We start from the raw sequence: 112,766 nt of genomic DNA, 5'->3' as shown, positions 1-112,766 counted from the left end.
TATGTTTCCGCCTTCCGGAAGAGCCTCTAGGAGTCTAGGTGTGAGGTGTGCCACTGGTCAATGGTCAGTCCACAGTGGTCAGTCCACACTCGCCGTCCTGCGGGACGAGGGCGCAGCGGCATTGACACGGCGGGGTGGCACTGGCTACCTTTCTTCGGGACGACCACGTATTTCCGCAATGCGAAACCAAACTTTCACGCCAAGGAGTTGACCATGGCCGATCGAATCACCATCCACGGGCTACAGGTGGCGGAGGCGCTCCACGCCTTCGTCCGCGACGAGGCCCTGCCCGGAACCGGCCTCGAGCAGGACGCCTTCTGGTCAGGGGCCGCCTCGCTCATCGAGGAGTTCTCCCCGAAGGTCCAGGAGCTGCTGCAGGTTCGGGACCGGATGCAGGAGCAGATCGACGGCTTCCACCGCTCCGCCGGGGCCGGCCCCGTGGACCAGGAGGCCTACGAGGAGTTCCTGCGCTCGATCGGCTACCTCGTGGACGAGCCCGAGGACTTCACGATCTCCACCGACCGCGTGGACCCCGAGATCGCCACGGTCTCCGGCCCGCAGCTCGTGGTGCCCCTCCTGAACGCCCGCTTCGCGGCGAACGCCGCCAACGCCCGCTGGGGCTCGCTGTACGACGCGTTCTACGGCACCGACGTGATCGACGAGGCCGAGGGCCGCGAGCGGACTTCGGGCTACAACCCGGCCCGCGGCGAGGCTGTGATCGCGCGCGCCCGGGCCTTCCTCGATGAGACCGTGCCTCTGGCCGGTGCCTCCCACGCGGAGGCCACCGCGTACCGGATCGAGGACGGCGCCCTCGTGGCTGAGAGCTCCCGCGGCGCCGTCGGCCTCGCCGACCCCTCCCAGCTGGCCGGCTACCGCGGCGAGCCGGGCGCCCCCGAGGCCATCCTGCTCGCGCACCACGGCCTGCACCTCGAGATCCAGATCGACCGCACCCACCCCATCGGGTCCACCGATGCCGCCGGCGTGAAGGACGTGGTCCTCGAGGCCGCCCTCACCACCATCATGGACCTCGAGGACTCGGTGGCCGCCGTCGACGCCGAGGACAAGGTCTCCGGCTACCGCAACTGGCTCAAGCTCATGCAGGGCACGCTCACGGCCGACGTGACCAAGGGCGGCAAGACCTTCAGCCGCAGCCTCAACGCCGACCGCGTCTACACCGCGCCGGACGGCTCGGAGCTGACGCTGCCCGGCCGCTCGCTCCTGCTCATCCGGCAGGTGGGCCACCTCATGACGAGCGACGCCGTCCTCGACTCCGAGGGCAACCGCGTCCCCGAGGAGATCCTCGACGCCCTCTTCACCGGGCTCGGCTCCGTGCACGACCTGCGCGGCCCGCACGCCGGAGGCAACTCCCGCGCCGGTTCCGTGTACATCGTCAAGCCCAAGATGCACGGTCCGGCCGAGGTGGCCGTGGCCTGCGCCCTCCTCGCCGGCGCGGAGTCCGTGCTCGGGCTCGAGCCGCTCACCCTCAAGATCGGGATCATGGACGAGGAGCGCCGCACCTCGGCCAACCTCAAGGCCTGCATCTTCGAGGCGCGCGAGCGGGTCGTCTTCATCAACACCGGCTTCCTCGACCGCACGGGGGACGAGATCCACACCTCGATGCTCGCCGGTCCGATGGTCCGAAAGGCGGACATGCGCTCCACGAGCTGGATCAAGGCCTACGAGGACTCGAACGTGGACATCGGCCTCGAGTGCGGCTTCCGCGGCCGGGCGCAGATCGGCAAGGGCATGTGGGCTGCGCCGGACAACCTCGCGGACATGCTCGAGCAGAAGGTGGCCCACCCGCTCGCTGGCGCGAACTGCGCCTGGGTCCCCTCGCCGACCGCCGCGACCCTGCACGCGATCCACTACCACCAGGTCGACGTGGACGCCCGTCAGGCGGAACTCGGCGCGGGGCGGCGCTCCACGCTCCGGCAGCTCCTCACCATCCCGCTCGGCGACCCGGCCGGGTGGGACGAGGATGCCCGCCGCAACGAGCTCGACAACAACATCCAGAGCACCCTCGGCTACGTGGTGCGGTGGGTGAGCGCCGGCGTCGGCTGCTCCAAGGTCCCGGACATCGGGGGAACCCCGCTGATGGAGGACCGCGCCACGTGCCGGATCAGCTCCCAGCACATCTCCAACTGGCTCCTGCACGGCATCATCACGCGCGAGCAGGTGGAGGACTCCCTGCGGCGCATGGCCGCCGTCGTGGACGAGCAAAACGCCGGGGACCCGGACTACGCGCCCATGGCACCCTCGTTCGACTCCGAGGCGTTCCTCGCCGCGCGCGAGCTCGTGCTCGAGGGAGCCAGCCAGCCCTCGGGCTACACGGAGCCGATCCTGCACCGCCGCCGCGAGGCGCAGAAGGAGGCCGCCGGCCTGGTCGGGAGCGCCTCGTGAGCATCGGACTGGCCACCGCCCGCAGCCTGGTTGACGAGGCCCTCGCCGCGGGCCGCGAGCAGGGCTTCAAGCCGCTGACCGTCGTCGTGCTCGACGCCGGCGGCCACGTTGTCGCCGCAGCGCGGGAGGACGGTGCCTCGAACAACCGCTTCGAGATCGCGCATGGCAAGGCCTACGGTGCCCTCGCGCTCGGGATGGGGTCCCGGGCCCTCATGGAGCGCGCCGAGCAGCAGGCCTACTTCATCACGGCGGCGGCAGCCGCGCTCGGCGGCCGCCTCGTGCCGGTGCCCGGCGGCGTGATCGTCCGCGGGGCCGACGGCAGCGTGGAGGGCGCGGTGGGGATCAGCGGCGACACCTCGGACAACGACGAGACGGCCGCCGCCAAGGCCGTCCAGTCCGTGGGCCTCACCGCCCAGGTCGCCTGAGGGCCGGCCGAGGCATCCACGGCCGAGGCGCATGAGGGGGCACACGTTAAGGAAGGCGTACGACGGCGGGGGCGTCCCGCCGTCGTACGCCCTTTTCCAGCCCGGTCACCGTCAGGCGAACAGGCCCTCGCCGAGAAACCCGTCCTCACCGGCGACCCCCGGCGGGACGAAGAAGTAGCCGCCGCCGAACGGCTGGATGTAGTCGGTCATGGGCTCATTGATGAGGCGGGCCTGGGTGGCCTCGAACTGCTCCTGGATGTTCTGCTGGAAGCTCGCGAAGATCAGCCCGGCCTGCATGTTCCCGTTGAGGTCGACGCCCATCTCGTAGTTGTACCCGCGGCGCAGCATCCGCGACTTGGAGGTCTCCTGGGTTCGCGGATTGGCGAGCCGGATATGGGCGTCGAGGGGGATGGTCTCGCCCTTCGGGTCGGAGGCATAGTCCGGCACGTCTGTCTCCTTGGCGGCCCCGAGCGGCGCACCCGTTGCGCGGTGCCGCCCGATCATCCCGTCCTGCTCGCCGAGGCCCACGCGGTCCCAGAACTCGACGAGCATGCGGATCAGCCGCACCACCATGAAGGTGCCGCCCTCCGTCCACGCGGGCTGTCCAGAGCCCTTGCCGAGCCACACGAGCTGTTCTCCCTCGGCGGGATTGACGATCCCGTCCTTGTACCCGAAGAGGTTTCGGGGCGCGCCGTCCGGCCGGGGGCCACTGTGGAAGCCGTTGATCTTCCACTGGAGCTGGAGCTGGCCGCGGGTGGCCTTCATGATGTCCCGCAGCGCGTAGTGGACCATGTCCGTCGAGTCGGCGCAGAGCTGCAGGAGGAGATCGCCCCCTGTCCATGCGTCGTCGATGGCGTCGTTGGGGAAGACCTTCAGGTCGGTGAGACCATGGGGCTTCTTGGACGCGAGGTCGTAGGCGGGGTTGTCGAACAGGCTGCCGGCGAGGCCAACGGTCATCGTGAAGTTCGCTGCGGGGACGTCGTCGCCCATTACGCCAGAGTTCACTGGCGGCGCCCCATCCACGCCCGTCTGTTCGACAGCTGGGAGTGCCTCCGAAGCCTTGTGGCCACCGCCGAGGATGCGGCCCTTGAGCGTGAGCCGCTGCAGGAGGGCCTTGAGGTCAGCGACGTCCGTGCACAGCACCCGGAACGCTGCGAAGCAGGACGCCTGCTGCTGGGCGGTGGGCCGGTAGACACCCGCCTGGTTGGCGCCATGGAAGTCGACGGTATCGGCGGCCGTCGTGGTGGACGGCTGGGCGTCGGGGGAGGCGCAGGAAGCGAGGAGGCCGGCGGTGGCGGCGCCTGAGGCGCCGACGAGGAAGGTGCGTCGTTGGATGTCCACGGTGTGCTTTCGGTGCGAGGGGGAGGGGCGACGGCGCGTGGCCGGTTCAGTCTGTCGCCGCGGCGCGATGTCACCGCCGCGCAGCGTCGATGCGACTCAGTCGGTCGAGAAGAGTGCGGGGGCCAGCGCGAGCGATTCGAGCGCGCGACCGATCGCCCCGTTGACGTGCTGACGTTGCTCTAGGGGCACGTCCCGGTAGGGGACCCATTCGCCGGATGGTGACCGTGCGGCGTCGACCGCCGCGGAGAGCTGCCTGAGTTGTGCATCGACCGCCGCCGGGTAGCCCTTCCTGCGCCCCTCGAGCAGCCCGCGGAGGAGGCCGAGGACCTCCTGCGTTGCATCGACGTCCGCGCTGGTCAGCGCGAGTGCCATGCCGGATCCCTGGTCTCCCAAGCCGGAGAGGTGGTCCCGCACCGAGTCCTCGAGGATCTCGTGCAGCCGCAGCGGCATGTCCGCCGGCTCCACCGCGGTCTCGGGAAGGTGGGCCTCGAGTGCGTCCAGATCCGTGAGTAGCTTGCCGACCACCGGCATGAGCTCCCCGGGCGTCTGGCCGTGCCAGAGCCCGTACTCGATGCGCCGCAGGCCGGCGAAGTCCGGGCTCGTGGCACCGCCCTCGAGCCCGCGGGACCCGGGGGCGATCGCGTTCCCGAGGTCGCCGAAGCTCCCGTACGCCGCCCCGACGCGCTGCCATGTCTGCTGGGCGGAAAGCCACGTCGCCCTCGCCGCGTCCGTGTCCGCATTGCCGATCTGGGCCTTGAGCGCGGTGACGTGGACCCGCAGTTCGCCGAGGCGCTCGGCGACGTAGGCGTGATAGGCGCTGACGGCGTCCGCCATTGTCGTAGGCGGTGCGGCGGTCGTGGGCATGGCTGACCTCGGGCTGGTGCGGGGGGCGCCCCTTCTGGAGCATGGCAAGGTGAGCCTAACCTAACCAAAATTAGGGATCAAATATGTTGCGGAATTAGTCCGTTTGGACCGCTACTCGTTGACGAGGACGGGCGCCCCGACGGCGGCGGACTCGGCCCTGCCGGCGAACTCCGCCGGGACGGGGATCCTGAACTCCTCCGACTCGCTCGGCGGCCCGGCGTGCTGGTGGCCGGCGTCGCCGTCGACGTGGTGCTCGAAGCGCGCCGTCGTGAGGAGCTTCCCGTCGCGGTCGTAGAAGCCTGCGACCACCACGAGTTCGAGCAGGTCGCTCACGTCGGACGTAATGCGCACGGCGCCCGCGGCGGCCTCGCCATCGAAGGCGAGGCCGTCGATCTCGAAGCGGTCGTCGAAGGCTCCGTCAGCGCGGACGGCCTGTCCGGGCTGGGGCCGAGTGGCCTTGAGCGAGGGCAGGTCCGGCTCGCCTGTCGGGGCGGCGAGGCCCGGCAGCTGCGTCTGCACGGAGACCGGCTGAGGGGCTGGGCCGCTGGTGGCGGCAGGGGCGGCCGAGCAGCCGGCGAGGAGCGCTGCGGCCGTGATGGCCGGAAGAAGGAAGGGCTTCATGAGGGGTCCTGGGAGAAGGGAGGCCAGGGGGCGGCCGGAGCCGCCCCCTGGCGGGGGGATCAGCGGAGCCGGAGGGCGTCCGCGACGATGCCGAACAGGTCGGTGTTGTCGACGGTGCCCTGCAGCTTCTCTGAGCCGGCCCCGTAGGAGTAGACCGGGACGTCGGCACCCGTGTGGTTGCCGGAGAGGTAGGTCAGCCAGAGGCTGGCCTCCTTGGTGCCGTCCCTGACGCCGGCCGGGTCGTCCGCGGTGCGGAAGGTGGCCGGTGCGAAGTTGTGCGGGTCGGCTGCGCCGGCGCCGTTGACGATCCCGGTGGAGCGCGAGGCGTCCTTCGTGTTGCCGCTCGGGCGGCTCGGCGTGGAGTTGTTCGCCGTGTTCCCGCCATCGACGTTAACCGGCGGGTTGGCCGCCTCGGCGTTGGTGAACGAGCCCTTCTCGATGACATTGAAGCCGGCGCACTCGTGGTCCGCCGTGACGATGACGAGGGTGTGGCCGTCCTTCTTCGCGAAATCGAGCGCCACGGCGACGGCGTCGTCGAACGCCTTGATCTCCTCGAGGGTCTGTGCGGCGTCATTCGCGTGCGAGCGCTTGTCGATCAGGGCGCCCTCCACCTGGAGGTAGAAGCCGTTGCCCTTCTCGCCGCCCTTGCCGAGGAGGTCGATGGACTTCGTGGTCATCTCGGCGAGCGTCGGCTCCTTGGCCTCGGCGGAGGCCGGGTTGTCCTGCTTGGACTTCTCGACCGTCAGGTTGCCCTTGTTGAACAGCCCGAAGACCTTGCCGCCCTCAGCCTTGGCAAGGTCGTCCTCCGTGGCGACCGTCTGCGACGCCGGTGAGCTGAGGACCTCATAGCCCTGGTCGCGCAGCGCCTTCTCGTCCTCGTTGTCGAAGCGGCTCAGCCCGCCGCCGAGGATGACGTCGGCGGTTCCGTTGCGGGCGATCTGCTTGGCGATCGGGGTGACGCGAAGGTCGCTCGTGGGCAGCTCTGCGCCACCGGTGACCTTGGTGTCCTGGCAGGACTTGGCCGAGTACACCGGGCCCTGGCAGCCGCGGGCGAGGGCGTGGCTCATCTGTCCCGCCGGCGTCGCATCGGTGATCTCGGCGGTGCTGACGTTGCCCGTGCGGTAGCCGGCCTTCTTGGCCATCTCCATCACGGTCGGCGTCATCTCGCCCTTGGCGTCCACGCCGAGCGCGGCGTTGTACGTCTTCACGCCCGAGGCCCAGGCGGTTGCCGCTGAGGCGGAGTCCGTGACGTAGTTCGGGACGAAGTCCGGCTGGCCGGGCTGGCCCGAGTTCTTCTCCGCCGCGTAGGTGCTCACGAAGCCGTGCGAGGGCAGGGTCTCCATGACCATGCGCCCGTTGGCCCCGTAGAACCGCTCGCGGCCGGCGGTGACGTGCGTGCGCCCCATGCCGTCGCCGAGCAGGTAGATGACGTTCTTGATGCGGCCGTCGTTGGCGGCGGGCGCGGCCGACGCCGACTCCGCCGTCCCCACGCCGACCGACGTGGCGATGATCGCCCCGACCGCGCAGGCCGAAGCGAGCGCAGCAACAGTGCGCTTCATGGTTCCCTCCAGGGTGCTGTGAACCGGCGCCGGGCAAGGGCGTCGCGGCCGGGACTGATGTCAGGGCCAGCGGCTACTCTCGCGTGGCCGCAACAACTGGAAGCAGACTGCAGGTGAACTGGACGCAACCTGACAATCCAGGGCGCCGTGATCCGCACCACAAGGTTGCAACCCGACCGCAACCCCCGCACTCCTACGCTCGCTGCAACAGCCGGTTCCACGATGGGGGAGCCGGGAGAGGGCCGGCACCACCGGCCCCGAGAGACAAAGGAGTTTCGCCATGACTGTCTACGCGTTCCCGGGCACCGAGGGCTCGAAGGTCACCTTCAAGGACCGGTACGAGAACTTCATCGGCGGCGAGTGGGTCGCCCCGGTCGGCGGGGAGTACTTCGAGAACATCACCCCCGTCACCGGAAAGGTGTTCTGCGAGGTCGCGCGCTCGCAGGCGGCGGACATCGACCTCGCCCTCGACGCCGCCCACAAGGCCGCCCCCGGCTGGGGCAAGACCTCCGTCGCCGAGCGCGCCCTGATCCTGCACCGCATCGCCGACCGCATCGAGGAGAACCTCGAGATGCTCGCGGTCGCCGAGACGTGGGACAACGGCAAGCCCGTCCGCGAGACGCTCGCCGCGGACCTGCCCCTCGCCGTCGACCACTTCCGCTACTACGCCGGCGCCATCCGCGCTCAGGAGGGCTCGCTCTCCCAGATCGACGAGAACACCACCGCCTACCACTTCCACGAGCCCCTCGGTGTGGTCGGCCAGATCATCCCGTGGAACTTCCCGCTCCTCATGGCCGTGTGGAAGCTCGCCCCCGCGCTGGCGGCCGGCAACGCCGTCGTGCTCAAGCCCGCCGAGCAGACCCCGGCGAGCGTCCTCGTCCTCGCCGAGCTCATCGGCGACCTGCTCCCGGCGGGCGTGCTCAACATCGTCAACGGCTTCGGCGTCGAGGCCGGCAAGCCGCTCGCCTCGAGCCCGCGCATCCGCAAGATTGCCTTCACCGGCGAGACCACCACGGGCCGGCTCATCATGCAGTACGCGTCCCAGAACCTCATCCCCGTGACCCTCGAGCTCGGCGGCAAGAGCCCGAACATCTTCTTCGAGGACATCGCCGCGAAGGACGACGCGTACTACGACAAGGCCCAGGAGGGCTTCACCCTCTTCGCCCTCAACCAGGGCGAGGTCTGCACCTGCCCGTCCCGCGCCCTCATCCAGGAAGGGATCTACGAGAAGTTCCTCGGCGACGTCGTCGAGCGGACCAAGAAGATCAAGCAGGGCAACCCGCTCGACACCGAGACGATGATCGGCGCGCAGGCCTCCAACGACCAGCTCGAGAAGATCCTGAGCTACATCGAGATCGGCAAGGCCGAGGGTGCCAAGGTCCTCACCGGCGGCAAGCGTGCCGTCCTCGAGGGCGAGCTCGCGGGCGGCTACTACGTCGAGCCGACCGTGTTCGAGGGCAACAACAAGATGCGCATCTTCCAGGAGGAGATCTTCGGCCCGGTCGTCTCGGTCACCAAGTTCTCCGACTACGAGGAAGCCCTCGAGATCGCCAACGACACCCTCTACGGCCTCGGCGCCGGCGTGTGGTCCCGTGACGGGAACACCGCCTACCGCGCCGGGCGCGACATCCAGGCCGGCCGCGTCTGGGTGAACAACTACCACGCGTACCCCGCGCACGCCGCATTCGGCGGCTACAAGTCCTCCGGCATCGGTCGTGAGACCCACCTCATGATGCTCGAGCACTACCAGCAGACCAAGAACCTCCTGGTCTCCTACGCCGAGTCCAAGCTCGGCTTCTTCTAAACCACTGCGCGGAGGCAGCGCACGACGGCGGTGACTCGCCGCCGTCGTGCGCCCCACCGCCCGCGCTTGCCCACCTGCTTCACCCCACCACCGCTGACATGCAAGGGAGCATGACCATGAGCACCACCTTCACTGCCGCCGTCGTCCACAATTTCGGCGACGAGCTCACCATCGACCAGCTCGAGATCCCCACCCCCGGCCCCGGCCAGGCGCTCGTGAAGCTCATCTCGAGCGGCGTCTGCCACACCGACCTGCATGCGGCCCAGGGCGACTGGCCCGTCAAGCCCAAGCTGCCGCTCGTGCCTGGCCACGAGGGCGTCGGCACGGTCGTGGCCGTCGGCGAGGGCGTCACGGACGTCAAGGAGGGCGACCTCATCGGCAACGCCTGGCTGTGGAGCGCCTGCGGCACCTGCGAGTACTGCCGCACCGGGTGGGAGACCCTCTGCGAGTCGCAGCAGAACGGCGGCTACGGCGTGGACGGCTCGTTCGGCCAGTACATGCTGGTCGAGACCAAGTTCGCCGCCCGTATCCCCGAGGGTGCGGACCCGTACGAGGTCGCCCCGGTCCTCTGCGCCGGCGTGACGGTGTACAAGGGCCTCAAGCAGACCGAGGTGCGCCCCGGCGAGTGGGTCGTCATCTCCGGCATCGGCGGGCTCGGGCACATCGCCGTCCAGTACGCGGTGGCCATGGGCATGCGCGTCGCCGCGGTGGACGTCGCCGACGAGAAGCTTGCCCTCGCGAAGAAGCACGGCGCCGAGGTGACCGTCAACGCGTTCGCCGAGGACCCGGCCGAGGCCATCCAGAAGGCCACCGGCGGCGCCCACGGCGTCCTCGTCACGGCGGTGCACCCGGCCGCCTTCGGCCAGGCCATCGGGATGACCCGCCGCGGCGGCACCATCGTGTTCAACGGCCTGCCCCCGGGCAACTTCCCGGCCCCGATCTTCGACATCGTGCTCAAGGGCCTCACCATCCGCGGCTCGATCGTCGGCACCCGCCAGGACCTCGAGGAGGCGCTCGACTTCTACGCCCGCGGCCTCATCCACCCCACGTTCCACACGCGGGACCTCGAGGAGATCAACCAGGTCTTCGACGAGATGCACCACGCCAAGATCGACGGCCGCGTGGTCATCAAGTACTGATGCCTGCCACCCTCGATGCACGGCCGGCGCGGCCCGGGGAGGACTTCTCCCGGGTCGCGCTGACCGCGCCGGCCGCGGCCCTGCTCGACACGCTCTGGGAGCGCCATGGCCCGCTCATGTTCCACCAGTCCGGCGGCTGCTGCGACGGGTCCGCGCCCATGTGCTATCCCGCGGGGGAGTTCATCACGGGCGACGCCGACGTCCTCCTCGGCGTCTTCGACCTCCCCGGGCGGGGGGAGCTCGGCTTCTGGATGTCCCGCGAGCAGTTCTCGTACTGGTCCCACACCCACTTGACGGTCGATGTGGTGGTGGGCCGGGGGAGCGGCTTCTCCCTCGAGGCACCCGAGGGCAAGAGGTTCCTCATCCGCAGCGAGATCCTGGACATCGCCTAGGGGCGCGCCAAGCCGAGAGCCGGCTGGGTGCGGCCTTACGGGCAGCTCGGAATCCGTTTCGGGCGCCGTCCACCGGGAAGCCTTCACAGGTCAGCGAAGAGCAGCGACCGCGTGAGAGGTGGAGACACCGTGAAGGCATTGGGCGTCACCCCGGGGAAGAAGGACTCGCTCGAGCTCCTGGACATCGATGAGCCCCAGGAGAGCGAGGGCAGCGTGCTGGTGGAGGTGATCGCCGTCGGCCTCTGCGGGACCGACAAGGAGATCGTCTCCGGCCAGTACGGCGAGGCCCCCCCGGGGAGCGACCACCTCGTCCTCGGGCACGAGAACCTCGGCCGCGTGGTCTCCGCGCCCGACGGCTCCGGCCTCTCCGAGGGTGACCTCGTGGTGGGGATCGTGCGCCGCCCCGACCCGGTCCCGTGCGCCGCCTGCGCCCAGGGACAGTGGGACATGTGCCGCAACGGCAAGTACACCGAGCACGGGATCAAGGGCCTGCACGGGTTCGCGCGGGAACACTACCGTGCCGATCCGGACGCCATGGTGAAGCTCGACCCGGCGCTCTCGGACGTGGGCGTCCTGCTCGAGCCCACCACGATCGTGGCCAAGGCGTGGCAGCACACCGAGGCCATCGGCCGGCGGGCGTTCTTCGAGCCCAAGGTCGCCGTCGTGACGGGCGCGGGGCCCGCCGGCCTGCTCGCCGCGCTCCTCGGAGTGCAGCGCGGCCTCGAGGTGCATGTCTTCGACCGTGTAACCGACGGCCCGAAGCCAGACCTCGTCAAGGACCTCGGGGCCACCTACCACAATGACACGCTCACGGACTCGGGCGTCCTGGCCGATGTGCTCATCGAGTGCACCGGCGTACCCTCGGTGGTCATGGAGACCATCACTAAGCATGGCCTCGACGCCGTCACGTGCCTGACGGGGGTCTCCTCCACAGGCAAGCGGCTGCCCGTGGACGTGGGCGCCGCCAACCGCGAAGCCGTGCTCGGCAACGACGTGGTGTTCGGCTCGGTGAACGCCAACCGCACGCATTACGAGGCCGCGGCCGAGGCGCTCGCGAAGGCCGATGCCGGGTGGCTGAAGCGGCTGATCACGCGCACCGTCAAGCTGGAGGACTTCTCCCAAGCGTTCGAGCGCCAGGAGGACGACGTCAAGGTCGTCCTCGACGTCAAGGGGTCTTGAGATGGCCCGGATCGAGGACTATGCGCTGATCGGTGACCTCCACACCGCCGCGCTCGTGAGCACCGAGGGGTCCATCGACTGGCTCTGCCTGCCCAACTTCGACTCCCCTGCCTGCTTCGCCTCCCTCCTGGCTGACCCGGGTGCGGGACGGTGGCTGATCGCTCCCGAGGGGGCGGGGACGTGCACCCGCAGGAAGTACCGGGAGGGCACCCTTGTCCTCGAGACGGAGTGGGAGGTCGACGGCGGGACGGTCCGCGTCATCGACTTCATGCCCCCCCGCGACGACGTCGCGGACCTGGTCCGCATCGTCGAGGGCGTCAGCGGCACGGTCACGATGCACACCGACCTCGCGATGCGGTTCGACTACGGCCACGTGATCCCCTGGGTGCGCCGCAGCGACACCGGCGTGCACGCCGTGGCTGGCCCGGACTCGATCTACCTCGCCACGACGGTGCCGATCCACGGCGAGCACATGCGCACCATGGGGGACTTCACGGTGTCCGCGGGGGAGCGCGTGCCGTTCGTCCTCTCCTGGGCACCCAGCCACCGGCCCCGCCCGCGCAAGGTGGATGCCGAGAAGGTGCTCGCGGGCACCACGGACTACTGGAAGCAGTGGACGGCGAAGAGCAAGGCCGCCGGGCCGTACGAGGAGGCCGTCCAGCGCTCGCTGATCACACTCAAGGCCCTGACGTACATGCCGACGGGCGGCATCGTCGCCGCGGCGACCACCTCACTGCCCGAGCAGATCGGCGGCCCCCGCAACTGGGACTACCGCTACTGCTGGCTGCGGGACTCCACGTGGACGCTGCAGTCGCTCATCTCCGGCGGCTACACCGACGAGGCCGTTGCCTGGAGGAATTGGCTCCTGCGCGCCGTCGCCGGTGATCCGGCCGACCTCCAGATCATGTACTCGCTCCACGGCGCCCGCCGGCTCACCGAGACCACCCTCGACTGGCTGCCGGGCTATGAGGGGTCCTCCCCGGTGCGGATGGGCAATGCCGCCGCCGGCCAGTTCCAGCTGGATGTGTGGGGCGAGGTGCTCGACGGGCTCGCGCTCACCCGCAATACCCTTTCGAAGGACGGCGACGAGTCCTGGGACCTCCAGACGGCGATCATGGAGCACCTCGAGAAGATCTGGGACAAGCCGGACAACGGCCTGTGGGAGATGCGCGGCCCGCGGCGGCACTTCACGCATTCCAAGGTGATGGCCTGGGCCGGCGCCGACCGCATGGTCAAGGCCGTCGAGCAGGCCGGGCTGCCGGGGCCGGTGGACAGGTGGCGTGAGGTCCGCGACCGGATCCACGCCGACGTCCTCGAGCACGGCTTCGACAAGGAGCGCAACACCTTTGTCCAGTCCTACGGCAGCGACCAGCTCGACGCGAGCCTGCTGCTCATCCCGCGCGTGGGTTTCCTCCCGCATGACGACCCCCGCGTCATCGGGACCATCGAGGCCATCCAGCGTGACCTGACGCAGGACGGCTTTGTGCTCCGGTACCTCCCCGAGGCCAGCAATGACGGCCTCCCGGGCCACGAGGGCATCTTCGTGGCGTGCTCGTTCTGGCTCGTCGAGGCCCTGCTGGGCGCGGGGCGCCGCGACGAGGCCGAGGACCTGTTCCGGCGGCTCCTGGATCTCAGGAACGATCTGGGCCTGTTCAGCGAGGAGTGGGACCCCGTGGCGAAGCGCCAGCTCGGGAACACGCCGCAGGCGTTCAGCCACTTCGCGCTCATCACGACGGCGATGCAGCTCCACGAGGGCGACACGCGCGGCAGCAACGCCCCCGTGAAGGGCAAGGAGGGCCAGGCGACGAAGAAGGAGGAGAACCCCGCGCCACAGGACGCCAAGTCCTCGGGGTGACCACTTCACTATGGGCGGTCATGGTGTTCCGCGGTGTCGCTGCCCGTGCCCGGATCGTGGTGTGCGTGCTCGTGCTGGTCGGGTGATCCGCCCATCATCGTGAGCATCCCGGCCCCACCGTTCTTGAAGAACCTCACGACGAGGAAGGCGGCAACGACGAGGAAGACGATGTTCAGCCATGTGGTGTAGTTCCACGAGACTGATGCCTCGATCGCTGTGGCGTTGCGCGATGTGGGGGTGAGGCCGGTGACCGCGAAGAGGGCCTCGACGGCGTAGCCGGCCAGCACCATGGCGAGGTAGAACGTCGCGGTGATGCGCAGCGCGGCCCGGCCCCCGTAGTACTTCCGGTAGATGAGGATGACGGGGATGACGATGAGGTCCGCAAAGATGAAGCTGGCCACTCCACCGAAGCTGATGCCGCCGTTCCAGAGGACCGCCGCGAGCGGCACGTTGCCCACCGAGCAGACGAAGCTCAGCATGGCGATGACGGGCCCCACCAGCGGACCCCAGAGTGCTGCGAGGAGGGGGTGGCCTTCGAAGAAGAACGCGCGGAGCCACTCCTTGGGGACCCAGGCGGCGAAGGCTCCGGCGATGAGCACGCCTCCGGCGATGTCCCGCCACACTGAAGCCCAGTCCATGACGAAGTAGTTGGCCACGGCATCGAGGCCCTTGCGCGAGAAGAGCCGCTGCCAGAAGGTTCCCCCGCTCTGGACGGACATGTCCATGGCAGCGTGGCCCTCCATCGACCCTGCGATGCCCTTCTCTGCCTGCTCACGCGCGGCGTCGACGATCTTCCCGCGCATCCAGAGCCGGAAGAAGAGGGCAACGAGGAGGATCATGAGGGGGCCGCCGATGAACTCGGCCAGAGTGAACTGCCATCCCATCAGCAGTGCCAGAATGAGGCCGAGCTCGATGACGAGATTGGTGGAGGCGATCTCGAACGCCATAGTCGAGGCGAAGCTGGCGCCCTTGCGGAAGAGGGAGCGGGCGAGGGCAACTGCTGCGTAGGAGCATGAGGATGAGGCCGCACCGAGACCCGTGGCGGCCGCGAGGGCCTTCGGGGAGTCTCCCGAGAGCAGTCTGGTCACATGCTCGCGTCGCACGACGGCCTGAACGACGCCGGAGAGCGTGAAGCCCAGGATGAGTGGCCAAAGGATCTCCCACGCCATGGCACCCGCCATGGCCAAAGCGTGAAGGAGAGCATCGAGAATCTCCAAGGGGCTCCTCCCCGGCGCGCTAGTGCAGCCGTGCCGCTGCTCTGGAGCACTTCCCAGCACTGGAATGGGCAAACATGGGCCTCGTGGCACGGTCCCCGCTCGTGCTCTCTGGGTTTCGCCTGCACCGGACCGGGCAAACTGCGGGAGACGCAGCCGGCGGACCAGGAGGGGCGGCATGGATTTCCGCACGACGATCGAGACAATCGGGCAGTGGCTGGATTTCGCCGGCGTTGCGACGACGGTCATCGGCGCTCTCGTCTCAATCCCCTTGGCCTTGCGGCAGCGAGGCAGGCCCGAGGGGCTCACGGTCTACCGGTCCTACCGGCAGCTGCTCGGCCGGTCGATCCTTCTCGGTCTTGAGCTTCTCGTCGCGGCAGACATCATCAAGACGGTCGCCGTCACGCCCACTCTTGAGGGCGTCGCGGTGCTTGCCGTCATCGTCCTCGTCCGGACGTTCCTGAGCTTCTCCCTGGAGCTGGAGATCACCGGCCGCTGGCCCTGGCAGAAGGACAAGTCGGATTCGCGGCCCGGCTCGTCTCGCGCACCTCAGGACCGGGAGGCTGGGCCCGGGGGCCCCTGACCGCTTCGCCTACCCTGGCAGCGCCCTCGACAGCACGCTTCGAGGGTCCTCGTCGAGGATCGGGGAGCGGATCAGCTCCTCCGGGTAGCAGACCAAGGCGGTGTTGGTCGAGAGGTGCTCGCGCAGTACCTCCGATCCGGTGCGCTTGTCCCGCGCAGTGCGGTGGATGGAGTTGTAGCGGTACACGCTGCCGTCCTGGCGGAAGAAGCAGGCGTCCTCCTCGTGGATGTGGTACTTCAGCGGGAGGGCGGATTCCGCCCGCAGCTCCCCCGAGAGGTACTCCTCGCCAACGGACACCCGGAGCTGGAAGGTCTGCTCTGCCGTGTTGCGGAAACGGTAGTCCAAGTAGTTGTAGACGATGGAGGTCCCGGTGCCGAACGGAATCTGCCGGTTGAAGTCCGGGAAGAGGTCGAGGCCGGAGTGGTGGTGGTGCTCCACGATCTCCAGAGGAGTGTGCAGGACCATCCAGTGGATCAGGTTGGTGAACTGGCACATGCCTCCGCCGATCCCGCTCGCGGCCCGGTCGTGGTCGATGGTCAGCCCTTCCCTGTAGCCGCGGCGGGCCGTCACGGGGCCCACCAGCTTCCAGAAGGAGAAGACCTCCCCGGGGCGTATCAGCACGCCGTCGACCCGGGGCGCCGCGATGGACAGGCTCACGGCCTTGTTGTCCTGCAGCTCCGGGTTCACATTCCCCAGCCGCCGGCGGATCAGCGAATTGTGCCGGTAGACGAGGACCGGGAGGCTGGACGCACTGCGGGCCCGCGCCAGGTGGAGGGTTGGCCGCAGGTCGCTGACGTTCCTCAGGAGCCTGCCTTTGGCGATGGAGATGCGGTAGGTGACCGGGTGGATCTCGCCGAACAGCATCCGTGGCATGGTTTTCCCGTCGAGTTTCACGTCGAGCCAAGAGCGTGGTATCGGCCACAGCGTATCCGGGCGGTTCGGTCTAAGCCCCTCGACACGCACGACACCGGCCGCTCACCTCGTGGGGCGAGCGGCCGGCGTCGTGCGCAGCGGCGTCAGGTGCGGGGGTGGGCTACTTCGTGCCGCGGACGGGGTTGCCCAGCTCGTGGATCGGCGTCCTGTAGGTCTCGCGGGCCCAGATGGCGCCGACGAGGGCCAGGAGCGTGGAGCCTGCGACGATCCAGGCCGCCGGTCCCCAGTTGGCGGCGACCTTGCCGACGAGGGCGGTCCCGAGAAGCGGTGTGAAGCCGGCGCAGAGGATGCCGATCTGGAGGCCGACGGCCATGCCCGAGTAGCGGACGCGGACGTTGAACAGCTCGGCGAACCACGCGGGGTAGATGGCGTTGGACATCGCGTAGGTGCCGGCCGTGATGAGGGTCGAGACCACGAACACGAGCGGGATGTTGGCCGTGGAGATCGCCCAGAAGTACACGAAGATGAGCACCGTGGAGCCCGAGATGCCGGCGATGAAGATCGGCTTGCGGCCGAACTTGTCGGCGAACATCGCGGACAGCGGCTGGGTCGCGATGGCGAGCACGTTGCCGACGATGCTGACCCACAGCATGGTCTGGGCGTTGATGCCCACGGAGACGGCGTACGCGAGGCCGAAGGACTGCATGAAGGTGTTGGTGACTGTCTCGAAGGACATGAGTGCTACCTGGATGAACTGCGCAGGGTGCGTCTTGAGCATGTCGAGGAAGGGCAGCTTGACGAGCTCGTGGTGCTGGGCCTTCTCCTCGAAGACGATGGGCTCCTCGAGCGTGCGGCGGACGAGGTACGCCACGATGAGGACCACGATCGAGGACCAGAACGGAATCCTCCAGCCCCAGGCGAGGCGGTCGGCCTCGGACATCGCGGCGACCGGGAGGAACACGAGGGAGGCGAGGACGATGCCCGTGGAGATGCCGCTCATGGAGAACGAGGGGAAGAAGGCGCGCCGTCCCACCGGGGACTCCTCCATGGTCAGCGCCGAGGCGCCCGCGGTCTCCGCGCCGGCGGAGAGGCCCTGCAGGAGGCGGAGCGCCACGAGGAGGACCGGCGCGAGGTAGCCCGCCGCGTGGAAGTCCGGGAGCGCGCCGATGAGGAAGGTCGAGGCCCCCATGAGCACGAGCGTGAGCACGAGGGTGTTCTTGCGTCCGATCCGGTCGCCGAGGTGCCCGAACACGATCGCGCCGAACGGCCTCGCGATGTAGGCCACGCCGAAGGTCGCGAACGAGGAGATCTGCGCCACGACGGGATCACCTGAGGGGAAGAAGATCTTCGAGAACACCAGGGACGCGGCAGTCGCGTACACGAAGAAGTCGTAGTACTCGAGCGCACCGCCGAGGAAGGCTGCGAGGGCGGCCTTCTTGGCCCGCCGGACGCGGTACGCCTGCTCCTCGGGGGTCGTGATGTCGGGATCGACGATGCCTGACGGCGTGTCGGAGTGGCTGCTCATGAGCTGGCCTTTCGTGGCATAGCAAGGGGTACGGAAGGGACAGGTGGCGGCGGTGCGCCGGAGGGGGGTGCGCTCAGACGAGCGCGGGGGCCGGGCCGGTGCTGTTGCGCACCACGAGGTCGCCCGAGAGGTGGACGGTGCTGGCCGGGCGGTCGGGGTCGCCGATCCGCTCGGTGAGCATGCGGAGGGCGACGGCGCCGCCCCGCTCGTACGGTGTGGTCACGGTAGTGAGGGTGGGCCGGGAGGCGGAGGCGAGCCAGATGTCGTCGAACCCGATGACGCTGACATCCTTCCCGGCCTGGACGCCGCGATCGGCGAACCTGTTGATGCACCCGAACGCCATGAGGTCGTTGTGGGCGATCACGGCGGTCACCGGCTCGGCGAGGACGAGGTCCGCACCACGCACGCCGGCGGTGTACGTGGGCTCGGAGTGGGTGAGCACGCGCAGGGTGACGCCGAGGTGGTCGGCGGCCTCCTCGGCGGCGGCGAGGCGGACGCGGGAGGAGTAGTTGTCCTCGAAGCTCGCCAGGTACGCGATGGCCCGGTGCCCGAGTGCCGCGAGGTGCTCGACGGCCTGCCGCGCGCCCTCGGGTGCGGAGAGGACCACCGAGGGCAGCCCCTCGACGATGTGGTTGATGAGCACCACGGGCGCCATGGCGTCGAGCGCCCGGATGCGCTCGGCGTCGAGCCTCGGAGCGAAGACGATTGCGCCGTCCACGCGTCCGATGATCCGCTCGAGCTCCTCGGCGTCCGCCTCCGGGTCGTCCTCGCCGTCCACCATGATGAGCGAGAGCGACTGCCGGCGGCACGCGGACTGGATGGCCTGCACGAGCGGGGGGTAGTAGGGATTGGAGATGTCCGGGATGTACAGCGCGATGGTGCCGGTGAGCTCGGCCTTGGCCGGAGCCGCCGCGTAGCCCAGCTGTGCTGCCACCTCGAGGATCCGCTCACGCGTCTCGGTGTTGACCGAGTCCGGGCGCGTGAAGGAGCGGGAGACGGTGGACTTGGAGACGCCCGCAGCTGCGGCGATCTCGGCGATCGTGGCCATGGGGACTCCTCATTCCTCCGACTTTCATGTGGTCGCCATCACAGCGACCACATCAGAATGACATCGTTACTGCAACAAGTCAATGGGTTGCAGAAACAATGCAGCATGAGGTTTCAGGCGTTCGGGAGCGCGGCGCGGAGCATCGCCGCCAGCCACGATTCGTACCGCTGCGGCGCCCATCCCCTCTCGACGACCAGATGCCGGTAGTTCTCGACGCTGATCAGCGTCCACACGGCGTCGGTCGCCTCCAACGCCTCCGAAGCCGGGACCCCGAACGCCTCGCGCACGAGCCATGCGCAGTCGGCGTGACGGCGCATCGCTCCCCCCGCCACCGCCGAGGCGACCGTCGGGTCGTCGTGCCCCGCGGCCGCCGCGACGGCCAGCAGGCGCCAGCTCCTCTCGTGCGCGCGGCGTACCACCCGGGCGAATTCCTGCACCGCCGGTTCCGCGTCCGGCCGGCCGGCGAACGCCTTCCATGTGGGCGACTGCCCCAGGGGGAAGTCGGGATGCTGCACCACCCGGCTCGTGACGACCGCCACGAGGAGCTCGGCCTTCGAGCCGAAGGCGGCGAACACCGAGGCCTCGGACGTGTGGGCGGCCCGGGCTATCGCTGCGGTGCTGCTGCGGTGATAGCCGTCCCTGAGGAAGAGGTCGGCGGCGGCATCGAGGATGCGTGCACGCGTGGCCGCCGCCTTGGCCTCGCGCGTGGGGGAGGCGTAGGGGCGCTTCTTGACGGTCCGGCTCATGGGGGCCATATTAGATGAGTAATCCTCAGCCAATATCGGATGACTGCGGGAATGCCGACCGGGGAGCGTGGTCCGGGATGAGCAGGCAGGATGCGGCAGCCGAGCGGTTCCGCCGGGCGCAGGAGGCCGCTCTCGCAGAAGCGGGCGTCGCCGCCGAATCGAGGTTCATCGAGGTCAGGAAGCCGCCGATGCGCGTCCACCTCCTCGAGGCCGGAGCGGGCGAGCCCGTGCTCATGGTGCACGGCGGCAACAGCGTCGCGGCATCGTGGGCCCCGCTGCTGCCCTGGCTTGCCCCGCGGATGCGCCTCCTCATGCCCGACAGGCCGGGATGCGGCCTCACCGGGGGGTTCGACTATCGCGGCGTCAACCTCCGCCAGCACGGCGCCCAGTTCCTCCGCGGCGTGCTGGACGCGCTCGGGCTCGAGCGTGTCGCGCTCGTCGGGAACTCCATGGGCGGCTTCTTCTCCTTGGCGTTCGCCCTTCAGTACCCGCAGAGGGTCTCCAAACTGGTTCTGCTCGGAGAGCCCGCCGGGGCCGACGGCAACCCGCGGCTCTTCCACCGGCTCGTCGGCACCCGGGGCCTCAACGCCCTGCTCTATGCCACGGCGCTCCGGCCGCCGCACGATGCGGAGGGGGCCCGGGCGGGGCTGGCCAAGGGACGGATTGTCGCCCACCCCGAGCACGTGCCCGCCGGCCTGCTCTCGTGCTTCGCGGCGGCTGCCCAGCTGCCGGGGGCTACGCGCAGCTGGCGCACGATGGTCGAGCAGGTCTTCGTGCCGGCAGGCACCGGGCTGTACGCGAAGCGGACGGCCGCCACACACTCGCTCATGCCCGAGCTCGGCAGCCTCGCCGTGCCGACCCTCCTGCTGTGGGGGGACAAGGACCCCCTGGGCACCCCCGACGTCGGCCGGATGCTCGCCGACAGGATGCCGCACGGCCGGCTCGAGGTGGTGCAGGACGCGAGCCACCTCGTCTGGCTCGACCAGCCGGCCGCGTGCGGCGAGGCGATCGTCTCCTTCCTCGCCGCGCAGGAGAGCACCGGCAGGCCGACGTCTCTTCACCCGTGAGGCTCTCAGCCCCGCCCTGATGCGACCGGCTGGGGCGCCCGGTACCCCATCGCCTCGCTCGCCTCGCGCGCCGCCCGCGCGACGGCGGGACCGAGCCGGTCGACGTCGTCCGGCCCCACCCGCTGGACCGGGAAGCCCACGCCCAGCACGGCAGCGAGGTCTCCGGTGTGGCTGTAGACCGGGGCGCTGATGGAGCCGACATCGCTGTTGCGCTCGCCGAAGGCCGCGAAGAAGCCCTGCGAACGGGCCAGCTCCACCTGCTCGTCCAGCTGCTCCCAGCTGTCCGGGGTGTGCGCCGTGAATCTCGTCAGCTCAGAGTTTCGGATGGCTGTCCGCGCCTCGGGATCGAAGGCGAGGAAGATCTTGCCGGGCGCGCCGGCGTGGATGGGCATGACCTGGCCCACGTAGAAGGGGCGCATGACGACGTGCCGGGTCTCGGCGACCGAGACGACCGTGCGGTGCGCGCCGTCGCGGACGTAGAGGCACGCCGTCTCCCCGGTCTCGTCGCGGAGTGCGTGGAGGATGGGCCGCACGGTGCGCACGATGTCGAGGCCGATCGTGCCGGGCGTCGCCCACCGGACGAGCTGGATGCCGATCCTGTACCTGTCGCCGTCCTTGTCGAGGAAGCCCTCACGGACCATGTTCTGCACGAGGCGCTGGCACGTGCTGGCGGGCAGCCCCGTGCCGCGGATGATCAGCTGCAGTGTGGGCTCGGGTGCCTCTGCCGAGAAGCAGTCCAGGATTGCCGAGACCTTCGCCAGCACTAGGAGGGGCGCCCCCGCGCCGCTCGATTCCTTCGCCATGGCCAGCCACGCCCTCCCAATCAGCAGGCGGACCACGTGGCCCACCTCACATGTTCTTGAAGAAAACCGTTGACACCTGGATTCCGTAACCCGGATTATGGGTACGCACATCACCATACGGGTTTCATAGCTCAAAGACGAGTAGCAAGTGCCTCGACGACGAGCCGAGAGATCGCCCCGAAGACAGGGCCCACTGGACCCCGCATCATGCCACTGGAGGACTGATGAGCGTTCATGCAGTAACCCGAGAACAAGCAGTGCGACGAGCCACCTACGCGAGCGTGGTGGGCACCACGATCGAGTGGTACGACTTCTTCCTCTACGGGACGGCAGCCGCCCTCGTCTTCCCGCAGCTGTTCTTCCCCGGCGGCGACAACCTCGCCGGCGTCATCGCGGCCTTCAGCACCCAGTTCGTCGGGTTCGTGGCCCGCCCCGTGGGCGCCGCGATCTTCGGCCACTACGGCGACAGGATCGGGCGCAAGACGACCCTCATGGTCACGCTGTTCCTCATGGCCTTCGGAACCGTGCTCATCGGCGTGCTGCCGACGTACCAGGCCATCGGCGTCTGGGCTCCGATCCTCCTGACCGTCCTGCGCATCATCCAGGGCATCGGCGTGGGCGGCGAGTGGGGCGGCTCGGTGCTGATCGCCATGGAGTGGGGCCACAAGGAGCGCCGTGGCCTCTCCGCCAGCTGGCCGCAGATGGGCGTGCCGCTGGGCCTCATCCTCTCAACTGGCCTCGTCCGGCTCTTCTCGGGGATCACCGGCGCCGACTTCGCCACCTATGGGTGGCGTATCCCGTTCCTGCTGAGCATTATTCTTGTCGGCGTGGGCCTGTTCGTGCGGCTGCGTGTGGTCGAGAGCCCCGAATTCGAGGCCGTCCGCAAGGCGGACAAGGTCGTCAACGTCCCGCTGATGGAGGCCTTCCGTCGCCAGCCCAAGGAGATCCTCCTCTCGGCCTTCGTCCGGGCGTCAGAGCAGGCGCCGTTCTACATCTTCATCACATTCGTCATCACCTACGTGACCAAGCAGCTGAAGACCAGCAGCGATGCGATCCTCGTCGACACCCTGATCGCCGCCGCGCTGGGGCTCATCAGCATCCCCGTCTTCGGCATGCTGTCCGACCGCTTCGGCCGGAAACTCGTCTACGGCATCGGAATTGTGGCAACGGCCCTCTACGCCTTCCCGTATTTCGGCCTGCTCAACACGCGCGACTCCCTGCTGATCGCCGTCGCGGTGGTGGTAAGCCTCATCTTCCACGATGTCCAGTACGGGCCCCAGGCGGCACTCATCGCCGAGAGCTTCGACCCGGACATCCGGTACACCGGAGCGGGCATGGGCTACCAGCTCGCGAGTGTGATCGCCGGCGGCCCCGCCCCGCTGATCGCAGCCGCACTGCTGCAGGGCACGGGCAGCTCCACCCCCATCTCCATCTACATCATCATCTGCGCCGCGGTGAGCATGGTCGCGCTGCTGCTGCTCCCCAAGAGGAGCACGGTAGGGGCGCCTGCCGCATCGCGGAAGTCGATGAGGCACGCGTGACGGTGCGCGACACGGCCCTGCGGCCGCGCGAGCTTCCCGGGGAAGCCCCGGCCGCAGACGGCCCCCTGAGGGACCTCGTGGTGCTGGACTTGAGCCGCATCCTCTCCGGCCCCTTCGCGACCATGACGCTCGCGGACCTCGGAGCGGACGTGATCAAGGTCGAGCAGCCGGGCCGCGGCGACGACACGAGGCAGTGGGGGCCGCCCTACCAGGGCGGCGAGGCCGCGTACTACCTGTCGGTCAACCGCAACAAGCGCAGCCTCGCCGTGGACCTCAAGTCGGAGGAGGGGCTCGCAGCGGTGCGCCGGCTCGCGCGCAGGGCCGACGTCGTGGTGGAGAACTTCCGCCCCGGCACTGCCGAGCGGCTCGGCCTCGGCTACGAGGACCTCTCCTCCGAGAACCCGGGCCTCGTCTACGCCTCGATCAGCGGCTACGGCCAGACCGGGCCGGACTCCTCCCGCGCCGGATACGACGCGATCGCCCAGGCCCGCAGCGGGATCATGAGCGTGACTGGGGAGCCGGACGGGCCGCCCGTGCGGATGGGGATGAGCGGATCCGACCTCATCGCCGGAACGTGGGCAGTGATCGGGATCCTCGCCGCCCTGCACGAGCGCGACCGCACCGGCCGGGGCCAGTGGGTGGACATCAGCCTGCTCGACGGCTCGGTCTCGTGGCTCACCTACGTGGCCAGCGGCTACTTCGCCAGCGGCGAGGTCCCGCGCCGCTACGGCTCGGCGCATCCGACCATTGCCCCCTACCAGGCGTTCCCGACGGCGGACGGGCACCTCATGCTCGCCGTGGGGAACGACCAGCTGTGGCGGAGGTTCGCCGGCGCGGTGGGACGCCCCGACCTCGCGGACGATCCCCGGTTCACGTCCAATCCCCTCCGCGTGGAGAACCGCCGCGAGCTCATCCCCGTCCTCGAGGAGATCCTGCGGGCCGAGCCCACGGCCACGTGGCTCGCCCGGCTCGACGACGCCGGCGTCCCCGCGGGACCCATCCAGAGCGTGGCGGAGGCGGTCCAGGACCCGCAGGTGCTGGCACGTGGAATGGTCGCCGAGCTCGACTACCGCGGGGGCCCGCTCAGGACGCTCGCGTGCCCCGTGCGGCTCACCCGCACCCCGGCCTCCGTGCGGACTCCGCCGCCCGCTGTCGGAGAGCACAGCGACGAGATCCTCGCGGCCTACGGCTACGGCCCTGCGGACATCGAGCGCCTGCACAGCACGGGTGCCATCGGATGAAGGAAGCGGCATGAAGGAGTCGGCGGTGCGCACCGAGAGCGGACTGACGGTCGACGACGACGGCTCCTTCGCCGTCGTGACCTTCGGCACCGGGGAGCGCCTCAACGCGCTCCGCACGGAACAGTGGGAGGAACTCGGCCGAGTGGCGGCGTCGCTCGCGGAGCGCAGTGCGCTCCACGCGGTCGTGTTCCGGGGGCGCGGCGGCGTCTTCTGCGCGGGCTCGGACCTGCGTGAGTGGGACGGCGCGAGCGCCGACGAGGTCGACCGCAGCTTCTGGCAGCTCGAGCAGACCCTGCGCGCCATCGAGGACCTTCCCGTTCCGACGGTCGCGGTGGTCGAGGGGGTGGCTGCTGGAGGCGGATGCCAGCTCGCCCTCGCGTGCGACCTGCAGCTCACCGCGTCCACAGCCCACCTCGGCATGCCCATCTCGAGGCTCGGCATCCTCGTGCCGCCCGCCTTCGCTGCCCGCATGTCGCTGCGGATCGGGCCCTCGCGGACCAAGGACCTCCTCTATGGGGGCCGCATGCTCCCGGCGGAGGAGGCCCTGCGAGTAGGGCTCGTCACGTCGGTTGCCCCGGCCGGCGCGCTCGACGCCGAGCTCGAGGCGCTCCTGGCCGGGTGGAGCCGTCTCTCGCCCGCATCGCTGCGCGCGGCGAAGGCCGCCGTTGACCTCGGCCTGGAGCCGCTCGTCGCCCCTGTGCGTCGAGAGCCGCCCCGCCCGGCCGCGGATCCCCAGGAGTTCCCACGGCGGCTCGCCGCGTTCCTGCGGCGGCGGAAGGGCTGACGCCCGGGCACCGGTAGTCCTTTGGGGGGCCGGTGCCCGGACGTCTCCGGTGCTCAGTGCCTCATTGACATTGTTGCTGCAACGCGTCATCCTTTTTCTGCAACGAATGTTCGCTGGGTCACACCGGCGCGACCGGAACCAGCGCAGCACGAGGAGACCCATGAGCCTGACCACCGAGTCCTTTCTTGTCGGCCTGATCGGCGACGGCGTCCTCCCCTCGCTCACCCCGCCGATGCACGAGCGCGAGGGCGCCGCGCACGGCCTGCTCTACCTGTACCGGCCCATCGACCTCGCCGCGCTCGGCCTCGTGCCCGAGTCCGTGGGCGAGCTGGTCCGCTCCGCGCGCCGCCTCGGCTACAACGGCCTGAACATCACCCACCCGTGCAAGCAGCTCGTGATCCCGCACCTCGACGAGGTCGATCCCGACGCCGCCCGGCTCGGCGCCGTCAACACCGTCGTCATCGGGGCGGACGGCCGCACGGTTGGCCACAACACCGACTGGTCCGGCTTCCTCACCGCCTTCCGCACCGGCCTGCCGGACGCCGCGCTCGGCCGCGTGGTCCAGCTCGGTGCGGGCGGTGCCGGCTCCGCCGTGGCCTACGCCCTCCTGACGGCGGGCGTCGAGCGCCTCGCGATTGTCGACGTCGACCGCACCCGTGCCGAGAGCCGCGCCGACGAGCTCTCCGCGCTCTTCCCCGGCGCGTCCGTCGAGGCGCGCACGACGGCGGAGCTCGCCTCGCTGCTCGCGGCCGCGGACGGCGTCGTGCACTGCACCCCGACGGGGATGGCCGCACACCCGGGAACCCCGTTCGACACGTCACAGCTGACGCCGCGGCACTGGGTCGCGGACATCGTGTACCGGCCCATCGATACCCAGCTGGTGCGGGATGCGCGTGCCGCCGGGTGCCGCGTGCTCGACGGCGGCCGGATGGCAGTGGGCCAGGCCGTGGACGCGTTCCGCATCTTCACCGGCATCGAGCCGGACGCCGAGCGCATGCGGGCGCACTTCCTCGAGCTCATCGAGGAGGAGGCCCGGCAGGAGGCCGCGCAGGCCCACGCCCCGCTCGCTGCGGGTGCCGCCTGATGCGCACCGGGATCGCGACGGTCTGCCTCTCGGGGACCCTCGAGGAGAAGCTCCGGGCCGCGGCGAAGGCGGGGTTCGACGGCGTCGAGATCTTCGAGACCGATCTCGTGACCTCGTCGCTGAGCCCCGAGGACGTGCGGCTCCTCGCCGCGGACCTCGGGCTGGGCCTGGACCTGTACCAGCCGTTCCGCGACCTCGACTCCGTCCCGGACGAGCGGTACCGCGCCAACCTCCGCCGCGCCGAGGCGAAGTTCCGCCTCATGGGGCGCCTGGGCATCGACACGATCCTCGTGTGCTCCACCGTTGCCGCCGCGGGCGCGGCGTACACCGACGACGACGGCCTGCGCGCCGAGCAGCTCCACGGTCTCGCCGAGCTCGCCGCCGGCCACGGGGTGAAGGTCGCGTACGAGGCCCTCGCGTGGGGCACCTACGTCAACGACTACGAGCACGCGTGGAAGATCGTCGAGTCCGCGGACCACCCGAACCTCGGCACGTGCCTGGACACCTTCCACATCCTGTCCCGCCTCGGCACGGGCGGCCCGGACCCCTCCGGCATCGAGGCGATCCCGGGGGAGAAGGTCTTCTTCGTGCAGGTCGCCGATGCCCCCAAGCTCTCGATGGATGTGCTCAATTGGAGCCGCCACTACCGGGTGTTCCCGGGGGAGGGGCAGTTCGACCTGCCCGGGTTCCTCGGCCATGCAGCACGCACGGGCTACAACGGCCCGGTGTCCCTCGAGGTCTTCAACGACACCTTCCGGCAGGCCGATGTGGAGCGCACCGCCGTGGATGCGATGCGCTCCCTCATCTGGCTCGAGGAGCGCACGGCGAAGACCCTCGCCGCTGCTTCGGCGCGGGGCACCGCGCACGACGGCGCCGTGGAGCCGACGCCGGCCCAGCTCGCCCAGGCGTCACGCGCCAATGCCATGCGCCTGACCACCCTCCCGCAGGTGGCGCCTCCCGCGGGGCTGAACTTCGCGGAGGTCAAGTCGGCCGCAGGGACGGAGGCCACCGGCGCGCTCGAGCGGCTCCTGGCGCAGCTCGGCTTCGCCCCCCGTGGCGACCACCGGACCAAGCCGGTCTCGCTCTGGACGCTTGGCGAGGCACGGATCGTGCTGAACCACCAGGGCGCCGCCGGCGTTGCTCCGGCGATCTCCGCCCTCGCCTTCGACGTCGCGGACGCGGTGACCGCTGCGGCCCGCGCCGTCCAGCTCAAGGCGCAGCCGGTGCCCCGCACCTCCCAGGCCAACGAGGAGATCCTGCAGGCCGTGAGGGCGCCGGATGCGACCGAGGTGTTCCTGTGCGAGGACACCAGATGGATGCAGGAGTTCGGTGACGGCGACGCCTCGCCGCAGCCCGCCGGCTCGGCGAGGATCGACCACATCAACCTGGCCCAGCCCTGGCAGCACTTCGACGAGGCGGTCCTGTTCTACTCCTCGGTGCTCGCGCTCACCCCCGAGGCATCGCAGGACGTCTCGAGCCCGGCCGGACTCGTGCGCTCGCAGGTCATGCAGACAGCGCTCTCCGATAACGCGGCGGGCGACGGCGGGGCGCTGCGGCGCAGCGTCCGGCTCGCCCTGAACCTCGCCCCCTGGATCCAGGCAGACTCCGTCAAGGGAACGCTTCGGGACACGTTCCAGGAGCACATCGCCATCGAGGTGGACGACCTCATTGCCCATGCCGCCGCATGCCGCCGGAGGGGACTGCCGTTCCTGCCGATCCCGGAGAACTACTACGAGGACCTCGACGCCCGGTTCGGGCTCGATCCCGAGTTCCTCGCGGCACTGCGCGGGCTGGACCTGCTCTACGACCGGGACGCCCACGGCGAGTTCCTGCACTTCTACACCGCGACGGTGGGCAGCGTGTTCTTCGAGGTGGTGCAGCGGATCGCCGGGTACGACGGCTTCGGCGCGCCGAACGCGCCGGTGCGGCATGCTGTGCAGTTCGCTGCGCAGTCCGCCGCCCGGCGTGCGGGCTGACGCAGTACCCACCTCTCGATCGCGCGCTCCTGGAGACGACGCGGCGCGGGCTTCTCCGGTGCTTGACAGTGACGTTGCGTCACAGCGCATCGTGGGTGCATGCGCATCAGCGATCTGGCCGAGATCACGGGAACGACTCCGCGGACAGTCCGCTACTACCATCAGATCGGACTGCTTCCCGTCCCGCCCTCGCCCCACGGCTACCGGGAGTACGGCTTTGACCACGTGGCCCGAATGCTGCGCATCAGGTGGGTCGCCGAGGGCGGAGTCCCGCTGGACCGCCTGCCCGACTTCATCGCCGGCACCGGCCGAGGCACGCCCACGAGCACGGCTGCCGATCTGGAAGCCGCTCTGGATGCAGTGACCGCGCGGATCGCCGAGCTGACGGCACAACGCGAACGCGTTGAGCGCCTGTTGCAGATCGTCAGGTCTGGATCGGCTCTCACGCCCCTCCCTGTCCCGCTGGTGCGTCTCTACGAGGAAATCGAGAAGCGGACCAAGGATGAAGCGGTCCGCCGTGGGGTGCGGGGTGAACGCGACCTCTTGGAGATCGCTGCCTATCGCGGGGCACTTCCCGATGCAGTGACCGCATTCGCGATGAAACTGGACGACGCGGCCATCGATGAGGCCATCGCGCTCTTCGCTGAGCTGCAGCACCTCGGCGAGAGGATCGCGGACCTCTCAGCCGATGACGCGGCGGCGGCCACGGACGACTTGGCCGCACGGACCCTCGGCCTGGTCGTCCGGGCCGGCGGTCTTGATCTGATCGAGGCGCTTTCCCCGTTCGAGGGGGGCCTCCCGCCCGCGATCGGCGAACTCGTCGGACTCGTGTTCCCCGACCCCCTGTACAGGCACTTCATCGCGGCAGTCGCCGCTCGCCTCGGTCTCCTGGGGCCGTCGGCCGCCCGAGCCGGCGGCCCGAGCCGCACGGCCTCGACACCAGCCGAGGTTGCAGGGCCATGACCGGTGCTCCCGGCGCTCCCTTGTCGAAACCCATCGACGTCCGTGGCCTCGTCAAGGCCTTCGGCACCTTCCGTGCGGTTGACGGGCTTGATCTCGTGGTGGAACAGGGCTCGGTCCACGGCTTCCTCGGCCCGAACGGTGCGGGCAAGACAACGACCATCCGCGTGCTCCTCGGCCTCTACTCACGCTCCGCGGGTAATGTCCGGGTCCTCGGACTGGACCCGGGGACGCACCCCGCAGAGGTCACACGCCGCGTGTCCTACATTCCGGGCGACGTGAACCTGTGGGGCAACCTGACGGGCCAAGAGGTGCTCGACGTTCTGGCCCGGCTCCGCGGTGCCTACGACCCCTCGGCCGAACGGGACCTCGTGGAGCGGTTCGCACTCGACACCGGGAAGCGCGTCCACACCTACTCGAAAGGCAACCGGCAGAAGGTCATGCTGGTGGCCGCGTTCGCCGCCCGCACAGAGCTCCTGATCCTCGACGAGCCCACCTCGGGGCTCGACCCCCTCATGGTGAGGGTCTTCGCTGACTGCATCCATGACGCGTCGGCTGCAGGCCGGACCACTCTCCTCTCCAGCCACCTTCTGGCCGAGGTGGAACAGCTGTGCCGAGACGTCACCATCATTAAGGACGGCAAACTGATCGAATCAGGGCCCCTCGCCCGGATGCGCCACCTTGCCGCCTCCACCGTCACGGCGAGCCTCGGCGACGATGGGGCTTCCGTGCTCGCGGAGCTGCGGGGCCTGGGACTGGAGGTGGACGGAACGGTGGATGGACGATTCGAGCTGAGCGTCCCTCGTGCGCAGGTTCCGCAGGTCCTCGGCGTCCTCGCAGGCAGCGCTGCGCAGGACATCACGTGTGCCCCTGCGAGCCTCGAAGACCTCTTCCTGCGCCACTACCAGACGAGTCCACGATGACAACCCTCGTCGTGTTCCTGATGCGCCAGCAGCGGGCCCGGGTCCTTGCCTGGCTGATCCCACTCGCCCTCCTCGTCGCAATCACGGCACCTTCCTACGCCGCTACCTATCCCGCGCTGTCCGACCGCCAGGTCCTGATCGAGACCATGCGCACCAACCTCGCACTCAAGGTCTTCTACGGCGTCCTGCCGACTCCGGGAACCCTCGGCCAGCTCCTGACCTTCGAGACGGGGGCCTACGTCATGGTCCTCGGCTGCCTCATGGCCCTCCTGCTTGCAGTGCGGCTCTCGCGCGCATCGGAGGATGCCGGGACGCTCGAGCTCGTGCGCTCCTGCGGCGTGTCACCGGGCCACTACGGGGCCGCCGTCCTTCTGGTCGTCGGGCTGGTGTCCGCGCTCCTCGGGGCTCTCGTGAGCGCCGTGCTGGCCCTTCAGGTAGGGCACGTTGCCGAGCTGACGGGCGCGGGGGCTGCCTCCTTCGGCGCCGTCGTCGCCATCGCGGCATTCACCGTCGGGGTCCTGGCGCTGATCTGTGCTCACCTCATGCCTGACGCCACGACGGCGCGCTGGCTCGCCATGGCCCTGCTCGCGGCGAGCTTCGCCCTGCGGGCCGTCGCCGACACGAGTGGCAACGGGGGACTGCTGTGGTTCAGCCCGCTCGGGTGGAAGGCCCTGGTCGCCCCTTACGCCGGCGATCACGTGCTTCCGCTGGCGGCGTTCCTCGCCTGCGCAGCCGGCCTCGTTGCCTTCGAACGGCTCCTCGGCGGCCGCCGCGAGCTCGGGGCGGGGTATATCCGGCCACGGGGCAGCAGCGATCGCCGTGGGCGCGCCCGGTCTCCGTTCGGTCTCGCTGCGAGGCTCTCCCGTGCCCAGATCGCGGCGTGGTCCGTGGGCATGACGCTTCTCGGCGCACTCTTCGGAGGGCTGAGCTCTGGCCTGGTCTCCCTCATGGAGAAGGACCGGGCCACGAGCGAGCTGATGCAGGGCATGACCGGGCAGACATCTCCGGTCTCAAGCTACTTCGCGTTCGTAGGCCTCATCGTTGGGATCACGGGCGCCTGCTATGTCGTCGTTGCCGTTGGCCACGCTGCCCGCGATGAGCGTGCGGGCCTCGTAGACCTCGTCCTGACCACCGGGCAGCGTCGGTGGGAAGTGCTCGCGGGGACCGCGGTGGTCGCGGCGCTCGGCTCTCTCATCCAGCTCGCGGCTGCGGGAGCCACCGCGGCGGCCATCACGGCCGCCCTCGTCCGCGGAGACCACGCCCCGCTCCGCGCGCTCGGCTACATCCTCGGCCAGTGGCCCGCGTGCCTGGCGTTGACCGGGGCCGCGTTGCTCATCCTGGCCGTCGCGCCCCGCTGGCAGCCCCTGGCGTGGGCGCCGCTCGCTGCCAGCGCGACGGTCGCGATGCTGGGCAAACTCCTCCGCGTGCCCACGTGGGGTGAGACGATCGCCGTCTTCGGGCACGCCCCCGACCTCGCAGCTTCAGCTCCCGCCTGGACGTCCTCGGCATGGCTGGCAGCTGCCGGCCTCGGTGCCTTCATCCTGAGCCTCGTGGCAGAAGGGCGGCGAGACGTGGCCACCGGCTGAAGCGGAGCGGGCCCCGGTGCAGCAGCAGTGCTCCGGCCCGCTCACCTTGCTGTCAGGATGCGTTGGAGGACGTGCTCGGTGGTGAGCCATCCGCATAGGGTCCCTTCTGCGTCGACAACCGGCAGTCCGTCGGTCTCGCCTGCGGCGAGTACGGCGTCGACGGCAGCGTCGAGTGGCTCTTCCCGAGTGAGGGGGGCCGCAACCTGCGCGAGGGACCCGGCCGTGAGCTGGTCCGGATCTTCAGCCCCCTCCAGGCCTTCCGCCACAACCACTGGGGTGATCACTCCGGTCAGCCTGCCGTCGGCGCCGACCACGGGCAGCGCCCGCGGACCTGGGAGGGTCAGGAGCCGTGCCGTCTCCTTGGCGGAGAGGGCGTCCCGGACCGGTCTCGGGGCGGGACCCATGGCCGCGCCGACGCTGAGGCCAGCCAGCGATGCCCTGCCCGCAGCCGGGGCGGAGAGGTCTACGCCGCGACGGAGGAGCTTGCGGGTGTAGATCGTGTCGCCGCTGACCAGAGCGGAGACCGCCGTGGCGGTGAGGACCGCCAGCAGAAGCGGGAGGATCAGGGAGTACTCGCCACTGAGCTCGAAGATGATCAGGCCGGCTGTGATGGCCGCCCTGGTGGAGCCCGCGAACACCGCGCCCATGCCGACCAATGCGAACGCACCGGCGTGGCCGGCCAGCGGGGGAAACACCATCGCGGCGGCCTGGCCGAACGCGGCGCCCGTCGTCGCGCCGATGAAGAGGGAAGGTGCAAAGACGCCGCCGGATCCGCCGATCCCGATGGTCAGGCTCGTGGCCAGGACCTTCGCCGCAGCCAGGAGCAGGAGGAAGCCGAGCGTGTACCGGCCCAGGACGCTGTCCTCCAGCACCGGGTACCCGACTCCGTACATCTGCGGCAGCACCAGCAGCAGGGCCCCGAGCAGGAGGCCGCCAACCGCAGGCCGGAGCCACTCCGGGCCGCGCCAGAGCCAGTCGCAGAGATCCTCGATCGCGTACAGGGCTTTGGAGAACAGCACGCCGATCCCGCCGGCCACCAGGCCCAGGAGGGCGAACAGGAGCATCTCGGCAGGATCCGAGACGGTGAACGGGGGAAGCTGCAGGAACGGGTAGTTGCCCAGCAGCGACCGGCCCACGACGGAAGCAGCAATCGAGGCGAGCATCACCGCCGCGAACGAGCGGGCGGCGAAGTCCCGGAGAATCAGTTCGAGCGCGAAGAACACCCCAGCGATCGGGGCGTTGAACGTCGCTGCGATGCCCCCCGCTGCACCGCAGGCGACCAAGGTGCGCAGCTGCGTCTCCGGGGATCCAGCCCAGCCCCCGAGGCGGGATCCCAGCGCCGAGCCGATCTGGACGATCGGCCCCTCGCGACCGACCGAGCCGCCCGATCCGATGGTGATGGCCGAGGCGAGCGCCTTGACCACCGCGACGCGGCCCTTGATCCGCCCTCCCCCCCGGGCCACGGCGTACATGACTTCCGGCACACCGTGTCCGCGGGCCTCGCGGGCGAAGAAGTGGACGAGCGGACCATACAGCAGGCCGCCGACGGCGGGGGCGAGGACCACGAATGCCGGTCCCAGCCAGGGGACCCAGTGGTTGGGGGGATGCCCCTGCGTGCCCGCGTAGTCTGCCGTGCCCGAGAACAGCTGGGTGGCGCCGACAATGAGCCACCGGAACGCCACGGCGGCCAGCCCTGCCCCGAGCCCCACCACCACCGCTAGGAACACCACGGGCACGGATCCGACCCCGAGCCTTTCCCCGAGGCCTCTGCTGAGCGCCCTGATCCGGGACCCTCGAGCGGCGGCAGACGGCACCGAGATCTCCTTGACTGTAGAATGACAACATTTGCGGAATACATATGTTCGGTGATGAGGATAGCAGGGAAGAGGGCAGCCATGTCGCCTACGTCGAAAGGGGACGAAATCAATGACCGGGTGGAGGAGGCCGAGTCGGTGCTCCGCGCGTCGCGGGCGCTGCTCGGGGTCATAGCCCAATCGGTCGTTGAGGCACTCGAGTCCGTCACGCTTCCGCAGTTCAGGGTCCTGGTTGTCCTGGCAAGCTCGGGGTCCGTGCCGATCGGGGTGCTCGCAGGGAAGCTGAACAGCGTCCCGTCGACCTTCAGCCGCTTCCTGGACCGCATGGAGGACGCCGGGCTCGTCGTCCGGCGGCCGAGCCCGGGCAGCCGGCGGGAAGTCCTCGTCGCGCTTGAGCCCAAGGGAGCGGCCATCGTCGAAGAGGCGACCAAGCGCCGCAGGCGTGCCATCGCGGAGATCCTCCAACGCCTCGACGCTCAGGAGCGCGACCGCCTTGTCTGCGCCCTCGACTCGTTCTCCCTGGCAGCTGGCGAACCCGCGCCCGAGACCCTCCTCATCATGGGGCTCTAGACCCCCGCCCCGCGATCAGGTCAAGGTCGCCGCCTTCGCGTTCCTGACGGCGCCGACGGGGCTCCTAGACAGCGTCCGCCTGAGCCGCCGCGGGATCAGTGGCCGCTCCTGCCGGACCTGAGCCGTGCAGGACCAAGACCGGGCAGGTCGCGTGTTCGGCGCAGGCCGCGCTCACCGATCCCAGCAGCATTCCCCTGAAGCCGCCGAGTCCCCGGGAGCCGAGCACGAGCAGTTCGGCGTCCCGGCTGCGCTCGAGCAGTACGTGCCTTGCCGGGCCCTGGACCGTCTCCAAGGAGAGTCCCTCCGGCAGCGGGTCCCCGAATGCCTCGCGGGCGGCCGAATGGAGGCGTTGCTCTGCATCCTGCTCAGGGTCCCATTCCGCTCCCGGAAACGACCCCATGACGGCATTGGCCGGGTACTCCCAGGCCATGACGGCGGTGATCTGGCCGCCGATTCCCGCGGCGAGACGAGCCGCCCACCTGAGCGCCTCGACCGAGAGCGGCGAACCGTCCACGCCGACAACGATCCCCGCCGACCCCGCACCGTGCTCCCGGATCTCGCCCATGGCCACAGGCTAGCGGCGGTCCGCGCACCGAAACAGGGCACTTCGACCCAGCGTGCCTGTGCCCGGCCGGCCCGTCGCTGCGCCTGGCCCCTATGTCGGCTTCGGGTGCCTGAGTGCGGCATGCTGTGCAGCATGCCGCACAGCATCACGGATGAGCCTGGCCCCCTGACCGGAACGGCGGTGGTGAGCCTCGCCGTCAACATCCCCGGCCCGCTCGCCGCAGCCCGTCTGGCAGCGCTCGGCGCGGCGGTTACCAAGGTCGAGCCGCCGCAGGGCGATCCCCTCGCGGCCGGTGCACCCGGCTGGTACCGGCAGCTCGTCGAGCGGCAGAGGGTGGTCGCCCTGGACCTCAAGGAGCACGACGGCGGTGCTCGGCTCGACGCGCTGCTCGCCGACGCGGACCTGCTCCTCACGGCAATGCGGCCCTCTGCGCTCGCCCGCCTCGGACTTTCCGACGCGGTGCGTCGCCACGGCCTCGCCCACGTCGAGATCGTGGGTCACGCGGGCGAGGCCGCGGAGCACCCGGGTCACGACCTCACCTATCAGGCCGCCCACGGCACGCTTGCCCCGCCTGCCCTCCCGCGCGTCCCGGTCGTGGACCTCCTCGGCGCCGAGCGCGCCGTGAGCGCAGCTCTGCTGGCCCTCCGTGCGCGCGAGCGGGGCGGTGAGAGCCATGTCCGCGTTGTCCTCGAGGAGGCAGCGCACGATGCCGCTGGCCCCGTCCGCTTCGGCCTCACCTCACCCGGGGGTCTCCTCGCCGGGGGCCTGCCGGGGTACGCCGTGTACCGGACGGCCGATGGTTTCGTGGCCGTCGCCGCCCTCGAGCCAGCGTTCGCCGAACGGCTCGCCGTCCACGTGGGGCGAACGGCTCACGAGCTGGCCGCCCGCTTCGCCGGCGCGCCCAGCGACCACTGGGAGCGGCTCGGCCGGCGACTCGACATCCCCATCGTTGCGGTTCGCGGGCCCGGCGGCGGGTGACTCGTGCCGAACGACGAAGCGTCCCACGGACAGTGCCTGGCCTGTCCGTGGGACGCTCAGCCTCTGTGGGGAGGCGCTACTGGGCGGTTGCTGGGTGGGAGGCGGGTTCGGTGGTCTCGTCAAGGTCGACAGTGCGACGCCTGCTCGGGCCGATCCAGACCGCTGCGATGGTGATGGCGGCCTGGCTGATCATGTAGAGCGCGACGGGCCAGTACGAATGGGTCGCCGCCAGCAGGAGGGTGGCCAGGACGGGGCCGAGGCCGCCGGAGATGGCGCTGCCCACTTCGCGGGAGGAGGCGAGGCCAGTGAAGCGGATGCGCGCCGGGAAGAGGTTGGCCAGATACGCGCCCTGGGTGGCGGACATGCCGCGGACGACGATGGCGTAAGTGAGAACGATGGCGATGATGACCATTGGCACCGACTTGGTGTTGATCATCCAGAACATCGGGAAGATGAACAGCGCCACCCCGATGGCGGAGCCGATGTAGACCCGGGCGATGCCGAGGCGGTCACCCAGCCATCCGAAGAGCGGGTACGTGAACAGGCTTACGAGCGAGGCGACGAAGAGGCCGTTGAGCCCCACGCTCTTGTCGAGGTGGAGGAAGGTTGCCGCGTAGGCCAGGACGAAGGTCTTGACGAGGTTGGTGGTCGCGTTCTCGGCGAAGCAGGCGAACATGGACACGAACCAGTTGCGCGTGTGGGAGGCGAAGACCTCCTTGATCGGGCTCTTGGGCCGCTCCTTGGTGCGGGTGACGGCCAGGAACTCGGGGGACTCCATGACGCGCATCCGGATGAAGAGGCCGATCGCGATCCCGATCACGCTGGCGAGGAACGGAAGGCGCCACCCCCACGCCATGAACTGGTCCTTGGGCATGAAGTCGAGGAGGGAGTAGAAGGAGGTGCCCAGCATGATGCCCAGGGCCAGGCCCGCGCCGGGGAGGCTGGTGAGGAGGCCCTGGCGCTTCTTGCTCGCGTGCTCGGAGACCATGACCTGGGCACCTCCGAACTCGGCGCCCGCCCCGATCCCCTGCAGGATGCGGAGGAGGAGCATCAGGACCGGAGCCCAGATGCCTGCCTGGGCGTAGGTGGGGAGCACCCCGATGAGGGCTGTGGAGAGGCCCATGAGGACCAGGGTCGCGGCGAGCACGTTCTTGCGGCCGATCCTGTCGCCGAGGGCGCCGAACACGAATCCGCCGAGGGGGCGGAAGAAGTATCCGATGGCGGTGGTGGTGAGGGCGGCGGCCGTGCCGATGAGCGGGTCGAACTTCGGGAAGAAGAGGGTGTTGAACACGAGGGCGGACGCCGTGCCGAACAGCACGAAGTCATACCACTCGATGGTCGTGCCGATGACGCCGGCGACGATGGCCCGGCGGACCCACATGGTCCGCTGCTCGGGGGTGGGGGTCATGACGTTGGACATGCTTGGTACCTTCTACTTCGTTGTAGGGAGAAGAGTTGTAGGGAGAGGTCTGTCTACTTCTGGAGGGCCAGGCGGGGCGACATCTCGGCCGCCTGACGGAGGGCCTCGATCATGCTGCGGACGTCGGCGGTGCCCTTCCCGGCGATGTCGAACGCGGTGCCGTGGTCCACCGAGGTGCGGATGACGGGGAGCCCGACGGTGATGTTGACCCCCGCCTCGATGCCGAGGACCTTGACGGGTCCATGCCCCTGGTCGTGGTACATCGCGACGATGAGGTCGTAGTCGCCGCGGCCGGCGAGGAAGAAGGCCGTGTCCGCGGGAAGCGGACCGCGGGCATCGATCCCGTCGGCCTGGAGCCTCTCGATCGCCGGAACGATCTTCTCCTCCTCCTCGCCGTAGCCGAAGAGCCCGTTCTCGCCCGCGTGGGGGTTGATCGCACAGACGCCGATTCTGGGGTGGGCGACGCCCGCACGCTTCATAGCCTCGTCGCCCCGGCGGACCGTCCGCTCGACGAGCCCCGGTTCGATCCTGCGAATCGCGTCGAGGAGGCCGACGTGCGTGGTCACGTGGATGACCTTGACCTTTGGGGTCGAGAGCATCATCGACACCTCGTCGACGCCCATGAAGTGGGCGAGCAGTTCGGTGTGCCCGGGGTAGATGTGCCCGGCCCGGTGCAGCGCGGCCTTGTTGAGCGGTGCCGTGCAGATGCCCTGGACCTTGCCCGCCATCGCCAGCTCGCACGCGATCCTGACGTAGTGGTATGCGGCATTGCCGGCCTCCGCCGACTCCGCGCCCCACGGCAGGTCTTCGGGGAGGAGCTCCGGATCGACGACGTTGATGCGGCCAGGGGTGAACTCGGCGTCCTCGACGTCCTCGACCGCGACGATCTCGGCAGCGATGCCGAGTGCCTCGGCAGCCAGGCGCAGTCTCCGGGCGTCTCCGACCACCACGGGGCGGCTGTCGGTGTAGGCGCCCGGGTGGACGAGGGCGCCGACCGTGACTTCGGGCCCGATTCCGGCGCCATCGCCCATGGTCACGGCGATGAATGGCCGGTCGTCGTATGCGGGGGTCATGTGGATCTCCGTTGTATCTGTGGGATTGATTGAGGATTGGATGCGTCGGTAGAGCTGGGTGAGGGCATGCTGGTCGCCGAAGCTGCCGGGCTTGGTCGCGACGAGCCGCCCATCGTCGGCTCTGCTGACCACAGCGCCGTGCTGGACCGCGGTGAGCGGGACGAGCGAGGCGATTCCGAGCGCGTCGAGGACCTCACGGGCGGTCTCCCCTCCCGTGAGGATGAGATCAGTCCGAAGGCCCCGCTGGGCCTCCCGGGCCAGCCCTGCCAGCCTGCCGACGATGGCCGCTGAGCGGGCTGGATCCACGGGTCCGATCGGCACTGTCACCGCGACTGACCGGCCTTGGGCCAGCGAGGTGCGCACCCCTTCCGCCAGCCGCCCGTCCGAGGAGAGCTCGACGACGTCGACACCTTCCGCGGCTAGACCCGCCAGCTGCTGCCGTGCGTCCGGCGAGGCGGAGCCGACGACCGCGAGCACCGCGACGCGCTGGCCCGGCACAGCGGCTGGCATCGCGCCGGTTCGAGGATGCGTGGTGTGCGCAGCTTCCTTGGCGAGGCGCTGGGCGAGCAGGCCAGCGAGCTGGCCCGTGCCGGCGAGTGCCAGGGGGCGGTGGCCGGAAGAGAACCGCAGGGAGGCGACGGCCTCGACGACGGCGGAGAGGTCCGCCTCCGTCTCGCCGTCGACGACCACCACGGCGGCGTCGCCGTCATCGACGGCGGACGCGATGCGCTCCGCGAGGCCCGAGGACCGCACGGTGTCGAGCCCCACGAACCGGACGGCGCTGTCCTGGGCGAAGAGCTCGCCCACGTCCTCCGGGGCACGGCGCGGTTCGACGCTCCAGAGGCCGGAAGCGTGGAGGGGGAGGCCGGCCACGAGGGGCTCGCCTCCCACGACGGTCCTTCCCATCGCGGGAAGCGCGCCGGCAAGCACCACGCCATACCCGAGCTCGGCCAGCGCCGACAGCTCTGGGCCGATGTTGCCCCGCCAGAGCGAATCGGTCTTCTTGAAGACCACTGGTGCTGGTCCGAGGCCCGCGACGGCGGCCCTGACGGCAGCGCGGGCTGCCGTGGGCGAGGCACTGCGCGTGTGCGTGTCCACCACGACGACCTCGGAACCGTCGGAGGGCGGCCCGTCGAAGTGCGTCCCCGACGTCGTCAGCGCAATCCGCGCGGTGAAGCCATGGGCCTTGAACTGCTGGCCGACCTCGGCGGCACCTGAGAAGTCATCCGCCTGGACGAGGACCTTGGCCATGTCCCTCCTCCTTTCCATTTCGCCGTGAGAGCTGCGTCACCAGCAAGCATGACATAGCTGCGCGAAACACGCTACCCCTATTGCTCAATTCGCGCAGTAGTGGGATAGTTGACGCATCGAAGGCGGATCGCCGAAGGAGGATCACGACGCTTTAGTGCGTGTTCCGCGCAGGATGCGCAGTCTCCGAGCGGCAGATCCCCCCACCATCGACAGGACGACTATGAGCAACCACCCCGCTGCCGTTCCCCCGCAGGAGCTTCCCCTCTCGAAGCTGGTCCTCGGCACCATGACCTTCGGCGACACTGCCGACGAGGCCACAGCCCGCGTGATCTTCGACGAGGCGCTCGGCGCCGGCATCACGGCGGTCGACACTGCCAACGGCTACGCGGGCGGCAGGACGGAGGAGATCCTGTCCCGTCTGCTCAAGGGCCGCAGGGACGACGTAGTCCTGGCCACGAAGGCCGGCATGCCGCACCCCGACCACGGGAACCACTCGCCGCTCTCGGCGGCGGGCCTGCGGCTCTCGCTCGAAGGCAGCCTCAGGCGCCTCGACGTGGAAAGCGTCGACCTCTTCTACCTCCACCAGCCGGACCGCTCGGTCTCGATCGAGGAGACGCTCGGCACAGTCGCCGAGCTGGCCTCCGAAGGCAAGATCAAGGCCTTGGGCGTCTCCAACTTCGCCGCCTGGCAGATCGCAGACCTCATCAGCGTCGCGGACAAGGTCGGCTCACCGCGTCCGGTGGTGGCACAGCAGCTCTACAACCTCCTCGCGCGCCGGGTCGAGGAGGAGTACCTCGAGTTCGCCGCAGCCCACGCGGTGCACACCATGGTCTACAACCCGCTCGGCGGAGGCCTGCTCACGGGCAGGCACCGCTTCGAGGCGAAGCCGGCCCAGGGGCGCTTCGGCGACTCGCGGCTCGCTGCGATGTACACCCAGCGGTACTGGGATCCGCGGCTCTTCGAAGCCGTCGACGCCCTCTCCGCTACAGCAGACGCGGCCGGAATCCCGCTCATTGAGCTGTCGCTGCGGTGGCTGGCCCACCGCGACGGCGTCGGCTCGGTACTCCTGGGCGGCTCGAAGGCCGAGCAGCTGCGCGCGAACATCGCCGCGGTCGCCAACGGCCCCCTCCCGGCCGACGTCGTCGAAGCGTGCGATAGCGTCGGCGCCATGCTGCGCGGACCGATGCCCGCCTACAACCGCTGAGCCGAGCAGACGAGAAACGGAAAGCAGGAGCACAATGACGTCACCTCAGGTCCTCGAGTTTGCGCGGAAGATCCGCGCACGCGAACGCGCGATCGGCTATTGGGCCGTGCTCGATGCGCCGGTCGCCACCGAGCGGATTGCCCGCCTCGGCTACGACTACGTCGCGCTCGACGCGCAGCACGGGCTCCTCGGCTACTCGGGGATGCTCCAGGGCCTCATGGCCATCGACGCCTCCCAGCGTGCGGTTGGCCTCGTCCGGGTCGACGGGAACAGCCCGACGTCGATCGGCAAGGCACTCGACGCCGGCGCCGTCGGCGTCATCGTGCCCCTCATCGACAGCGCCGACGACGCCGCCGCCGCGGTTGCCGCCGCGAAGTATCCGCCCCTCGGGCGCCGCTCCTACGGGCCCATGCGCTCCGCACTGCGGATCGGGCCCGTCCCGGCCGAGGCAGACGCCGCGACGCTGGTCTTCGCCATGATCGAAACCCCCGAGGGCCTGGCGAATGTCAAGGAGATCTGCGCGACTCCTGGCCTCGACGGCATCTATGTCGGCCCGTCCGACCTCACCCTCGCCGTCGGCGGAGCGTTCCCCGGGGATCCCGCCGTCCAGGCCGAATTCGATCAGGCCCTCGCCACCGTCGCTGACGCTGCCGCGGCCGCTGGCATCGCCGCCGGCATCCACACCGCGGCCGGGACGATAGCGGCCCAGCGGCTCCAGCAGGGGTACACCTTCGCGACGGTGGCCTCCGACCTCACCCATCTCGAGCTGGCCGCCAAGGCCCACCTCGACGCAGCCACCCTCCAGGACTGAGACCGCCATGACCAGCAACGCCATCGACAGCGCCTACAGCGCCATCACCTGCGATGGGATCCTCCGGCATGCCAACGGGGCGACCTTCGCCTACCTCCCTGCCGCAACCGTGCAGTCGCACGCCGCCAACCTCCAGACCCTGCCCGACGGGCGCCTGGGCTGCGTGTGGTTCGGCGGCACCCAGGAGGGGATCGGCGACATCTCGGTGTGGTTCTCCGCCCTCGAGCCCGGCAGCGACCACTGGTCGGAGCCCGAGCAGCTCTCCGATGACGGCACGCGCTCCGAGCAGAATCCGATCCTCTTCGCCCCCGGCGGGGACGTCGTCTGGCTCCTGTACACGGCGCAGCGCGCGGGCAACCAGGACACCGCCGAGGTGCGCCGCCGCATCTCGACCGACAGCGGCAGGACGTGGGGACCGGTGGAGACCCTGTTCCCGGCCACCGAGACCGGCGGAGTCTTCGTGCGGCACCAGCCGCTCATCCTCCCGTCCGGCCGCTGGCTCATCCCCATCTTCCGCTGCCTCACCACCCCGGGCGAGAAGTGGGTCGGCAACAACGACGACAGCGCCGTGATGGTCTCCGACGACGGCGGCCGCTCGTGGCGCGAGCAGCTCGTCCCCGGGAGCCTCGGCTGCGTCCACATGGACATCCAGCCCCTCCCCGACGGGTCCCTCCTGGCCCTGTACCGCAGCCGCTGGGCCGATTCCATCTACGAGTCGCGGTCCACCGACGAGGGCACCACCTGGAGCGAGCCCGTTCCGACCGAGCTGCCGAACAACAACTCCTCCATCCAATTCACCGCCCTCGCCGACGGCCGGCTCGCCCTCGTCTACAACCACCGCCGCGCAGAGGAGACGACCGAGCGGCGCCTCTCGCTCTACGACGAGATCGACGACGACGGCCTCATCGAGGAAGGCGCGCCGGAGTCCGGCGCGCCCGCTGTCGAGCCCGCCCGCCAGACCACCGGACGGACCGCCTTCTGGGGCACCCCGCGCGCCCCCATGACCCTCGCGATCTCCGAAGACTCCGGCCGCACCTGGCCCATCCGGCGCAACCTCGAGGTAGGCGACGGCTACTGCCTGTCCAACAACTCCCGCGACGGGCTGAACCGGGAGTTCTCCTACCCCTCCATCCACCAGGGACCCGACGGCGGGCTCAACATCGCCTACACCTACTTCCGCCAGGCCATCAAGTACGTCAAGGTCAGCCCCGACTGGGCCTACAACGGCACCACCACCCCCGGGGGCGACGCCGATGCCTGAGGTGGGGCACGCCGTCGTCACCGGCTCCAGCTCAGGCATCGGGCGCGCCATCGCCGCCCGTCTCCTCTCGGAAGGGTGGCGCGTTACGGGGCTGAGCCGCAGGGAGACCGACCTCGGCGACGGCTTCAGCTGGCGGCACGCCGATCTCGCTGATCCGCGCTCGGTCGAGCATTCGGTCGCGGGCCTCCCCGCCGTCGATGCCCTCGTCCACGCGGCAGGCCTCCAGCGCACCGGCCGCCTCGGCGCCCTGGACCCGGATGCCCTGCAGGAGATGTTCGCCGTGCACGTCGGCGCGGCGAGCATCCTTGCGGACTCGCTCGTCCCCGCGATGGCGGACGGCGGCCGGATTGTGCTCCTCGGCAGCAGGACCGCCGCTGGGGCCGCCGGCAAGAGCCACTATTCCGCGACCAAGGCAGCGCTCCTCGGACTCGGGAGGTCGTGGGCCAAGGAGCTCGCCCCCCGTCGCATCACCGTCAACGTGGTCTCGCCGGGTCCCACCGACACTCCGATGCTCTCCGACCCGAGGCGGGCTGGCGTGCCCCCGGTGTCCACCCCGCTCGGGAGCCTCGTCGACCCGGACGATGTGGCGACACTCGTAGGCTTCCTCGTCGGGCCCCACGGGGCCTCGATCACGGGACAGGACTACGTCATCTGCGCAGGGTCGTCGCTATAGCACGCGCACCGCGGCCCCGGCGCACCACTCGCTACGATGAGGGGAGGCGCCCGCTCAGTGTCGAGCCGATGCGCCCACGCGAGGCGAAGGGGATCCGGATGACGACGGCGAAGGCCCGGCGAGAAGAGATCTACCGCCTTGCCACCACCGCCGGGCTGACCTCGGTCGAGGAGCTCTCGCAGCGGTTCAACGTGACGGCCTCCACGATCCGCAGGGACCTCGCGCTCCTGAACGACGAGGGCAAGCTCGCCAGGACCTACGGCGGCGCCCTCGCGATCGGCGCGCACCCCGAGGCGTCCCTGCGCCAGCGGATCGGCGAGGCCTTCGAGGAGAAGCAGGCGATTGCCCAGTGGGCAGCGGCGCAGGTCCAGCCTGGCGAGTCCATCCTCCTCGACGGGGGCTCCACGGTCGGGGCATTGGCCCACGCCCTCAGGACCCACGGGAATCTGACGGTGACCACCCCAGCGCTGAACACGGTCCAGGAGCTCGCGGACTCCTCGGGCATCAACGTCGACTGCCTTGGGGGCCGGCTCCGCAGCGTCAGCCAGACCTTCGTCGGCCCTCTGGCCGAAGCTGCACTCGAGCGCATGACCTTCGACAGGGTCTTCCTCGGCGCTGACGCCGTCACCCACGATGACGGAATCTGCGAGGCTGACCAAACCCAGACCCGGCTCAAAGAGCTCATGGCACGCAGGGGTGCGAAGGTGTACGTCCTCGCCGATTCGAGCAAGCTCGGCCGGCGCCCGTTCCACGCGTGGGTGCGCCTGCCGCTTCCGTGGACCCTGGTCACCGACGCCGCCGCCGACGCCGACCAGGTTGCACTCTTCGAAGGCGCCGGCGTACAGGTTCGCGTCGTATCCCTCGACCGTCCGGCTCGTCTGGGCGGCCTCGCCGATGAAGAAGAAGCGAGCTGAGGCCTCATCGCCGCGGTTCGTGGGCCCGGCGGCGGGTAATCCTCACCCGCGTGAGGCGGCGCCGCACCGGCGTCGTGAGCGGAAGGAGGGCAGGCGTGAAGCTGAACCAGAAGGCGTACGAGAACGCGAAGAAGCTCATCCGCGACGGCAAGGTGGAACGCGACTCCCGTGACGACTGGAGCGAGCACGCGCCGTCGGCGAAGGAGCTCAGCGAGTACCTGGACGCCCACGGGGAGGGCGAGTACTCGCGCTGGTTCCTCGGCGTGGACGAGGACGAGTCCGGCACCAAGTCGCGCTACAAGTTCCCGTTCAGCGACCTGCGGAAGGTCCACCGCTGCGCCGTGATCTCCGGCGAGAGCCGCGCCTCGCAGTACGACCACGATGAGATCCGCGAGGCCCTCGGGGACCTGCTCAAGCGGATTGACGAAGAGTAGGGGAAGTCACAGCTCTCTGGAGGGTCCCGATTCTTGCAGACTGTGTAAACTTGCGGAGTCTGCAAAGTTGCCTCGGCCAACAACACCCCCTTTCCAGAGAGTCGGACGCCCCCCATGTCTCAAGCAGCGGCAAGCACCGCGCCGTCGAACGAAGTGATGACCCAGCGCCAGATCATGCTGGTCATCTACGCCCTCATGTCCGGCATGTTCCTGTCCTCGCTCGACCAGACCGTGGTCGGCACCGCGATCCGCACGATCGGAGATGATCTCCACGGCCTCGACCAGCAGGCGTGGGTCACCACCGCGTACCTGATCACCTCGACGATCGCGACGCCGATCTACGGCAAGCTCTCCGACATCTTCGGCCGGCGCCCGCTGTACATCTTCGGCCTGGGCGTGTTCATCCTGGGCTCATTCCTGTCCTCGTTCTCGACCTCGATGATCATGCTCGCCGGCTTCCGGGCCTTCCAGGGCATCGGCGCCGGTGCGCTCATGTCGCTGCCGCTGGCCATCATGGGCGACATCCTCGCCCCCCGGGAGCGCGCCAAGTACCAGGGCTTCTTCCTCGCCGTCTTCGGCGTCTCCTCGGTGGTCGGCCCCCTGATCGGCGGCGTGTTCTCCGACGCGAGCGAGATCCTCTGGATTCCCGGCTGGCGCTGGGTGTTCCTCATCAACGTGCCCATCGGCATCATCGCGCTGCTCATGGTGCTCTCCTTCCTGCACCTGCCCCGGTTCCACAAGCACGCCGCACCGCGCATCGACTGGTGGGGCGCCACCGCGGTCATCGTCACCCTCGTGCCGCTCCTCCTCGTGGCCGAACAGGGCCGCGAGTGGGGCTGGGGATCGGCCGCCTCGATCACGTGCTTCGTAGTCGGGGGCGTGGGCCTCATCGCGTTCATCCTCATCGAGCGGGCCATGGGCCCGGACGCGATCATCCCGCTGCGGCTGTTCCACTCCCACACGTTCTCGATGGCCACTGTGCTCGGCTTCCTCGTCGGGTTCGCCATGTTCGGTGCGATGCTGACCCTGCCGCTGTACCTGCAGATCGTCACGGGTCTGACCCCGACCGAGTCCGGCTTTGCGACGCTGCCCATGATCGGCGGCCTCATGATCGCCTCGATCACCTCCGGCCAGCTTGTCTCGAGGACGGGCAAGTACCGCATCTTCCCGATCCTCGGCACGGCGTTCATGGCGGCGGGGTACGTCGTCCTGACCGGCATGACCATCGACAAGCCCCTCATCTACCTCATGGGCGCCATGTTCCTCATCGGCCTCGGCCTCGGCCAGCTCATGCAGTCCCTCGTCCTCGCCTCGCAGAACTCCGTGGCGCCCAAGGACATGGGCGTCGCCACGAGCTCCGCGACGTTCTTCCGCCAGATCGGCGGCACGATGGGCACAGCTGTGCTGCTGTCCGTCCTCTTCGCGACGATGCCCACGAACATCTCCACCGCGATGCAGGACAAGGACAACCTCACGAGCGCGATCGACGCCGCCCTGACCCCGTCGGTCGCCAACGACCCGGCCAATCAGGGCGTCATGAACCAGCTCTGGAACCCGATCGTCACCCCGGTCAAGGAGCAGGTGCAGTCCGGCCTCGACCAGGGCACGGCCGCGGCCAAGCAGGCCGCCGACCAGGCGGTCACCCAGCAGGTGACGGCCGCCGTCCAGAAGCAGGTCGCCGCCGGTGCGATCCCGGCGTCGGCCGCGCAGGGCGTCATCGACGCCCAGGTTGCGGCAGCGAAGCCCGCCGCCGAGCAGGCCGCGCTTCAGGCCGCGTCGCAGAAGGCGGGCGCCTCCGTGGTCAACGGCCGCCTCGAGGTGGACTACGCCGACGCCTCCCAGCGCGGCGCGATCGTGAACAAGCTCGTGCCGACCATGATCGACAAGCTCAAGGAAGGCTCCTCAAGCAGCTCGACCTCCTCGAGCACCTCCGACACCTCGTTCCTCAAGGGTGCCGACGCCCGGCTCACCAAGCCGTTCATGGTCGGCTTCAATCAGTCCGCGGTCAGCATCTACTGGGTCGGATTCGGCGTGATCCTGCTCGCCTTCATCCTCTCCTGGTTCTTCAAGGTGCCACCGCTGCGTGCCCGCTCGGCGCTGCAGGAGCAGGCCGATGCCGCCAAGACCGCCGAGGACCTCGAGTCCGACGCCGCTCTGGCGGCCGCCGAGGCCGGCTCGCCGACCGGTCCCGACACGGGCGTGATCCGGGTCCAGAAGGGGTGAGTGAGGTGGAGGTCCTCGACGAGGGCGCTGGCCCCTCGCTGCGTGAACGGAAGAAGCAGCGCACGCGGCGTGCGATCCACGACGCCGCGCTGGCCCTCGCGCTCGAACGCGGCCTCGCGCAGGTGACGGTCGGGGACATCTGCGCGGCCGCGGGCATCTCCGAGAGGACCTTCTTCAACTACTTCCCCTCCAAGGCCGCGGCAACGCTCGGGATCCCCGACCGTCCCCTCAGCGAGGAGCTCAGGGAACGGTTCCTCGAGGGGCGCGGAACCCTCGTGGAGGACCTGTGCGCCCTCGTGGCGGGGATTGTGAGTGGCCCTGAGGGCGACATCCCGCGAATCAAGAAGCTCATGGGGTTCGAACCGGATCTCCTCGCCGCAATGCACCAGTGGTCCTCCGGAGCGCGCAACGCCGTGATCGGCCTTGCCGAGCAGCGCACCTCGCCGGACCAGGCGCGCCTCGCGGTGGCGCTCGTGTTCGCGGCGCTCATGCTGCACGCCGATACGGGATACTCGCGCGGTGGCCCAGGGCGGGCCACCGCCGAGGACCTCCGTGAGACTGTGGCGTTGCTGTGCGCTGCGGGATCGCACGGCTGAGGGGTTCCGCGGCCCGAGGCCTCCTCCTAGGCTGGGGTGCGACCATCCCCCCGACCTAGGGAGTATCCATGGAATACCGCACACTGGGATGCAGCGGGGCCGTCGTCTCCGCCTTCGCGCTCGGCACCATGACGTTCGGCGCCGAAGCAGACGAGGCGACCTCCCATGCAATCCTCGATGACTATGCCGACGCGGGCGGCACCTTCATCGACACTGCGGACGTCTACACCCACGGGGTGTCGGAGGAGATCGTGGGGCGGTGGCTCGCGGGCGGTTCCGGCCGCCGTGAGGCGATGGTCGTCGCGACAAAGGCCCGCTTCCCCATGGGGTCCGGCCCGAACGACCTCGGCACGTCCCGCCGCCACCTGCGCACCGCGCTCGACGCGTCGCTGCGCCGGCTGGGCGTGGAGCACATCGACCTCTACCAGATGCACGCGTGGGATCCGTACACCCCGATCGAGGAGACGCTGCGGTTCCTCGACGACGCCGTCACCGCCGGCAAGATCGGCTACTACGGCTTCTCCAACTACACGGGCTGGCAGCTCACCAAGGCCGTCTACGAGGCCAAGGCCCACGGCTGGGCCGCTCCCGTCACGCTGCAGCCGCAGTATAGCCTCCTCGTCCGCGGGATCGAGGATGAGATTGTGCCCGCCGCGCTCGACGCCGGGATTGGCCTCCTCCCGTGGTCTCCCCTCGGCGGGGGCTGGCTCAGCGGGAAGTACCGGCGAGACACCGAACCGACCGGCGCAACCCGGCTGGGGGAGAACCCGCAGCGCGGCATGGAGGCGTGGGGTCCCCGGAACGCCCGGGAGAAGACCTGGGACATCATCGGTGCGGTCGGGCGGGTCGCCGAGGCCCATGGCGTCTCGCACGCCCAGGTGGCGCTGCGGTGGGTCGCGGACCAGCCCGCGGTGACGTCGGTGATCCTCGGCGCCCGCACCCAGGAGCAGCTCGCCGACAACCTCAAGGCCGTCGAGCTCCACCTCACTCCCGAGCAGTCCGCCGAGCTGGCCGACGTCAGCGGCCCCGAGCACGACTCCTACCCCTACGGGGCCAAGGCCCTCGAGCAGCGCAGCCGCAAGATCGAGGGCGGCCGGTAGGGCCGCCCGTACGCCGTGAGGTTCGCCCGCGCCGCTCGCGGGTAGGGTCTGGGAACCGAGTCCGGGCGCGGCCGCGCCCGGCCCCAGCGACCAGAGGAGGAACGCGATGAGCGAGCAGCCCAAGGGCCTTCGTCCCGACGAGGAAGAGCCCGATGTGGAGCGGCTGGACGGGTTCCAGCACGACACTGGCATCGCCTCGGACAAGGGTGATGCGAAGGCCAAGGACCTCGAGGAGAAGGCCTACGGCGGCGAGGACGACGCACCGGACGTCCCGCTCCCCGGATAGGCCGTGCCGCTCCGGATATGAAAACCGTGCCGCTCCCCGGGCAGCCCGGGGAGCGGCACGACGGGTCTCAGCCCTGGGCGGCCCGGTCAGCTCTGGGTCGAACCGCTGGGGCTGGAGGTGCCCGAGCCGGACTGGGTGCCCGAGCCGGACTGGGTGCCCGAGCCGGACTGGGCGCCGTGGTGCCCCTGGCCGTGGTGGAAATTCGCGTCCGCGGTGACCGTCGAGTAGTCGGCGCTGACCTCGTACTTGACCATCGTGCCGTTGGAGCTGGCGACGACGTCGAACGATCCGTCAGAGTCCTTCCACGACTTCTCGACCGTGGCGGCCGAGTCCTTCGCCTTGATCGCGGCGGTGACCTTGGCGAGCTCGTCGCTGCTCAGGGCTGCCTGCTGGCCGTGGCCGTGTGCGCCCCCTCCGTGCCCGGCGCGGGTGTGCTCCGTGACGGTTGCGTAGTCGGCGCTGACCTTGTAGTGCACGGTGGTGCCGTTGGTCGTCGCCATGGCGTCGAACGAGCCGTCCTCGTCCTTCACGACCTTCGAGACCTGGGCGTTCGCGTCCTTTGCCTTGATGGCGGCCGTGACCTTGGCCGTTTCGTCAGCCGTCGCCGCCGTGTGCTGGTCGGCCCCCCGGCCGTGGCCCTTGGCCATGCCGGAGTCCGTGGAACCGGTCGACGACGGCGAGGGACTTGGCGTCGAGGCCGCGTTGGCGATCGCTGCACCGCCGCCGATGAGTCCGGCGACGGCGACCGCGGACGCCGCGGCATAGGTGATGCGGTGGGTGATCTTCATGTGGGTGCCTCCAGAGTGGTCCGCGGCGCTGTATGCCGCGAGGGTGTCTCACCATGGTGGTCTGCCAACCTGTCAAGCGGCTGTTGACAGGTTGTGATTCTCATGCGCGGGTCGGGGAGGTGCAGGCCCACGGTGAGTCCCTCAGGAACCGGGTGTCCTCCGCGTCAGCACCACGCCGCTCTTCGGGGCGGCCGGGATGTGGCGGAGGTCGACCGCAAGGTCCTGGATCCGGGCCTCGAACTCGGGGTGCCGGCCGACCACGCGTGCCGCGGCGCCGATGAGGCCGAGGGTTGCGCCCTCGCCGGGGCACCGGTGGCCCGTGACGACGTCGCCGCCGCCTTGCGGCACGAGGGTGTGTGGGTCGGGCCTCCACCAGCGGAAGCGGTCGGGGTCGAAGCTCTCCGGGTCGTGCCACACCCGCGCGTCATGGTTGGTGCCGTACAGGTCGAGCAGGGCTGTGTCACCTGCTCTGAACTGGTGGCCATGCCAGTCGAAGCTCCGCGCCGCCGTCCCGCCCACGAGCGGGAAGAAGGGGAAGTAGCGCCGCACCTCCTGGGCGAAGAGGAGTTCGTCCTCCGGGTCTCCTTCGGCGAGTCTGGCGCGCCAGAGCGGGCGCTGGATGAGTGCCAGGACGGCAAACGCCATGAACCGCCCGACCGCGACCACCGGCCGGAGCAGGTTGAGCAGCTCGACCGCCGCGACGGGTTCGGGCAGGAGCTCGCCGCTGTCGTCGCGGTGATGGGCGACGGCGGACGCCGGGCTCCCGCCGTCCGCGGCGCCGTCACTCTCCCGCAGTGTCCGGACCTGCTCGGCGGCCCAGCGCTCGGTGGCGACCCGCCGCCGTCGTGCCTTCCAGTTCGGTGGCCCCAGCGAAGCCGCCCGCTCCACCATGAGGCCGAATTCCTCGGCCCGGAGCTCCACGACGGCGCGCGGCGCCTCGAGGCCCGCCCAGCGCAGTGCTGCCGCGGTCAGGACGGCCCGGATGTCGCTGTCGACCCTGAACCGCCGGCGGTCCGGCCTGCTCAGTGCCGCGTCGAAGCCCTCCGCGAAGATGTCCGCGAGGCGCTGCTCGGAGCTCTTGGAGAGCTGGTCGAGGAAGAGCCGCTTGCGCCGGTGGTGGGCCAGCCCCGTGAGGGTCTGCACGCTGCCCTCGTCCTGGAGGAGGTGCTGGGCACTGCGCGGCGCCGAATGCTCCCGGCTGAAGTTGTGGGGGTCGTAGAACACGCCCGCAGCCTCCGCCCCCCGCAGGCACACCACGGGCTGCAGCAGGAGCCGGGTCCGGAAGAGGTCCGTTCCGAGCCGGTCGCATCGGGTGGAGATGAACGTGTAGCCCTCCCTGGCGAAGGCGAGCGTGCTGTCCCGAAGCCTGGGAATCCCGCTCATGCGCTCCACGCCCCGCAGGCTGTCTCCGCGACCGCCGCCCTTGTCATCGATGCCACCTGCGCCCCTCTCCACCGTGGGATCGGCCAGGCGGCCGACTCCTCTCACCGTGCAGGCGTTACCCGGTCCGCAAGCGGTCAAGCGGCCGCTTCTCCTGCAGTGCAGACTGCACAGGCGCTCGCCGTCCTCGCGCTACCCTTCCTTGCGCCACGTGGCGCGTGTGTACTGCGGGGGCCAGTAGTCCAGCTCCACGCCGAGCTCGTGCGCGGAGCGCAGCGCGAAGTGCGGATCCCGGAGGAACTCGCGGGCCACCATCACGGCGTCCGCCGCCCCACTGTCCACGATCTCGGCGGCCTCCTCGGGCTTGGTGATGAGGCCGACGGCGTTCACCGGCACCCCGGCGCCGGTGCGGACGGCGGTGGCGAACTCCACCTGGTAGAGGGGCTTGACGGGGATGCTCGCCGCAGGGACGAGGCCGCCCGAGGAGATGTCGAACCAGTCCGCGCCGGCCTGCGCCGCCCAGCCGGCCACGGTGACGGTGTCCGGGAGGTTCCAGCCGCCGTCCACCCAGTCGGTGGCGGAGAGGCGCACGAGGAGGGGAACGGCGTCGCCGATCTCCGCCCGTACCGCGCGGACGAGGTCGAGCAGCAGCCGCGCCCGGTTCTCGAGGCTCCCGCCGTACTCGTCGCTGCGGAGGTTGGAGAGCGGGGAGAGGAACTGGTGGATGAGGTAGCCGTGGGCGCTGTGGAGCTCGAGGGCGTCGAATCCGGCGTCCACGGCCCGGCGCGCGGCAGCCGCGAAGTCGGCGACGATGCCCTGGATCTCGGAAACGGTCAGCTCACGGGGGGTGGCGTAGCCGTCGAAGGCGACGGCCGAGGGGGCAAAGGTCTCCCAGCCACCCTCGTCGAGGGGCTGGCTGCCCCTGCCGCTCCATTCCCGGAACGTGGAGGCCTTGCGCCCCGCATGGGAGAGCTGCATTGCCGCCGTGGCCCCCTGCCCATGGAGGAACTCGACGATGCGGGTCCACGCCTCGGCCTGGGTCCCGTTCCAGATTCCGGTGTCCCAGTTGGTGATGCGGGCCTCGGGGGAGACGGCGGTCGCCTCGGTCATGATGAGGCCGGCACCGCCGCGGGCAAACGAGCCGAGGTGGGCGAGGTGCCAGTCGGTGGGCACGCCGTCCCACTTCTCGACGGAGTACTGGCACATGGGGGAGACCCAGAGGCGGTTGCGGACCTCGAGGTTCCTGATGGTCACGGGGGTGAAGAGCTTTTCGGCAGGCATGCGCCCAACATTTCCGCGAGGGGCGCCCCAGCGTCAATCCCGCGGCTCTGAGGTGCCCTCCTGCGCCCGACGCCGCTCCCACGCCGCGTGGCCGACCGTCACCACCGCGATGAGCACCGCGGTGGCGCCCAAGCCGAGCACGAAGATCACCCCGTAGCGGCCGGCATCCGCGAGTCCCGCCGTGAGGAAGGTGCCGACAGAGCTGCCCAGGAACAGTGCGCATGCGAACAGCGCCACGGCGGTGGCCCTCGCCGCCGGGGCAACCTCGGTGGCCCAGCCCTGCACCGAGGAGTGCAGGACCGCGTTCGAGGCGCCCACCAGGACGGCTGTCGCCGTGATGGCCACGGGGGTCTGCGCGACGGCCGACGCCGCATAGCCCGCAAGCAGGATTGTTCCGCCCAGGCCCATGAGCGCTGTGCGGGAGAAGCGCGGCACGAGGTGCCGCATCAGCCGGGCGCCGGCGATCACGCCGATCCCGTATCCCGCGGCGAGAACGCCGGCCAGCGCGATCGGCACATCGGCGTGCTGGAGGGCCGGCACGAAGTAGGTCAGGATGCCCATGAGCACAGCCCCCTCCAGCACCGCCACGCCGTACACGCCGAGGGCGGAGCCCGAGAAGGCCGCGCGGAAGTCCACGGGCCCGCGCAGGTGCGGCGCGCCGTCGTGCGCCCGGCGGAGGAGGAACAGGAGCGCCACGCACCCGAGGGCGGGCAGCCCGAACACCACCCGCCAGTCGGTGAAGGCCGCGATGCTGCCCGCGGCCAGCGTGGCCGCGGTGGTGCCGAGCGCGGAGTAGACCTGCAGCTCGGAGAGGCCGCGGGCCTTGGCCACGCCGGTGCGTGTGTCGCCGAGGATCGTCAGGAGCGTGGGGTACAGGCAGCCGGCCATGAGGCCTGCCGCCGAGCGGGCCACGAGCAGCGCCAGATGCGTGCTGAAGAGCGTGCTGGCCACGGCTGCGACCGCGAGCCCGGCGAGGGCGGTCCGGAGCACGGTGACGCGGCCGAACCGGTCGCTGATGAACCCCCACACGGGCTGCCCCAGCGCGTAGAGGAGCGAGTAGGACGCCACGAGCCCCACCGCGTCCGCGAGCGAGAGGCCCGTCCGGTCCGCGAGGACCACCAGCATCGGGGGAGTGGCGAACCGGTCGAAGAAGGAGAGGAACCCGATCGACATCAGCACCCGGTCCGGGATCCCGCGCTGCACTGCCTCCTGGGTTCCGCTTTCCCTCACTGCCACCGCCTCATTGTGGCAGACGCGGGCTGTACCTCCGGTAGCCCTCCCGGAGCTCGATGGGGCCGTGGCCGCACCGCGCAACGTCCTCCCAGAGCACGAGGAAGGTTCCGCGGTGGCGCCGGGCCAGGAACCGCGCGATGAGGGCAGGCCGGTTCGCTGCGGTCCGCTCGTAGCCCGCGAAGACGGTGCTGTTGCGGGGGCTGATGATGAGCCCGTACAGCCGGGCCTCGGGGCCCTCGCTTCCGGGCGCGAGCACGAAGCGGACGTCCGTGAGGAAGCCGGCCTGGCCGCCGTCGTGCTCGATCACGCGGTGGCCGAGAAGGTCAGTGAGGGTCATGCCGCGCCCCCGGGATGTGGCGGATGATGCGGTCGCGGACCCAGCGCTCGGCCCAGGACGCATCGAGGTCATCGGACCGGACGTCGAGCGTGAGCGCGGTCCCGACGGTCTGCACGTGCTTCCAGGCGATCCGGCGGAGCCTGGACATCGGAGGCCTTCCGCCGAAGACGCGGGTTGCCAGCAGCGGCCCTGCCAGCAGCGCCGTGACCACCGGCGGCGGCGTCCCGGGGTCGACCACCCCGTCCTCGCGGGGGAGGCCGCTCAGCTCGAGGTCGTCGACGACCATGACCGGCACGTCCTCGCTGTCATGCACCTGCCGGTCGAGGAGCCGCAGCCGCGCGTCCACGGGCTCGCCCCCCGGCGCAGGAGGCCTCGGCATGGTCTCGTGGGGTGTGCTCATGAGCCGCCTCCGGTGATGATCATGAGGGGTACCGCGGCCACCGAGGCGATCACGACCAGGACCAGATAGACCATGGCCGCAGCGTTCATGGCGCGGCCGTTGACCTTCTCGCCCATGTACTCGCGGTCATTGGCCACGATGAGGATCGGGATGTAGGTCAGGGGCAGGGCGATCGCGGAGAAGACCACGGAGTACTCGGTCAGCTGGACGGGATCGACTCCCGTCATGAGGATCCCGATCCCCGCCACGAGGGAGCCGATCATCAGCAGGTGGAAGCGCGCCGCCTGCTGCGGACGCCGGAACTTGCCCCAGGGCCAGCCCGAGAACTGGGCGACCGCGTAGCCGGCCGAGAGGGTTGTCTCGAGCGCTGCCCCGAATGTCGCCGCGACGGTGCCGACGAGGGCGATCGCGAGCGCGACCTTCCCCCCGGCCTCCATGACGGGAAGGAACGTCTGGGACAGCGCGGTCACCTTGGCGCCGAGGGGGAGGAGGACGACGGCGGCGCACGCCGCGATCGAAAGCGAGAGCAGGCCGCCGAGGGGGAAGCCGACGAGCACGTTGACCCGAGAGCGGCCGATGTCCTTAGCCTTCCAGCCCTCCTCGACGGCGCCGGAGGAGAAGAAGAACACCTCGTACGGCGTCATGGCGGCACCGAAGAGGGCGATGGCGAAGTACCAGTAGGTCACCGGCTCCTCGGAGTCCGGCACGGACGGGAGGAACGCCTGCTCGCCGATCTGTCCCCAATCAGGGTGCAGGAGGAAGAAGGCGACCGCGAAGACGATGAGGGCAAGGCCCATCAGGCCGGTGACATTCTCGAGGACCTTGAACTTCACACGCCAGATCACGAGCCAGACCCCGAAGGCCGCGAGAGGCACCCACAGGAGGTAGTCGACGCTGCTGGCGAGCTGGAGGGCGATTGCGACGCCGCCCACCTCCGCGGCGAGCGTCATGAGGTTGATCAGGAACGAGGCCACGAGGTTGCCCAGTGCTGCCCGGGCGCCGAGCCGTTCCCGGATGATCTCGAACGTCGCCCTTCCGCTCACCGCCGCGACGCGGCCGGACATCTGGGCGAAGAGGCAGATGCCCACGACGCCGACCGCGAGCACCCACGCGAGGGACAGGCCGAAGCGGGATCCGACCACGGCGCTCGTCACGAGATCGCCGATGTCGACGAAGCCGCCGATCGCAGTGAGGACGCCGAGGGCAACCCCGAGCAGCTTCTTCACAGGCTGCCGCCCTTCAGGCGCGCGGCCTCCGCCCGTGCCTGGGCCGTCAGCTGCCGCAGCCGGGCTCGGATGCCTCCCATGCTCGGGCGGTTGCCGTCCGAGACGGCGTCCTGCGCCTTCAGCACTGCCGTCAGCACGTTGTCCAGCGTGGTCAGCACGGTGGCCCTCGCCTGCCGCTCCTGCGGCGTGGGCGCCGTGAGCGTGGACGCGCCGTCGCGGGCTTGGACCACCTTGTCGCGCATGTTCTGCGCGAGCGTGATGGCGGCGGCCGTGGTGGACCGGCCGTCCTGCACCTGACGGAGGCTGAGGTCGAGGCTCGCGGTGGCAGCCGCCGCGTCCTCGAGGTTCGAGGCCAGCTGCTGCCCCGTTCCGGAGGAGCAGGAGGTCAGGAGCAGTGCTGCGGCAAGTGCCCCCACGATGCGGGCGTCCGCCATACGTGCCCCTCCCATTCCCGACGCTTCGTTCCCGGCGCTGGATCTCACTTCCCCCGTGCCAGCGCCCCGAAACCCGTGGGCGCCCATGCCCGGTGCTTGAATGGGCAGGTGGAGATCAGGTGGCTTGAGGCGTTCGTCGCCGTGGCGGAGGAACTGCACTTCGGGCGGGCGGCCACGCGCCTGCACATGGCACAGTCGCCGCTGAGCCAGACCATCCGGAAGCTCGAGAAGGACATGGGCGTGCCGCTCTTCGACCGCAGCACGCGCAGCGTCTCCCTCACTCCCGCCGGCCGTTCACTCCTGCCGCACGCCCACCGTGCCCTCGACGAGCTGGAGGTGGCGCGCCAGGCCGCCCGCGCCTCCGTGGGCACGGTCTACGGGCACATCACCATGAGCTTCACCGGAGCCATCAACCACCGGACGCTCCCGCGGCTCACCCGGGCGCTGCGCCGGCAGTACCCGGACGTCGTCCTCTCGCTGCAGGGCCGCGTGGTGACGGGCGACGCCGTCGCGCAGCTCATGCAGGGGACCCTCGACGTGGCCTTCGTGGGGCTCCCGCTCGACCCGTCCCCCCTCGCGTCCCGGCTGATCGCCCGCGAGGCGCTCGGCGCCGTCGTGCCCGTGGACCACCCGCTGGCCCAGCGCGCGACCCTCGATCTGGCCGAGCTGCGCGACGAGGACTTCATCATGATGCCGTCCGGCGGGGGCTCGGACCTCGAGCGCACGGCCACGGCGGCCTGCGTGGCGGCGGGTTTCCGGCCACGTGTGGGGCAGACGATCGGCGACCCGTTCATGATCCTCACCTTCGTGGCGGCGGGCATGGGCGTGAGCCTCGTGAGCGAGGGCATGAGCGACATCCTGCCGCACGGCGCGGTGTACGTGCCGCTCGCCGGCGCCCAGCCCTACCTGCAGCACGGCCTGGCCTGGTCGCCGTCGAATCCCTCACGGGTATTGCCTCGGGTGCTCGAGGTGGCCGCCGAGGTGCTGCCGACGCCTGCGTGACGCCTGCCGGGGCCGCGGCTGTCAGCGTGGCTTCACCTGCCATTGGTACGATCCGGAAGTGAGTCCCACGCTGTCAGCGCCCTCGTACCTGCCGTCTCCGACCGTGAGCGGGTTCCCGCTCGGTCCCCTCACCATCCACTTCTACGCCCTGTGCATCATCGCGGGCATCGCGGTTGCCCTGTGGATCGCCTCTCGGCGGTGGACGGCGCGCGGCGGCCTGGCGGGGCAGGCCACCGACATCAGCCTGTGGGCCGTTCCGTTCGGAATCGTCGGCGGCCGCATCTACCACGTGATCACCGACCCCGAGCTGTACTTCCTCCCCGGCCGGAATCCGTGGAACGCGTTCGCCATCTGGGACGGAGGCCTCGGGATCTGGGGTGCCGTCGCCCTCGGCGCGCTCGGCGCGTGGATCGGGTGCCGGCGCGCCAAGGTCTCTTTCCTCGCGTTCGCGGACACCGTGGCCCCCGCCGTGCTCGTGGCCCAGGGGATCGGCCGGTGGGGCAACTGGTTCAACAACGAGCTCTACGGCGACCCGACAGATCTGCCGTGGGGCCTCCAGATCCACCAGATGGACCCCGCCACCGGACAAGCCGTGACGGACATGGCCGGGAACCCGGTGGTGATCGGATACTTCCAGCCCACCTTCCTCTACGAGTCGGTGTGGTGCCTCGTGACCGCCGCGGTGATCATATGGCTCGACCGCCGCTACCGGCTGGGGGCGGGCAGCGTCCTCGCGCTGTATGTGGCCGTCTACACCGCCGGGCGCTTCGTGTTCGAGCTCATGCGCTCCGACTATGCGAACCTCATCCTCGGGCTGCGCGTGAACACCTGGGTCTCGGGCCTGCTGTTCCTCGCAGGCGCGATCGCCTTCCTGCTCACGTTCCGCCGCCTGCGCTCGCGGGCCTACCCGGAGACGGCGGACGGGCCGGCCGAGGCGTCGGCCGAGGGCAAGGGGAATATCCCCGAACGGCACGAGGATGGCGCGGGGCGTGCGGAGAGCACTCCGGAACGGCGCGAGGACGAGGCATCCGACCACTGACGCCCTAGGCCCTTCCGGTGACGAGCGGTTGCGGCCGTAGGCATAGATTGAGCTGTATCTTCACATAGTCCTAGATCAACTATGTGTTGGACGCGGCACAATGGCGCCCCCCATGCTGGATGGAGCCCTCACCCCTTGGTGACCGGCCCCACCTCGAAGGGAGCATCATGTCAGCGTCGACATCCATGGCCTCCAGCAAGCCCACAGCTGCCCGCACGGCGGCCGTCTCCGGGTTCCTGGGCAGCACGCTCGAGTACTACGACTTCTTCATCTTCGGCTCCGCCGCGGCCCTGTTCTTCGGCAGGCTGTTCTTCCCGGACGCGGGTGCCGCCAGCTCGCTGCTGAGCTTTGCGACCCTCGGCGTCGCATACATCGCCCGTCCGCTCGGCGCCATCCTGTGGGGGCACTTCGGCGACCGATTGGGCCGCAAGAACGTCCTCGTCCTGACCCTCGTCCTCATGGGCGCCTCGACGTTCCTCATCGGGTGCCTCCCCACCTACTCGGCGGTCGGCGCCATCGCGCCGATCGCGCTGGTCGCCCTCCGCCTCGTCCAGGGCATCTCGGCCGGCGGCGAGTCGCCAGGGTCGAGCTCGCTGACGCTCGAGCACTCACCCGAGGGCCGCCGCGCGTTCTTCACGAGCTTCACCATGAGCGGCATCCAGTTCGGCATCGTCATCTCGTCTGTCGTGTTCATCCCGGTCACGATGCTCCCGCAGGATGCGCTCATGTCGTGGGGCTGGCGCGTGCCGTTCCTGCTCAGTGCCGTGGTGACCCTCGTGGCGTTCTACCTGCGACGCAGGCTCGAGGAGCCCGAGGTCTTCACTGAGATCAAGGAGGACGCGAAGGCCGCGGCGATCCCCCTCGTCGAGCTGTTCCGCAACGACCTGCCCAACGTCGTCCGCGTGACCCTCGCCGCGCTCGTGACGATGGTCAACACGGTCTTCACGGTGTTCGCCCTCGCCTACGCCACCGAGGTGGTCAAGCTGGACAAGGCGATGATGCTCATCGTCATCGCCGTGGCGAACCTCGTGACCGTGTTCACCCAGCCGCTGTGGGCGCTCCTGTCGGACCGGATCGGCCGCAAGCCCGTGTTCATTGCGGGCACTGTCGGCAGCGCGGTGCTCGTCTTCGCGTTCTTCACGGTCCTCGGCACGGGGAACTGGCCGCTCATCTTCATCACCGCGATCACCCTCACCGGCGTGGCCTACGCGATGCCCAACGGCGTCTACCCGGCGTACTTCCCGGAGCTGTTCCCGGCCCGCACCCGCTACACGGGCATGGCCGTGAGCCTCATGCTCGGCCTCCTCGTCGCCGGCTTCACCCCCGCGATCGGCGCCGCGCTCACGGCCGGCAACCACGCGAACTGGACCCCGGTGGCCTGGATGACGGTCGGCTTCTGCGCCATCGCGGCCATCGCCGCGCTCACGGCCCGTGAAACGTTCCGCATCCCCAAGGCGGAGCTCGGCCTCAAGCCCTCGCCGCGCACCGTGGCCGGCACCGCCAAGGAGTCGGCCGTCCAGGAACCCGCCGCATGACCCCCGCCTCCAGCTTCCACCTCATCGGACTCATCGGCGCCGGGATCGCCGGCTCGCTCTCCCCGGTCCTGCACGAGCGGGAGGCCGCCGCTCAGGGCCTCCGCTACGCCTACCGCACGCTGGACATCGACGAGCTGGGCCTGGCGCCCGGCGACGCCGGGCAGCTCGCGCGCGACGCCGTCCGCCTCGGCTACACCGGGCTCAACGTGACGCATCCGTGCAAGCAGGCCGTCATCACCGGACTCGACGCCCTCTCCGACGACGCCCGGGAGCTGGGGGCCGTCAACACCGTCACCGTCCGCCACGATGCAGCGCACGACGTCGGGTCCCGCCAGGGCGATCGGCTCACCGGCCGCAACACGGACCACACGGGCTTCCGCGCAGCCCTCGCGGAGGGGCTGCCCGGCGCCGCACTGGGCACCGTGGTGCTGGTCGGGGCGGGCGGCGCGGGGTCGGCCGTGGCCCGCGCGCTCCTCGACGCCGGTGCCCGAAGGCTCCTGGTGGCCGACGCCGACGCCTCCCGCGCGCAGCAGCTCGCCGCGCGTCTCGGGCCGCACCCCGGCCCGGCCGCCCACCCAAGCCGCGTCAGCGCCGTCGTGCTCGAGGACGTCCCTGCCCGCATCGCGGAGGCGGACGGCGTGGTCAACGCGACCCCGATCGGCATGGTCGGCCACCCGGGAACCCCGTTCGACGCCTCGGTCCTCACCTCCCGGCACTGGCTTGCCGACGTCGTCTACCGGCCGCTGGAGACCCAGCTCGTCAAGGCAGCGCTCGCCGCCGGGTGCCGAGTGCTCGACGGCGGGTGGATGGCCGTCTCGCAGGCCGCGGACTCGTTCGAGCTCTTCACGGGGCTGCCCGCCGACCGCTCGCGCATGCGTGCGCACTTCCTCGAGCTGGCGGCCTCGGCCGCCGGAAAGGACCTGTCATGACTGCCGCTGTCCGCCCACCGTACCGCGTGGGGATCGTGGGCTGCGGAGCCATCAGCCGCAACCACCTCGAGGCGTTCGCCGCGCTCCCGGAGGCCGTCGTCGTGGCGGTGTGCGACGTCGACGCCGACCGCGCCCGTTCCACCGCGGAGCGCTGGGGGATCGAGCACGCGTACGGCTCGGTCGAGGAGCTCCTCGCCGCCGGCGTCGACGTCGTCTCGGTCTGCACGCCGCACCCGACGCACGAGGCCGTGGTCCTCGCTTCCGCGGCCGCCGGTGCCCACGTGCTGTGCGAGAAGCCGATCGCGACAGATCTCGCCGCCGCCGAGCGCATGGTGGCCGCGTGCGACGCCGCGGGCGTGCGGCTCGGCGTCCTGTTCCAGCGCCGCTTCTGGCCGGCCGCCCAGCGGCTCCGCGCCGCGGTGGACGACGGCACGCTCGGCCGGCCGATCCTCGGCCACGCATCCGTGCTGCTGCACCGGGAGCCCGAGTACTTCAGCTCAGCTGCCTGGCGGGGGACGTGGGCCAGCGACGGCGGCGGGGTCCTCATGACCCAGGCGATCCACTACATCGACCTCCTCCAGTGGCTCATGGGCGAGGCAGTCGAGGTCCACGGCCACATCGGCACGTTCAGGCACGCGATCGAGGTGGAGGACAGCGCCACAGCCGTGCTGAAGTTCGCCTCGGGCGCGATGGCGACCCTGTCCGCCTCCACTGCCGCCTCGCCGAGCCTCGGCATCAGCATCCGCATCACCGGGGAGACCGGCGCGACCGCCGAGCTGAGCGAATTCCCGGAGGGCACGGACGGCCGCGTGACCATATGGGCCCGGGGCGGCGCGATCGAATCGGAACAGGTCCATCCGGCGGACGTGGACCCGAACGTGGACCTCGCGGCCATCAACGGCCAGCTCATCCCGCACCACACGGCCCAGGTCCGCGATTTCGTCTCGGCGCTCAGCGCGAATGACGGCACCGGCCGCGAGCCCGCCATCACCGGGTCGGACGCCACGGCGGCCCTGAGGATCCTCCTCGCCGTGTACGAGTCGTCCCGCACCGGCTCGCCTGTCCGGCTCAACCAGACCGCAACCCAGGAGGCCCTCGCATGAACTCCGCCGCCACCCCGCTGGCACCCACCCCTCTCACCCTCGGCCGCCATGGCCGCCCGCAGCACACCCTCCGGAACCGCCTCGTGAGCTCGCCGATGGAGCGCAACTACGGCACCACCGACGGCCGCATGACCGAGCAGTACGCGGACTACCTCGTGACCCGCGCCCGCGCTGGCCTCGCCATGGTCACGACCGAGGCCACCTACGTCCGGGCCGACGGCAAGGGCCGCACCCACCAGCTCGGCCTGCACACCGACGCCGTCATCCCGGGGTTCCGCGAGCTCACCGGCGAGATCCACGCGGCCGGAGCGCTCGCCGCCGTCGAGATCAACCACGGCGGCCGCACGGCGCAGTCCGCGGTCAGTGGCCTCCCGCCAGTCGCACCGGCGGCGGTGCCGTGCGAAGTCGCGGGCGGCGAAATGCCCCGCCCACTCACCACCCAGGAGTGCTACGAGCTCGTCGAGGCCTACGGCCACGCGGCGCGGCGCGCCGTTGACGCCGGATTCGACGCGATCAGCATCCACGGCGGGCACGGATACCTCGTTCACCAGTTCATGTCCGCGCGCACCAATGGCCGTCACGACGAGTTCGGTGCTCCCGAGCACTTCGCCAACCTCGTCATCCGGGCAGTCCGTGCCGCGGCGCCCGAGGCCCTCGTGGGAATCCGGGTCTCGGTGCTCGAGGGCGTTCCGGGTGGGCTCAGCCCGGAGCAGACGCTCGACGTGGTGTCCCGCCTCGAGCTCGACGCCCTCGATTTCCTGGACCTCTCCGCCGGCTCCTACGAGGCCGGCGAGTGGATCGTGCAGTCGGGCGAGTGGAAGCCCGGCGTCCTTGCCGACTACGCGCGGGCCTACCGCCGCTTCGGCATTCCCCTCGGCATGGCAGGCCGCCTCAATTCGCCTGAGGCGGTGGAGGCCCAGCTGGTGGATGGCGTGTGCGACTTCGTCTCCCTCGGCCGCGCCGTCCATGCGGACCCGGCGTTCGTCCGCGGGGTCCTGGAAGGTGCCCGCTACCGGCCCTGCATTGCGTGCAACGTCTGCATCGACAACCTCGGGCTCGGCCAGGTCACGTGCACGGTCAACCCCGCCGTCGGGCGCTCGAGGGTCCCCGTCGCGACGCCCCGGGTGCGGGGTTCCGTCCCCCACCTCGTCGTCCTGGGTGCCGGCCCGGCGGGCCTGACGGCGGCGCGCGAGCTCGCCGAGGTGGGCGGGCGCGTCACGCTGCTCGATGCGGGGGAGCGGATCGGCGGACAGTTCGCGCTCGCGGCGTCCATGCGCCCCACGCCGGACTTCCACCGCTACCTGGACTGGAACCGCGCTGAGCTCGCGCGGCTCGGCGTCGAAGTGCGGTTCGGCTCCCGCCGGGATCCTGCGAACCTCGCCGCACTGGCGCGGGAACTCGGGGCGGACGGGATCGTCGTCGCGACCGGCGGCACTCGCCCGGAGCACGGCTTCCGGGTCACTGGCGAGGCAGCGCACGACGGCGTGCTCGACGTCCGCGACTGGCTCGCCGCCCGTCCGCGGCTCTTCAGCGGATCCGCCGCATCCGAGGACTGCTGGCCCGAGTCGCTGACGATCTGGGGCGCCGACGCGGTCGCGATGTCCGTCGCCGACACCCTCGCGACCCACGGGACCAGTGTGCTCATCGTCGGGCCGGAGCAGGTCATCGCCCCCGAATCCGGGCGCCGCGCCAAGATCCTCGCCGTTCCGCGGCTCGAGGCTGACCCGGACGTGCGGATCGTGCTCGACTCCCGCATCGTCGAGGCCGAGGCGGCCGGCACGCCTGCTGGCCGCGTCCGCGTCGTCGGCCCGGACGGCGAGCAGTGGCTCGAGGCTCCCGGCCCCGTCCTGGTCTCGCGCGGCGTCGTCCCCCTCAGCGCCGCGGTGGACCGCGAGGGCCGCGAGGCCGCGCTCGGCCTGACTGCCGGCGTGCCCGTGGTGCTCGCCGGAACGCTCGTGGACCAGCTCCCGCCCACGGCCTCGAACGCGATCAAGAGCGGGTACGACGCCGCCCAGCGCCTCGCCGCAGCCCTCGCGCCCGAGCCCGGACGCACCACCGCACCGGCCCCAGCACTCGAAGGAGCCCTCGCATGACCGTCCACCAGCCCACCCGAGACGTGGGCCTGGCCCAGCTCTCGCTCCTGGACACGGCCCCGCCGGACCTCGTGCTCCTGGCCGCGGAGGCCGGGTTCGACTTCATCGGAGCCCGGGTCCGCCCGGTGACCCCAGGCGAGAGGCCCTACGACCTCCAGCCCGGCTCGCCACTGCTCGCCGAGACCCTCGCGAACGTCCGGTCCACGGGCGTGCGCGTCCTGGACATCGAATTCCTCCTCGTGGACGGGCTCGGCGAGGACGGGCGCGGCCAGCGGGATGCGTGGCTGCGCATGCTCGAGGCCGGCCACGCCCTCGGCGCGGAGACGATGACCGTGGCCGGCGCTGACCCCGAGCCCGGGCGCTTCGCCCAGAACCTCGCCCAGATGGCCGAGGATGGGCGCGCGTTCGGCATCACCCCTACCCTCGAGCCCATCTCGTACCAGCGCATCAACTCGCTGGCCTCGGCTGCCGCCGCGGCGCGGGGCGCAGGGGCGAAGGTCGTGGTGGACACCCTGCACTTCCGCAGGTTCGGCGGCAGCCTGTCCGAGCTCGGCGAGATCGCGGGCCTCGTCCCGATGCTCCAGCTCTGCGACGCGCCCGCCGCCCGCCCTGCGGACCGCGACAGCCTCATTCATGAGTCCCGCGCCGCACGCCTCGCGCCCGGCGAGGGTGCCCTGGACCTTGCCGAGATCGTCGCAGCCCTGCCGGCCGGCACACCGGTGAGCGTCGAGGTTCCCTCTCCTGCCGACGCCGTGCGTCTCGGCCCGCTCGGGTGGGCCCGGCGGCTGAGGCGAGCGGCCGACGCCGTGCTCGAGCAAGCCCACACCCTCATCACCCAGAACGGAGCCCCCACATGAGCGCCCCCGCCACCGCCGCGGCCAGCACGCCCCCACCGGTCGAGACCGACGTCCTCGTGATCGGCTCGGGCGCCGGGGGCCTCGCCGCGGCCGTGACGGCCGCCTACCACGGGTTGCGCGTCGTGGTGGTCGAGAAGGCCGAGGTGTGTGGCGGCGCCACGGCGTGGTCCGGCGGGTGGGCCTGGACGCCCGGCAACCCGCTCGCGAAGGCGGACGGCGTCGACGAGGACCCGGAGCAGTTCCGCACCTACCTCCGCCATCGGCTGGGGGAGAGGTATGACGCAGTGCGGATCGACGCCTTCCTCGAGGCCGTCCCGCACATGGTCGGGTTCTTCGAGGGCAAGACGAGCCTGAAGTTCACGCCCGGGGCCAAGATCCGCGACATCTACGGCAAGACCCCCGGCGCAGGCACGGGCCACCGCTCGGTCGGGCCGCGCCCGGTCGACGCCCGGCGCCTGTCCCCGCGAGTCCGCAAGCTGCTGCGCGGACAGCTGTACGAGACGTCCTTCCTCGGGATGGGCATCATGGCGGGGCCGGACCTGGCCAAGTTCCTCTCGGCGTCGCAGGGAAGCCCTTCGGGGCTCGCGCACGCCGTGTGGCGGGTCTCCCGGCACGTGCTCGATCTCATGACCCACGGCAGGGGCATGCAGCTCGTCAACGGCACCGCCCTCGTGGGCCGGCTGCTCCAGAGTGCCGAGGACCTGGGCGTGGACGTCCGCGTTTCGACGCCAGCCGTGCGGCTGCTGACGGACAGTACCGGCGGCGTCGCCGGGGCCCTCGTGCGCGGCCCCCAGGCCGGCGGCGGCACGGCCGAGTACGAGATCAGGGCGGCGCGCGGCGTCGTGCTCGCGGCGGGCGGGTTCCCGAACGACGTCGCGCGGCGGCGTGAGCTCTTTCCCGGCACCACCACCGGTCGCGAGCACTGGACGCTCGCGCCGAAGGAGACGAGCGGTGACGGGATCACGCTCGGCGAGTCCGTCGGGGCACACTTCGTCACCGACGTGGAGTCGCCGGCGGCGTGGTGCCCCGTGTCGCTCGTGCCGTACCGGATCGGGAAGGTGCCCGCCTTCGGCCGCAACGGCGTCTTCCCGCACATCATGGACCGTGCGAAGCCCGGTTCAATCGGGGTGCGCCGGGACGGGAAGCGGTTCGTCAACGAGGCCAACGGCTACTACGACTACGTTTCCGCCCTCGTTGCGGCCACCCCCGAAGGAGAGGCGGTGGAATCGTGGCAGGTCGCGGACTCACGGTTCGTGCGGAAGTACCCGCTCGGGATGGCCAAGCCCCTCCCCGTGCCGCTGTTCCCGTACCTGCGCTCGGGGTACCTCAAGCGCGGGCGCACGCTCGAGGAACTCGCCACCGCATGCGGCATCGACCCGGCGGGGCTGCGCGAGACCGTGGCGCGGTTCAACGAGAACGCGCGGCGCGGCGTCGACCCCGAGTTCGAGCGCGGCGAGACCGAGTTCAACAGGTACGGCGGAGACCCGAAGGTGGGGCCGAACCCCTCGCTCGCCCCGATCGAGAAGGGCCCGTTCTACGCGGTCAAGGTGGTGCCCGGGTCCTTCGGGACGTTCGCCGGCCTCGCCGCCGACGGCCGCGCGCGCGTGCTGCGGGCCGACGGCTCGGCGATCCCGGGCCTCTTCGTGGCCGGCAACGACCAGGCGAGCGTCATGGGGGGCTTCTATCCCGCCGGCGGCATCAATCTGGGGCCGGCGCTCACCTTCGGGTACGTCGCGGGCCGTGAGCTTGCCGGAGCACAGGCGTACGAGGACGATGGGAGTGCTGCCCCGGGCCGGGAGGTGCCTGCGGACGCGTGAGTTTCGCCGCCTGCGGGGTATCGGCTCCGCGACGGAAGCCCTATCGCGCCGATGAGACGGAGGATGCCGTGGAGAACCGAGACATCATGACGGCAGCCACGCCCCCGGAGGGGTAGGAGCCGGCGGAGCGCAACAGATCCACCACGGCCCTCCTCACCGCCCATGCTCGGTCTGGAACTCATCGTCGTCCTCGGTGCCGCAGTGGTGCTGGGAAGTGTCGTCGCGCGCCCACTCCGGGTGACCGAGCCCGTCCTGTACCTCCTGGCCGGCCTCCTGCTCAGCCTCGTGCCGGTGTTCCGCGGCGTGGGCCTGCCGCCCGAGACGGTCCTGCTCCTGTTCCTGCCGGCGCTGCTCTACTGGGAGAGCCTCACCACGTCCCTGCGGGAGCTGCGCCGGTTCATCCGCGGCATCCTGCTCTCTGCCACGCTCCTGGTGGTCATCACGGCCGCCGTGGTCGCCTCGGTGGCCCACGCGCTCGGCCTCGACTGGGGGTCCGCGTGGATCCTCGGCGCGGCGGTCGCCCCGACCGATGCGACCGCCGTCGCCTCCCTGGGGAAGGCGCTGCCGCGGCGGCAGATGACGGTGCTGCGCGCCGAGAGCCTCGTCAACGACGGCACGGCGCTCGTGGTCTACGGCGTGGCGCTCAGCTCGGCCACGGGAGACGGCGACATCAGCCTGCCGCTCGTGTCCGGCGAATTCGTGTACTCGTTCGTGGGCGGCGCGGCCGTGGGCGTCGCCGTGGGATGGGCGATGCTCGCGATCCGCCGCAGGATCGAGCACGCCATGGCGGGGAACGCTGCGACGGTCCTCACGCCCTTCGTGGCGTTCCTGCTCGGGGAGCTCATCGGCGCCTCCCCAGTGCTTGCCGTCGTCGCGTGTGGGCTCTACATCTCCCGGAATGCCCCGCTGACCATCTCCGCGCACACGCGCCAGCAGTCCGTGGCGTTCTGGTCGCTCGTGACCTTCCTGCTCAACGGGGCCCTCTTCGTGCTGGTGGGCCTCGAGCTGCCCTCCGCGGTCGCCGGGCTGTGGACCACGGTGGGCCGGGCGAACGGACAGGCCTTCGGCCAGGTCCTCCTCATCAGCATCGCCGTGTACGCGGCGATCCTCGTCACGCGCCTCGCCGTGCTGGTCGTCTCCGCCTACCTGATCCGGGCCATCGACCGCCGCCCCTACCAGCGCAAGCTGCGCACCACGAACCGCGCCCGGGTGATGAGCACGACGGCGGGCTTCCGCGGCGCCGTCTCGCTCGCCGTCGCCCTCTCGATCCCGGACGGCGGCCAGTTCCCCGAACGCAACGCGATCGTGTTCATCACGGCGTTCGTCGTGGCCGCCTCCTTGGTCCTGCAGGGCATGGCGCTGCCCAAGGTCATCCGCTGGTCGCGCATTCCGGAGGACACGAAGATCGTGGAGGAGCTCGTGACCGCGAAGCGCACCTCCATTGAGGAGGCCCTCGAGGCTCTGCCGTCCCTTGCGCGGGAGATCGGCGCCGACGACGACGTCCTCGAACGGATCCGGGGCGAGTACGGCGAGCGGCTGGAGGCGCTCAACGCCGGGTTCGACGACGAGGAGCACCCTGCGGTGGTGCGCACCCGGCAGTACAGGCGCCTCGGGCTGGCGATGATCGCGCGGAAGCGGACCACTGTGGTGAGGCTCCGCGACGACAAGACCATCGACGACACGGTGCTGCGCATCATCCAGGGCGAGCTCGACGCCGAGGAAGTCCGTCTTATGCACCAGCAGGAGACGGAGTAGGGGCACCCAGCAGGCTCACAGAGTGTGCACAGGCAGCGGGGAGACGATCAGGGCATGGAAGCCGAGACGGTCCTGGATGTCCAGGCCCTCGTGGTGCGCTACGGCGCGCAGACCGCCGTGGACCGGCTCACCTTCTCGGTGCGAAGGGGGGAGATCTTCGGGCTCCTCGGCCCGAACGGGGCCGGCAAGACCTCGACCCTCAACGTTATCGAGGGGCTCCGGGCGCCGGACGCGGGTAGGGTCACCGTGGCCGGGCACGACGCCGCTCACGCGCCCGCCGCGCTCAAGGCGAGCCTCGGCGTTCAGTTGCAGGCCTCGAGCTTCCAGCCCGAGCTGAGGATCGAGGACATCGCCCGGCTGTACGCGGGGCTCTACGGCGTGAGGATGGGCCGCCGCCAGATCGACGAACGGCTGCGCGACGCGGGGCTCTCCCAGGAGGCGGGCAAGCCGTTCAAGAAGCTCTCCGGCGGCCAGCAGCAGCGCTTCTCGCTCATGGTCGCCACGCTCCACGACCCGAGCATCCTCCTCCTCGACGAGCCCACCACCGGCCTCGACCCCCAGTCCCGCCGCCAGCTCTGGGACCGCATCGAGGACTCGCGCCGCGCCGGCGGCAGCGTCCTGCTCACCACGCACTCCATGGAAGAGGCGCAGGCCGTCTGCGCCCGGGTCGCCATCATGGACCACGGGAGGCTCCTGGCACTCGGCGCGCCCGCGGCGCTCGTCGAGGAGCACCGGGGAGACCCGAGCGTGCTGGCCGTCGCCCACGGGGACGTGACCCTCGAGGACGTGTTCATCGGACTGACAGGGAGGGCCATCCGTGACTGACTCTGCGCTGCCGCAGGCGCGGCGCGCGCCCGAGGCCGGCCGGGCGCCGTCGGCCGCGCTCGCCGTCCGCGCGCTCCTGACCGCGGACGCGACCGTGCTCGTGCGCAGCCGCCAGGTCATCCTGCTGAACTTCGTGGTGCCCATCGTGATCCTGGTGATCACCAACCGGGGCGGGAGCAGGATCGGCAACCCGGGCTTCCTCATCGGCATGGCCCTGACCTACGGGCTGCTGTCCTCGGGACTCATTGCGTACTCGACCACCCTCGCGGGGGACCGCACCGCAGGCGTCTTCCAGCGGCTCCGCGTGACCCCCGCCCCCACCTGGGCCATCATGGGCAGCCGCCTCGCCGTGCAGTTCGCGGCGGACGTGGTCATGGGGATCGTGGTGATGATCGTCGGCAGCATCCTGCACAGCGTGGTGTTCTCCCCCTCCGTGTACCTCCTCATTCTCCTGGTCTCGCTCCTCGGCGCGGCGGTGTTCCTCGCGATCGGGCAGGCCCTCGTGGGCCTCGTCAGGTCTGCGGGCGTGGTCAACGCGATCGCGCGCGTGCTGTACATCGTGCTGTTCCTGGCCGGCATCCTCGGCCCCACAGGGATCCTCGGGGACGACTTCAAGAACTTCTCCGCCTGGACCCCCGTGGGGGCGCTCATGGAGCTGTTCGCCGGGGTGACGGGCGGGGAGTGGTCGGTGCAGAACACGTGGCAGGTGGTGGTGCTGGTCGGGTACACGGCCGTCTTCGCCGGCATCGGCATCCGCTGGTTCCGGTGGGAGGCGGAGTAGCACGCTGGGAGGCGGAGTAGCGCGCGCGTTCCCGCCCACTTCTCACGCGGGCAGGCGCGGACACGCCGAGGCATGCCGGAGCCGCGCTCTGGAACTGGGCGGGAGCGGTACTTTCGCCTCTGGGACCGCCGGACCGCGCGCCCGACACTGAGACCATGACCGCAGCATCGACCCTCCGGGGCCGGCCGGGCGTCAACCAAGCACTGGATCCCGACCGCCTCTGGATCCGCCTCGTGCGCGCGCTCGTCGGCGTGGCGGTGCTCATCGCCCTCGTCCAGAAGACGTTCGATGCGACCCTCCCCACCAACGATGTCGACATCCCGCAGCTCTACTCGGAGTTCACGGTCCAGTCCAATCTGGCTGTCGGGCTCGTGCTCATCGCCTCCGCCGCGTGGCGGCGCGAGCGCCTCCCGCGCTGGTGGGACCACCTCTTCGGCGCGCTCGCCTTCTACATGGTCATGACGGGCATCATCTACGTGGTCCTCGTCGCCCCGCCCAGCGAGCCGTGGTGGACGCTGGACATGTACTGGCCCCAGATGATCCACCACCGCATCGTCCCGCTCGTCATGGCGCTCGACTGGCTCCTCGTCACCCGGACGGTCCGCGGTCCGTGGTGGCGGCCGTTCGCCTGGATGATCTACCCGGCGGCGTTCCTGGCCTTCTCGTGGATCCGAGGCGCGATCGACGGCTGGTACGTCTATGACTTCCTCGACCCGACGCTCGACGGCGGGTGGGCGGCGGTGTTCGTCACCACCGGCGAGGTGCTGGTCGCCTTCCTCGTGGTGGCCCTGCTCCTGCACGCGGCCGGCAACATCCGCGTGTCACTGGCTGCGGGCCGTGCCCGTTCGTCGGCCATCCGGCACGCATCCGGCTCAGGCGGCCTGGACGCGTAGAAGGGGCCTCCGCCGCTGGTGCGGCGAAGGCCCCTTCTACGCGGGCTCGGTTACCCGCTTACCCGGCTGCCCGGCCCCCTTGGTTCTGCCTCGAGTCGACCGTGCAGTCCCGGTGTCAGTGCGAGAAATTTGCTGAGATCTCGGCGAGGGTTCGCCCCTTTGTCTCAGGCGCGAGCCATTGCGAGAGCGCTGCGCCGAGCAAGGCGACGACGGCGGCTGCGACCATGCTCGGGCCCATGCCGATGTTGGCTCCCGCGCAGGTGGCCGGGGAACACCTCGGCCGGATAGACCTGGGTCAGCGTGGTGTAGCCGGCATTGAAGTAGGAGAAGGCGAGGAACAGGACGAGCACGAGGATCGCCGGTGCGCTCGTCCAGAGTCCGATGACCGGCAGGATCCCTGTGCAGATCCACTGCCCGGGCACGGTGAGGATTCGGCGGCCCAGCTTGTCAATCAGAAGCACGGTGGTGACAACGCCCGCGGTTGCAAGTGCGGACAGGCCCACTCCACCGGCCCAGCCGCCGCTGAAGCCGAACTTGCTCAGTACGTCGTCGGCGAAGGTCGCGATCGCGAAGTACGGAGTCACGGCGCAGAACCAGAAGCCTGAGGTGAAGAGGGTGGTGCGCCAGTGCGGGAACCGTGATGGCCGTGACAACGCGCATACGGCCGACGCGGTCAGCGCGGAGGGTGGGTGCGGTGCGAGCGGCGCCCCGCGGCGCGGCGGAGCTGGAGGATCCGCACGCCGCCAGCGATCGCCACGAGCACGCCGCCGGCCACGGCCGCGATGAAGAGGGCGATACCGAGCGGCACCGGACCGACGAGGCCCAGATAGTGGACCTGGACCACGTCCTGGTTCTGGATGAAGAAGATCACTAGCAGGATGAACACCACGAGGCCCGCGACGACAGCGGTCCACGTGGCACCCGCCCGAGAGACCCGGGACCCGGCAGGGTCCCGGGCCTCGCGCCGGCCGTCAGCGGAGTCCGCTGTCATCGGGGCCCCTCTCCGTCTCGACCGGGCTGCTGTCCACGGGGGCTTCCTGCACGGGGACGGGCTGGTTCATGGTGACGCCCAGCGGGCGCCGCCGCAGCCGGCTCTCGTGCTGGCGCTGCCCGACCGGGCCCTCCTGGAGGGCCACCTCGTTCTTGGCCCGCTCGGTATCGGAGAACCGGTGCGGAGCGGAGCGGCCGTAATGCTTGTAGAGCCGGTCCTCTTCCCCGGGCTCGAGCCGCTCGTCGGCATCGACCCGTGGCGCGTCCTTGACCTGGTCCTTCGCGTAGGCGACCACGAGGTTCTCCTCGGCGATTCTGGCGCCTTCAAGGGGAACGAAGGATTCCTTGGTCCCGAAGAGCCCGGTCTTGACGGTCACCCATGTGGGGTCGTCGGTGTCGTCGTCGAGGTAGAAGGCGCCGATGGGCCCGATCTTCTCCCCGTCCTTGGAGACCACGTCGCCGTGCGCCTGCCTGAGGTCCTCGAGGTCTGCAGTGGTGAACATCGCGATTCCTCCTCGTCCTACCAGTGTGCGTCAGTGCTGTCCCAGTCCGTCAGGGGTGGCGCAGGGTCAGTACCGGTGGGCGCCGCCGTCCTGCGGCTCCGGCATGTGCTGCCGGGCGGCGTCCTTGATCTGCTCGCTGGCCGGCGGGGCGGAATCGGCATGCGCCTTGACCCGGGGTGCCTCCTCCTCGGCGCGGGAGAGGTAGCGCTCCCAGCGCTGCGACATCGGCTTGATGAGGCCGCCGCCCACGCCCACGATGACGACGCCGACGATGGCTGCGAGCACCGCGATGAGGATCGGGGTCGTGACGGTCACCGCGATGTCCACCTGGTTCAGGGCCGCGATGATGCCGATGCCGATGATGAAGATGCTGGCGATGTTGGCGAGGGTCCGGCCGTAGGAGAGGCCGCCGAGCGAACCCTGGATGAGGGTCTTGACCGCCGCGGCGATGGCGGCGCTGACGATCACGATGATGATCGCCACAATGATCTTCGGCAGGAATCCGATGATCGCTGCGAGCAACGTGCTGACGGGATTCGGGCCGAAGACCCCGAATGCAAATTGGAGCACGAAGAGGACGAGGGTGTAGTAGATGATCTTCGAGACGATCTCGCTCGCGTCGAGATTGGACCCAGCGAGGGCGCGCTTCACACCGCCGCGCTCAACCCAGCGGTCGAATCCGATCTTGGCCAGGAGGCGTGAAAGGGCCTTCGCGATAACCCTGGCCACCAGCAGTCCCACGATGAGGATGACAAGGAACAACAGGAACTGCGGGACGAACCGCGCCACTTCGGCGAGCCCAGCGGTGATTGAGTCCATGGTCAGGCCTTCCGTTCTGATGTTTCACGTGCTGCTTCTGATGGTGCGCAATTTCCCACTTTGGATGTGTGACAAACATTCGCGGCATCAGAACAAGGTCCCCTGAGGAAATGGCAATTGAATCCCAGCAGAAGTACGACGGCGCGTGGCCACCTCCCGTACGGAAGGCGGCCACGCGCCGTCGTGCGCTCACTGCGGGCCGGCCGAGGCCTGATCAGGCCAGCCCGGAGCGGATCAGACCTGGGCTGCCGCGCGGCCCTTCATGACGCCGGTGAAGAAGGCGCCGAGCTCGTCGGTGGCGGCGAGCGGGAAGGTCCCGGCGACGTACTGGTCCGGGCGGACCACTACCACCACGCCGTCGCGGCTCAGGCCGCGCTCGGCGAAGATGTCGTCGGTCGCGGAGGCGCCGAAGACGTTCTCGAGGTCATTGAGCTGGAACGGCCCCACCTGAGGCTTGAACACCGCGGGGACGTCGTTGAGGTCGAACGTGTGGTGGTCCTGCTGGTAGACCGCCTTGACGTCGAACCATGCGTTGCGGTCCAGGCCCTCGGGCGTGGCGACGACCGGCGACGCCGGATCGTTGGCGAGCCAGTCCGCGAACTTCTCCATGGTCGAGCCCTCCGTGCCGGCCTTGGCGGCGTCGGAGAATGCGTAGATGCGCCAGCGGCCGTCGGCCTGCGCGAGGTGGCCGATGTGGAGCGGGTTCGTGTCCGAGATGCGCACGGCCTTGGCGGACTTGAAGCGCTTGCCGAGCGGGAAGCCCGTCGCGAGGTCCTGGTGGGAGGCCTCGGAGACGATCATCGAGGGCTTGTACTCGGTCATGAATCCGGCCGGGAATTCGGCGGTGCGCACGTAGAAGTCGGCGAGCTCCGAGGGGCTCTCGAAGTCCTCCGGGTTCTTGGCCATCATCGAGGACCACGTGCGGTCGAAGTCGATGAGGTTCTGCGCGATCACCTGGCGCTCTGCGGTGTAGGTGGACAGGAGGCTCTCCGGGCTGCGCCCCTCGAGCACATGGCCCAGCTTCCAGCCGATGTTGAAGCCGTCCTGCATGGAGACGTTCATGCCCTGGCCGGCCTTGGCAGAGTGGGTGTGGCACGCGTCGCCGGTGATGAAGACGCGCGGCATGCGGGTGCCGGCCTGTGCCGTGGGGACATCGTCGAAGCGGTGGGTCACACGGTGGCCCACCTCGTACACGCTGTTCCACGCGACGCTCTTCACGTCCACCGAGTACGGGTGGAGGATCTTGTTCGCCTTCTCGATGATGGTCTCGAGTGGGGTCTGGCGGATCTTGCCGTTGTCGTCGTCCGGCACCACGCCGAGGTCCACGTACATGCGGAAGAGGTAGCCGCCCTCGCGGGGGATGTGGAGGATGCTGCCGCCGTCGTGGGACTGGATGGCGCACTTGGTGCGGATGTCCGGGAAGTCCGTGTTCGCGAGGACGTCCATGACGCCCCATGCGTGGTTGGCGCGGTCGCCGCTCATCTCGCAGCCGATCGCGTCGCGGACCCTGGAGCGGGCGCCGTCGGAGCCCACCACGTACTTGGCCTTGACGGTGCGCTCCTGGCCCTCGTGGTGGGAGGTGCCGGCGAGCTTGACCGTGACGGGGTACTCGCCCTCGCCGATCTCGAGGCTCACGAACTCCCAGCCGTAGTCGGGCTCCATGCGGGTGGGCGAGTTCTTCATGACCTCGGCGAAGTAGTCGAGGACGCGGGCCTGGTTCACGATCAGGTGCGGGAACTCGCTGATGCCCATCTCGTCGTCCACCGCGCGGGAGGTGCGGATGATGTTCTGCGGGTTCTCGGGGTCCGGGGACCAGAAGTTCATCTCGGTGATGTGGTACGCCTCGGCGATGATCTCGGGGGCGAAGCCGAACGCCTGGAACGTCTCGACGCTGCGCGCCTGGATGCCGTCGGCCTGCCCGATCTCGAGGCGGCCGCCGCGGCGCTCGACGATGCGCGTGGTCACGTCCGGGAACTGGGAGAGCTGGGCCGCGGTGATCATGCCCGCGGGCCCCGTGCCGACGATGAGGACGTCCACCTGCTCGGGGAGGTCTTCGGGGCGGTTGATGCCGACGCCGGCGGCGGGCTGAACCTTGGGGTTCGTGGACACGTAGCCGTGATGGTGGAACTGCACGGTTTCCTCACTTCTCTGTGTGGGCGGCGACCGCTCGCCAGCGGTGATGTGTTCGATAATAGAACTGAGTGTTCTAATATCGCTCACATCGATGGTACGCGACGAGTGGGCCGTGCCACAAGGCTGCCGTTCAGGCGCACGACGGCGCGCGGTCGCGCCCTGCGCGGTGCCGCGTGGTCGGTCTGGGGGAGAGGTGGGTCGCGCTCCCGCACCCCCGGCGGGCGACGGGAGCGCGCGTCGGTCAGCTGCGGTGCTTGACCCCGGGCTTCGCGTAGGGGGCGAGAGTGGTCCCCTTGACCGGGACGTCTCCGAGTGCCTCGTCGATGGCCGTGAGCACGTCCCCGGAGAGCTCGACACCGGAGGCTGCGGCGTTGGCGTGCACCTGGTCCGGACGCGTCGCACCGGTGATCGCGGAGGCGAGCTCGCTGCGGCGCAAGACCCACGCAAGTGCCATGACCGGCAGGGTCAGCCCCGCGCCGTCGGCAATCGGGACCAGCCGCTGCACCGCCTCGAGGATCGGATCGCTCATCACCAGGTTCTTCGAGACCCCCATGGTGTCGCTCGCGAAGCGGGTGCCCTCCGGGACCGGCTCGCCCGGCCTGTACTTCCCGGTGAGGACGCCCTGCGCGAGCGGGGACCACACGATCTGCGAGATCCCGTTCGCGGCGCAGAGCGGGAAGACCTCCTCCTCGGGCGCCTGCCACAGCATGGAGTACTGCGGCTGGGACGAGACGAAGAGGTCCGGGCCGGCGATGTCGATGGCCGCCTGGATCTGCTCCGGAGTCCACTCGCTGAAGCCGAGGTACCGGGCCTTGCCCTGCTCGACGACCTTCTGGAAGGCCTCGATCGTGTCCTCGATCGGCACGTTCACATCGAACCGGTGCGCCTGGTAGAGGTCCACATAGTCCGTCCTGAGGCGCGCCAGCGAAGCGTCGATCTGCTTGGCGATCTGTGCGGGGGAGAGGCCGGCGTCGGCGGGGTCATCGGACATCTGCCCGTTTACCTTGGTCGCGAGGACGTAGGAGTCGCGCGGATGCTCCGAGAGGATCTCTCCCCACGCCGTCTCCGAGGCGCCGCGGCCGTAGACGTTCGCCGTATCGAAGAACGTGATGCCGGCGTCGAAGGCCGCCTCGGTGCAGGCACGCGTCTGCTCCGCCTCGATCCCGCCCGAGAACGTGAGCCACGAGCCGAGGGAGATCTCCGAGACCTCGAGGTCGGAACTTCCGAGCTTGCGGTAGCGCATCATGGACTCCTTGTGGGCAGGGCGTGGCTCCGACGGGCTGACCCATCGTGTCTACGCCGATTCGACGGCGTTGGGAAGAGCTGCCGTGAGCGCCCATGCCGTCCATCCGGTCAGGACCAGGCCCACCGCGTAGGCGGCCACGGCCAGCCACTCGGGCCCCGGGGACGCGGCGAGCGCGGCGAAGGCGACCCCGAGCGCGATCGCCGCGGCCGGCAGGAGTCCCGCCCGCCATGCGGCCAGCGGGACGAGAAGGTAGATGACAGGGCCGAGCATGAACAGGATCGGCAGAGGGCCGCCGGCGGCGTGGAACGCGTCGAAGGCCGCGATGGCGCGGTCCGTCGGGAGCCCCGATCCGGCGAGGCCCAGAGCAGTGAAGTGGCTGAGGGAGATGGCGGCCATGCCCACACCGAAGGGGACCGCCAAGAACCCGAGGAGGCTCGACAGCCAGGCTCCCCGTGCCCGGATGGCCCCCACGAGCGTGAGGAGCCCGGCGATGCAGACGACGGCGCCCAGAAGCTCCATCCACGCCAGAGCAGCGAGGGCCCCGGGCTGGGCCTCGGCGAACGCCAGGGTCTGCGCCGAGGTGGCCGAGTCCTGGAGCGGAACCATCAGGCTCCCGACGATCATCACTGCGAACAGCAGCGGAAGGCAGGCTGCTCCGACGATCCGCCGGACCCTGAACGCCCGGCTGTTGGGACGGCCTGCACCTCGGGCGTCTCGGGCGAGCGGGGTGCGGAACCACGTGAGGGTATGGGCTGAGGTTGACATGGCACTTCTCCTCGGGGATCGAATCCGACTGGACGCTGCAACCGTAGGAGCCGACGATGGGCCGCCGCGTCGTCGTTTCCGACGATCCGGGCCCTGCCGGATGACCACCTCCGCCGGCCGGGATACATCGGAAGGAGGACGGGCAGACCATCTCTGGGGGGATCCCCGCCGGGGGCGCTGCTCCTATCCTTGGGCCATGGCCCCAATCGCGCGGGATCCTCGACGGCTCGGGTGGATGCTCGCCGCCGCGCTCGTCGTCATCGGGCTCGGGCAGGCCTCCGCTGAGGACTCGGGGCCCGCGCTGTGGGGCACAGCCGCGGTGGCGGCCGCCTTCGCCGCCTCGATGCTGCTCCTGCGCAGGCCGCTGTAGGCCTCGGCGGTCGTGGCGGTGACGGTCCTCGGGTCGGCGGCCTCCGGGCTCAGGCACGGCAACTTCCTGGCAGAGGTCATCGCGTGCCTCATCGTCGTCTACACTGCGGGCTACGCGCTCGGGCTGCGCCCGGCGCTCGCGGGCTTCGGCGTCGTCCTCCTTCCTCTCGTTGTGCTCAGCGCGCCGGATGTGCGGCAGTACGCGTGGATCGTGATCGTCCTCGGCGGAACGTGGGGCGTTGCGCGGGTGCTCAGGAGCCGGCACCAGCTCATCCTGAACCTCCGTGCCACGACCGCCGAGCTCGAACGGAGCCGCGAGGAGCTCGCGGACCGCGCCGTGACGCAGGAGCGGCTGCGCATCGCCAGGGACCTCCATGACGTCGTGGCGCATTCGGTGACGGTCATGCTCGTCCAGGCGGCCGCTGCCGAGCGCACCATGCACCGCGGGGGGCCGGATGCCCTCGAGGCCGTCCGCGCTGTCCAGGAGACCGCGCGGGACGCGCTCGCCGAGCTTAGGCGGATGCTCGGCGTCCTGAGGCCCGAGGGTGGCGACCCCGCGCCGTCGGGCGCCTTGGCGCCCCAGCCGGGACTCGCCGAGGTGGAGCGCCTTGTGATGCATTTCCGCGACGCCGGCCTCGAGATCGAGTACGCCATGTCGGCCCCGCACAAGGCGCCGCCTCCCAGCGTCCAGCTGGCCGCGTACCGGGTGATCCAGGAGGCCCTCACGAACGTCCTCAAGCATTCGTCGGCGCCCCGAGCGTTTGTCAGCGTCCGCGCGGACGACGGCGCGCTGGTCGCCGAGGTGCGCGACGCCGGTCCGGCCCGCGGCCCGGACGGGACAGGCGGGGGCCAGGGGATCGTCGGTATGCGTGAACGCGTCGCCGGGCACGGAGGCCGCCTCTCCGCGGGCACGACGCCGGGCGGCGGCTTCTGCGTGACCGCTCGGCTTCCGCTCGGAGCCGGCTCATGAGCGAGGGGCGGATCAGGATTGTCGTCGTCGATGACCAGGCGCTCGTGCGCCGCGGGTTTTCGCTGATCCTGGGCGAGGAGCCGGACATCGTCGTGGTGGGCGAGGCCGGGGACGGCAAGGAGGCGCTGTCCGTGTGCCGGGAGCAGGACCCGGACGTGGTGCTCATGGATGTGCGCATGCCCATCCTGGACGGTGTGGAGGCCACGCGCCGCCTCGTGGCCGGGTCGCGGGCGAGGGTCCTCATGCTCACCACGTTCGACCTCGACGCCCACGTCTACCAGGCCATCCGGGCCGGGGCGAGCGGCTTCCTCCTCAAGGACGTGCGGCCCGACCACCTCGCGCACGCGGTGCGCGCCGTCGCAGCGGGCGACACGATGCTCGCGCCCGCCATCACCCGCAGGCTCGTCGAGGAATTCGTGCAGAGGCCCGCCCCAGGCTCCGTGCCGGACGCCGCGGCAGTCCTCACCGAACGCGAGCGCGAGGTCCTGGTGCTGCTCGCCCGCGGCCGCTCCAATGCCGAGATCGCGCGGGACCTCGTCCTCTCCGAAACCACGGTCAAGACCCATGTCACGCGCATCCTCACCAAGCTCGGGGTGAGGGACCGGGTGCAGGCGGTTGTCCTCGCCTACGAGTGCGGGCTCGTGAGGCCGGGTGCGCTGTAGGGACGGGCCGAAGGACCCTACTGACGGCTCCGGGCGGATCCGTAGGGTGGGTCCACCGGCCGGCCCGGAGAACGATGGGGGGCGACTCTCGGGACCGGCCGGACCACGACGGGGCAGCCCTTGAAAGGGGAGCGCCCTCGGAAGGGGGGCGGGCGATGCGCTCACCACGAGACAGGACACGCCGCGTCGCCCTTGTCCTGATGGCGAGTGTCCTCCTCGCGAGCGGATGCGCGCCCGGCGGCCCAGCGCCGTCGTCCTCGCCGTCGTCCTCGTCCAGTTCGGGCAACCCGGCCTGCGACCTCATCACACCGGCCATCGCCGCGAAGGTCGATCCGGGCCAAGTGCCGATGACCAACTCGCCCGCGAGGCCCGGCGGGAGCAAGGCCTATCTGTGCGGGTACTTCAGCAGGACGGCCAAGGGCAATTTCCTGTCCGTGTCGCTCACATCGCCCGCCTCGGCGGCAGACATCGCCGCGGTGAAGAAGACGCCGGACTGCTCCCCTGTGACGGGGATCGGCGATTTCGCGTGCTTCCAGTGGACCGGCTGGTTCCGTTCAGAGGGCAGCGGAGCCTCGGCCAACACCATCCTCGTGGCCGCCAAGGGCAGCGAGACCCTGGACTTCCGCTATGTTGCCATGCCACCCATGACAGAGGGGTCCGCTGGGCCGGACGGCACAGCCACGGCCAAGGCCCTCGCCCAGGGGCTGGTCGACGCCGGCTGGGGCAACGGCAGCACGCTCACTGTGCCCACGGCGCCGCCGGTCGGGCCGGTGGCAGCGACCAACAACCCCGCGTGCGCCATCGCGACGGCCGACGCCGTGCGGCAGGCCTTCGGCGCGGCCACCACCCCCCAGACTCTGCCGGGCGAGGACAGCTGCCGCTACACCTTCGGCAGTCTGGGCACTCCAGGCCCGGATTCGCTCGTCTTCTCCATCGAGCACCACCAGGGGGGCGCGTCCGTGCTCTCCTCGGCACCGCCGCCGGGTGGCCAGGACATCCAGGGCGTCGGTGACAAGGCCATCCTCGTGACGGGCACGGAGGCAGCCGGACCCAAGTCGCTGCGGCCAGCCGGGGATGTGCCGGTCGCGATCCTGTCCCTCGAGGTCGCGCGAGGGCAGAACATGGCGATCTTCACTGCCCAGGTGCTCATCTCCCCGACCGGGCCGACGGCGGACCAGACGAAGGACCAGCTCGTCCGACTCGCCCGGGACGCGAAGTTCTGAGGCGGTCGCCGTCAGTGCGTGAGGCGCTCCCGGTCCCGGTGCGAGGCCGGCTCGAGCTGGAACGTGGAGTGCTCCACCGGGATGCCGAAGTGCTCGGCCACGCACTCCTGCAGCTCGCCGAGGATCTCGACGGCGTGGCCGTCCTTCATGCACTCGTCCTCGAGCGTCACGTGGCCGGTGATCACGGGGGTACCTGTGCCGATCAGCGTCGCGTGGAGGTCGTGGATGTCGATGACGTGGTCCATGGCGAGGATGTGCTGGCGGACTGCGCGCAGGTCCAGCCCCTTCGGCGTCGCGGCGAGGAGCACGTCCGTGGTCTCCTTCAGCAGGCGGAGCGTGCGGGGGATGATGAGGGCTCCGATGAGGAGTGAGACCAGCGAGTCCGCACGGGTCCAGCCGGTGAGGCTGATGATGACCGCGGCGATGATGACGGCGGCGGATCCCAGCGCGTCGTTGAGCACCTCGAGGAATGCCGCCCGTAGGTTGAGGCTGCTCTTGCGGCCCCCGGCGAGCACGAGGAGGGAGATGGCGTTGCCCACGAGCCCGATGATGCCGAACCACAGCATGGACTCCGAGGCGATCCCCTCCGGCTCGATGAGCCGCCGGATCGCCTCGTACAGGATGAACGCCCCGACCACGAGCAGGAGCCCTGCCTGGAGGGCGGCCGCGAGCACCTCGGCGCGCTTGTACCCCCACGTCCGCTCGGGGGTGGGCGGGCGCAGTGCGAGGGTCGCGGCAATGAGGGCGATCAGCAGGCCCGAGGCGTCGGTGAACATGTGGCCGGCGTCGGCCAGGAGTGCGAGGGATCCGGAGAGGATCGCGCCGACGAGCTCGGCGACCAGGATGAGGACCGTGACGCCGAAGGCGGCGAGGATGCGAGGCCGGTCGGCTCCCGCGGCGTGGTCGTGCGCGCCGCTGTGGTCGTGGGAATGGCCGCTCATGCCTTCGACGGTACACACGTCCTCGAGCAGCCCACAACGGAGGGAGTTCCCGCGATGCCTCAGCCCCGCGGGGCGAACATGATCACGGCGACGCCGGCGAGGCACAGCGCGGCGCCGGCCACATCCCACCGGTCTGGCCGGAAGCCGTCCACGAGCACGCCCCAGAGCAGTGACCCTGCGACGAACACGCCGCCGTACGCCGCGAGGACGCGTCCAAAGTGCGCGTCCGGCTGGAACGTCGCCACGAATCCGTACACGCCGAGCGCAGCCACACCGAGCCCGGCCCACCACCACGGCCGTCCCTCGCGGACGGACTGCCACACGAGCCACGCTCCGCCGATCTCCGCCGCGGCCGAAAGCGCGAACAAGACCACGGACCTGACGATGTTCACCCGCCCATGATGCCAGCGCTGGCTGCGGCCCCCGGGGTCCCACGCCCTCAGTCCAGCAGCTTCCCGACCAGGTTCCGGCACAGGGCGTACGCCGCGTGCTCCGGGTCGATGACAGCGAAGTGGTCGCCGCTGGTCTCGTGCAGCACGGCCGCATCCCCGGCCGCGTGGGCCGCCGCAACGTAGTCCTCGGAGAGGGCGAACGGGACGGCCTCATCCGTACGCGAGTGGACCGCGTGCACGGGAACGCCGATCGGCAGGGCCCGCATCGGATCCGCGAGCTCGAAGGCGCGCGCGAGCTCCGGCGAGTCCGTGGAGGCGCCTCCCATGAGGTTCCGCGCGGCGTTGCTGCTCAGGCCCAGCCGCTCGGCCGCGGCGAGGCCCAGGACCCCGGCCTGGCTCACGACGCCGCGCAGCGGCACCCGGGGCGCCTGTCCGTCCCGGGCAGAGCCCGATGTGCCCGATGTGCCCGGCGTGCCCGGGCCGCCGGGGGTGCCGGAAGGGAGGGTTGGCCGCCCCGCAGCCCAGACGGCCAGATGGCCGCCAGCGGAGTGGCCCAGGGCGACCACTCGCCCAGCCGAGACGAGCCGCGCGAGCCGCTCGGCGTCGTCGTGCGCGAGAACGCCGAGCCCGGGAACGTCCGCGAGGCGGTCGATCCCGGCGGCGACGTCGAGGAACGTGGCCGGCCAGCCGCCGTCGCCCGGGCTCCGCGAGCCGTCCGGCAGGTCCGATCCGGCGCGCCGGTACTCGAGGTTCCACGCCGCGAACCCGTGCGAGGCGAGGTCCTCGGCCACGGGAACTCCGAGCTCGGCCGTGTACTTGTCGCGCCAGTAGCCACCGTGGAGCACGACGACGACGCCTCGCCACGGCTGGTCCTGCGCGCCGGCGGTGGGCTCGGGCAGGTAGAGGTCAGCCCACTGGTCGGGATGCGGGCCGTAGGGAACGCGGACAGTCTGGCTCACGCCGCGACTCTACCCGCAGTGCGCGCGCCGGCTACTGCGCCGAGGCGGACTCCTTCTCGACGGCGGCCTTGATGTGGTGCAGCCAGCCGTTGACCGTCTTGTCCCACTGCGCCCCGCCGCCCCAGGCGTACATGACGTCCTCGAACCACGTGATGTCGGTGTTCTCGAAGTCCAGCGTGAGCCGCGTCCCGTCGCCCTCGGGGGCGAAGCTCCAGGTCCAGCCCACATGCTGCTTGAGGTCACGGTTCAGGACCCTGAGGTGCGAGGTGATCACAATGCGCTCGTCGGGGACGAACTCCGTGAACTCGTGTGTCACGTGCTCCGTGAGGCCCGGAGTGGCCCGGTTCAGGACGTGGGCCACGGTGCCGATGCCCTCCGGGGCCAGCGTCGCGTCCTCCACCTGGATCTTCGGGTGGCCGGCGAACATGTTGCGCGGATCCCGGCAGTGCTCGAACACCGCGTGGACGGGCGCGTGGATGGATTCGGTGTAGGTGTGCCGGTATTCGTGATCGGACATGGCGGCCTCCCGATGGTGCGTGCCCTGTCCTGCAATCGTCCGCCGATTGCCCGGAGCGGCGGGAGGGCCATAGGTCCCAGAGCGATTTCTCTGTTCGCTCTACGAACACTTGTGCATGATGCGAACACGTGGCATTCTGGGTGAAGGCGAGGATCTGGAGAGGGAAGCGACGGACGGTCATATCCTCGGACGCCTCGGCCGAACGACTACCAGGGGCGACGCCGCGGGGATCGTGGACCGCATCCTGGCCGCCTGCGACCGATGACCATCGAGGAAAGGATCAGCACGTGAGCATGCCGAAGATCAAGGCAGTGCGCCTCAGCCCCCGCATGCATCTCGGGGAGAAGGAACTCGTGGTGCTCGGACCGTCCCTCGGCACCTCGACCGTCATGTGGGACGACGCCGCCCGCCTCCTGGGCGATCACTACGACCTCCTCGGGTGGGACCTCCCCGGCCACGGGATCTCGCCGGGAATAGATCCCGAGGACGCCGCCGCCCCGGGCGCGTTCACGATGGCTGAGCTCGCAGACGCCGTGATCGCGCTCGTCGACTCGATCGAGCCAGGCGTCCGGTTCCACTACGCGGGCGACTCTGCAGGCGGTGCTGTGGGGGCGGAGCTCGCGCTCGCCCATCCAGACCGCCTGCTCAGCCTCGCGATGCTGTGCTCGTCGCCCAAGTTCGGCGAGCCCCGGGCTTGGAACGAGCGCGCCGACGCGGTGGCCGCCCAGGGCACCGCGATCCGCGTCGAGCCCTCGGCAGAGGTCTGGTTCGCCCCGGGATTCCTCGCCGAGCACCCCCAGGAGGCGACCCGCCTCCTGCACACGCTCCGCGACGCGGACCGGTTCGGGTACGCCGCCGTCTGCCGTGCCCTCGCCGGGTATGACGTGCGCGGCAGGTTCGGCGAGATCGCGCTGCCGTTCCTGGCCATCGCAGGCGAGTTCGACACCGTGAGTCCGTTCTCGGACGCGGAATGGATGGCCCAGCACGCGCAGAACGGTGCGGCCGTCCGGCTCCCGGCCGTCGCCCACATCGCACCCACCGAGAACCCCGCCGCGGTCGCCGACCTCCTGCGCGCGCACTTCTCGGCAGCGAACACGGCCTCCAAGGTCGCACAGAGCACCCTGTCAGCTATCGATGAGGAACAGCAGAAGTGACTGAAGCATTCGTCTATGACGCCATCCGGACCCCGTTCGGCAAGTTCGGCAGCGGACTCGCCGGAGTCCGCCCCGATGACCTCGCGGCACACATGGTCCGCACCATCGTGGACCGCGCACCGGGACTGACCCAGGACGCCCTGGAGGGGGGCGCGGTCGACGAGGTGATCTTCGGCAACGCCAACGGCGCCGGTGAGGAGAACCGCAACGTGGCCCGCATGGCCACGCTGCTTGCGGGCCTGCCCGTCTCAGTCCCGGGCACCACGGTCAACCGCCTCTGCGGCTCCTCCCTCGACGCCGCGATCATCGCCTCCCGGCAGATCGAGGTGGGTGACGCCGAGGTGATGCTCGTGGGCGGCGTGGAGTCCATGTCCCGCGCGCCCTGGGTCCTGCCCAAGACCGAGAGGCCCTACCCGGCAGGCGACCTGGCCCTCGCCTCGACCACCCTCGGCTGGCGGCTCGTGAACAAGAACATGCCGGCCGAGTGGACAGTGTCCCTCGGCGAGGCCACCGAGCAGCTGCGTGAGCGGTTCTCGATCGGGCGCGACCGGCAGGACGAGTTCGCCGCACGTTCCCATAACCTCGCCGACGTCGCGTGGAACGCGGGCTTCTACGACGACCTCGTGGTCCCCGTCCCCGGCACCGAGCTTGCACGCGACGAGGGTATCCGCCCCGGCTCCTCAGCCGAGAAGCTCGCAGGGCTCAAGACCGTGTTCCGCAAGGACAACGGCGATCACTCCGGCACGACGGCGGGCGGCACGGTGACAGCGGGCAACGCGTCCCCGCTCTCCGACGGCGCCTCCGCAGTGCTGCTGGGTTCCGAGGCCGCCGCTGAGACCACCGGCCTCGCGCCCATCGCCCGCGTGGCCGGACGCGGCGCCGCCGCGAACGAGCCCCAGTACTTCGGGTTCGCGCCCGTCGAGGCCGCGAACCGCGCCCTCGCCAAGGCGGGGATCACGTGGGAGCAGGTCGGCGCCGTCGAGCTCAACGAGGCCTTCGCCGCGCAGTCGCTCGCGTGCGTGGACGCCTGGAAGATCGACCCGGAGATCGTCAACCAGCACGGCGGTGCGATCGCCATGGGCCACCCGCTCGGTGCCTCCGGCGGCCGCATCCTGGGCACACTGGCTCGGTCCCTGCAGCGCAGCGGGGAGCGGTGGGGCGTTGCCGCGATCTGCATCGGTGTGGGCCAGGGCTTGGCCGTGGTCCTCGAGAACGTCAACGCGAAGTAAGGCCGAGGGAAGGCATCTGTGGCACGCACACTCGAATTCAAGGACACGGCCGCTGAGGCCGTGGCTGGCATCAAGGACGGCTCGACCGTGATGATCGGCGGGTTCGGCAACGCCGGGCAGCCGTTCGAGCTCATCGACGCGCTCCTGGAGGGCGGCGCGAAGGAGCTCACCGTCGTCAACAACAATGCCGGCCAGGCCGATGAAGGGCTCGCCCTCCTGATCAAGGAGGGCCGGGTCAAGAAGATGATCTGTTCGTTCCCGCGCCAGTCCGACTCGTGGCACTTCGATGAGAAGTACCGCGCCGGGCAGATCGAGCTCGAGCTCGTCCCGCAGGGTAACCTCGCCGAGCGGATCCGCGCGGCCGGTGCCGGGATCGGGGGCTTCTTCACCCCGACGGGCTACGGCACTATGCTCGCGGAGGGCAAGGAGACCCGCTTCCTCGACGGGAAGTGGCAAGTCTTCGAGACGCCGATCCACGCGGACGTCGCCCTGATCAAGGCACTCAGGGCAGACCGCAAGGGAAACCTCGTCTATCGCAAGACGGCCCGCAACTTCGGCCCCATCATGGCCGCCGCCGCCACGAACACGGTGGTCCAGGTCTCCGAGGTGGTCCCGACAGGCGGCCTCGACCCGGAGAATGTCGTGACCCCGGGAATCTACGTCAACACGATCGTGAAGGTGGGCTGAACCGATGACCGAGCAGACGACCATGATCGTCCCGCAGACCAGCGCCTCCCCCCTGACGAGGGACGAGATGGCCAAGATGGTCGCGAAGGACATCGAACCCGGCTCGTTCGTGAACCTGGGCATCGGGCAGCCCACCAACGTCTCGAACTACCTCACTGAAGAGCAGGACATCACGCTCCACACGGAGAACGGGATGCTCGGCATGGGGCCGGTGGCCACCGGGGACCAGATCGACCAGGACCTCATCAACGCAGGCAAGATCCCGGTCACGGAGCTGCCGGGTGCGAGCTACTTCCACCACGCGGACTCCTTCGCGATCATGCGCGGGGGCCACCTCGACGTGTGCGTGCTCGGCGCCTTCCAGGTCTCCGCCACCGGTGATCTGGCCAACTGGCACACCGGGGCCCCGGATGCCATCCCGGCCGTGGGCGGGGCGATGGACCTCGCGACGGGTGCCAAGGACGTCTACGTCATGATGAACCTCGCCACGAAGGACGGCACGTCCAAGCTCGTGCCTGAGCTGACCTACCCCGTCACGGGCGTCGGCTGCGTGACCCGGGTGTACACCGAGAAGGCAGTCTTCCTCATTACGCCCGAGGGCGTCCGTGTCCGGGAGACGTTCGGGATGACCTTCGAGGATCTCCAGAGCGCCGTCGGCGTCCCGCTGCTCCCCGCGGCCTGAGCGAGGCGACCGTGGAACAGCGGGTGGGCGCCGCGGAAGCGGGCGAGCCGAGCAGGGAGCCGGGCGCCGGCAGTGTGGACTATGTCCAGCCGCCGGTCCCGACCGCGAGTGACCAGTTCGTCCAGTCGCTCGCGCGGGGCCTCGCGGTCGTGCGCGCGTTCGATGCCGAGCACCAGGAGATGACCCTCTCCGAGGTCGCCTCCCGCACGGCGCTCACGCGCGCGACGGCGCGGCGCTTCCTCCACACGCTCGTGGAGCTGGGGTACATGCGCACGGACGGGAGGTTCTTCACCCTCACGCCGCTCGTCCTCCAGCTCGGCTACGCCTACCTGTCCGGGCAGCGCCTCCCGGAGCTGGCCGAGCCGTTCCTCGAGGAACTCTCACACCGGCACGCCGAGTCGACCTCGCTCGCGGTCCTCGACGGCACGGACATCGTGTACCTCGCGCGCATCCACACACGGCGGATCATCTCCGTCGGCATCTCTCCGGGCACCCGGTTCCCGGCGCACGCGACGTCGATGGGCAGGGTCCTGCTCTCGGCCCTGCCAGCTGCCGAGCTGGATGCGTACTTCGCGAACGCCCGGCTCGATCAGCTCACACCGCGCACCCTCGTCACGCGGCTGGCCATCGAGGACGAGCTTGCCCGGGTCCGCGCGCAGGGATACGCGGTCGTGGACCAGGAGCTCGAGGTGGGCCTGCAGTCGGTGGCGGTGCCGGTGCTCGGCTCCGACGGCCGTACCGTGGCTGCCATCAACATGGCCCTCTCGGCCCGTCTGGACGGTCAGCGCTCGGCCGCCGAGCGGGACTCCGAGGTGGGCCGGCTCGTCCCCGAGCTGCGGGCCGCGGCAGCCGCGATCGCGGAGGCAGCCCGGGCGGTGGGGGCAGCATAGAAGTGTTCAACCCGAACCGGGACACCTGAGATGGAGGACGCTGGAATGTCACTTCTCGACGCCGCGCTGTGGGGCGGCAAGGTCAACATCGGCGGCTGGACCGAGGCGGCAGGCGGCACGTACGACGCCGTCGAGCCCGCCACCGGGGCCACGCTCGCCTCGGTCGGGGCGGCCTCGCGCGACGACGTGTACCGGGCTGCCCAGCTGGCCGCGAAGGCCCAGCCCGAATGGGCGGCGAGGAAGCCCGAGGAGCGCGCGGCCGTTCTGCGCCGTGCTGGGCAGCTGTGGGAGGAGTGCGCCGAGGAGATCCAGGAGTGGATCGTCCGCGAGGCGGGGAGCATCCCGCCCAAGGCGCAGCTCGAGACCCATATCGCTGCGAACGAGTGCTACGAGGCCGCCGCGCTGCCCTCGCACCCGCATGGCGAGGTGCTGACCTCGGACGAGGACCGGTGGTCGTTCGCGCGGAGGCGCCCGGCCGGCGTCGTGAGCGTCATCGCGCCGTTCAACTTCCCGCTCATCCTCTCGATCCGCTCCGTGGCGCCCGCCCTTGCCCTCGGCAACGCCGTGCTGCTCAAGCCCGATCCCCGCACGGCCGTATGCGGCGGCGTCACCCTCATGCGCGTCTTCGAGGAGGCCGGGCTCCCGCCCGGGGTGCTTTCACTCCTGCCCGGCGGGGCCGAGACCGGCGCGGCCGTGGTGGAGGCGCCCGACGTCAGGATCGTCTCCTTCACGGGCTCCACCGCCGCCGGCCGCAGGGTCGGCGAGACCGCCGCACGGCTGCTCAAGCGCGCCCACCTTGAGCTCGGCGGCAACAACGCGCTCATCGTCCTGCCCGGGGCGGACCTGCCGAAGGCCGCCTCCGCCGGGGCGTTCGGCTCGTTCATGCACCAGGGGCAGATCTGCATGACCACCGGCCGGCACTTCGTGCACGAGTCCGTCTACGACGAGTACATCGACGCCCTGTCCGAGAAGGCCGAGCACCTCCCGGTGGGTGATCCGGCCGCGGCCCAGGTGGCCCTCGGCCCTGTCATCGACCAGCACCAGCGGGACCGCATCCACGGGATCGTCGAGTCGTCCGTGGCGCAGGGCGGCAGGCTGGCCGCCGGAGGCACGTTCGAGGGGCTCTTCTACCGGCCGACCGTCCTGGCCGACCTCGACCTCGAGAACCCCGCGTTCGCCGAGGAGATCTTCGGGCCTGTGGCCCCCGTGACGAAGTTCTCGAGCGTCGACGAGGTGGTCGACCTCGTGAACGCCAACGAGTACGGGCTGTCGGTGGGCATCCTGGGAGACGTGGGCACTGCCATGAAGATCGCGGACCGCGTCCACTCCGGCAAGGTGCACATCAACGAGCAGACCGTCTCCGACGAGGCCAACGCCCCCTTCGGAGGCGTCGGCGCCTCCGGGACCGGCTCGCGGTTCGGCGGTGCGACCTCGAACATCGACGCGTTCACCGAGATCCAGTGGCTCACCATGAGGCCCGAGATCCCCGAATACCCCTTCTGACCGCTCGTTCCTGTCAACTTGCTGGGACTTGGGCCTGCTGGGCCATTGGTCCCTAGTTCGGATCAGGAGGCGGGCGGACCGTGGTGCCGTGGACATCACAATGATTGCGTGGACTGCGGCCGCCCGCCTCGGAGCCGACGGCGTCTACCTCGGATGGGGACCCTTCACGGTCCAGCTGGGGAACCTCATCGTCATCCTCGTGATGATCCTCCTCTTCGCCGCCGCACTGTTCCTGCCCTTCCCCGGAGGGAGGAACCGGCGATGAGCGGCGCGCACACCGAAGCGCACGGCGTGGCGCCCGTGCCTCCCGGCGGCCACATCGCCAACTGGACGGGCCGCTTCCGCGACTGGGGCACGCGCAAGCTGCCGCCGGACAAGCTCCTGCCGGAGACCCAGCCGAGCTACGTGGCCTCGTGGATCTACGTCTTCGGCATGGCCACGATCGCGGCGCTCCTGTACGTGATCCTGTCCGGCGTGGTCCTCGCCCTCAACGGGCCGGCCTGGTACCACGTCTCCGCCACGGGGCACTTCATCAACAGCACGCACCTCTGGGGCGTTGAGCTGTTCTTCATGTTCATGGTCATCCACCTGTGGGGGAAGTTCTGGATGGCATCCTGGCGCGGAGGACGGGCGCTGACGTGGATCACGGGCGTCATCGCGTTCGTCGTCTCGATCGTCACGGCGTTCACCGGATACCTCCTCCAGACCAACTTCGACTCCCAGTGGATTGCGTTCCAGGCCAAGGATGCGCTCAACGCCGTCGGCGTCGGCGCGTGGTTCAACCCCGCGAACCTGGGCCAGGTGCTCATGTGGCACATCGTGCTGCTGCCGCTCGCGGTGGGGGCCGTCGTCGTGCTCCATGTCCTCCTCGTGCGCGTGCACGGAGTCGTGCCGCCGCTCGAGGCCTCCGAGAGCGACGCCCAACTGCGCTCCCCGAAACCGACCTCGGAAGGGCGTGAGGTGTCATGACGCTCAAGGAACGCAGTCACACGCCGCATCGCCGGCCGCCCCGGGTAGACCGAGATCTCGACCGCGAGCCGTGGCACGGGGCCGAACGGGAGTACGACCTCGTCAAGGAGCTCGTCTACGCCCTCGTCGTCGTGGGGGTAATGGTCGTCGGCCTTGCTGCGATCGTCGGCTCGCCGGACGAGGCACCCGTGACGCTCAAGCAGTGGGCCGCCACGGCGCCGTCGGACTTCGTCGCGACGGCAACCGCCGAGCTCGGCGGAACCAGCGACACCGCCCAGTATGGTCCGCCCTACAACTCGACGCAGGGCGCGAGCCAGACGCTCGGCCCGATCGACCTCCAGAGCCTCTCGGGGGTGCGCCTCCCCATCGACACCGCGCAGGACCTCGTCATCGGCCCGCTGGAGACCCTCCCGGCGGTGCCCGCCGAGGTTGGTGTGTGGACTGGCGCAACGGACCAGCAGCGCACCGATTGGACCACGGCCTACTCAGACGCCCTCTCGAAGGCCCCGGACAACGATCCCGCCAAGGTCGCGGCGGGAGACTACGGGCCTGTCCCGCCCTCGACACGGATCTGCTCGGCATGGCCGCCTCCGGCTCCCTCGACCGGGTGCTCGACGGCGGCTCACTCGCCGGCATGGACCGCACGCGCACGGAGCTCTTCCTCGGCGACGGCACCTACTTCAACGGCCTGGCCGACGACCAGCACCTCACCGGCGACCAGTGGGGCATGATGAACGAGACCGGGAACTATCCGGGCCAGTCGTGGCTGTGGCTGTTCTCGTTCTGGTACCAGATCCCGCCCTTCAACTCGCTTGCCAACGCGGACCTCGTCATCAGCGGGATCATGGTCGTCCTGACCCTCGCGCTCATGCTCGTCCCGTTCATCCCCGGGGTCCGCTCGCTGCCCCGGATCATCCCGATCCACCGGCTGATCTGGCGGGACTACTACCGCCGGAGGTGACCCGGGGCTCAGTCACTGGGCGTCACCTACGCGTGGTAGAAAACTAGTGTGAACCCCCAGACGACCGATTCCTCCACCGCGCCCGCGCACAAGCCGATCTCGAAGCCGATCGTCGCCACCGGCATCGCATCGACCGTCGTGATCGGCTCCGGCGCCTTTGTCCTGAGCTTCTCCGCACTCACCGACCTGGCCGTCCGTGCCGGCATCCAGCCCGAGATCGGCTGGATGTGGCCGCTCATTGTGGACGGCATGATCGTCGCGGCGACCGTGGCGATCGTGGCCCTTGCGGGCCGGGAGGGCAAGGAGCAGTTCTATCCGTGGGTCCTGCTGTTCTTCGGCGCCGTGGTCTCGACCGCCGCGAACTCGATTCACGCGATCCTCGCCGTCAAGGCCTCGAACGGCAACGTGCCGGTCATCGTATCGGCGCTCGTCGCGGCGATGCCCCCGGTGGTGCTCCTCGCGATCACGCACCTCACGGTGCTGCTCGTCCAGTACGCGCGCAGCTCGGCGGAGAAGGAGGCGGCGCTGGCGGCCGCCAGGGAGGCGTCCCTGGCGGCTGCTGCGCACGACTGCGCCGCCGCGGCTGACGCTGCTGGCACGGCGGAGTCTGGGGTCGAGGCGGCTGCAGGCAGCGGCCTCGCGGTGGCGGCCGGTGGGGTGGCCGTTGTCGAATCCGTCCTGCAGGATGCGTCCGCGGCCGAGGCTGTCGCTGACGCGGCGGCGGCTACTGGGCCCGTCCCCGTTGCCGCGACAGCCGCGAGTGCGACGCCGGGCGCGGCGGCCCAGACCGTCTCGGAGGCTCCCGGGGAGGCCGCGCCGGTGAAGCCGAAGCCGGCTCCGAAGCGGAAGCCGCGCAAGCCCGCCGCTGCGGCGGGTGCCGGTGCATCCACGTCCGCTGCACGGAGCACTCCAGCGACGAAGCCCGTGGCGGCTTCCGCTGCGAAGGCACCCTCGAGCCGGCCCGCTGCCAAGAGTGCCGCATCCACGCGCCAGCTCATGCCCGAGCTCTCGACCGTGACGGGGCTCAACCCGCTCCTGCGCGGGCCGCAGGCTCCGGTTGAGGAATCCGCGGCCCAGGCACCCGCGGCCCAGGCACCCGCGGCGGCGTCGGACACGACCGCCACCACGGCCACTACGGCGCCCTCTGGCTCGACCACGACCGCCACCGACGCCTCCGCCGGTCCCGCGGTCACGGCCGAGAAGGCCGACGGCGAGGCCACGAAGGAACTCGTCTCGACGCAGGCCTGACGCGCCCGCACGCCCCACCACACAAACAGGCGGCCCACCCCCGAGCGAACGGGGGCGGGCCGCCTGGCCTGTCTGTACCGTGTCAGCCGATCGGCTGCGGGGACGTGAGCCGCGTGAGGGAGTCGACGTCGCGCACGGCGCCCTTGTCCGCGGAGGTGGCCATGGCGGCGTAGGCGCGCAGGGCCGCGGAGACGTGCCGCTCCCGGTTGGCCGGGTGGTAGCCGGTCGTGGCCTCGAGGTGCTCGCGCCGCGCGTAGAGCTCGGCGGGGTCCACGAGCAGCTCCATGGAGCGGTTCGGGATGTCGATGCGGATCCGGTCGCCGTCCTTCACGAGGGCGATAGTCCCGCCCGAGGCCGCCTCGGGGGAGATGTGCCCGATCGAGAGGCCGGAGGTGCCGCCGGAGAAGCGGCCGTCGGTGATGAGCGCGCACTTCTTGCCGAGGCCACGGCCCTTGAGGAACGAGGTCGGGTAGAGCATCTCCTGCATGCCAGGGCCGCCCTTGGGCCCCTCGTAGCGGATCACCACGACGTCGCCTTCCTTGACCGTCTTGTTCAGGATCTTCTCCACGGCCTCCTCCTGCGACTCGCACACCACCGCGGGGCCCTCGAAGGTCCAGATGGACTCGTCCACGCCGGCGGTCTTCACCACGGCGCCGTCGATCGCCACGTTCCCGTACAGCACGGCGAGGCCGCCGTCCTTGGAGTAGGCGTGCTCCACGGAGCGGATGCAGCCGCCCTCGGCGTCGGTGTCGAGGGAGGTCCACTCGTTCGACTGCGAGAACGCCGTCGAGGAGCGCTGGCCGCCGGGGGCCGCGTGCCACAGCTGCTGGGCCTCCTCGGTGGCCTTGCCCCCGCGGATGTCCCACGCGTCGAGCCACGAGGCGAGGTCGGGGGAGTGGACCGAGCGCACGTTGGTGTGCAGGAGGCCGCCGCGGTTGAGCTCGCCCAGGAGCGCGGGGATGCCGCCGGCGCGGTGCACGTCCTCCATGTAGTACGTCTTGTCCTTGGCCACGTTCGGGGCGACCTTCGCGAGGCACGGCACCTTGCGGGACTTCGCGTCGATCTCCGCCAGGCCGTACTCGACGCCGGCCTCCTGCGCGGCCGCGAGCAGGTGCAGGATCGTGTTGGTCGAGCCGCCCATCGCGATGTCGAGGGCCATCGCGTTGTCGAACGCCTCCGCGGTGGCGATGGAGCGCGGGAGGACGGACGCGTCGTCGTCCTCGTAGTAGCGCTTGGCGAGGTCGACGGCGGTGGCACCGGCGCGCTCGTAGAGTGCCTTGCGCGCGGTATGGGTCGCAAGGACCGAGCCGTTGCCCGGCAGGGAGAGGCCGATGGCCTCGGTGAGGCAGTTCATCGAGTTGGCCGTGAACATGCCGGAGCACGAGCCGCAGGTGGGGCACGCGTTCTGCTCGATGAGGTCGATGTCGGCGTCGGAGATGGACTCGTCCACCGCGTCCGAGATCGCGTTGACCAGGTCCAGGGAGCGCACCGAGCCGTCCGTGAGCGTCACGCGGCCGGCCTCCATGGGGCCGCCGGAGACGAACACCGTGGGGATGTTCAGGCGCAGGGCGGCCATGAGCATGCCAGGCGTGATCTTGTCGCAGTTGGAGATGCACACGAGGGCGTCGGCGCAATGGGCGTTGACCATGTACTCGACCGAGTCGGCGATGAGGTCGCGAGAGGGCAGCGAGTAGAGCATGCCGCCGTGGCCCATGGCGATCCCGTCGTCCACCGCGATCGTGTTGAACTCGCGCGGCACGGCGCCGGCGGCGAGGATCGCGTCGGAGACGATGCGGCCCACGGGCTGCAGGTGGGTGTGGCCGGGGACGAACTCGGTGAACGAGTTGGCGACGGCGATGATCGGCTTGCCGATGTCCGAGTTGGCGACGCCGGAGGCGCGCATCAGTGCGCGGGCGCCGGCCATGTTGCGGCCATGGGTCACGGTGCGGGAACGAAGTGCTGGCATTGCACCAGAATGCCACCCGCGCGCGGCCCTGTTCCAGACGCCCCCAGTACTAGTACTGAGAGTGCTAGCGTTGATGGGTGGACGTGAACGCCGCGGAAGTCCGGCGCAAGGAACTCGGTGCCTTCCTCCGCGCACGGCGCGAGCGGGCCGTCCGGGCCGACTACGGGCTCCCTCCCGTCGGACGCGGCCGCACCGTGGGGCTGCGCCGCGAGGAGGTAGCGTTCCTCTCCGGCGTCTCGGTCACCTGGTACACATGGCTCGAGCAGGGCCGCGACATCAATCCCTCACGCCACGTGCTCGACGCCGTCGCGGTCAACCTGCGCCTGAGCGCTCCCGAGCACGACTACGTCCTGGGCCTGAGCGGGTACGCTCCCGCACCACGCGAAGCGGCGCCGGGTCCAGAGCCAGTGCCGGACCATGTCCAGCACCTTCTGCATGCTCTGGACCCGGCGCCCGCCTTCGCCGTGACGTCCACGTGGGACATCGGGGCCTGGAACCGTGGGTACGAGGCGCTCTTCCCGGGCATCGCCACTGTGCCGGTCCGCGACCGCAATCTCCTGCGGCTCACCTTTACGGACCCCTACGTGCGCGGCATGCTTCCCGATTGGGAGGTCACTGTGCGCAGCTTCCTTGCGGACTACCGTGCTGAAGCGGGGTCGCATGCCGACCGGGCCGCGCACCTCGAACTCATCACCAGACTCCGACGCGACTCAGAGGACTTCGCCCGCGCCTGGGACGACCATGAGGTGCGGCGCTTCGCCTCCCGTGCCCGAACGTTCCTGCATCCTGTGGCTGGGCGGCTCGACTTCGAGCAGCACCAGCTCGTTCCCTCGGACGCGCCGACGCTCCACATCGTCGCGTACCTGCCCGCACCGGGCTCAGGCACACGGGAGCGGATGGAGAAGCTCGTCGAGGGCAGGCCGCCCCGAAGACTGGGGCCCGGCCTTGAGCTCGAGTGATCTGGCGGGACGGGGGCGGACTGCGCCGCCATCGTGCTTTACGCCGCCAGCTTGCGGCGCATCCGGCTGAGGACGCTCTTCAGCAGGCGCGAGACCTGCATCTGGCTCACGCCGAGCTCAGCGGCGATCTCGCGCTGGGTCATCTCGTCCACGAACCGCATCTTGACCAGGCGCAGGTCCTCATCGCTGCAGCAGGTGAGTGCCGAGGCGATGAGTTCGCGCTGCTCGACCTGCTCGAACCCCGCATCCACCACTGGGACGAGGTAGCCGGCGGAATCACCGTCGGAGTCGAGCCCCGCGTCGAGTGAGTCGATCTCGACTCCGGTCATCGCCGCGCCGACGCCCTTCGCCTCGACGACCTCCGTCTCGGCGGCGCCGGTTGCCTTGCTGATCTCGCTGACGCTGGGCTCGCGGCCGAGGTCCTGGGCAAGCTGCCCCTGGGCGGCACGGACGGTCAGCCGCAGCTCCTGGAGCCGGCGCGGGGGCCGCACCGTCCAGGAATTGTCGCGGAGGTAGTGCTTGATGGTGCCCGAGATCGTGGGCACCGCGTACTGGAGGAATCCGTGGCCACCATCCTCGCGGTAGCGCTGCGCTGCCCGGATCAGACCGAGGCGGGCCACCTGCCGCAGGTCGTCCAGATCATGCCCGGGGGTCCGGTGCCTGCGGGCCAGCGCATCGGCCACGCCCAAGTACTCCATGACGAGCTCTGCAGCGCAGGGCGCGTCCATCACATCCAGAGCAGTTCCCGTGTCCCCGTGCTCCGCCTCGACTGGCAGAGGTTTCACGCGCGTTCCCAGCTTGTCCACAGCAACCTCCTCGTCTCCGCCGCTATGCGGCGCCTGATGTTGTTGGTGCTACTCAACAAGACAGACCTGTCTGTCCTCGAAGAAAGTTATACAAGTAGACAGACCTGTCTGTCCAGATCTTGCTAGGATGGGTGCCATGAACGGTCGAGAAATTGGCCGGGCAGCCACGGAGCCGAGCCCCTCTGCCCGGGAGAAGATCCTGAAGACGGCGTACGGATTGTTTGCCAAGCGTGGGGTACGGGATGTGGGGATCGATGAGATCATCTCCCGCTCCGGCGTCGCGAAGGCGACCTTCTACCGTCACTTCAGGTCGAAGGATGCGCTGGTCCTCGCCTACATGGACCGGTGGTACGCGGTGCGGTCCGAGGCCATCGAGGACGCGATCGCGCACAGCCATTCGCCGGACGACGCCCTGCTCGCTGCCTTCACCGTGCTCGACGAGTGGTTCCGGCGGGGTGCCGCCGAGGTCAACACGTTCCTCAAGGTCCTCATCGAGTTCGGCGGCGACCACCCGCTGGGCCGTGCTGCCATGGACCATCTCGCGGCCATCCGGGGACGGCTCGCCGCGCTCGCGGAGGCTGCCGGCCTGGACGATCCCGAGGGCTTCGCCTGGTCGTTCCACATCCTCACCAAAGGGGCCATGGTGGCCTCGATCGAGGGGGATCTGGGCGCCGCGGCCCGTGCGCGCAGCATTGCCCGCGCGCTGATCGCACTCCACCGCCCGGACCGTCCGGAGTTCCCGCTGAGGCGGCGCGCTGGGGTGTCCGTGATGAGCTGAGCCCGGCGCGTCAGGTGGGCGTACGACGGCGGGTGGCCGCCCGCCGTCGTACGCCCGCCTGCGTATTAGAGCGGGGTCGGGGCGCGTGTTTAGTGGCGGGGTCGGGGCGAGGGGCCCTCGGCGCGGCAGCGTGTGGAAGCAGGCGCTTGGCGCTCGGCTCCCGGCTCGTGCTCCGGGGCTCGGGAGGATCAGCCGAAGAAGGTCTCCCGGTCCTTCTCGCCGTAGCGCGCCAGAATCGCCGCGGCGACGTCCCGCAGCTTCTGATTGCGGTTCATGGACGCCTTCTTGAGCACCTGCATCGCCTCGGCGGAGGTGCAGTTGGACTGGGCCATGATGACGCCGGCGGCGAGGCTGATGGTGGTCCGGGATTCGAGCGCTGCTTCGAGGTCCGCGGAACGCTCGCTTTCCCGGGCTACCCGCAGCGCGAGCCGGAGGGTACGCGATGCGAGTCCTGCCAGATGCTCGGCCTGTGCCCGCAGCTCGTCCGAGAACCCATCAGGCAGGCTGCTGTAGGAGTTGAGCGCAGCGTCCGCGTCGGACTCCGTCGGCAGGGGGATGGGCGTGGAGAAGACAGCCCGGAGGGGAGACCCCGAGACGGCCTTGCGGTACCGCGGGTAGCGGGTGGTGGTCCTCAGGTCCGGGATGTACACCGTCTTCTTCGTGGACACCGATTCCTGGCACGGCCCCTGGCCGCTCGCGTACTGGATCTCGTCCATCGCGTCGGCAATGGGATCGCTGCTGCCCAGAGTGGCCCGGCGGCCGCGGCGGCCCAGCGTGACGCTGCAGGACACGGCGCCCGCCTCGCCGGAGAGGTCCTGGGCGGCCAACTGGGAGAGCCGTGTCAGGAAGGTCTTCAGGTCCGGGCTGACGAGGAACTCCTCGAGGAGCTCATCCTCGCCGCGCTCGCGTATGGTCGTCTCCATGTCGTGGACAGCCTCCTCCGCTCAGTCGCGCCACGATCCTACCCGTGGGCGTGGGCGGGCAAACAGGCCCTCCCCCACACCGGGGCCGTCTGCCCCCCCCCGGACTCAGCCGATCCGCTGCGCCAGGGCCACCGTGATCCCGTCCGGCCCGCGCACGTAGGCCATGCGCCAGTAGTCCTCGTACTCGCCGATGCCGCCGATGAGCCCGTACCCGTCCGCGGCGAGCTTCTCGACGAGGGAGGGGACGTCGTCGACCTCGAAGGCGATGCTGCGCAGGCCGAGCTCGTTCGCGAGGGCATGCGGGTTTCCCGGGGTGTGGTCCGGGTGGGCGAAGCTCGAGAGCTCGAGGCACGTGCCGCCGTCGGGCGGCCGAAGCATGAGGATCTCGCTGCGCGCGTCCGGGATCCCGGTCACGGTGTCGATGAAGGCGCCCTCGATCGGGGAGGGGCCGCCCTCGATCTCGAAGCCAAGCCCCACAAAGAACGCCGTGGCCTCCTCGAGGTCCGAGACCGTGATGCCGATGTGGTCGAAACGCCTGACGGGGGGCGCCGTGCCGCCGCTGCTCCCGCCGTCGCTACTCATGCGGGAAGCCGCCCTCGGCCCACTGCTGGAGCAGCCACGAGTTCCCGTCCGGGTCCTCGAACCGGCAGTACAGGACGCCGCCCAGGTCCTGGACCTCGCCGAGCTCGACGCCCCGGCCGCTCAGGTCCGCCACGGCCTCGTCCATGTTCGCGACGACGAGGTGCAGGCCCTTCTGCACGCCGACCGGCATGTCGCTGATCTCCGGAATGTTGCGGCCCAGCAGGATCGCGCAGCCGGAGCCGGGCGGGCAGATCTGCACGATTCGCATGTCGTTCATCTGTACGTGATCAGTGAGCAGCTGCCACCCGCACTTCTCGACGTAGAAGTCGCGGGCGCGGTCAACGTCGCTGACGGGGACGTGGATGAGTTCCAGGCGCATTTCAACGGTGCTGGTCATGGGCCCAACGTAGTCCGACGCCGAGCGCGCGGGAACCCATCGCGAGCGCCTCTCTCCGCTCTCGGCGGGCCCCTCCGCGAAATGTTGAGTTGAGCAGGGTGGCGAGCGCCCTAACCCTGCTCAACTCAACATTTCCCGCGCGGGGCGTCTTCCCGCGCGGGGCGCCAGGGAAGTGACCCCTCACCGTGGATGGTGAGGGGTCACATCCCCGGCAGGGGCTAGCGGGTCTTCCTGTGGATCGACTTGTACGTCAGGTACGCCCCCAGGCCCTCGATCCCGTACTCCGTCCCGAGCCCGGAGTCGTGCCGGCCGCCGAAGGGCGCCGAGTGGTTCGAGGCGAAGAAGTTGAGGCCGATCGAGCCCGTGTCCACCCGGTCGGCCACAGCCAGTGCCGCGTCCTGGTCGGCGGAGAACACGAGGCCGCCGAGCCCGAACTCGGTGTTGTTGGCCAGCGCCACGGCCTCGTCCACGCCGCGGGACGGCCCGGCGTCGTCGTACTTGAGGATCGTCAGGACCGGTCCGAAGATCTCCTCCCGCGCCACCCGCATGTCCGGGGTGACGTCTGCGAACACGGTCGGCTCCACGAAGAAGCCGCCCTCGAGCCCGGTCCCCGGGGCGAACGACGCCGCCCTCCCGCCGGTCGTGGCCCGCGCGCCTTCCGCGAGGCCCGACTCGACGTACCCCATGACGGTGTCGAACTGGGACTTGGTCGCCGAGGGCCCGAACACGGTCGTGGGGTCGAGGGGGTCTCCCTGGGGCGCTGCGGAGATCACCGAGGTGGCCATCTCCACGACCTCCTCGTACCGGGACGCCGGCGCGAGGATGCGCGTGGAGATGTAGCAGGTCTGCCCGGTGTTGCGCATCGAGGATCGGATGAGGACCTTGGACATCGCGTCCAGGTCGGCGTCCGGCAGCACGATCGCGCTGGACTTGCCGCCGAGCTCGAGCGTGACCGGCCGCAGCAGCTCCCCGCAGGCGGCCGCGATGCGCCGCCCCACAGGCGTGGACCCGGTGAAGGCCACCTTGTCCACGCCGGGGTGCTTCACGAGCACGTCGCCCATCCGCCCGGATCCGGTCACGAGGTTCACCACGCCGGCCGGCACCCCGGCCGCGGCGACCGCGGCGACGATGAACCGGATCGACAGCGGTGTGGGCGAGGCCGGCTTGATCACCACGGTGCACCCCGCCAGCAGCGCCGGGGCGAGCTTGATGACCACGAGGTTGATGGGGAAGTTCCACGGCGCGATGAGCGCGCAGACCCCCACCGGGTCGCGCCGCACCACGGACTCCTGGCCGGGCGCGAACGGGAACGGCCGCACGTCCTCGCGCTCGAGGTAGCCGGCGAGGGAGGCGAAGTACCGGAAGATCCCGGCCGCGTTCGCCGCCGCGCCGCGGGTCTCCGTGATTGGCGAGCCGTTCTCGCGCGTGTTCGTCTGGGCGAGCACCTCGGCGCGGGCCTCGATCTCGTCCGCGATCCGCAGCAGGTGCGCCGCGCGCTCGGAGGGCGAGAGGCGGGGCCAGGGCCCGTCGTCGAACGCCCGGCGCGCGGCGGCGACGGCGGCCTCGACGTCCTCGGGGGAGCCGTCCGGGACCTCGCCCCACACCTCGCCGGTGGCGGGGTCGGTCACGGGGTTGCGGCCGGTTCCGTGCGCGGGGACGTAGGCGCCGTCGATGAACACGTCGTCCACCCGGGTGTACGGCAGGCTGAGCGCGGCGCGGCGCTCGGCGGCAGTGCCGGAGGCAGCGGACGACGGCGCGGTGGCGCCTCCCGCGGCCGCGGAACCGGCCGCCGCTGAACCGGCCGCCGCGGAACCGGCCGTCTGGGCTGGGCTGGTGGTCATCGCAGTACTCCCGTCTTGAGCAGCGCGTTGGAGCGCGCGAGGTCTGCCGTGGCCATCTCGACGGCGGCCGCGGTGATGAGCTCGGGCACGATCTCGGCGGCGAGCCGGTCGGCGTAGGTGGCCGGGTCCATGCCGAACCACGAGGACGCGAGGGCGATCCCGGCCCGGTCGAACCGCCACGCCCGGTCGGCGTCGCGCACGAGCGCGTCCTCGATCGAGTAGGCGACGTGCCGCGTGTCGTGGCCCTCGATGATCGCGGTGATCCGCTCGACGAATTCGGGCGCGTAGCCGAGCCCGGGCAGCACGCGGCGGGCCACGATGCAGCCCTGGTGCTCGTGCTCGTATCGGATCTGGGCCTTGCGCCAGTCGCCGGTGAAGCCCTCGGAGAGGATGCGCGACTCGTCGACGTGCGCCCAGCCCGTGTCGTGCAGGAGCGTCGCGACGAGCACGACCTCGCGGTCCGCGGTCGGGTAGGCATCGCAGAGCCGCTCGGCGTAGGCGACGGAGATGGGCAGGTGGATGTCGTTGCCGCGCGCTCGGGTCTCCTCGACCACGGCCTTCCAGACCGGGTTCAGGAAGTCGGAGGCGCTCGGCGTTTCGCAGATGGGCCGGGTGTCCACCGGCCTCTGCGCCGGGATGGGGCGGACGGGGTGGGCGGCCGCGAACGCGTCGGCGCGCTCGCTGTCGATCGCGGGCTCGTCCCCGCTGGGCTGCGGCGGTGTCGCGCTCGCCTCCGGCGAGGCGATGGTGGGGTGGTCGGTCATGGGGTCCTCCGGGGCAAGGAAATCGATGGGGCTCTGCGCGGCATGGTCGGCCCTGGGCCGCAAGATCGGTGCCGGGCCGCACCGTTCATGCGGTTTCGCACCGTTCGAACGGGGCAGGGTCGCTCAGGCGGGCACATCCTGCGCGTCGCGCTGGACCGCGAGGGTCTTGAGCTGGACGTCGGGTGCGGCGTCGCGGACGGCGGCGGCCGGGATGTTCTGGCCCTTGGTGAGGGCGTTCTTGACGGCCATGAAGTCGAGCGGGGCGTCGACGCAGTCGGCGGCGATGACCTGCCCGTCGCGGTAGTACAGGACGGAGAACTTGCCGCGTTCGTCGTCCCGCCGCACCACGGTCTCGTCGAAGCCCATGGAGAGGCCGGCGATCTGGAGCTTGAGATCGGCCTGGTTGGACCAGAACCACGGGATGCCCGCGTAGTCCTCGCGCCGGCCCATGAGGGAGTACGCGGCCACCTTGGCGTGCTCGATCGCGTTGTTGACGCTCTCGAGGCGGATGCGCTCGCCGGCGGGGGAGCCGGGCACGGGGTTGGGCATGTTGGCGCAGTCGCCCACCGCCACGGTTGTCCCGTCGGAGGCGAGGGCGTGGGAGTCCACCACGATGCCGTTGTCCACGGCGAGGCCCATCTGCTCGGCAAGTTCCGTGTTGGGGATAACGCCGATGCCCACGAGTACGATCTGCGCGGGCAGCACGGTCCCGTCCTCGAGCTCGACGCCGGTGACCGCGCCGTCGCTGCCCGTGAACCGGGCGATGCGCGCCTGCAGGCGGAGGTCGAGGCCGCGGGCACGGTGCGCGTCAAGGAAGAACTCGGCGGTCTCCTCGCCCACCGCACGGCCCACGAGCCGGGATCCGTGCTCGAGCAGCACCACGTTCTTGCCCATCTTCTTCAGGCTCGAGGCGGCCTCGAGGCCGATGAACCCGCCGCCCACCACCACGACGTCGGTCGCGTCGCCCACCATAGCCTTGAGTGCCAGGGCGTCATCGGCGTTGCGGAGGTAGACGACGCCGGCCAGGTCGGCGCCGTCGACCGCCATCTTCCGCGCGCGGGCACCCACGGTGAGCGCGAGCCGCTTGAACGGGAACTCGGCGCCGGACGCGGCGACCGCGACGCCGGAACCGTCAGGATTCTTCTCCACGCGCACGATCCGCTGGTCCTTGACGATCGTGACGTTGTGCTCGTCCCAGTACTCGGCGGAGCGGAAGATGAGCGACTCGTTGCCCACCTCGCCCTGGAGCCACTCCTTGGAGAGGGCGGGGCGCTGGTAGGGGCGGTGGTTCTCCTCGCCGAGGAGCGTGATGGGCTCCTCGAAGCCGAGCGCGCGGAGCGAGATGGCGAGCTGGACGCCGGACTGGCTCGCGCCGATGATCAGCAGGCCCGTCGGGGCGTTCTCTGACCCGTTCTCTGACGCAGTCATCTCACACCTGCGTTTCCGGGGTGGTCACGTACAGGTCCATCCCCTCGGTGAGCTTGAGCTGGCAGGAGAGGCGGGAGTTCTCCTCGCGGTCCACGGCGGTGCCGTAGAGCATCTCGTCCTCCATGGGCTCCATGGGCGGGAGCTCGGAGAGGCAGTCCTCGCGGACAAACACGTGGCATGTGGCGCAGGAGAGCGATCCGCCGCACTCGGCGACGATCCCCGGCACGCCGTTGCGCACGGCGGTCTCCATGACGGAGTCGCCGGGGCGTCCCTCGATGTCCCGGACGGTGCCCTCCGCGTCGGTGTAGTGGACGGTGGTGGTCATGTTCGCTGCTCCTGGTGGGTACGTGAGGTCTAGATGAACTGCCGGCCGCCGTCGACCACGAGGGTCTGGCCGGTCATGTAGGAACTGTCCGGGCTGGCGAGGAAGAGCGCGGCGCCCACGATGTCCTCGGGCTGGCTGGCCCGCTTGATCGAGCCGCGGTCCACGCCGTACGTCGCGGCGTTCTCCATGAGTCCGTAGCTGGCCTCGGTGAGCGTGAAGCCGGGGGCGATCGCGTTGACCGTGATGCCGCGCTTGCCGAGCTCCTTGGCCATCACCCGGGTCAGGGCCACGACCCCGCCCTTGGACGCCACGTAGTGGGCCCACTGCTCGGAGCCGGAGTAGATCGTGGCGCTCGAGAGGTTGATGACGCGCCCGCCGTCGCCCAGGTAGGGGCTGGCCGCGCGGGTCACGAGCCACGGGCCCTTGAGGTTCACGCCCATCACGAGGTCCCACTCGGCCGGGTCGATCTCCTCGAGCGGGCTGCGGGTCACCGTCGCGTAGATCGCGGCGTTATTCACGACGACGTCGATGCGGCCTCCGCCGAACTCGGCGGCTTCCGCGGCCATCGCCTCGGTGGACGCGACGTCGGTGACGTCGACCTTGAGGGCGATCGCCTCGGTGCCCTGGCTGCGCAGGATCTGGGCGGTCTCCTCGGCGCCGGCGGCGTTCACGTCCGCGACGGCCAGCTTGTAGCCGCGGGAGGCGAAGCCGAGGGCTAAGGCCCGGCCCAGCCCCCCGGCCGCCCCCGTGATGAGGGCGAGCCGAGGGGACTGGGACGGTGTCTGCTGCTCAGACATGCGCCGGCTCGCCGTGCTCGTGCGAGTGGGCGCCGGGTCCTTCGACAACCGGAGCGTCGAGGATCTCGACCGTGCCCTTCGTCCCGTCGACGCGAAGCCGCTGCCCGGTGACGATCGTCGTCGAGGCCGAGCCCGTACCGGTGACGGCGGGGAGGCCGTACTCGCGGCACACGATGGCCGCGTGGCTCATCATGCCGCCGATGTCCGTGACGGTCGCGGCGATCTTGCCGAAGATCGGGCCCCAGGACGGCGCCGTGACGGGGGCGACGAGGATGTCGCCCTGCTGGACCTCGGAGAGGTGGTCGGCGTCCATGATCACGCGCGCCGGGCCCTCGACGACGCCGGGGGAGGCTGCCATGCCGCGCAGGCCGCCGCCCTCCACGGCCTCGCCCTCGCCCAGCCACTGCTGGACCTGCTCGGTGGTGATGCCCCAGAGCATGCGGGTGAACGGCTCGGTGATCGAGGCGGGAGGGGTGTTGAGCGCGGGGGCCGGCCGGGCGGTCTTGAGCGCGTCGACGATGGCGCGGCGGCGCTCGATCTCCTCGGGCCAGTAGCTCGGGCCGATCGGCTCGGAGGCGCCCACGCCCCACCAGGTCACGAGGTCGAACAGCGCGTCGCGGACCTCGTTGCGGGAGAGGTAGAGGAGGTCGTCGGGCTGGGTCCAGAAGCCCTCGGCGTGGAACATGCGGGAGAGCTCGCGGATCTTGCGCCAGAACACTCCCATGGTCCAGTGCTCGATGTAGAAGTTGTGGTTCTCCACGTACGGGTAGCACTGGGCGGCCAGGGCCCGCTTGCCGTCGAACGCGGCCAGGTTGTCGCCGTCGAGCAGCTCGCGGTACTCCTCGACGATCCGCTCCTTCTCGGCGATGAGGGCCTCGACCGGGCGGAGGATCTCCTGCCCCGCGTCCAGGCGGGCGATGTAGTCCTTGATGTAGTTGAGCGGGATCTCGGGGTGCTCGTTCCAGTACTTGTCGTGGCCGTAGAAGCCGTTGCCCACGGTGAAGTTGAACCACGGGTCGTGGGCCTCTTCCCACCGGGTGATCCAGTGCTCGCCACCCTCGGAGGCGCGGATCGCGCTCAGGGTCGCGTCGGCGTCGTCCGCGTTCTCGAAGGCGGACTGGATGCCGAGCTCGACGGCGAGGGCGGCGAGGCCCTTGAGCTCGTCGTCGGGGCGGAACAGCTCCATGTCCACGCCCTGGACCATCGTCGCGATGGACTGGTCGGGGATGTTCGGGAAGACCTGCTTGCAGAAGTTGAAGAAGTCCAGGTAGGCGATGTAGCCGAGGTTGAGGAACTCGAAGTGGTACTGCCAGTTCTGGTAGGCGAGCTGGATGAGGCGGTCGTAGTTTTCCATGAGGACCTCGGAGCCGTCCATGGCCTTGCCGGAGTGGATGTCCTCGATCGGCACCACGGCCGGGGGCTTGGCGAAGGTGATCTTCTCCATCTCGTCGATGGTGCCCTTGACCTTGGTGTGCCACTGCTCGAGCAGGCGCGGCCAGTTCTGGAAGTAGTAGCCCACGCGCTCCTCGAAGAGCGGCACCCGGGCCGGGATCTGGTCCTCGGGCACGGGGATGGGGCTCATGTAGAGGTAGCCGAGGTGGATGCGGAACTCGATGCCGTTCGCGTTGGGGATCATGAGGTGGCGGGCGTTGTACTGGCCCAGACACTTGACCGCGAACTCGCCGCCGATCGTCTCGAACGGCTTGAAGACGGTGGGCCAGTGCTGGCTGTCGCAGAACCAGAACTTGGCGTCCTCCTGCTCCTTGAGCTTGTCCTGGAACACGAGGTAGTAGGGGTACAGCTTCTCCCAGCCCTCGGCTCCGGCGGGGACCGGGAGCTCGGAGGGCTTCGGGAAGGACTTCATCGACATTGGTGTGTCCTGTCTTCGTGTTTCTTCGGGGGAGGGGGCGGGGTGGGGCTAGGCGAAGAGCTTGACGGAGTTCCAGCTGAAGCCGGACGACGCCGCGGGGCCGGCCGGGACGGTGGAGGTCGGCTCGGTCTTGGGCTTGGAGGAGTGGACCGTCTCGGGGCGGGCCTGCAGGAGCAGGAGGTTCTCGCCGTCGGGCAGGTCCGCGTCGAGGGCCCACTCGATGTCCTGCGGGCACTTATAGTGCTTCTCGGCCCGCTTCGCCAGGGTCGCTACCGCGCTGAGCTGCGCGTCGGTGAGGCAGCGGCGGGCGCGGCGCTCGGCGTCGACCTCGCGTTCCACGAGCTTGCGGGCGGCGAGGTCCGGGACCAGCTCGGCGTGCTTGTCGCCGAGGTGCTCGTTGATGAGCGTGAGGGTGACCTTGTCCAGGACGATGTTGTCCGGGGTGACCTGGCCGGAGACGACCATCTCGCCGACGCCGTAGCTCGCGTCGATGGTGATCTTGGAGCGGTCGCCGTTGGTGGGGTCGAGGGTCATGGCGACGCCGGAGGCCTTCGCGTTGACCATCTTCTGCACCACCACCGCCATGGAGAGGCCCTCGTTGGGGATGTTGTTCTTGAGGCGGTAGATGATGGCGCGCGAGGTGTAGAGGGAGGCCCAGCACTTGCGGATGTGCTCGCCGACAGCGGAGAAGCCCTCGAGCCACAGGTAGGTGTCCTGCTGGCCGGCGAAGGACGCGTCGGGTAGGTCCTCCGCTGTGGCGCTCGAGCGGACCGCGACCGGGACGGGGGTGTCGAAGCGGGACTGGAGCGCCTCGTAGGCGGCGACGGTCTGGGCGCGGGCCTCGGTCGGGATGGGGCGGGACTCGATGTCCGCGCGGATGGTGGCGGAGACGGCGTCGACCTCGGCGACGTCCTCCGGGTTGAGGCCGGCCAGGAGCGCGTGGATGTGGTCGGTGATGCCGGCCTCGTGCATGAACGCGTCGAACTGGGCGGTGGTCACCACGAATCCGGGCGGGACGGGCATGCCCGCGGACGTCATCGTGACGAGCGAGGCGCCCTTGCCGCCGAGGTTGGCCAGCGTCGGCTCGGTGCCGCCGTCGAAGAACTGGATGTACTCGGTGTCCTGCATCGCTGGTGTGTCCTGCATTGTCGTGGTCTCCATGATGGTTGCGCTCATTGGGTCGTGCTCACTCGGTCCAGCTCACGGGCACCGCGATCGGGACGCGGAAGGAGAGGTTCTCGCGGAACTCGATGCTCTCCGGGTCGTCCACGGTGAGGTGGGGGAGCTTTGCCGTCATCTCCTCGAGGGCGATCTTGGCCTGGAGCTTGGCGAGCATGTTGCCGAGGCAGTAGTGGATGCCGAAGCCGAAGGAGAGGTGCTCCCGGGCGTTGGGGCGGGCGATGTCGAAGAGCTCGGGGTCCTCGAACTTGGACTCGTCGCGGTTGGCGGAGCCCATCACGAGGAGGACGCCGGAGCCCTCGGGGATCTTCACGCCGGCGATCTCGGCGTCCTTCGTGGCCTTGCGGCGCCAGGCGACGATCGAGCCGGAGTAGCGGAGTACCTCGTCGATCGCGCCCGGGATCTTCTTGGGGTCCTCGACGAGCTGGGCCCAGATCGTGGCGTCTGCGGCGAGGAGGCGGACCGCGTTGGAGATGAGCGTCGTCGTGGTCTCGTGGCCGGCGAAGAGGAGGCTGTAGCAGACCGAGGCGATCTCGTGGTCGGAGATCTCGGCGCCGTCCTTCTGGGCCTGGACGAGGTCCGCGACGAGGTTGTCGCCGCCCTCGGCGTGCGCCTTGGCGACGAGCGCGAGGCAGGCCTGCCAGTACTCGACGAGGTTGTGCGCGTGGGGGATCTGCTCCTCGTCCGTCATGTCGCCCCACGTCATGGCGGCGCGCGAGTCAGACCAGCGCTTGTAGTCGTCGATGCGGCTGATGTCCTCGCCGATGAGGGTGAGGATCGTGATGGTGGGGACCTCGTAGGCGAGGTCCTTGACGATCTCGCCGTGGTCCGTCCCCTTCGCGATCATCGCGTCGAGGCGGTCGGCGACGTTCTGGCGGATGAAGGGCTCGAGGACCTTGAACCGGCGCGGCGTGAAGGCCTTCTGGACGATGCCGCGGATGCGGGTGTGCTCCGGGGGGATGCGGGCGGAGAGGCCCGAGTAGGCGGTGAAGCCGCCCTCGTTCATGATCTGGGTGGCCTGCGGGCCGCGCTTGCGGACGGGGGCCTGGGCGTTCTCGGAGGAGAAGGTCTCCCAGTCGTCGAAGACGGCCTTGATGTCGTCGTAGCGGGTGACGACGAACATGCCGATCCGCTCGTCCCACATGACCGGCTCCTCGGCGCGGAGGGCAGCGTACGCCGGGAAGGGGTTCTTCATCTGGAACGGCTCGTAGCCGTGGTGGGTGGCGTTGTGCGTTGTGGCGTTGGCGGCCGACGGCGCGTGGCCGGCTCCAGCGGGCGCCGTACCCGTGTCGGCACCCGCCTGAGTGCCGAATCCGAACGGGCAGCCGGTTCCCTGAGTCTCCGGTGACATCAGCACTCCTTGATCTGGTGGCCTTCGGCTCGGCGGGGGGCCGGGCCTGTGCGTCTGGATCCAGTGTGGCCCCGATCACCGGGGAGTGCAGTGGGTCACCTTCCACTCAGTGGAAGTGGAGTTTCTTGGCGGATGCTTCGTCAGGCATCCCGTCAGGGTGGCCATCGCTAGGAACTGGTGCGAGGCTCCTCGTTGGCCAGATCGATGATCCACTGCGGCGTTTTGATGTGGAGGCGCTTGTCGAGCGTGACTCGGGCTTGGGCCGCAGCGATCTGGACTCGGCGGTCGTAGCTGGCTGGCGAGAATGTGCGCTGCGGGCGCGGTTTGCCGCTCGGACGGTCTTCCGTGCTGCGGGTGGTGCCCATCGCCCCTTGTCCCCTCAGATCAGGCTTCATTCTCCTGCCTCTCATTGTCGCGACCTCTGGGGGCATCGTCTATGTCGTCCTGAACCGCATCGATCGGGTCTTCGGTGGCGCTCCTCAGGAAGACGAATTCCTCAGTGGAAGCCAGCCGGCTCCCGCTCAGCACATAGATCGCGCGCTGGCCCATGAGGGCTTGCGCCGGCCTGTCCGAGAGCGCTGCGTCCATGGCCCATTGCGCTCTGCGCCACCACTCGGCCCGGTTGTCGGAACGGCGCCTCTGCCAGAGCGCGGCCGTGGCAATGACGCCAGCGACCGCAGCGGCGATGAGCGGTGCAAATGCGGCCCAGACCTGCCAAGGCTGGGCCGGTGCTTGTTGGAGGACGATCGCGGTGATGGGTGGCGGCGACGGATTCACCTTCGTCACGCTAGGCATAGGCGCGAGCCTGCGCATGCGGTGACTCGTGTATGTGGATAACGCTTCTTCCAGCCAGCGCACGTGGGCCGGACCCGTGGCTCGGGCGTGAGCACCGTCGGCCGCCCGCTCGACCCAGCCCTGAGCGCCCGGGTGGGCCGGGTGTGGGGGGTGATGTTCGACTTCGACGGCTGCCTCCTGCTCTCCGACCAGCCGAGTGGCCTGTTCTTCTGGGGCGACGAGGACGGGGCCAAGTACCGCGGCTCCTACTTCGAGAAGTTCCCGGGCGTGTGGGTCCAGGGCGACTGGATCACCGAGACCCCGCGGGGGGCCTTCGTGGTGCACGGGCGTTCTGATGCGACGCTGAACCGCCAGGGTGTGCGGCTAGGCTCCGCGGACATCTACAACGCGCTCCAGCACGTCCCCGAGGTCAGAGACGCGATGGTCCTGGGGATCGAGGAGCCCGGCGGGGGCTACTACATGCCGCTGTTCGTGGTGCTGGACGACGGCGTCGAGCTCACCGAGGAGCGCAAGGCCAAGATCACCGGGACCATCCGGGAGCGGACCAGCGCCCGGCATGTCCCCGACGAGGTAATCGCGGCGCCCAGGGTCCCGATCACGCACGCGCTCAAGAAGGTCGAGGTTCCGGTCAAGAAGCTCTTCGCCGGGATGGACCCGAGCCACGCCGTCAACCGGGGCTCCCTGGCCAACCCGGATGTCGTGGTCTGGTACGAGGAGCAGGCCCGGGCCTATCGGGCGCGGGCGCAACGTTAGCGGATGATGTCAGCCTTGAGCAGCTTTATGGCGCGGGCGTAGTCGGCGCGGGCCATGTCGAGGGCCACCTGCACTTAGTGCTCGTAGCGGATGGCTGCCTTGTGCCAGTCCTGGTGAACCCTTCGGAGGTCTTCACTCAGTGAACAGTCCTACAAAACTTGCTTTGTGGTGGGGATGCGGGCGGAGAGGCCGGAGTAGGCGGTGAAGCCGCCCTCGTTCATGATCTGGGTGGCCTGGGGGCCGCGCTTGCGGACGGGGGCCTGGGCGTTCTCGGAGGAGAAGGTCTTCCAGTCGTCGAAGACGGCCTTGATGTCGTCGTAACGGGTGACCACGAACATGCCGATCCGCTCGTCCCACATGACCGGCTCCTCGGCGCGGAGGGCGGCGTATGCCGGGAAGGGGTTCTTCATCTGGAACGGCTCGTAGCCGTGGTGGGTGGCGTTGTGGGTTGCGGTGGGGGCGGACGACGGCGCGTGGCCAGCTCCAGCGGGCGCCGCACCTGTGCCGGTGCCGCCCTGGGCGCCGAACCCGAACGGGCAGCCTGTTCCCTGAGTCTCCAGTGACGTCAGCACTCCTTGATCTGGTGGCCTTCGGCTGGACCTTGGGGCCAAGCCTGTGTGTCTTGATCCAGTGTGGTCCTGATCACGGACATGTGTGGTGGGTCACCTCCCACTGAGTGGAAGCAAGGTTGTTGGCGTATCGCATGGCCGGCCTGCACATTACGCTGGCCGGTCCGGGTCCGAGTCACCGCGCAGACCTCACCGGCGGCCAAGGCCGGAGTCGCATCTGGATCTAGCCACCTGAGACCACATGCAGCGAATGGCCGTGGCCTCCCACCGGTAGCATGTGACTAAACCACCATGATTGGATACGTAAGGGTTGGTGATGCGCTATGGGCGATCTTGAATCAGAGCTCGAGGCGGCGAGGCGAACCGTTTCAACGGACAGCTACCCGATGAGCGTCGGTGAGCTCACTAACATGTATAGCGAAGGCGATCTCATAATCCGTCCACCCTTCCAAAGGCTCTTTCGCTGGGACGAGGATCAAAAGTCGAGGTTGATTGAGAGTATTCTTATCGGAATACCCCTCCCCTCGATCTTCGTCGCTCAGGATGAAGATGGGCGTTGGGAACTGGTCGATGGACTCCAGCGGATCAGCACGTTGCTACAGCTCCAAGGCTTGCTCGATAAAGAAGGCTTCCCGGCCCTTACGCTGAGGGCAACGAAGTACCTTCCGTCTCTCGAAGGACTCATGTGGGACGATAGGGAGGACGCGGCAGAGGCTTTGAGTCCCGCGCAGCGGCGCGATATCAAACGTGCCAAGGTTGATCTCAAGATTGTGCAGCGAGAGTCCGATCCGAAGACAAAATTTGACCTCTTTCAGCGTCTCAATTCCTTCGGGTCGAAGCTTTCGAACCAGGAGATTCGCAACGCTCAGCTTGTTGGAGTCAATCCCGAATTTGTAGAGTGGATCGGCCGTCTCGCGGCCCACGAATCCTTCGGCGCCCTTCTGCGCCTCCCCGAGGGCGACATGCAGAGGAAATACGACGAGGAGCTTGTGCTTCGGTTCCTCTACCTCCATGCGATGTCGGACAAGGAGATCGAAGGTATTCGCAACTTCCAGGACGGACTGCAGGAGTTCGCGATAGATCTGGCGCTCAAGTTCACCCAGGAATACAAGGAGCAAGCAGAACGGGTCTTCAAGAAAACCTTCGACCTCCTCAGTGCGGCTGATGAAAAAATCTTTGGGCGGTGGGACGGTGCGAAGGGGGACTTCAAGGGCGGATTCCTGAATTCATCGTTCGAAGCGCTTGCAATCAGTCTTGGTTTCCTCCTCCGGCAGGGGACTGATATTCGCACAGATCTTCGCGATTGTGCCATCGAGTTTTGGCAGCTTCCCGCTATGAACGCAAGGTTTGCCACGGGTAAGTCTACGGAGGCTAGGTTAAGCATGATGGTTCCTGTGGGGCGAAAGATTATCAGTGCCTGATGGCGAAGATTCGGTCGGTCGAAGCGCTGGATGATGCGATCTCCACGGAGGTTGCGTGGCGTAAACAGGAGCTTACGACCACACTCAAGGTAATTCAACAGTCGACGGGGAACGCCCGTAGGGCCAATATCAGGTCCGGCGTGGTTATTCTTTATGCTCATTGGGAGGGGTGGGTCAAAGTAGTAGCCCAGCTCTATATCCGGTACGTCAACACGCAGCGCAACTCTTATGAGAAGCTTAGTGATGCCTTTCTCGGAAACGCGTTGAAGACGCGAATGGATGCCGTTGCAATGGCTGCAAGGCCTCTGACGCACAATGAATTCGCTTCATTTGTTCGAAGCGGCCTAGCAGAAAGAGCATCCCTGTCCGAAAGCCTAGTGCGCTCGGAGAGCAATCTGTCGTCGAGCGTGTTCTTCGAAATCCTTGAACGCCTGGGGCTGGAGAGGAACCAGCTCTATTCGCTACGCGCAAACATGATCGATCAGGAGCTCGTTCATCGGCGGAACACAATCGCTCACGGACAGCACTTAGAACTGGGACTCGATGAGTTCCAAGGTCTTCGCACGAAGACCATGGAGCTTCTGGAGCTGTTTACGGATCAAGTTCGCAATGCTGCCTCTACTGGCGATTACTTAGCCCAACCGGCGAATCAGGCGTAAATTCTCGATGCCTCGGATTAATAGGCACCACAAGGCTTTTCGCGTATCGTTTGAAATCGTCTTGTGACGCAGGGCCTTGAGGTGCTCGTAGCCGGGCTGTAATGGGTATTATCTACGCGTTAATTTGAACACAAAATTTCAGCGTATTTATGATTTTCCCTCACGGATGGCCGCGGGAGGACGTGCCACTGCCCCATAAGCATGTAAACATGTTCCCCTACGGTTATTCATTCTCGTCCGGCACACGCCCTGATCAGGACGCACAGTTCGCGCGCCGCGAGAGGTCTCATGTGCTGGGAAGCGGCTATAGGGGGTCTTCGACTTTGAGCGTGGTCCCCTTGGGATGGAAGGGGCTCGCAGTCCTGTGAGGATGGGTG

Annotated in this window: 110 protein-coding genes; 61 read left to right on the top strand and 49 right to left on the bottom strand. The window is 69.8% G+C overall.

Annotated features, from left to right (window positions below; translation table 11 throughout):
* Positions 1-213: 213 nt before the first annotated feature.
* Both IE231_RS13860 and IE231_RS13855 read left to right on the top strand, forming a co-directional pair.
* Positions 214-2,400, top strand: coding sequence for a malate synthase G (locus IE231_RS13860; protein ID WP_189694562.1), 2,187 nt, complete (start codon positions 214-216; stop codon positions 2,398-2,400).
* Positions 2,397-2,825, top strand: coding sequence for a GlcG/HbpS family heme-binding protein (locus tag IE231_RS13855; protein ID WP_189694561.1), 429 nt, complete (start codon positions 2,397-2,399; stop codon positions 2,823-2,825). The genes IE231_RS13860 and IE231_RS13855 overlap by 4 nt, the downstream gene beginning before the upstream one ends.
* Positions 2,826-2,936: 111 nt before the next feature.
* Here the strand turns inward: IE231_RS13855 and IE231_RS13850 are convergent, their stop codons facing one another.
* From IE231_RS13850 to IE231_RS13835, 4 genes are all read right to left on the bottom strand, one after another.
* On the bottom strand, positions 2,937-4,166 hold the full coding sequence (locus IE231_RS13850) for a Dyp-type peroxidase (protein WP_189694560.1): 1,230 nt from the start codon (positions 4,164-4,166) through the stop codon (positions 2,937-2,939).
* A 96-nt stretch (positions 4,167-4,262) separates the two neighbouring features.
* Entirely contained in the window at positions 4,263-5,000 is a 738-nt protein-coding gene (locus IE231_RS13845) for an EfeM/EfeO family lipoprotein (RefSeq protein WP_189694559.1), read from the bottom strand.
* A gap of 141 nt (positions 5,001-5,141) precedes the next feature.
* Entirely contained in the window at positions 5,142-5,651 is a 510-nt protein-coding gene (locus IE231_RS13840; RefSeq protein WP_189694558.1) for a hypothetical protein, read from the bottom strand.
* Positions 5,652-5,710: 59 nt separating this feature from the next.
* Positions 5,711-7,210 carry an alkaline phosphatase gene (locus IE231_RS13835; protein ID WP_189694557.1) on the bottom strand — a complete coding sequence of 500 codons (1,500 nt, stop codon included), beginning with the start codon at positions 7,208-7,210 and terminating at the stop codon, positions 5,711-5,713.
* A gap of 280 nt (positions 7,211-7,490) precedes the next feature.
* On the opposite strand from IE231_RS13835, the gene adh reads away from it, so the two are divergent.
* The 5 genes from adh to IE231_RS13810 all read left to right on the top strand — a co-directional run bounded on the left by adh (position 7,491) and on the right by IE231_RS13810 (position 13,579).
* Positions 7,491-9,014 carry an aldehyde dehydrogenase gene (gene adh / locus IE231_RS13830; RefSeq protein WP_189694556.1) on the top strand — a complete coding sequence of 508 codons (1,524 nt, stop codon included), beginning with the start codon at positions 7,491-7,493 and terminating at the stop codon, positions 9,012-9,014.
* Between the two features lie 116 nt (positions 9,015-9,130).
* Positions 9,131-10,153, top strand: a complete 1,023-nt coding sequence (gene adhP / locus IE231_RS13825; protein WP_189694555.1) for an alcohol dehydrogenase AdhP — start codon at positions 9,131-9,133, stop codon at positions 10,151-10,153.
* Entirely contained in the window at positions 10,153-10,545 is a 393-nt protein-coding gene (locus IE231_RS13820) for a DUF779 domain-containing protein (RefSeq protein WP_189694554.1), read from the top strand. Before adhP ends, IE231_RS13820 begins: the two co-directional genes overlap by 1 nt.
* Before the next feature lie 129 nt (positions 10,546-10,674).
* The gene (locus IE231_RS13815) at positions 10,675-11,724 is read left to right on the top strand and encodes a glucose 1-dehydrogenase (protein ID WP_189694553.1); all 1,050 of its coding nucleotides are present in this window, start codon (positions 10,675-10,677) and stop codon (positions 11,722-11,724) included.
* A gap of 1 nt (position 11,725) precedes the next feature.
* The gene (locus IE231_RS13810) at positions 11,726-13,579 is read left to right on the top strand and encodes a glycoside hydrolase family 15 protein (protein WP_189694552.1); all 1,854 of its coding nucleotides are present in this window, start codon (positions 11,726-11,728) and stop codon (positions 13,577-13,579) included.
* A gap of 8 nt (positions 13,580-13,587) precedes the next feature.
* On the opposite strand, the gene IE231_RS13805 is transcribed toward IE231_RS13810, so the two are convergent.
* Complete coding sequence (locus tag IE231_RS13805; protein ID WP_189694551.1) at positions 13,588-14,973, bottom strand: permease; 1,386 nt, start codon at positions 14,971-14,973, stop codon at positions 13,588-13,590.
* Between IE231_RS13805 and IE231_RS13800 the strand changes: the two genes are divergently transcribed.
* The gene (locus IE231_RS13800) at positions 14,972-15,376 is read left to right on the top strand and encodes a DUF1622 domain-containing protein (RefSeq protein ID WP_189694550.1); all 405 of its coding nucleotides are present in this window, start codon (positions 14,972-14,974) and stop codon (positions 15,374-15,376) included. The two genes, IE231_RS13805 and IE231_RS13800, sit on opposite strands and share 2 nt — an antisense overlap.
* Before the next feature lie 9 nt (positions 15,377-15,385).
* Here the strand turns inward: IE231_RS13800 and IE231_RS13795 are convergent, their stop codons facing one another.
* From IE231_RS13795 to IE231_RS13780, 4 genes are all read right to left on the bottom strand, one after another.
* Complete coding sequence (locus tag IE231_RS13795) at positions 15,386-16,240, bottom strand: VanW family protein (RefSeq protein WP_229866988.1); 855 nt, start codon at positions 16,238-16,240, stop codon at positions 15,386-15,388.
* A 169-nt stretch (positions 16,241-16,409) separates the two neighbouring features.
* On the bottom strand, positions 16,410-17,774 hold the full coding sequence (locus IE231_RS13790; RefSeq protein ID WP_189694548.1) for an MFS transporter: 1,365 nt from the start codon (positions 17,772-17,774) through the stop codon (positions 16,410-16,412).
* Between the two features lie 73 nt (positions 17,775-17,847).
* Positions 17,848-18,822: a LacI family DNA-binding transcriptional regulator gene (locus IE231_RS13785; protein ID WP_189694547.1), complete on the bottom strand. Its 975-nt coding sequence runs from the start codon at positions 18,820-18,822 to the stop codon at positions 17,848-17,850.
* A gap of 113 nt (positions 18,823-18,935) precedes the next feature.
* Complete coding sequence (locus IE231_RS13780; protein ID WP_189694546.1) at positions 18,936-19,568, bottom strand: TetR/AcrR family transcriptional regulator; 633 nt, start codon at positions 19,566-19,568, stop codon at positions 18,936-18,938.
* A 77-nt stretch (positions 19,569-19,645) separates the two neighbouring features.
* Between IE231_RS13780 and IE231_RS13775 the strand changes: the two genes are divergently transcribed.
* Positions 19,646-20,635 (top strand): alpha/beta fold hydrolase, encoded by a 990-nt coding sequence (locus tag IE231_RS13775; RefSeq protein ID WP_189694545.1) that lies wholly within the window; start codon positions 19,646-19,648, stop codon positions 20,633-20,635.
* Positions 20,636-20,640: 5 nt separating this feature from the next.
* On the opposite strand, the gene IE231_RS13770 is transcribed toward IE231_RS13775, so the two are convergent.
* Positions 20,641-21,474 carry an IclR family transcriptional regulator gene (locus tag IE231_RS13770; RefSeq protein WP_229866986.1) on the bottom strand — a complete coding sequence of 278 codons (834 nt, stop codon included), beginning with the start codon at positions 21,472-21,474 and terminating at the stop codon, positions 20,641-20,643.
* A gap of 221 nt (positions 21,475-21,695) precedes the next feature.
* On the opposite strand from IE231_RS13770, the gene IE231_RS13765 reads away from it, so the two are divergent.
* The 8 genes from IE231_RS13765 (at position 21,696) to IE231_RS13730 (ending at position 31,533) form a co-directional block, all read left to right on the top strand.
* The gene (locus IE231_RS13765) at positions 21,696-22,979 is read left to right on the top strand and encodes an MFS transporter (RefSeq protein WP_201896931.1); all 1,284 of its coding nucleotides are present in this window, start codon (positions 21,696-21,698) and stop codon (positions 22,977-22,979) included.
* Positions 22,976-24,220, top strand: coding sequence for a CaiB/BaiF CoA transferase family protein (locus tag IE231_RS13760; protein ID WP_229866984.1), 1,245 nt, complete (start codon positions 22,976-22,978; stop codon positions 24,218-24,220). Before IE231_RS13765 ends, IE231_RS13760 begins: the two co-directional genes overlap by 4 nt.
* A gap of 10 nt (positions 24,221-24,230) precedes the next feature.
* The gene (locus IE231_RS13755; protein ID WP_189694543.1) at positions 24,231-25,004 is read left to right on the top strand and encodes an enoyl-CoA hydratase/isomerase family protein; all 774 of its coding nucleotides are present in this window, start codon (positions 24,231-24,233) and stop codon (positions 25,002-25,004) included.
* A gap of 160 nt (positions 25,005-25,164) precedes the next feature.
* On the top strand, positions 25,165-26,088 hold the full coding sequence (locus tag IE231_RS13750; RefSeq protein WP_189694542.1) for a shikimate dehydrogenase: 924 nt from the start codon (positions 25,165-25,167) through the stop codon (positions 26,086-26,088).
* On the top strand, positions 26,088-28,064 hold the full coding sequence (locus IE231_RS13745) for a bifunctional sugar phosphate isomerase/epimerase/4-hydroxyphenylpyruvate dioxygenase family protein (protein ID WP_189694541.1): 1,977 nt from the start codon (positions 26,088-26,090) through the stop codon (positions 28,062-28,064). The genes IE231_RS13750 and IE231_RS13745 overlap by 1 nt, the downstream gene beginning before the upstream one ends.
* A 99-nt stretch (positions 28,065-28,163) precedes the next feature.
* Entirely contained in the window at positions 28,164-29,027 is an 864-nt protein-coding gene (locus IE231_RS13740; RefSeq protein ID WP_189694540.1) for a MerR family transcriptional regulator, read from the top strand.
* Positions 29,024-29,947, top strand: a complete 924-nt coding sequence (locus IE231_RS13735; RefSeq protein WP_189694539.1) for an ABC transporter ATP-binding protein — start codon at positions 29,024-29,026, stop codon at positions 29,945-29,947. Before IE231_RS13740 ends, IE231_RS13735 begins: the two co-directional genes overlap by 4 nt.
* Complete coding sequence (locus IE231_RS13730) at positions 29,944-31,533, top strand: ABC transporter permease (protein ID WP_189694538.1); 1,590 nt, start codon at positions 29,944-29,946, stop codon at positions 31,531-31,533. Before IE231_RS13735 ends, IE231_RS13730 begins: the two co-directional genes overlap by 4 nt.
* Before the next feature lie 41 nt (positions 31,534-31,574).
* On the opposite strand, the gene IE231_RS13725 is transcribed toward IE231_RS13730, so the two are convergent.
* A complete protein-coding gene (locus IE231_RS13725; RefSeq protein WP_229866982.1) occupies positions 31,575-33,347 on the bottom strand; it encodes a chloride channel protein in 1,773 nt (590 codons plus the stop codon).
* A gap of 81 nt (positions 33,348-33,428) precedes the next feature.
* On the opposite strand from IE231_RS13725, the gene IE231_RS13720 reads away from it, so the two are divergent.
* The gene (locus tag IE231_RS13720) at positions 33,429-33,917 is read left to right on the top strand and encodes a MarR family transcriptional regulator (protein WP_229866979.1); all 489 of its coding nucleotides are present in this window, start codon (positions 33,429-33,431) and stop codon (positions 33,915-33,917) included.
* A 64-nt stretch (positions 33,918-33,981) separates the two neighbouring features.
* Here the strand turns inward: IE231_RS13720 and IE231_RS13715 are convergent, their stop codons facing one another.
* Entirely contained in the window at positions 33,982-34,482 is a 501-nt protein-coding gene (locus IE231_RS13715) for a universal stress protein (protein WP_189694536.1), read from the bottom strand.
* 132 nt (positions 34,483-34,614) lie between these two features.
* On the opposite strand from IE231_RS13715, the gene IE231_RS13710 reads away from it, so the two are divergent.
* On the top strand, positions 34,615-35,460 hold the full coding sequence (locus IE231_RS13710; RefSeq protein ID WP_189694535.1) for a CoA transferase: 846 nt from the start codon (positions 34,615-34,617) through the stop codon (positions 35,458-35,460).
* A 76-nt stretch (positions 35,461-35,536) separates the two neighbouring features.
* Here IE231_RS13710 and IE231_RS13705 read toward each other — a convergent pair whose 3' ends face one another.
* Positions 35,537-36,880: an MFS transporter gene (locus IE231_RS13705; protein WP_189694534.1), complete on the bottom strand. Its 1,344-nt coding sequence runs from the start codon at positions 36,878-36,880 to the stop codon at positions 35,537-35,539.
* A 53-nt stretch (positions 36,881-36,933) separates the two neighbouring features.
* A complete protein-coding gene (pdxA, locus tag IE231_RS13700; RefSeq protein ID WP_189694533.1) occupies positions 36,934-39,204 on the bottom strand; it encodes a 4-hydroxythreonine-4-phosphate dehydrogenase PdxA in 2,271 nt (756 codons plus the stop codon).
* Between the two features lie 220 nt (positions 39,205-39,424).
* Here pdxA and IE231_RS13695 point away from each other — a divergent pair, with 220 nt between their 5' ends.
* The 10 genes from IE231_RS13695 (at position 39,425) to IE231_RS13650 (ending at position 48,706) form a co-directional block, all read left to right on the top strand.
* Complete coding sequence (locus IE231_RS13695) at positions 39,425-40,408, top strand: aldo/keto reductase (RefSeq protein WP_189694532.1); 984 nt, start codon at positions 39,425-39,427, stop codon at positions 40,406-40,408.
* A gap of 34 nt (positions 40,409-40,442) precedes the next feature.
* Positions 40,443-41,219, top strand: coding sequence for an HpcH/HpaI aldolase family protein (locus tag IE231_RS13690; RefSeq protein WP_189694531.1), 777 nt, complete (start codon positions 40,443-40,445; stop codon positions 41,217-41,219).
* Between the two features lie 7 nt (positions 41,220-41,226).
* Positions 41,227-42,480: a sialidase family protein gene (locus IE231_RS13685; RefSeq protein WP_189694530.1), complete on the top strand. Its 1,254-nt coding sequence runs from the start codon at positions 41,227-41,229 to the stop codon at positions 42,478-42,480.
* The gene (locus IE231_RS13680; RefSeq protein WP_189694529.1) at positions 42,473-43,153 is read left to right on the top strand and encodes an SDR family NAD(P)-dependent oxidoreductase; all 681 of its coding nucleotides are present in this window, start codon (positions 42,473-42,475) and stop codon (positions 43,151-43,153) included. The genes IE231_RS13685 and IE231_RS13680 overlap by 8 nt, the downstream gene beginning before the upstream one ends.
* 98 nt (positions 43,154-43,251) lie before the next feature.
* Positions 43,252-44,067, top strand: a complete 816-nt coding sequence (locus IE231_RS13675) for a DeoR/GlpR family DNA-binding transcription regulator (RefSeq protein ID WP_189694528.1) — start codon at positions 43,252-43,254, stop codon at positions 44,065-44,067.
* Positions 44,068-44,162: 95 nt separating this feature from the next.
* Positions 44,163-44,501: a hypothetical protein gene (locus IE231_RS13670; RefSeq protein ID WP_189694527.1), complete on the top strand. Its 339-nt coding sequence runs from the start codon at positions 44,163-44,165 to the stop codon at positions 44,499-44,501.
* A gap of 156 nt (positions 44,502-44,657) precedes the next feature.
* Complete coding sequence (locus IE231_RS13665; protein ID WP_189694526.1) at positions 44,658-46,724, top strand: MDR family MFS transporter; 2,067 nt, start codon at positions 44,658-44,660, stop codon at positions 46,722-46,724.
* Entirely contained in the window at positions 46,721-47,320 is a 600-nt protein-coding gene (locus tag IE231_RS13660; protein WP_229866977.1) for a TetR/AcrR family transcriptional regulator, read from the top strand. The genes IE231_RS13665 and IE231_RS13660 overlap by 4 nt, the downstream gene beginning before the upstream one ends.
* A gap of 68 nt (positions 47,321-47,388) precedes the next feature.
* The gene (locus IE231_RS13655) at positions 47,389-48,420 is read left to right on the top strand and encodes an aldo/keto reductase (protein WP_189694525.1); all 1,032 of its coding nucleotides are present in this window, start codon (positions 47,389-47,391) and stop codon (positions 48,418-48,420) included.
* A 106-nt stretch (positions 48,421-48,526) separates the two neighbouring features.
* On the top strand, positions 48,527-48,706 hold the full coding sequence (locus tag IE231_RS13650; RefSeq protein ID WP_189694524.1) for a hypothetical protein: 180 nt from the start codon (positions 48,527-48,529) through the stop codon (positions 48,704-48,706).
* A gap of 86 nt (positions 48,707-48,792) precedes the next feature.
* Here IE231_RS13650 and IE231_RS13645 read toward each other — a convergent pair whose 3' ends face one another.
* From IE231_RS13645 to IE231_RS13610, 8 genes are all read right to left on the bottom strand, one after another.
* On the bottom strand, positions 48,793-49,494 hold the full coding sequence (locus tag IE231_RS13645) for a hypothetical protein (protein ID WP_189694523.1): 702 nt from the start codon (positions 49,492-49,494) through the stop codon (positions 48,793-48,795).
* Between the two features lie 141 nt (positions 49,495-49,635).
* On the bottom strand, positions 49,636-50,877 hold the full coding sequence (locus tag IE231_RS13640; RefSeq protein WP_189694587.1) for a cytochrome P450: 1,242 nt from the start codon (positions 50,875-50,877) through the stop codon (positions 49,636-49,638).
* 189 nt (positions 50,878-51,066) lie between these two features.
* Positions 51,067-52,155 carry an NADH:flavin oxidoreductase/NADH oxidase gene (locus IE231_RS13635; RefSeq protein WP_189694522.1) on the bottom strand — a complete coding sequence of 363 codons (1,089 nt, stop codon included), beginning with the start codon at positions 52,153-52,155 and terminating at the stop codon, positions 51,067-51,069.
* Positions 52,156-52,188: 33 nt separating this feature from the next.
* The gene (locus IE231_RS13630; protein WP_229866975.1) at positions 52,189-53,391 is read right to left on the bottom strand and encodes an MFS transporter; all 1,203 of its coding nucleotides are present in this window, start codon (positions 53,389-53,391) and stop codon (positions 52,189-52,191) included.
* A 4-nt stretch (positions 53,392-53,395) separates the two neighbouring features.
* Positions 53,396-53,725, bottom strand: coding sequence for a PRC-barrel domain containing protein (locus IE231_RS13625; RefSeq protein ID WP_189694521.1), 330 nt, complete (start codon positions 53,723-53,725; stop codon positions 53,396-53,398).
* Positions 53,712-54,125 (bottom strand): hypothetical protein, encoded by a 414-nt coding sequence (locus IE231_RS13620; protein WP_189694520.1) that lies wholly within the window; start codon positions 54,123-54,125, stop codon positions 53,712-53,714. The genes IE231_RS13625 and IE231_RS13620 overlap by 14 nt, the downstream gene beginning before the upstream one ends.
* Complete coding sequence (locus IE231_RS13615) at positions 54,122-55,351, bottom strand: Nramp family divalent metal transporter (protein ID WP_189694519.1); 1,230 nt, start codon at positions 55,349-55,351, stop codon at positions 54,122-54,124. Before IE231_RS13615 ends, IE231_RS13620 begins: the two co-directional genes overlap by 4 nt.
* Positions 55,348-55,785 carry a hypothetical protein gene (locus tag IE231_RS13610; protein ID WP_189694518.1) on the bottom strand — a complete coding sequence of 146 codons (438 nt, stop codon included), beginning with the start codon at positions 55,783-55,785 and terminating at the stop codon, positions 55,348-55,350. Before IE231_RS13610 ends, IE231_RS13615 begins: the two co-directional genes overlap by 4 nt.
* A gap of 108 nt (positions 55,786-55,893) precedes the next feature.
* Between IE231_RS13610 and IE231_RS13605 the strand changes: the two genes are divergently transcribed.
* The 12 genes from IE231_RS13605 (at position 55,894) to IE231_RS13550 (ending at position 70,414) form a co-directional block, all read left to right on the top strand.
* The gene (locus IE231_RS13605) at positions 55,894-56,787 is read left to right on the top strand and encodes a LysR family transcriptional regulator (protein ID WP_189694517.1); all 894 of its coding nucleotides are present in this window, start codon (positions 55,894-55,896) and stop codon (positions 56,785-56,787) included.
* Between the two features lie 58 nt (positions 56,788-56,845).
* A complete protein-coding gene (lgt, locus tag IE231_RS13600) occupies positions 56,846-57,826 on the top strand; it encodes a prolipoprotein diacylglyceryl transferase (protein WP_229866968.1) in 981 nt (326 codons plus the stop codon).
* A 185-nt stretch (positions 57,827-58,011) separates the two neighbouring features.
* Positions 58,012-59,361 carry an MFS transporter gene (locus tag IE231_RS13595; RefSeq protein ID WP_229866959.1) on the top strand — a complete coding sequence of 450 codons (1,350 nt, stop codon included), beginning with the start codon at positions 58,012-58,014 and terminating at the stop codon, positions 59,359-59,361.
* Positions 59,358-60,290, top strand: a complete 933-nt coding sequence (locus IE231_RS13590) for a shikimate dehydrogenase (protein WP_189694515.1) — start codon at positions 59,358-59,360, stop codon at positions 60,288-60,290. The genes IE231_RS13595 and IE231_RS13590 overlap by 4 nt, the downstream gene beginning before the upstream one ends.
* On the top strand, positions 60,287-61,393 hold the full coding sequence (locus tag IE231_RS13585; RefSeq protein ID WP_189694514.1) for a Gfo/Idh/MocA family protein: 1,107 nt from the start codon (positions 60,287-60,289) through the stop codon (positions 61,391-61,393). Before IE231_RS13590 ends, IE231_RS13585 begins: the two co-directional genes overlap by 4 nt.
* On the top strand, positions 61,390-63,486 hold the full coding sequence (locus tag IE231_RS13580) for an oxidoreductase (protein WP_189694513.1): 2,097 nt from the start codon (positions 61,390-61,392) through the stop codon (positions 63,484-63,486). Before IE231_RS13585 ends, IE231_RS13580 begins: the two co-directional genes overlap by 4 nt.
* Positions 63,483-64,343 carry a sugar phosphate isomerase/epimerase family protein gene (locus IE231_RS13575; RefSeq protein ID WP_189694512.1) on the top strand — a complete coding sequence of 287 codons (861 nt, stop codon included), beginning with the start codon at positions 63,483-63,485 and terminating at the stop codon, positions 64,341-64,343. The genes IE231_RS13580 and IE231_RS13575 overlap by 4 nt, the downstream gene beginning before the upstream one ends.
* Entirely contained in the window at positions 64,340-66,160 is a 1,821-nt protein-coding gene (locus IE231_RS13570) for an FAD-dependent oxidoreductase (protein WP_189694511.1), read from the top strand. Before IE231_RS13575 ends, IE231_RS13570 begins: the two co-directional genes overlap by 4 nt.
* 162 nt (positions 66,161-66,322) lie before the next feature.
* Complete coding sequence (locus IE231_RS13565; RefSeq protein ID WP_189694510.1) at positions 66,323-67,915, top strand: Na+/H+ antiporter; 1,593 nt, start codon at positions 66,323-66,325, stop codon at positions 67,913-67,915.
* 54 nt (positions 67,916-67,969) lie between these two features.
* Positions 67,970-68,740, top strand: a complete 771-nt coding sequence (locus IE231_RS13560) for an ABC transporter ATP-binding protein (RefSeq protein WP_189694509.1) — start codon at positions 67,970-67,972, stop codon at positions 68,738-68,740.
* The gene (locus IE231_RS13555; protein WP_189694508.1) at positions 68,733-69,521 is read left to right on the top strand and encodes an ABC transporter permease; all 789 of its coding nucleotides are present in this window, start codon (positions 68,733-68,735) and stop codon (positions 69,519-69,521) included. The genes IE231_RS13560 and IE231_RS13555 overlap by 8 nt, the downstream gene beginning before the upstream one ends.
* Before the next feature lie 155 nt (positions 69,522-69,676).
* Complete coding sequence (locus tag IE231_RS13550) at positions 69,677-70,414, top strand: Pr6Pr family membrane protein (protein WP_189694507.1); 738 nt, start codon at positions 69,677-69,679, stop codon at positions 70,412-70,414.
* A gap of 164 nt (positions 70,415-70,578) precedes the next feature.
* Here the strand turns inward: IE231_RS13550 and IE231_RS13545 are convergent, their stop codons facing one another.
* The 7 genes from IE231_RS13545 to IE231_RS13515 all read right to left on the bottom strand — a co-directional run bounded on the left by IE231_RS13545 (position 70,579) and on the right by IE231_RS13515 (position 76,870).
* Positions 70,579-70,998: an MFS transporter gene (locus IE231_RS13545; protein WP_229866957.1), complete on the bottom strand. Its 420-nt coding sequence runs from the start codon at positions 70,996-70,998 to the stop codon at positions 70,579-70,581.
* A gap of 89 nt (positions 70,999-71,087) precedes the next feature.
* A complete protein-coding gene (locus IE231_RS13540; protein ID WP_189694506.1) occupies positions 71,088-71,405 on the bottom strand; it encodes a LapA family protein in 318 nt (105 codons plus the stop codon).
* Positions 71,386-71,907, bottom strand: a complete 522-nt coding sequence (locus IE231_RS13535; RefSeq protein ID WP_189694505.1) for a PRC-barrel domain-containing protein — start codon at positions 71,905-71,907, stop codon at positions 71,386-71,388. The genes IE231_RS13540 and IE231_RS13535 overlap by 20 nt, the downstream gene beginning before the upstream one ends.
* Positions 71,908-71,973: 66 nt before the next feature.
* On the bottom strand, positions 71,974-72,726 hold the full coding sequence (locus tag IE231_RS13530; protein WP_189694504.1) for a mechanosensitive ion channel family protein: 753 nt from the start codon (positions 72,724-72,726) through the stop codon (positions 71,974-71,976).
* Between the two features lie 234 nt (positions 72,727-72,960).
* Positions 72,961-74,859, bottom strand: coding sequence for an FAD-binding monooxygenase (locus IE231_RS13525; protein WP_189694503.1), 1,899 nt, complete (start codon positions 74,857-74,859; stop codon positions 72,961-72,963).
* A gap of 241 nt (positions 74,860-75,100) precedes the next feature.
* Positions 75,101-76,105: an aldo/keto reductase family protein gene (locus tag IE231_RS13520; protein ID WP_306341569.1), complete on the bottom strand. Its 1,005-nt coding sequence runs from the start codon at positions 76,103-76,105 to the stop codon at positions 75,101-75,103.
* Between the two features lie 48 nt (positions 76,106-76,153).
* On the bottom strand, positions 76,154-76,870 hold the full coding sequence (locus tag IE231_RS13515) for a hypothetical protein (RefSeq protein ID WP_189694502.1): 717 nt from the start codon (positions 76,868-76,870) through the stop codon (positions 76,154-76,156).
* Positions 76,871-77,066: 196 nt separating this feature from the next.
* On the opposite strand from IE231_RS13515, the gene IE231_RS13510 reads away from it, so the two are divergent.
* The 4 genes from IE231_RS13510 to IE231_RS13495 all read left to right on the top strand — a co-directional run bounded on the left by IE231_RS13510 (position 77,067) and on the right by IE231_RS13495 (position 80,094).
* On the top strand, positions 77,067-77,240 hold the full coding sequence (locus IE231_RS13510) for a hypothetical protein (protein ID WP_189694501.1): 174 nt from the start codon (positions 77,067-77,069) through the stop codon (positions 77,238-77,240).
* 12 nt (positions 77,241-77,252) lie between these two features.
* Positions 77,253-78,209, top strand: a complete 957-nt coding sequence (locus IE231_RS13505) for a sensor histidine kinase (RefSeq protein WP_189694500.1) — start codon at positions 77,253-77,255, stop codon at positions 78,207-78,209.
* On the top strand, positions 78,206-78,871 hold the full coding sequence (locus tag IE231_RS13500) for a response regulator (protein WP_189694499.1): 666 nt from the start codon (positions 78,206-78,208) through the stop codon (positions 78,869-78,871). Before IE231_RS13505 ends, IE231_RS13500 begins: the two co-directional genes overlap by 4 nt.
* A 200-nt stretch (positions 78,872-79,071) precedes the next feature.
* Entirely contained in the window at positions 79,072-80,094 is a 1,023-nt protein-coding gene (locus IE231_RS13495; protein ID WP_229866954.1) for a hypothetical protein, read from the top strand.
* A gap of 11 nt (positions 80,095-80,105) precedes the next feature.
* On the opposite strand, the gene IE231_RS13490 is transcribed toward IE231_RS13495, so the two are convergent.
* From IE231_RS13490 to IE231_RS13475, 4 genes are read right to left on the bottom strand one after another with little or no spacing between them, the layout of a single operon-like run.
* Positions 80,106-81,035: a cation diffusion facilitator family transporter gene (locus IE231_RS13490; RefSeq protein WP_189694498.1), complete on the bottom strand. Its 930-nt coding sequence runs from the start codon at positions 81,033-81,035 to the stop codon at positions 80,106-80,108.
* 59 nt (positions 81,036-81,094) lie between these two features.
* Entirely contained in the window at positions 81,095-81,427 is a 333-nt protein-coding gene (locus IE231_RS13485) for a YnfA family protein (RefSeq protein ID WP_189694497.1), read from the bottom strand.
* A 47-nt stretch (positions 81,428-81,474) separates the two neighbouring features.
* The gene (locus IE231_RS13480) at positions 81,475-82,386 is read right to left on the bottom strand and encodes an alpha/beta hydrolase (protein WP_189694496.1); all 912 of its coding nucleotides are present in this window, start codon (positions 82,384-82,386) and stop codon (positions 81,475-81,477) included.
* Between the two features lie 31 nt (positions 82,387-82,417).
* Positions 82,418-82,903 (bottom strand): SRPBCC family protein, encoded by a 486-nt coding sequence (locus IE231_RS13475; protein ID WP_189694495.1) that lies wholly within the window; start codon positions 82,901-82,903, stop codon positions 82,418-82,420.
* A 293-nt stretch (positions 82,904-83,196) separates the two neighbouring features.
* Between IE231_RS13475 and IE231_RS13470 the strand changes: the two genes are divergently transcribed.
* The 11 genes from IE231_RS13470 to IE231_RS18290 all read left to right on the top strand — a co-directional run bounded on the left by IE231_RS13470 (position 83,197) and on the right by IE231_RS18290 (position 92,226).
* Positions 83,197-84,057, top strand: a complete 861-nt coding sequence (locus IE231_RS13470) for an alpha/beta fold hydrolase (protein ID WP_236663143.1) — start codon at positions 83,197-83,199, stop codon at positions 84,055-84,057.
* Positions 84,054-85,286, top strand: coding sequence for a thiolase family protein (locus tag IE231_RS13465; protein ID WP_189694493.1), 1,233 nt, complete (start codon positions 84,054-84,056; stop codon positions 85,284-85,286). Before IE231_RS13470 ends, IE231_RS13465 begins: the two co-directional genes overlap by 4 nt.
* Before the next feature lie 18 nt (positions 85,287-85,304).
* On the top strand, positions 85,305-85,973 hold the full coding sequence (locus IE231_RS13460) for a 3-oxoacid CoA-transferase subunit A (protein ID WP_189694492.1): 669 nt from the start codon (positions 85,305-85,307) through the stop codon (positions 85,971-85,973).
* Between the two features lie 4 nt (positions 85,974-85,977).
* Positions 85,978-86,655 carry a 3-oxoacid CoA-transferase subunit B gene (locus IE231_RS13455; protein ID WP_189694491.1) on the top strand — a complete coding sequence of 226 codons (678 nt, stop codon included), beginning with the start codon at positions 85,978-85,980 and terminating at the stop codon, positions 86,653-86,655.
* A gap of 74 nt (positions 86,656-86,729) precedes the next feature.
* Positions 86,730-87,545: an IclR family transcriptional regulator domain-containing protein gene (locus IE231_RS13450; RefSeq protein ID WP_189694582.1), complete on the top strand. Its 816-nt coding sequence runs from the start codon at positions 86,730-86,732 to the stop codon at positions 87,543-87,545.
* A 45-nt stretch (positions 87,546-87,590) separates the two neighbouring features.
* Positions 87,591-89,048 (top strand): benzaldehyde dehydrogenase, encoded by a 1,458-nt coding sequence (locus IE231_RS13445; protein ID WP_189694490.1) that lies wholly within the window; start codon positions 87,591-87,593, stop codon positions 89,046-89,048.
* An 88-nt stretch (positions 89,049-89,136) separates the two neighbouring features.
* Positions 89,137-89,313: a hypothetical protein gene (locus IE231_RS13440; protein WP_189694489.1), complete on the top strand. Its 177-nt coding sequence runs from the start codon at positions 89,137-89,139 to the stop codon at positions 89,311-89,313.
* Positions 89,310-90,017 (top strand): cytochrome b N-terminal domain-containing protein, encoded by a 708-nt coding sequence (locus IE231_RS13435; protein WP_189694488.1) that lies wholly within the window; start codon positions 89,310-89,312, stop codon positions 90,015-90,017. Before IE231_RS13440 ends, IE231_RS13435 begins: the two co-directional genes overlap by 4 nt.
* Positions 90,014-90,748 carry a hypothetical protein gene (locus tag IE231_RS13430; protein WP_189694487.1) on the top strand — a complete coding sequence of 245 codons (735 nt, stop codon included), beginning with the start codon at positions 90,014-90,016 and terminating at the stop codon, positions 90,746-90,748. Before IE231_RS13435 ends, IE231_RS13430 begins: the two co-directional genes overlap by 4 nt.
* Positions 90,745-90,978, top strand: a complete 234-nt coding sequence (locus tag IE231_RS13425; protein ID WP_189694486.1) for a hypothetical protein — start codon at positions 90,745-90,747, stop codon at positions 90,976-90,978. Before IE231_RS13430 ends, IE231_RS13425 begins: the two co-directional genes overlap by 4 nt.
* A gap of 48 nt (positions 90,979-91,026) precedes the next feature.
* A complete protein-coding gene (locus IE231_RS18290; protein ID WP_229866952.1) occupies positions 91,027-92,226 on the top strand; it encodes a DUF2637 domain-containing protein in 1,200 nt (399 codons plus the stop codon).
* Positions 92,227-92,308: 82 nt separating this feature from the next.
* Here IE231_RS18290 and ilvD read toward each other — a convergent pair whose 3' ends face one another.
* A complete protein-coding gene (ilvD, locus tag IE231_RS13415) occupies positions 92,309-94,192 on the bottom strand; it encodes a dihydroxy-acid dehydratase (protein ID WP_189694485.1) in 1,884 nt (627 codons plus the stop codon).
* A gap of 77 nt (positions 94,193-94,269) precedes the next feature.
* On the opposite strand from ilvD, the gene IE231_RS13410 reads away from it, so the two are divergent.
* Positions 94,270-95,151, top strand: a complete 882-nt coding sequence (locus IE231_RS13410) for a helix-turn-helix transcriptional regulator (RefSeq protein WP_229866950.1) — start codon at positions 94,270-94,272, stop codon at positions 95,149-95,151.
* A gap of 38 nt (positions 95,152-95,189) precedes the next feature.
* On the opposite strand, the gene IE231_RS13405 is transcribed toward IE231_RS13410, so the two are convergent.
* Positions 95,190-95,936 (bottom strand): sigma-70 family RNA polymerase sigma factor, encoded by a 747-nt coding sequence (locus tag IE231_RS13405; RefSeq protein ID WP_189694484.1) that lies wholly within the window; start codon positions 95,934-95,936, stop codon positions 95,190-95,192.
* A gap of 157 nt (positions 95,937-96,093) precedes the next feature.
* Here IE231_RS13405 and IE231_RS13400 point away from each other — a divergent pair, with 157 nt between their 5' ends.
* Positions 96,094-96,735, top strand: a complete 642-nt coding sequence (locus IE231_RS13400; RefSeq protein WP_189694483.1) for a TetR/AcrR family transcriptional regulator — start codon at positions 96,094-96,096, stop codon at positions 96,733-96,735.
* A 188-nt stretch (positions 96,736-96,923) separates the two neighbouring features.
* On the opposite strand, the gene IE231_RS13395 is transcribed toward IE231_RS13400, so the two are convergent.
* The 13 genes from IE231_RS13395 to IE231_RS13335 all read right to left on the bottom strand — a co-directional run bounded on the left by IE231_RS13395 (position 96,924) and on the right by IE231_RS13335 (position 108,969).
* Positions 96,924-97,658, bottom strand: coding sequence for a GAF and ANTAR domain-containing protein (locus IE231_RS13395; RefSeq protein ID WP_189694482.1), 735 nt, complete (start codon positions 97,656-97,658; stop codon positions 96,924-96,926).
* 105 nt (positions 97,659-97,763) lie between these two features.
* Positions 97,764-98,240, bottom strand: a complete 477-nt coding sequence (locus tag IE231_RS13390) for a VOC family protein (protein ID WP_189694481.1) — start codon at positions 98,238-98,240, stop codon at positions 97,764-97,766.
* The gene (locus IE231_RS13385) at positions 98,233-98,637 is read right to left on the bottom strand and encodes a VOC family protein (protein WP_189694480.1); all 405 of its coding nucleotides are present in this window, start codon (positions 98,635-98,637) and stop codon (positions 98,233-98,235) included. The genes IE231_RS13390 and IE231_RS13385 overlap by 8 nt, the downstream gene beginning before the upstream one ends.
* Positions 98,638-98,855: 218 nt before the next feature.
* On the bottom strand, positions 98,856-100,478 hold the full coding sequence (locus tag IE231_RS13380) for an aldehyde dehydrogenase family protein (protein WP_189694479.1): 1,623 nt from the start codon (positions 100,476-100,478) through the stop codon (positions 98,856-98,858).
* Positions 100,475-101,242, bottom strand: coding sequence for an HD domain-containing protein (locus tag IE231_RS13375; RefSeq protein WP_189694478.1), 768 nt, complete (start codon positions 101,240-101,242; stop codon positions 100,475-100,477). Before IE231_RS13375 ends, IE231_RS13380 begins: the two co-directional genes overlap by 4 nt.
* A gap of 123 nt (positions 101,243-101,365) precedes the next feature.
* Complete coding sequence (locus IE231_RS13370; RefSeq protein ID WP_189694477.1) at positions 101,366-102,670, bottom strand: NAD(P)/FAD-dependent oxidoreductase; 1,305 nt, start codon at positions 102,668-102,670, stop codon at positions 101,366-101,368.
* A gap of 1 nt (position 102,671) precedes the next feature.
* Entirely contained in the window at positions 102,672-102,995 is a 324-nt protein-coding gene (locus IE231_RS13365; protein ID WP_189694476.1) for a 2Fe-2S iron-sulfur cluster-binding protein, read from the bottom strand.
* A gap of 29 nt (positions 102,996-103,024) precedes the next feature.
* Entirely contained in the window at positions 103,025-103,792 is a 768-nt protein-coding gene (locus IE231_RS13360; RefSeq protein ID WP_189694475.1) for an SDR family NAD(P)-dependent oxidoreductase, read from the bottom strand.
* Entirely contained in the window at positions 103,785-105,662 is a 1,878-nt protein-coding gene (locus IE231_RS13355; protein ID WP_189694474.1) for a PEP-utilizing enzyme, read from the bottom strand. The genes IE231_RS13360 and IE231_RS13355 overlap by 8 nt, the downstream gene beginning before the upstream one ends.
* A gap of 48 nt (positions 105,663-105,710) precedes the next feature.
* Positions 105,711-106,838 carry a PEP/pyruvate-binding domain-containing protein gene (locus IE231_RS13350; RefSeq protein ID WP_229866949.1) on the bottom strand — a complete coding sequence of 376 codons (1,128 nt, stop codon included), beginning with the start codon at positions 106,836-106,838 and terminating at the stop codon, positions 105,711-105,713.
* A gap of 10 nt (positions 106,839-106,848) precedes the next feature.
* Positions 106,849-108,192, bottom strand: coding sequence for a cytochrome P450 (locus IE231_RS13345; protein WP_189694473.1), 1,344 nt, complete (start codon positions 108,190-108,192; stop codon positions 106,849-106,851).
* A 167-nt stretch (positions 108,193-108,359) separates the two neighbouring features.
* Positions 108,360-108,557: a hypothetical protein gene (locus IE231_RS13340; RefSeq protein WP_189694472.1), complete on the bottom strand. Its 198-nt coding sequence runs from the start codon at positions 108,555-108,557 to the stop codon at positions 108,360-108,362.
* 19 nt (positions 108,558-108,576) lie between these two features.
* The gene (locus tag IE231_RS13335; RefSeq protein WP_189694471.1) at positions 108,577-108,969 is read right to left on the bottom strand and encodes a hypothetical protein; all 393 of its coding nucleotides are present in this window, start codon (positions 108,967-108,969) and stop codon (positions 108,577-108,579) included.
* Between the two features lie 81 nt (positions 108,970-109,050).
* Between IE231_RS13335 and IE231_RS13330 the strand changes: the two genes are divergently transcribed.
* Positions 109,051-109,740 carry an AMP-binding enzyme gene (locus IE231_RS13330; RefSeq protein ID WP_201896930.1) on the top strand — a complete coding sequence of 230 codons (690 nt, stop codon included), beginning with the start codon at positions 109,051-109,053 and terminating at the stop codon, positions 109,738-109,740.
* A 149-nt stretch (positions 109,741-109,889) separates the two neighbouring features.
* On the opposite strand, the gene IE231_RS13325 is transcribed toward IE231_RS13330, so the two are convergent.
* Entirely contained in the window at positions 109,890-110,312 is a 423-nt protein-coding gene (locus IE231_RS13325) for a cytochrome P450 (protein WP_229866948.1), read from the bottom strand.
* Between the two features lie 320 nt (positions 110,313-110,632).
* Here IE231_RS13325 and IE231_RS13320 point away from each other — a divergent pair, with 320 nt between their 5' ends.
* Entirely contained in the window at positions 110,633-111,730 is a 1,098-nt protein-coding gene (locus IE231_RS13320) for a DUF262 domain-containing protein (protein ID WP_189694470.1), read from the top strand.
* Positions 111,730-112,389, top strand: coding sequence for an MAE_28990/MAE_18760 family HEPN-like nuclease (locus IE231_RS13315; protein WP_189694469.1), 660 nt, complete (start codon positions 111,730-111,732; stop codon positions 112,387-112,389). The genes IE231_RS13320 and IE231_RS13315 overlap by 1 nt, the downstream gene beginning before the upstream one ends.
* Positions 112,390-112,766: the final 377 nt, after the last annotated feature.

Source organism: Sinomonas cellulolyticus, assembly GCF_014656475.1.
Classification (GTDB): domain Bacteria; phylum Actinomycetota; class Actinomycetes; order Actinomycetales; family Micrococcaceae; genus Sinomonas; species Sinomonas cellulolyticus.
The sequence above is the reverse complement of the archived record's forward strand: the minus strand, read 5'-3'. Positions and strand labels throughout refer to the sequence as shown.

Excerpts from the sequence above, each read along its gene's own strand:
- IE231_RS13860 (WP_189694562.1), top strand. The coding sequence starts at position 214 with ATGGCCGATCGAATCACCATCCACGGGCTACAGGTGGCGGAGGCGCTC.
- IE231_RS13845 (WP_189694559.1), bottom strand. The coding sequence starts at position 5,000 with ATGGCGGACGCCGTCAGCGCCTATCACGCCTACGTCGCCGAGCGCCTC.
- IE231_RS13840 (WP_189694558.1), bottom strand. The coding sequence starts at position 5,651 with ATGAAGCCCTTCCTTCTTCCGGCCATCACGGCCGCAGCGCTCCTCGCC.
- IE231_RS13835 (WP_189694557.1), bottom strand. The coding sequence starts at position 7,210 with ATGAAGCGCACTGTTGCTGCGCTCGCTTCGGCCTGCGCGGTCGGGGCG.
- adh (WP_189694556.1), top strand. The coding sequence starts at position 7,491 with ATGACTGTCTACGCGTTCCCGGGCACCGAGGGCTCGAAGGTCACCTTC.
- adhP (WP_189694555.1), top strand. The coding sequence starts at position 9,131 with ATGAGCACCACCTTCACTGCCGCCGTCGTCCACAATTTCGGCGACGAG.
- IE231_RS13820 (WP_189694554.1), top strand. The coding sequence starts at position 10,153 with ATGCCTGCCACCCTCGATGCACGGCCGGCGCGGCCCGGGGAGGACTTC.
- IE231_RS13810 (WP_189694552.1), top strand. The coding sequence starts at position 11,726 with ATGGCCCGGATCGAGGACTATGCGCTGATCGGTGACCTCCACACCGCC.
- IE231_RS13800 (WP_189694550.1), top strand. The coding sequence starts at position 14,972 with ATGGATTTCCGCACGACGATCGAGACAATCGGGCAGTGGCTGGATTTC.
- IE231_RS13805 (WP_189694551.1), bottom strand. The coding sequence starts at position 14,973 with ATGCCGCCCCTCCTGGTCCGCCGGCTGCGTCTCCCGCAGTTTGCCCGG.
- IE231_RS13795 (WP_229866988.1), bottom strand. The coding sequence starts at position 16,240 with ATGCTGTTCGGCGAGATCCACCCGGTCACCTACCGCATCTCCATCGCC.
- IE231_RS13790 (WP_189694548.1), bottom strand. The coding sequence starts at position 17,774 with ATGAGCAGCCACTCCGACACGCCGTCAGGCATCGTCGATCCCGACATC.
- IE231_RS13785 (WP_189694547.1), bottom strand. The coding sequence starts at position 18,822 with ATGGCCACGATCGCCGAGATCGCCGCAGCTGCGGGCGTCTCCAAGTCC.
- IE231_RS13780 (WP_189694546.1), bottom strand. The coding sequence starts at position 19,568 with ATGAGCCGGACCGTCAAGAAGCGCCCCTACGCCTCCCCCACGCGCGAG.
- IE231_RS13775 (WP_189694545.1), top strand. The coding sequence starts at position 19,646 with ATGAGCAGGCAGGATGCGGCAGCCGAGCGGTTCCGCCGGGCGCAGGAG.
- IE231_RS13755 (WP_189694543.1), top strand. The coding sequence starts at position 24,231 with ATGAAGGAGTCGGCGGTGCGCACCGAGAGCGGACTGACGGTCGACGAC.
- IE231_RS13750 (WP_189694542.1), top strand. The coding sequence starts at position 25,165 with ATGAGCCTGACCACCGAGTCCTTTCTTGTCGGCCTGATCGGCGACGGC.
- IE231_RS13745 (WP_189694541.1), top strand. The coding sequence starts at position 26,088 with ATGCGCACCGGGATCGCGACGGTCTGCCTCTCGGGGACCCTCGAGGAG.
- IE231_RS13740 (WP_189694540.1), top strand. The coding sequence starts at position 28,164 with ATGCGCATCAGCGATCTGGCCGAGATCACGGGAACGACTCCGCGGACA.
- IE231_RS13735 (WP_189694539.1), top strand. The coding sequence starts at position 29,024 with ATGACCGGTGCTCCCGGCGCTCCCTTGTCGAAACCCATCGACGTCCGT.
- IE231_RS13730 (WP_189694538.1), top strand. The coding sequence starts at position 29,944 with ATGACAACCCTCGTCGTGTTCCTGATGCGCCAGCAGCGGGCCCGGGTC.
- IE231_RS13720 (WP_229866979.1), top strand. The coding sequence starts at position 33,429 with ATGTCGCCTACGTCGAAAGGGGACGAAATCAATGACCGGGTGGAGGAG.
- IE231_RS13715 (WP_189694536.1), bottom strand. The coding sequence starts at position 34,482 with ATGGGCGAGATCCGGGAGCACGGTGCGGGGTCGGCGGGGATCGTTGTC.
- IE231_RS13710 (WP_189694535.1), top strand. The coding sequence starts at position 34,615 with ATGCCGCACAGCATCACGGATGAGCCTGGCCCCCTGACCGGAACGGCG.
- IE231_RS13705 (WP_189694534.1), bottom strand. The coding sequence starts at position 36,880 with ATGTCCAACGTCATGACCCCCACCCCCGAGCAGCGGACCATGTGGGTC.
- pdxA (WP_189694533.1), bottom strand. The coding sequence starts at position 39,204 with ATGGCCAAGGTCCTCGTCCAGGCGGATGACTTCTCAGGTGCCGCCGAG.
- IE231_RS13695 (WP_189694532.1), top strand. The coding sequence starts at position 39,425 with ATGAGCAACCACCCCGCTGCCGTTCCCCCGCAGGAGCTTCCCCTCTCG.
- IE231_RS13690 (WP_189694531.1), top strand. The coding sequence starts at position 40,443 with ATGACGTCACCTCAGGTCCTCGAGTTTGCGCGGAAGATCCGCGCACGC.
- IE231_RS13685 (WP_189694530.1), top strand. The coding sequence starts at position 41,227 with ATGACCAGCAACGCCATCGACAGCGCCTACAGCGCCATCACCTGCGAT.
- IE231_RS13680 (WP_189694529.1), top strand. The coding sequence starts at position 42,473 with ATGCCTGAGGTGGGGCACGCCGTCGTCACCGGCTCCAGCTCAGGCATC.
- IE231_RS13675 (WP_189694528.1), top strand. The coding sequence starts at position 43,252 with ATGACGACGGCGAAGGCCCGGCGAGAAGAGATCTACCGCCTTGCCACC.
- IE231_RS13665 (WP_189694526.1), top strand. The coding sequence starts at position 44,658 with ATGACCCAGCGCCAGATCATGCTGGTCATCTACGCCCTCATGTCCGGC.
- IE231_RS13655 (WP_189694525.1), top strand. The coding sequence starts at position 47,389 with ATGGAATACCGCACACTGGGATGCAGCGGGGCCGTCGTCTCCGCCTTC.
- IE231_RS13650 (WP_189694524.1), top strand. The coding sequence starts at position 48,527 with ATGAGCGAGCAGCCCAAGGGCCTTCGTCCCGACGAGGAAGAGCCCGAT.
- IE231_RS13645 (WP_189694523.1), bottom strand. The coding sequence starts at position 49,494 with ATGAAGATCACCCACCGCATCACCTATGCCGCGGCGTCCGCGGTCGCC.
- IE231_RS13640 (WP_189694587.1), bottom strand. The coding sequence starts at position 50,877 with ATGAGCGGGATTCCCAGGCTTCGGGACAGCACGCTCGCCTTCGCCAGG.
- IE231_RS13635 (WP_189694522.1), bottom strand. The coding sequence starts at position 52,155 with ATGCCTGCCGAAAAGCTCTTCACCCCCGTGACCATCAGGAACCTCGAG.
- IE231_RS13625 (WP_189694521.1), bottom strand. The coding sequence starts at position 53,725 with ATGACCCTCACTGACCTTCTCGGCCACCGCGTGATCGAGCACGACGGC.
- IE231_RS13620 (WP_189694520.1), bottom strand. The coding sequence starts at position 54,125 with ATGAGCACACCCCACGAGACCATGCCGAGGCCTCCTGCGCCGGGGGGC.
- IE231_RS13610 (WP_189694518.1), bottom strand. The coding sequence starts at position 55,785 with ATGGCGGACGCCCGCATCGTGGGGGCACTTGCCGCAGCACTGCTCCTG.
- IE231_RS13595 (WP_229866959.1), top strand. The coding sequence starts at position 58,012 with ATGGCCTCCAGCAAGCCCACAGCTGCCCGCACGGCGGCCGTCTCCGGG.
- IE231_RS13590 (WP_189694515.1), top strand. The coding sequence starts at position 59,358 with ATGACCCCCGCCTCCAGCTTCCACCTCATCGGACTCATCGGCGCCGGG.
- IE231_RS13585 (WP_189694514.1), top strand. The coding sequence starts at position 60,287 with ATGACTGCCGCTGTCCGCCCACCGTACCGCGTGGGGATCGTGGGCTGC.
- IE231_RS13580 (WP_189694513.1), top strand. The coding sequence starts at position 61,390 with ATGAACTCCGCCGCCACCCCGCTGGCACCCACCCCTCTCACCCTCGGC.
- IE231_RS13575 (WP_189694512.1), top strand. The coding sequence starts at position 63,483 with ATGACCGTCCACCAGCCCACCCGAGACGTGGGCCTGGCCCAGCTCTCG.
- IE231_RS13570 (WP_189694511.1), top strand. The coding sequence starts at position 64,340 with ATGAGCGCCCCCGCCACCGCCGCGGCCAGCACGCCCCCACCGGTCGAG.
- IE231_RS13565 (WP_189694510.1), top strand. The coding sequence starts at position 66,323 with ATGCTCGGTCTGGAACTCATCGTCGTCCTCGGTGCCGCAGTGGTGCTG.
- IE231_RS13560 (WP_189694509.1), top strand. The coding sequence starts at position 67,970 with ATGGAAGCCGAGACGGTCCTGGATGTCCAGGCCCTCGTGGTGCGCTAC.
- IE231_RS13550 (WP_189694507.1), top strand. The coding sequence starts at position 69,677 with ATGACCGCAGCATCGACCCTCCGGGGCCGGCCGGGCGTCAACCAAGCA.
- IE231_RS13540 (WP_189694506.1), bottom strand. The coding sequence starts at position 71,405 with ATGACAGCGGACTCCGCTGACGGCCGGCGCGAGGCCCGGGACCCTGCC.
- IE231_RS13535 (WP_189694505.1), bottom strand. The coding sequence starts at position 71,907 with ATGTTCACCACTGCAGACCTCGAGGACCTCAGGCAGGCGCACGGCGAC.
- IE231_RS13530 (WP_189694504.1), bottom strand. The coding sequence starts at position 72,726 with ATGGACTCAATCACCGCTGGGCTCGCCGAAGTGGCGCGGTTCGTCCCG.
- IE231_RS13520 (WP_306341569.1), bottom strand. The coding sequence starts at position 76,105 with ATGATGCGCTACCGCAAGCTCGGAAGTTCCGACCTCGAGGTCTCGGAG.
- IE231_RS13515 (WP_189694502.1), bottom strand. The coding sequence starts at position 76,870 with ATGTCAACCTCAGCCCATACCCTCACGTGGTTCCGCACCCCGCTCGCC.
- IE231_RS13510 (WP_189694501.1), top strand. The coding sequence starts at position 77,067 with ATGGCCCCAATCGCGCGGGATCCTCGACGGCTCGGGTGGATGCTCGCC.
- IE231_RS13500 (WP_189694499.1), top strand. The coding sequence starts at position 78,206 with ATGAGCGAGGGGCGGATCAGGATTGTCGTCGTCGATGACCAGGCGCTC.
- IE231_RS13495 (WP_229866954.1), top strand. The coding sequence starts at position 79,072 with ATGGCGAGTGTCCTCCTCGCGAGCGGATGCGCGCCCGGCGGCCCAGCG.
- IE231_RS13490 (WP_189694498.1), bottom strand. The coding sequence starts at position 81,035 with ATGAGCGGCCATTCCCACGACCACAGCGGCGCGCACGACCACGCCGCG.
- IE231_RS13475 (WP_189694495.1), bottom strand. The coding sequence starts at position 82,903 with ATGTCCGATCACGAATACCGGCACACCTACACCGAATCCATCCACGCG.
- IE231_RS13470 (WP_236663143.1), top strand. The coding sequence starts at position 83,197 with ATGCCGAAGATCAAGGCAGTGCGCCTCAGCCCCCGCATGCATCTCGGG.
- IE231_RS13455 (WP_189694491.1), top strand. The coding sequence starts at position 85,978 with ATGACCGAGCAGACGACCATGATCGTCCCGCAGACCAGCGCCTCCCCC.
- IE231_RS13445 (WP_189694490.1), top strand. The coding sequence starts at position 87,591 with ATGTCACTTCTCGACGCCGCGCTGTGGGGCGGCAAGGTCAACATCGGC.
- IE231_RS13435 (WP_189694488.1), top strand. The coding sequence starts at position 89,310 with ATGAGCGGCGCGCACACCGAAGCGCACGGCGTGGCGCCCGTGCCTCCC.
- IE231_RS13430 (WP_189694487.1), top strand. The coding sequence starts at position 90,014 with ATGACGCTCAAGGAACGCAGTCACACGCCGCATCGCCGGCCGCCCCGG.
- IE231_RS13425 (WP_189694486.1), top strand. The coding sequence starts at position 90,745 with ATGATGAACGAGACCGGGAACTATCCGGGCCAGTCGTGGCTGTGGCTG.
- ilvD (WP_189694485.1), bottom strand. The coding sequence starts at position 94,192 with ATGCCAGCACTTCGTTCCCGCACCGTGACCCATGGCCGCAACATGGCC.
- IE231_RS13400 (WP_189694483.1), top strand. The coding sequence starts at position 96,094 with ATGAACGGTCGAGAAATTGGCCGGGCAGCCACGGAGCCGAGCCCCTCT.
- IE231_RS13395 (WP_189694482.1), bottom strand. The coding sequence starts at position 97,658 with ATGGAGACGACCATACGCGAGCGCGGCGAGGATGAGCTCCTCGAGGAG.
- IE231_RS13390 (WP_189694481.1), bottom strand. The coding sequence starts at position 98,240 with ATGAGTAGCGACGGCGGGAGCAGCGGCGGCACGGCGCCCCCCGTCAGG.
- IE231_RS13385 (WP_189694480.1), bottom strand. The coding sequence starts at position 98,637 with ATGACCAGCACCGTTGAAATGCGCCTGGAACTCATCCACGTCCCCGTC.
- IE231_RS13380 (WP_189694479.1), bottom strand. The coding sequence starts at position 100,478 with ATGACCACCAGCCCAGCCCAGACGGCCGGTTCCGCGGCGGCCGGTTCA.
- IE231_RS13375 (WP_189694478.1), bottom strand. The coding sequence starts at position 101,242 with ATGACCGACCACCCCACCATCGCCTCGCCGGAGGCGAGCGCGACACCG.
- IE231_RS13370 (WP_189694477.1), bottom strand. The coding sequence starts at position 102,670 with ATGACTGCGTCAGAGAACGGGTCAGAGAACGCCCCGACGGGCCTGCTG.
- IE231_RS13365 (WP_189694476.1), bottom strand. The coding sequence starts at position 102,995 with ATGACCACCACCGTCCACTACACCGACGCGGAGGGCACCGTCCGGGAC.
- IE231_RS13360 (WP_189694475.1), bottom strand. The coding sequence starts at position 103,792 with ATGTCTGAGCAGCAGACACCGTCCCAGTCCCCTCGGCTCGCCCTCATC.
- IE231_RS13355 (WP_189694474.1), bottom strand. The coding sequence starts at position 105,662 with ATGTCGATGAAGTCCTTCCCGAAGCCCTCCGAGCTCCCGGTCCCCGCC.
- IE231_RS13350 (WP_229866949.1), bottom strand. The coding sequence starts at position 106,838 with ATGAGCGCAACCATCATGGAGACCACGACAATGCAGGACACACCAGCG.
- IE231_RS13345 (WP_189694473.1), bottom strand. The coding sequence starts at position 108,192 with ATGTCACCGGAGACTCAGGGAACCGGCTGCCCGTTCGGATTCGGCACT.
- IE231_RS13340 (WP_189694472.1), bottom strand. The coding sequence starts at position 108,557 with ATGGGCACCACCCGCAGCACGGAAGACCGTCCGAGCGGCAAACCGCGC.
- IE231_RS13320 (WP_189694470.1), top strand. The coding sequence starts at position 110,633 with ATGGGCGATCTTGAATCAGAGCTCGAGGCGGCGAGGCGAACCGTTTCA.
- IE231_RS13315 (WP_189694469.1), top strand. The coding sequence starts at position 111,730 with ATGGCGAAGATTCGGTCGGTCGAAGCGCTGGATGATGCGATCTCCACG.